The following is a 114000-nucleotide window of genomic DNA, read 5'->3' as shown; positions in this document are numbered from 1 at the left end:
GGGACCATGAACGCAGACGGCCGTACCAGGCTGAATCAGACACCCGAGTGGACCGCTCTGGCCAAGCACCGTGAGGAGTTCGCGGACACCCATCTGCGGGATCTGTTCGCGACGGACCCCGGGCGCGGCACGGGCTGCACGCTCCAGGTCGGTGACCTGTTCATCGACTACTCCAAGCACCTCGTCACCGACGAGACGCTGCGGCTGCTGCGCGAGCTGGCGGTGGCCACGGACGTCTTCGGGCTGCGGGACGCGATGTTCCGGGGCGAGCGGATCAACACCACCGAGAACCGGGCGGTGCTGCACACCGCGCTGCGCGCGCCGCGGGACGCGGTGGTCGAGGTCGACGGCGAGAACGTGGTGCCCGGCGTGCACGCCGTGCTGGACAAGATGGCCGGCTTCGCCGAGCGCGTCCGGTCGGGGGAGTGGACCGGCCACACCGGCAAGCGGATCCGCAACGTGGTCAACGTCGGCATCGGCGGCTCCGACCTCGGCCCCGCGATGGCGTACGAGGTGCTGCGCGCCTTCACCGACCGCGAGCTGACCGTCCGTTTCGTCTCCAACGTCGACGGCGCCGACCTGCACGAGGCGACCCGCGACCTGGACCCGGCCGAGACGCTGTTCGTCGTCGCGTCCAAGACCTTCACCACCATCGAGACGGTCACCAACGCCACCTCCGCGCGGACCTGGCTGCTGGCCGCCCTCAAGGACGAGGCCGCCGTCGCCAGACACTTCGTGGCGCTGTCGACGAACGCCGAGAAGGTCGCCGAGTTCGGCATCGACACGGCGAACATGTTCGAGTTCTGGGACTGGGTCGGCGGCCGCTACTCGTACGACTCCGCGATCGGCCTGTCGCTGATGATCGCCATCGGCCCGGACCGCTTCCGGGAGATGCTCGACGGCTTCCGGCTCGTCGACGAGCACTTCCGCACCGCGCCGGCCGAGTCCAACGTGCCGCTGCTGATGGGGCTGCTGGGCATCTGGTACGGCAACTTCCACGACGCCCAGTCGCACGCCGTGCTGCCGTACTCGCACTACCTGTCGAGGTTCACGGCCTACCTCCAGCAGCTCGACATGGAGTCCAACGGCAAGCACGTCGGCCGGGACGGCCGCGAGGTGCAGTGGCAGACCGGCCCGGTCGTGTGGGGCACGCCCGGCACCAACGGGCAGCACGCCTACTACCAGCTGATCCACCAGGGCACCAAGCTGATCCCGGCGGACTTCATCGGCTTCGCCGAGCCGGTCGCCGAGCTGCGCGAGGAGCTGAAGGCCCAGCACGACCTGCTGATGGCCAACTTCTTCGCCCAGACCCAGGCGCTGGCCTTCGGCAAGACGCCCGAGGAGGTCCGCGCGGAGGGCGTGCCCGACGAACTGGTCGCGCACAAGACCTTCAAGGGCAACCACCCGACGACCACGATCCTGGCCCGGGAGCTGACCCCCTCGGTGCTCGGCCAGTTGGTCGCCCTCTACGAGCACAAGGTGTTCGTGCAGGGCGCCGTGTGGAACATCGACTCCTTCGACCAGTGGGGCGTCGAGCTCGGCAAGGTCCTCGCCAAGCGCGTCGAACCCGCCCTGACCGAGGGCGCGCAGGTGCCCGGCCTGGACGCCTCCACGACGGCGCTGGTCGCCAAGTACCGCGAGCTGCGCGGCCGTTGAGCCAAGCGACCGGTCCGCGCGGACGCAAAAGCGGATGCGCGGCCGGCTTCCGGCGGGTGACACTGCTCCGGCCCGTCACCCGCCGGAAGGACACCCCTCCCCATGGACCAGCTCATGGCCGCGCTCGCCGACCCGGAACGGCTGAGGCTCTACGCCCGGATCGTGCTGGAGGACCTGCCGCCCCGCGAGGAGGACTCTCCCGCCGCGCGCCGGCACCTGGGACGCCTGATCTCGTCGGGGCTGGTGGAACGCCTGCCCGACGGTTCCCTCCAGGCCGACCCGGCGGTCTTCCGCCGTGCCCGGACCGCCGAGCCCGCGCAGAGCGGTATGCCCCGGCGCCTGACCGGATTCTTCGCCCACGGGCGGCTGACGTCGATCCCCGTCCGGCCGGTCGTGCGCCGTGAGCTGCTGGAGCATCTGACCCAGACCCTCTTCGCCGCCGACCGCGGATACACCGAGCGTGAGGTCAACGAGGCGTTCCGCACCGTCCACGACGACACGTCCGCGCTGCGCCGCTACTGCGTCGAGAACGGCCTGCTGGTACGCGAGCGCGACGGCAGCAGCTACCGCCGCGCCACGGCGCTCACCCCCTGACGGGACCCCCGCGCGGGGTCCGTGCCCCTCAGGCGACCGCGCTGAGCGTGTCGGCGAGGCGACGGCGGGCCGCGCGGGTCGCGGGCAGGGCGGCGAGGGCGGCCGCGCCGAGGACGGCGGCCGTACCGAACAGCAGCAGCAGGCCCGGCGACGGGCCCTGCGCGATGCCCGCGCCGATGCCGCTGGAGCTGCCCTGGGCGTCGATCAGCCAGCGCGCCAGAGGCAGGCCCAGGGCCGTGCCGAACAGGACCGCGATCAAAGTGGTGCAGGCGGTGGCCGTGACGGTGATGCCGGTGATCTGCCGTGGGGTGAGGCCGATCGCCTTGAGCGCCAGCAGGTCCCGCTCGCCCTCGCGTACGGTGCCGCCGATGACGGTGAGCAGCTCGACGATCCCGATGAGGGCCAGCACGGCGATCAGGCCCAGCACCACTCCGCGCAGCGACGACAGCCCGTCGACCGGATCGGGCACGGCGTGCACGTCCAGATGGCCGCCCGCGGCCGTCGCCAGGTCGCCCGCCACCTCGTGCGCCTCGGCCCCGGGCCGCAGCCGCAGCTCGTAGAGGGCGGGGCGCAGGTCGGGGTCGTTCTCCCGCAGGGTGTCGAGCGAGGTGGAGATGACCCGGCCGGCGTTCTCCGGCTCGATGCTGCGGCCCACGATGTGCAGGATCTGGGGCTGGTCGCCGACGGTCATGCGCACCCAATCGCCGACGCGTACGCCGAGCAGGTCGAGCAGCCCTTGTCCGGCGACCGCCTCGTCCCGGCCGAGCGCCGGGCGGCCCTCGGCCAGGGCGTACGGGTAGGGATCCGCGCGGGTGCCGAGCCCGCGCAGCGCGATCGTGCCCGTCTGGCCCGGCACCAGCGCCGCCACCTCGACGCCCGGGTGGGCGGCGGCGATCCGCGGGTCACGGCCGAGCAGGGAGCGCACCTCGCCGTCGCCGATCTCGCGGTCCGGGCGGACGGTGAGATCGGCGGCGAGTCCGACCTGCTCGGGCCTGCTGTGGAAGCGGTCGATGGTGGTCCACGCGCTCATCGCGACCACGATCAGCAGCAGCGGCAGCGCCAGCCGGGCGACGGTGGCCGGCGTGCGCGGCCGGCGGGCGAACGCCTTGTGCCAGCCGAGGACCAGCGCGGGGGACAGTCGTACTCCCAGCGCGCCGCGTGCCGGGCCCGACAGCCGTCCGGCGGCCGGGGCGGCGCTCCGGGGCACCGGCACCGGCGGCACCCGTCCGGCCCGCCATGCCGCGAGTCCGGTGGTGGCGGCGATGAACAGCACGGCCGCAGCGGGTATGCCGGCCAGGGCCGCGGTGTGCCCCGGCAGCCCCTGCCACACGTCGATCGCGTCCCCGAGGCGGCCGGGTATCCGGCCGCCCAGGGTTTGGGTCAGCGCCGCCGCGGCCACCGCTCCGAGCAGTGCGTACGCCACGTGCTGGAGCAGGAAGACCCGGACGACCTGCCCGGGCGTGAAGCCGATTGCCTTCAGCACCGAGATGTCCCGCAGATGCCCCCGTATCCGGGTGCCGATCGCGCCGTGCACGGCGAGCCCGGCGGCGAGCAGGGCACCCAGCCCGAACAGGCCCAGCACCTGGCCGAGCAGCCGGGTGTCGCCCTGGGCCTCGGAGCGGGCCTGCTGCCAGGTGGAGACCTCGCTGACCGCCCCGGCCCCGAGCACCGTGACAGCGCGCTGGACGGCGTAGTCCGTCTCGTCCGGATCCGTCAGGCGCAGCCCCGTCACCTCGCCGTCCGGGGCGCGCACGGCCGACGGCAGCGCCCAGACCAGGCCGGGCCGCTCGCCGGGGCGGTAGCGCGGCTCGGCGCTGTCGGCGATCCCGGCGACGGTGAGCGTGCGCGCGGTACCCGGCAGGGCGACGACGTCGCCGGGCTCGGCGAGCAGGGCGCGCGCCAGCCGGCTCTCCAGCACGACGCCGTCGGGGTGCGCGCCGTCCAGCCAGCGGCCCGCGGTGAGCAGTGGGCGCCCGTCGGCGGGGTCCGTGGTGGAGCCGCGCAGTTCGACCGAGGCGCGGATGCCGCGGGCGGCGAGGGTGGCGGACTCGGTGGGATAGGGGCCCGCGACGGAGTCCACGCCGTCGAGGCCCGAGAGCTTGCCCGCGTCGGCGGAGGGGGCCGTGTGGATCCACACGTGGGCGTCCCGGGACTGCGTGAACACGCGCTGCCAGGGGTTGGTCGCGTAGCCGAAGAGCGCCGTCGCCAGCAGCAGCGAGGCGACGACGCCGGCGGTCGCGAGCACCAGGAACAGCGCCTCTCCGCGGTGCGCCCGCAGATCGGAGTGCACCCAGCGCAGGGTCGCTCGCATCGCCCGCCGCCTCAGTCCCTGAGCTCCAGCACCCCGGACGCCCCCACCCGGCGCGACGGGGCACCGGTCAGCTCCGCGTCGTCCGCGATGCGTCCGTCGAAGAAGCTGATGACCCGGTCCGCGGCGCTCGCCAGCCGGGCGTCATGGGTGACCAGCAGGATGGTCTGCCCCCGCTGGTGGAAGCGGGACAGCAGCCGCATCACCTCACGGGTGCCCCGGCTGTCCAGGCTGCCCGCGGGCTCGTCCGCCAGCAGCAGCGGCGGATGGTTGACCAGGGCCCGCGCCAGCGCGACCCGCTGCTGCTCACCGCCGGACAGCTCGCCCGGCATGCTGCGCTGCTTGCCGTCCAGCCCCAGCTCGGCCAGCAGCGTCTCGCGCTCGGTCCGCGCGCGCTTCGGCGGGACCCCGGCGAGCAGCGCGGGCAGCTCGACGTTGTCCGCGACCGACAGGTCGGAGACCAGGTTGAAGAACTGGAAGACGATCCCGATGCGCCGCCGGCGCTCCACGGCCCAGCGCGCCTCGCCGTAGGCGTCCGTGCACTCGCCGTCCAGCCAGATGCTGCCGGCGTCCGGCCGCTGGAGCCCGCCGAGCAGATGCAGCAGCGTCGACTTCCCGGCGCCGGACGGGCCGGTCACGGCCACGAACTCCCCGCGCGCCACGCACAGATCGACGCCGCGCACCGCATGCGCCGGGGCTCCCTCGCCATGATGCGTCTTGACCAGGCCTTCGGCACGCAGCAGCGGAGTGGGACGGTGCTCGCTCACTCCTGCTCCTCCAGTTCCTCCTGGCAGCGCTCCAACCAGTCGAGGTCGGCCTGCAGATGCAGCATCGCGCCCTCGATCAGCAACTGGGCGACGCGGTTGTCGCGGTTCTCGGTGGCGGCCAGCTTCGACAGGCTGCGCATGGTGTTCAGATACTGGCGCCGCTGTTTGTTGATCAGTGCGATCTGGTCGGCCAGCCCGGTCCGCGGGGCGAGCGCGAGCTTCATGAAGAACTCGTCGCGAACCCGCGGCTCGTCGGCCGTCTCCTCGTACCAGGCGTGCAGCGCCTCCCGCCCGGCGTCGGTGAGGTGGTAGATCTTCTTGTTCGGCCGGTTCGACTGCTCGATCTCCTCGCCCTCGATCAGTCCCGACTTATCCAGCCGGGCGAGGGTGACGTAGATCTGGCCGATGTTCGGCTGAGGGTACGCGGCACCCAGCAGTTGCTCAAGGTCCTGCTTGAGCTCGTAGCCGTGGGCCGGTCCGCGCGCGAGGAGTGCCAGGAGGGGCAGGCGCACTCGTGCTCTCCTCCTCGCGTCCGCTCATTGTGCTCCACGCCCTAGTATCGCCCATACCTAACAGGTATACATGGCGACTGACTCCGGGCGAAGGGGCCCGTCGCCTCGGTACAGGGAGGAACCTATGCGGTGGATGGACGCCGCCGGTAGGGGCCTCCTCGTCCTGGTCGTCGTACTGACCGGTTACGTCACCTCCGGCGCCCGCGCCGACGACGGCCCGGCGGGCGGCCGCGGGCCCCTCACCCTGGCCACCGCCGGCGACCTCACCGGCTATCTCGGCCCCCTGCTCCAGGACTGGAACCGCACCCACCCCGCCGAGAAGGTCACGCTCGTCGAACTGCCGGACTCCGCCGACGAGACCCGCGCACAGATGATCACCGACCTCCGGGGCGGCTCCCGCGGCCGCTTCGACGTCCTCAACATCGACGTCGCCTGGACCTCCGAGTTCGCGGCGGCCGGCTGGATCCGCCCGCTGCCCCGCGACCGCTTCCCGCTCGGCGCCTTCCTGCCCCCGGTCGTCGACACCGCCACCTACGACGGGCGGCTGTACGCGGTGCCGTACGTCACCAACGCCGGGCTGCTGCTGTACCGCAAGGACGTCCTGGCCGAGGCGGGCGTCCCGCCGCCGCGCACCTGGGCCGAACTGGAGCGGGCCGCGCGGACCGTCGCGCCGCAGTACGGCCTCGACGGCTACGCCGGGCAGTTCCTGCCCTACGAAGGCCTCACCGTCAACGCGGCGGAGGCCGTGTACTCGGCGGGCGGCACGATCCTCGGCGACGAGGGCGAACGCGTCACCGTGAACTCGAACGCGGCCCGCGAGGGCATCGGCTTCCTCGCCCGGGGCGTCCGCGAGGGCTGGATCCCGCGGCAGGCGCTGACCTACAAGGAGGAGGAGTCCAAACAGGCCTTCCTCGACGGCCGTCTGCTGTTCCTGCGCAACTGGCCGTACGCCTACGCCGCCGCCTCGGCCGCCGGCTCCCCGCTGGCCGGCAAGGTCGGCGCCGTGCCCCTGCCCGGACCCGACGGGCCCGGCACGAGTGTGCTCGGCGGCTCCAACCTGGCCGTCAGCAGCCATACACGGCACCCGGACACGGCCGCGCGCCTGATGGCGTACCTCACGAGCGAGCCGGTCCAGCGCCAGGTCCTCACGCGCGGCGCGCTGCCGCCGGTACGGGCCGCGCTCTACGAGGACCCGGCGCTGACAAGGGACTTCCCCTACCTGCCGACCCTGCGCGCGAGCGTGCTCGCGGCCGCGCCGCGCCCCAAGAGCCCGCGCTACGACCAGGTCAGCCTGGTGGTGCAGGCGGTCGTGCACGACGCGATGAACGGCCGGGAGACGCCCGGGGGCGCGGTGCGACGGCTGGCGCGCGAGCTCGCCGCCACCTCCGGTCGCTAGTTACCTGTTAGGTAACGCGCACATCTCAACTGGGCCCGTAATGCCCGGTTAGGTCACCTTATGCTCAAGACAACTCCTCGGTAGCTTGCGTCCGTTCGTTGACACCCGCGCGACATCGCTACTTAACATGCATGCATAACAGCTGCCTGCGTAGAGATGGATCGATGGGTTGAACGAGCACCACTGGTGGCGGGACGCGGTGATCTACCAGGTCTACGTCCGCAGCTTCCTCGACAGCACCGGAGACGGCATCGGCGACCTCGCCGGCGTCCGCACCGGACTGCCGTACCTGAAGAAGCTGGGCGTGGACGGGATCTGGCTGAGCCCCTTCTACCCCTCGCCGCAGCACGACCACGGATACGACGTGGCCGACTACTGCGACGTCGACCCGCTGTTCGGCGACCTCGCCGAGTTCGACCTGCTGGTGCGCGCCGCCCGGCGCCTGGGCGTCAAGGTGCTGCTCGACATCGTCCCGAACCACTGCTCCAGCGAGCACCCGTGGTTCCGCGAGGCCCTCGCCTCGCCGCCCGGCAGCGCCGCCCGCGCCCGGTTCCACTTCGCCGACGGCCGCGGCGAGGACGGCGCCGAACCGCCCAACAACTGGCACGCCATGTTCGGCGGCCCCGCCTGGACGCGGGTGCCCGACGGCCAGTGGTACCTGCACATGTTCACGCCCGAGCAGCCCGACTGGAACTGGCGCAACCCCGAGATCGGCGCCGAGTTCGACCGGACCCTGCGCTTCTGGCTCGACCGCGGCGTCGACGGCTTCCGCATCGACGTGGCCGCCGGCCTCTTCAAACACCCCGAGCTGCCCGACTCCCCGGACCCGGAGGCCGACGCCCGCACCCGTGACTCGGTCAACCCGCTCGCCTGGAACCGGCCCGAGGTGCACGACGTGTGGCGGCGGTGGCGCGCGACCTGCGACGAGTACGCCGCCCGCGACGGCGTCGAACGCCTCCTCGTCGGCGAGGTGTCCGTGCCCACCGCCCGTGAACACGCGTTGTACGTCCGCCCCGACGAGCTGCACCAGGCCTTCTTCTTCGACCTGCTCGGCGCGCCCTGGAACCCGGACGCCTTCCGCAAGGTCATCTCCGAGGCGATGCAGGACATCGCCGGGACCGGCTCCACGGTGACCTGGGTCCTCAACAACCACGACCAGGTCCGCACCGTCACCCGCTACGGCGAACCGGCCACCGAGGGCAGCGGCCTCGGTGCCGCCCGCGCCCGCGCCGCCGCGCTGCTGATGCTGGCGCTGCCCGGAGCCGCGTACATCTACCAGGGCGAGGAGCTGGGCCTTCCCGAGGTCGTCGACCTGCCCGACGACGTGCTCACCGACCCGATCTTCCACCGCACCGGCAGCCGGGCCCGGATCCGCGACGGCTGCCGGGTGCCGCTGCCCTGGTCGGGACAGGCCTCCCCGTTCGGCTTCACCTCCGGCGTCGAGGGCGTCAAGCCGTGGCTGCCGCAGCCGGAGTGGTTCGCCGAGCACGCCACCGACCGGGCTCTCGCCGACACCCGCTCCTTCTGGCACCTGTACCGCGACGGCCTCCAATTGCGCTCCTCACTGGCCCAGTTGGGCGAGGGCACGCTGCGCTGGCTGGAGACCCCGCCGGGCGTCCTGGCCTTCGTCCGCGGCGACGACCTGGTCTGCGCCGTGAACTTCGGCACGGCCCCCACACCCGCGCCGGTCCGCGGCACCCCCCTGCTGGCGAGCGGGCCCTGCCCGGACGCCGGGGTGCTGCCCGGCTCCACCGCCGTCTGGTGGATCACCGAACCCTCGACTCCCACCCCCTGAAGGGACATCAACGATGATGCGACGACGTACCACCCTGCTCACCGGCTGCACCGCGCTCGTCCTGGCGCTCGGCGCGACCGCCTGCGGCGGCGGCGGCCCGGTCGCGGCCGGCGGCGGTGACAAGGCGCTCAGCGGCCAGACGGTCAGCGTGGCCGGGGTCTGGTCCGGAAGCGAGCAGGAGAACTTCCAGAAGGTGCTCGACGCCTTCACCGAGAAGACCGGCGCCAAGACCCAGTTCGTGTCCACCGGTGACAACGTCTCCACCGTCGTCGGCAGCAAGATCGAGGGCGGCAACGCCCCGGACGTGGTGATGGTCCCGCAGGTGGGCGTGCTCCAGCAGTTCGCGAAGGAGGGCTGGCTGAAGCCGCTGTCCAAGGCCGCCCAGACGTCCGTGGGCACCAACTACGCCGACGTCTGGAAGACGTACGGCAGCGTCGACGGGACGCTGTACGGCCTGTACTTCAAGGCCGCCCACAAGTCGACCGTCTGGTACAGCCCCGACGCGCTCGCCCAGGCCGGGGTCGAGCCGCCGAAGACCTACGAGGAGATGCTGAAGGCCGGGCAGACCGTCTCCGACTCCGGGCTCGCGGCGTTCTCGGTCGCCGGACAGGACGGCTGGACGCTCACCGACTGGTTCGAGAACATCTACCTCTCCCAGGCCGGTCCCGAGAAGTACGACGCCCTCGCCGCGCACGAACTGAAGTGGACGGACGCGTCCGTGGTCGAGGCGCTGACGACCCTCGGCAAGCTGTTCCAGGACAAGCAACTGCTCGCGGGCGGCCAGAAGGGCGCCCTGAACACCGACTTCCCGGGCTCGGTGGAGAAGGTGTTCGGGCCGAAGCCCGAGGCCGGCATGGTCTACGAAGGCGACTTCGTGGCCGGTGTCGCCAAGGACCAGTTCGGCAAGACCATCGGCGAGGACGCGAACTTCTTCCCGTTCCCGCCGGTCGGCGGCGGTGACGCCCCGGTCGTCAGCGGCGGCGACGCGGCCGTCGTCCTGAAGGACGGCAAGAACGCCGACGCCGGGATGAAGCTGCTGGAGTACCTGGCGAGCCCCGAGGCCGCCGCGGTCTGGGCCGAGGCGGGCGGCTTCCTGTCCCCGAACAAGGCCGTCGACCTCGCCTCCTACGGCGACGACGTCACCCGGGCCACCGCCGAGTCCCTGGTCGGCGCGGGCGACTCGGTCCGCTTCGACATGTCCGACCAGGCACCGGCGGCCTTCGGCGGCACCAAGGGCGCCGGCGAGTGGAAGATCCTCCAGGACTTCCTGCGCGACCCCGCCGACCCGAAGGGCACCGCTGCCGAGCTGGAGGCCGCGGCGGCCAAGGCGTACGGGAACTGACGGCCATGACCGCGACGCTCGTGAAAGAGGCGAGCCGCCCGGCCGCCGCCGGTGCCGGGAACGACCGGCGCCGGCGGCGGCGGGGGCCGGTCGTCGCCCTGCTCTTCGTCCTGCCCGCGCTGCTCCTGCTCGGTGCGCTCGTCGTCTACCCCGTGCTGTTCTCCGTCGGCCGCAGCTTCTTCGACGCGTCCGGCACCCGGTTCGTGGGCGGCGACAACTACACCGAGATGTTCCGCGACCCGGCGACGCTCAAGGCGGTGCGCAACACGGCGATCTGGGTCGTCGTGGCACCGACGCTGCTGACCGGGCTGGGGCTGGTCCTGGCAGTCCTGACGGAGAAGATCCGCTGGGCCACGGCCTTCAAGCTGCTGCTCTTCCTGCCGATGGCGGTGTCCTTCCTGGCCGCCGGCATCATCTTCCGGCTGGCCTACGACGAGGACCCGGACAAGGGCGTGCTGAACGCCGCCGTGGTCTCCGTCCACGACGCCTTCGAGGGCACGTCGTCCTACCCGACCGCGCGGGCGCGCGACGGCCAGGGGATGACCGCGGAGGCCGACGGGGCGTACCGCACCAGCGCGGGTGTCTCACCGGGCGACACGGTGGCGCTCGGCCTGGTCGGGGTGCTGCCGGGTGACCTGCCCGGCGGCGCGGAGCCCGCGTACCGGGCGGCCGGGCGGAAAGCGGGCCCCAGCGAGCTGCGCGGCGTCGTGTACCTGGACTTCACGCCCGGCGGGGGAGGGGAGCAGGGCCGGGTCGACCGGCAGGAGAGCGGGCTGCCCGAGATGGCGGTGGAGGCGGTGCGCGACGGCAGGACGGCCGCCACGGCGACCACCGCGTCCGACGGATCCTTCCGCTTCGAGGGGCTGGAGGCGGGCTCGTACACCGTGCGGCTCCCGGCCTCGAACTTCGCGCCGCCCTACGAGGGCGTCTCCTGGCTCGGCCCGGCACTCGTCACACCGGCGATCATCGGGGCGTACCTGTGGATCTGGACCGGCTTCGCGATGGTCCTGATCGGCGCGGGTCTGTCCGCGCTGCCGCGGGACGCGCTGGAGGCGGCGCGGATGGACGGCGCGAACGAGTGGCAGATCTTCCGGAAGATCACGGTGCCGCTGCTCGCGCCGGTGCTGACGGTGGTGTTCGTGACGCTGGTGATCAACGTGATGAAGGTCTTCGACCTCGTCTACATCATCGCGCCCGGCCCGGTGCAGGAGGACGCGACCGTGCTGGCGACGCAGATGTGGCTGGTGTCCTTCGGCGGCGGCAACGACCAGGGGCTCGGCAGCGCGCTGGGCGTCCTGCTGCTGCTCCTGGTGGTCCCCGCGATGGTCTTCAATGTCCGCCGTTTCCGAAGGAGCCAGCGATGAACGCCGTACGCCGGAGCCTCGGCAACAGCCTGGTGCAGGCCTTCCTCGTGGTGGTGGGCCTGATCTGGCTCACCCCGCTGGCGGGGCTGTTCCTGTCGTCGCTGCGGTCCGCCGAGGACACCGCCAAGGGCGGCTGGTGGACGGTGTTCACCAGCCCCGGCCAGCTGTCCTTCGACAACTACTCCGCGCTGCTGCAGAACTCCGGGATCACGCAGGCGTTCTGGAACACGGTGCTGATCTCGGTGCCGACGACCTTCCTGGTCGTCGTCGTCGCGGCCCTCGCCGGATACGCCTTCGCCTGGCTGGACTTCCCCGCCCGCGAGCCGCTGTTCCTGCTGGTGGTCGCCCTGCTGGTGGTGCCGGTCCAGATCGGCCTGCTCCCGGTGGCCAAACTCTTCGGCCAGCTGGGCCTGTTCGGCACGATCCCCGGCGTGGTCCTCTTCCATGTCGCCTACGGCCTGCCGTTCGCGGTCTTCCTGCTGCGCAACTACTTCGCCGAGATACCGAAGGAGATGCTGGAGGCGGCCCGGATGGACGGCGGCAGCGAGTGGCGCATCTTCACCCGCCTGATCCTCCCGGTGGGCCGGCCTGCCCTCGCCAGCCTCGCCATCTTCCAGTTCCTGTGGGTGTGGAACGACATGCTGGTGGCCCTCCTCTTCGCGGACAGCTCCTCCCAGCCCCTGACGGTGGAACTCCAGTCCCAGATCCGCCAGTTCGGCAGCAACATCGACGTCCTGGCCCCCGGCGCGTTCGTCTCCCTGATCGTTCCGGTGGCAGTGTTCTTCGCCTTCCAGCGCCACTTCGTCCAGGGGGTGATGGCGGGGTCGGTCAAGTAGGACTCCGCCGGCCCGGAAATCCCGTGCGCGTCGGTCACCTGTTCGCCTACCCTCCCGCTGACGCAAGGGGAGAAGGGGTGCACAGGGTGGGGAAGAGACGCGCGGTGACCGCTGCGGCGGCGACCGTGATGGTGCTGGGCATGTCGCTGACGGGCTGCGGCGAACGGACGGTGCCCTACGGAAGCCTGGAGGAGGTGCCGGAGAAGCTGGCGGCGGACGGCACGACCATCGTGGTCGGGGATCCGTCCGCCGCCGTCGTGGTCCGCCTCTACGAGGATCCGCGCTGCCCGGTCTGCGAGGAGTTCGAGACCTCCGGAGCGGGTCCGGAGCTACGGGACGCCGTCGTGCTGAGGGACGCGGTGACCGAGTACACCCTCGCCTCCTTCCTCGACGACCGGGTCGGCGGCAGCGGCTCGAAGAAGGCGGTCAACGCACTGCGGGCGGCGCTGGAGGAGGGAAGGTTCGCCGAGTACCACGAGGTGCTCTACGACAACCAGCCCGAGGAGAGCGTCGACGGTTTCACCGACGCCCGGCTGCTCGAACTGGCCGGTCAGGTCGAGGGGCTGCGCGGCCCGGCGTTCGACTCCGCCGTGCGGGGCATGGAGTACCGCGCCTTCGTGACCGCCTCCGAGAAGGCCTACGAACGCGCCGGTGGCAAGGAGGAGCCCCAGGGGCCGGGCACCCCCACCGCCGTCATCAACGACGTGCGCATTCCGGCCGAGTACAACGGGGTGCTCTTCGACGGGGCCGTCTTCACCGACCTCCTGGCCGGGATCCGGCACGAGCCCGGTGCCTGGCGGGAGTACGGGTTCCCGGAATCGCCCTGACGTGCGACGACGCCGGGTCCGCCACCGTACGGCGGGCCCGGCGTCGTCAGGTGGTCCGTCAGGGCGAAGCCGGTGGGTACAGGGACCTCGGGAGTTGGGATGCCGCTGCCGAGTCCAGGAGCCACAGGGTGCGGGCGCGGCCACGAGCGCCTGCCGCGGGGGCCTGGATCTCACCGGCGCCCGAGAGGGCGATCGCCGCGGCGTTCGCCTTGTCCTCGCCGGCCGCCAGCAGCCACACCTCGCGGGCCGCGCGGATGGCCGGCAGGGTGAGGGTGACGCGGGTCGGTGGCGGCTTGGGTGCGCCGTGGACGCCCACCACCATGCGGTCCGTCTCCCGTACCGCGGGGAGTTCCGGGAACAGGGACGCCACATGGGTGTCCGGGCCGACGCCCAGCATCAGGACGTCGAACGTCGGGACCGGGGCGTGATTCTCCGGGACGGCCGCCCCGGCCAGTTCCTCGGCGTAGGCGGCCGCCGCCGCCTCCACGTCCGTGCCGTGCGGGCCGTCCGACGCGGGCATGGCGTGCACGCGCTTCGGATCCAGCGGGACGGAGTCGAGGAGCGCCTCGCGGGCCTGGGTGACGTTGCGCTCCGGATCGCCCTCGGGCAGGAAGCGCTCGTCGCCCCACCACAGGTCCAGGCGGGACCAGTCGATGGCGTCCCGTGCGGGCGCGGCGGCGAGCGCGGCCAGCAGGCCGTTGCCGTTGCGGCCGCCGGTGAGGACGACGGACGCCGTGCCGCGCGAGGCCTGGGCGTCCACGATCTTCGTGATCAGCCGGGCCGCGGCGGCCTGCGCCATCAGTTCCTTGTCGCGGTGGACGACCAGTTGGGGTGTGCTCACTTCGCCGCCGCCTTCTTCACCGGTTCCGCCGCCGTCGCGTCCCGCGCGGGCGCTTTCGCAGCGGCTTCGACGGGAGCCGGGACAGCTTCCGCCGTGTCGTCGGGGGCGTCTCCTTTGGCCGGCGACTCCCCCTCGGCGGGCGCGTCGTCCCGGGTCGCCGGCTCCGGCGCGGACGGCTGCGAGGGGGCGTGCAGCCGTTCCACCCCGTGGCGCAGGGCCGAGGCGTAGGTGTCGTCCGGGTCGAGCCGCCGCAGTTCCTCCGCGATCAGCTCCGCCGTGTCCCGCCGCTTCAGCGCCACCGCACGGTCCGGCTGGCCCTGGATGGACAGCGTGGCCAGCGAGCCGTCGGCGCGGTCGAGGGCGATCGGCCCGCAGTCGGTGTCCATGCGGACCGCGGTGAGGCCGGGGCCGGCGGACAGCGAGCGCCGGACGGGGACGTCCAGCCGGTCCGCGAGCCACATGGCGAGCAGCTCACAGCTCGGGTTGAACTCCTCGCCCTCCACCTCGACGGACCTGACCTCGCAGACGACCTGGTCGAGGGCGGCCGCGAGCATGGAACGCCACGGCGTGATGCGGGTCCACGACAGGTCGGTGTCGCCGGGCGCGTAGGTGTCGGCGCGGGCCGACAGCTCCCGTACCGGCTGCTCGGCCGCGTAGGTGTCGGTGACCCGGCGCTGGGCCAGCGCGCCCAGCGCGTCCCCGGCCGGGTCGAGCGGCGCGTCGACCGGCCACCAGACGACGACGGGGGCGTCCGGCAGCAGCAGCGGCAGCACCACCGACTGCGCGTGGTCGGCGACCTCGCCGTGCAGCCGCAGGATGACCGTCTCCCCGGTGCTCGCCTCCGCGCCCACCCGCACCTCGGCGTCGAGGCGGGACCGGGTGCGGTCCCGGGGGCTGCGCGAGACGCGGCGGATGACGACGAGGGTGCGCGAGGGGTGCTCGCGCGAGGCGTCGCCGGCCGCCTTCAGGGCGTCGTAGGCGTTCTCCTCGTCGGTGACCACGACCAGCGTGAGGACCATGCCGACGGCGGGCGTGCCGATGGCGCGGCGGCCCTGCACGAGCGCCTTGTTGATCTTGCTGGCCGTGGTGTCGGTGAGGTCTATCTTCATGGCCGGCGCCAGCTCCGTCCGTCTCGTTCGAGCATCTGGTCCGCCTCGACGGGCCCCCACGTGCCGGCCGGGTACTGCGCGGGCTTGCCGTGGCTGTCCCAGTACTCCTCGATCGGGTCGAGGATCCGCCAGGACAGTTCGACCTCCTCGGTACGCGGGAAGAGGTTCGAGTCACCCAGCAGGACGTCCAGGATCAACCGCTCGTACGCCTCCGGGCTGGACTCCGTGAAGGACTCGCCGTACGCGAAGTCCATGGAGACGTCCCGGATCTCCATCGAGGTGCCGGGCACCTTGGAGCCGAAGCGGACGGTGACGCCCTCGTCGGGCTGGACGCGGATGACGATCGCGTTCTGGCCCAGCTCCTCGGTCGCCGTCGTGTCGAAGGGGGAGTGCGGGGCACGCTGGAAGACCACCGCGATCTCGGTGACACGGCGGCCCAGGCGCTTGCCCGTGCGCAGGTAGAACGGCACGCCCGCCCAGCGCCGGTTGTCGATCTCCACCTTGACGGCCGCGTACGTGTCGGTCTTCGACCCGCGGTCGATGCCGTCCTCCTGGAGGTAGCCGATGACCTTCGCGCCGCCCTGCCAGCCCGCCGCGTACTGCCCGCGCACGGTGGAGCGGCCCAGGTCCTTGGGCAGCTTCACGGCGCCGAGCACCTTGGTCTTCTCCGCCGCCAGCGCGTCCGCGTCGAAGGAGGAGGGCTCCTCCATCGCGGTCAGCGCGAGCAACTGCAGCAGGTGGTTCTGGATGACGTCACGGGCGGCGCCGATCCCGTCGTAGTACCCGGCCCGGCCGCCGATCCCGATGTCCTCGGCCATGGTGATCTGCACATGGTCCACGAAGGACCGGTTCCAGATCGGCTCGAACATGGTGTTGGCGAAGCGCAGCGCCAGGATGTTCTGGACGGTCTCCTTGCCGAGGTAGTGGTCGATCCGGAAGACCTGGTCCGGGGCGAAGACCTCGTGGACGACCTTGTTCAGCTCCTCGGCCGACCTGAGGTCGTGGCCGAACGGCTTCTCGATCACCGCGCGGCGCCAGGAGCCGCCCGTCTGGTCGGCCAGCCCGTGCTTCTTCAGCTGCTGGATGACCACCGGGAACGAACGCGGCGGCACGGACAGGTAGAAGGCGAAGTTGCCACCCGTGCCCTGCGCCTTGTCCAGCTCGTCGATCGTGGCGCGCAGGCGCTCGAAGGCGTCGTCGTCGTCGAAGGTGCCCTGGACGAAGCGCATCCCCTGGATGAGCTGCTGCCAGACCTCCTCGCGGAACGGCGTACGGGCGTGTGCCTTGACCGCGTCGTGGACGACCTCCGCGAAGTCCTCGTGGGCCCACTCGCGGCGGGCGAACCCGACCAGCGAGAAGCCCGGCGGCAGCAGACCCCGGTTCGCGAGGTCGTACACCGCGGGCATCAGCTTCTTTCGTGACAAATCACCCGTGACGCCGAAGATGACCAGGCCCGACGGCCCCGCGATACGCGGGAGCCGTCGGTCTGCGGGGTCACGGAGCGGGTTCGCTCCGGGGGAGGACAAGGTGTCAGCCCTCCGAAGGGGCGAGGCGCTTCAGCTCCGCCTCGGTCGACTTCAGCAGGTCGATCCAGGACGCCTCGAACTTCTCGACGCCCTCGTCCTCCAGGAGCTGGACGACGTCGTCGTACTTGATCCCGAGCTGCTCGACCGCGTCCAGGTCGGCGCGGGCCTGCTCGTACGTCCCGGCGACGGTGTCGCCCGTGATGGCGCCGTGGTCCTCCGTGGCGAAGAGGGTGGCCTCCGGCATGGTGTTCACGGTGTTCGGGGCGACCAGGTCGTCGACGTACATGGTGTCCTTGTACGCCTTGTCCTTCACGCCCGTCGACGCCCACAGCGGACGCTGCTTGTTGGCGCCGGCGTTCTCCAGCGGGCTCCACCGGTCGGAGGCGAAGACCTCCTCGTACGCCTGGTAGGCGAGCCGCGCGTTCGCGACGGCGGCCTTGCCGCGCAGCGCCTTGGCCTCGTCGGTGCCGAGCGCGTCGATCCGCTTGTCGATCTCGGTGTCCACGCGGGACACGAAGAAGGAGGCCACCGAGTGGATCTTGGAGAGGTCCAGGCCCCGCTCCTTCGCCTTCTCCAGACCGGAGACGTAGGCGTCCATGACCTCGCGGTAGCGCTCCAGCGAGAAGATCAGCGTGACGTTGACGCTGATGCCGTTGCCGATCGTCTCGGTGATCGCCGGCAGACCCGCCTTGGTGGCCGGGATCTTGATCAGGGTGTTCGGGCGGTCCACCAGCCAGGCCAGCTGGCGGGCCTCGGCCACGGTGGCACGGGTGTGGTGCGCGAGGCGCGGGTCGACCTCGATCGAGACCCGGCCGTCCTTGCCGCCGGTGGCGTCGAAGACCGGGCGCAGGATGTCGGCGGCGTCGCGGACGTCCGCCGTCGTGATCATGCGGACGGCCTCCTCGACGGTGACCCTGCGGGCGGCGAGGTCGGTGAGCTGCTGCTCGTACCCGTCGCCGCTGCTGATCGCCTTCTGGAAGATCGTCGGGTTGGTGGTGACGCCCACGACGTGCTGCTGGTCGATCAGCTCGGCGAGGTTGCCGGACGTGATGCGCTTGCGCGACAGGTCGTCCAGCCAGATCGCGACGCCTTCATCGGAGAGGCGCTTCAGTGCGTCTGTCATGGAAATTGCATCTCCTACGTGTCGTATATGAGCGTCAGCGCTGGGTGGCGGCGATCGATTCCCGCGCCGCCGCGGCCACGTTCTCGCCGGTGAAACCGAACTCGCGGAAAAGGACCTTGCCGTCGGCCGAAGCACCGAAGTGCTCCAGGGAGACGATGCGGCCGGCGTCCCCGACGTACTTGTGCCAGGTCAGGCCGATCCCCGCCTCGACAGCGACGCGAGCCCTCACGGACGGGGGAAGCACGCTGTCCCGGTACCCCTGGTCCTGCTCCTCGAACCACTCCACGGACGGCATGGACACCACCCGGGTCGGCACGCCGTCGGCCTGGAGCTGCTCACGCGCCTCGACGGCCACGTGCACCTCGGAACCGGTGGCGACGAGGATGACCTCGGGCGCGCCGCCCTCGGCCTCGAACAGCACGTAACCGCCGCGCGCCGCGTTCTCGTCGGGCTCGTACGTCGGCACGCCCTGCCGGGTCAGCGCGAGGGCGTGCGGGGCACCCTTGCCGTACTCCTTGGTGTAGCGCCCCAGGATCTCGCGCCAGGCGATCGCGGTCTCGTTGGCGTCCGCCGGGCGGACCACGTTCAGACCGGGGATGGCGCGCAGCGACGCCAGGTGCTCGACGGGCTGGTGCGTCGGGCCGTCCTCACCGAGACCGATGGAGTCGTGCGTCCACACGTACGTCACCGGCAGGTGCATCAACGCCGCGAGGCGCACGGCGTTGCGCATGTAGTCGGAGAAGACGAGGAAGGTGCCGCCGTAGACACGGGTGTGTCCGTGCAGCGTGATGCCGTTCAGCTCCGCGCCCATGGAGTGCTCGCGGATGCCGAAGTGGATCGTGCGGCCGTACGGGTCGGCCTCCGGCAGCGGGTTGTCCGCCGGGAGGAAGGACGACGTCTTGTCGATCGTCGTGTTGTTCGAACCGGCCAGGTCGGCGGAGCCGCCCCACAGTTCGGGGATCACGGCGCCCAGCGCCTGGAGCACCTTGCCGGACGCGGCACGCGTCGCGACGCCCTTGCCCGCCTCGAAGACCGGGATCTTCTCCTCCCAGCCGGTGGGCAGCTCGCCCTTGGCGATCCGGTCGAACTCGGCGGCGCGCTCCGCGTTGTTGTCGCGCCACACCTGGAACGACTTGTCCCACTCGGCCTTCGCCGTCCGGCCCCGCTCCAGCGCCTGCCGGGTGTGGCCGAGCACCTCCTCGGAGACCTCGAAGGTCTTCTCCGGGTCGAAGCCGAGGACGCGCTTGGTGGCCGCCACCTCCTCGTCGCCGAGCGCCGAGCCGTGCGCGGCCTCGGTGTTCTGCGCGTTGGGGGCGGGCCAGGCGATGATCGAGCGCATCGCGATGAACGACGGCCGGTCGGTCACCTGCTTCGCCGCCTCGATCGCGTCGTACAGGGCGTGCGGGTCCAGGTCGCCGTCGGGCTTCGGGGCCACGCGCTGCACGTGCCAGCCGTAGGCCTCGTAGCGCTTGACGGTGTCCTCGGAGACGGCGGTCTCGGTGTCGCCCTCGATCGAGATGTGGTTGTCGTCCCACAGCAGCACGAGGTTGCCGAGCTGCTGGTGGCCGGCGAGGGAGGAGGCCTCGGCGGAGATGCCCTCCTGGAGGCAGCCGTCACCGGCGATGCAGTAGATGAAGTGGTCGAACGGGGATTCGCCCTGGGCCGCCTCCGGGTCGAACAGACCGCGCTCGTAGCGGGCGGCCATCGCCATGCCGACCGCGTTGGCCACACCCTGGCCGAGCGGGCCGGTGGTGGTCTCGACGCCCACGGTGTGGCCGTACTCGGGGTGGCCCGGGGTCTTGGAGCCCCAGGTCCTGAAGGCCTTCAGATCGTCCAGCTCCAGGCCGAAGCCGGCCAGGTACAGCTGGGTGTAGAGGGTCAGGGACGAGTGCCCGGCGGACAGGACGAAACGGTCCCGCCCGACCCAGTCGGCGTCCGCCGGGTCGTGCCGCATCACCTTCTGGAAGAGGGTGTAGGCGGCAGGCGCCAGGCTCATCGCCGTACCGGGATGGCCGTTGCCGACCTTCTGTACGGCGTCGGCGGCCAGGACGCGGGCGGTGTCGACGGCCCGCTGGTCCAGCTCGGTCCACTCGAGGTCTGTGGTGGTCGGCTTGGTGCTCACCCTGGGTCAGGGCTCCTCTCCACATGTCGAAGGCCGGTGTCCTGGACGCACACCGGCTGCCGGTGCACTTGGCGCCCACCGGCCGCTGACGAGCCTACCCCCGTAAGAACGTGCGTTTTTTCGAGTGATTCCAGACTGCCGGGAGTGTCGCCGATCCGCCTCCCGACCGGCTCGTTCCCTGTGCGACAAGTGAATACGTGGCCGCTCATCCGACTGCTCAATCGACGCTCCGGGCGCGCCTGCGAACGGGCCCCGGAGCGCGCCGTCCAACACGACCCCACCCCCGCGAAGGTCGCGGTATGGGCAACGTCTACAGTGGCGTGGTACGCGCGAGCCTTTACCCGGACTTCACACGGTTCAGGCTTGCTGGGATGTCTCTGTCAGGGGTGTGCGTGACGGCCGTTGAATCCCGTCCTGCGGGGGTAATCGGGACGAGCCAGGGCCCGACTCACCGGCCGTTCGGGGCCCGGGTCAAGGCGTTCGTGGCGCTGACCAAGCCGCGGATCATCGAGCTGCTGCTGATCACCACGGTGCCGGTGATGTTCCTCGCCGAACAGGGCGTTCCCGACCTCGGTCTCGTGCTCGTCACCTGCCTCGCCGGGTATCTCTCCGCGGGCGGCGCCAACGCGCTCAACATGTACATCGACCGGGACATCGACGCGCTGATGGACCGCACGTCGCAGCGTCCGCTGGTCACCGGGATGGTCAGTCCGCGGGAGTGCCTGGCCTTCGGCGTCGCCCTCGCGATCGCCTCCACGCTGCTGTTCGGCCTCGCCGTCAACTGGCTGTCCGCCTGGCTGGCCCTCGGAGCCCTCCTCTTCTACGTCGTCGTCTACACGATGCTCCTCAAACGGCGTACCTCGCAGAACATCGTGTGGGGCGGCATCGCGGGTTGCATGCCGGTGCTGATCGGCTGGTCCGCGGTGACGAACTCGCTCTCCTGGGCGCCGTTCATCCTCTTCCTGGTCATCTTCTTCTGGACGCCGCCGCACTACTGGCCGCTGTCGATGAAGGTGAAGGACGACTACGCGCGGGTCGGCGTGCCGATGCTGCCGGTCATCGCCTCCAACAAGGTCGTCGCCCGGCAGATCGTGCTCTACAGCTGGGTCATGGTCGCCGTCTCGCTGCTGCTGACCCCGCTCGGCTACACCGGCTGGTTCTACACGCTGGTCGCGCTGGCGGCCGGCGGTTGGTGGCTGTGGGAGGCGCACGCCCTGCAGAACCGGGCCAAGGCCGAGGTGACCGGCGGGAAGCTCAAGGAGATGCGGCTGTTCCACTGGTCGATCACCTATGTGTCCTTGCTCTTCGTGGCCGTGGCGGTCGACCCCTTCTTGCGCTAGCTAGCCCGCTCTTTCCGACCTGGCTACTCGCCGGTAGCATCGTGGTCATGGGAGACACGCAGCAGGTGGACGAGCGCCGGGTGAGCCGGCTGGCCAAGCGGATCAACGCCTTCGCCAAGGCCCACGGAGGCGCCGAGGCCCAGGTCGCCTACCTCGGTGAGCGCGGGGCCCGGATCGTGCTGGTCGGCGAGGACGGCGGCTGGGGCGACCTGGTGGCACCGTCGTACGAGACCGCCGAGAAGGCGGTGCGGCAGTCCGGTCTCACCGTGCACGAGGCCTTCGACGGCGAGTTCGCCGCCAAGGTGAGGACCGGTCCGTACGAGTGGAAGCGGATGGCCGGCATCCAGATCGGCGGCTGACGAGCTCTCCTCCCACGGGGCGCGACGCACGCAACACCTGACACCCGGTTCACCCGTTAGGACTCGTAGGAGTACGTGGTCCAGTCCCGGGAGTCCGGATGATCGAAACGCCGTCCCTCGTGGACCAGTACTGCCATGGCGTGCTGAGAACGGAGCTGGGTCTCGGCACCTTCGAGGCCCAGCTGGCCCGCACCGAGGGCCCGCCCGCCCCCGGCACCACCCTCTTCGACACCCAGACCGGCTTCGCGGTACGCCGCTGGTGCCCCCCGCTGCTCGGCCTGGAGCCGCACTGCCCGCCCGCCCGCTATCTCGCCCGGCGGCGCGAGCTCGGTGTGCTGGAGGCCGCCCGACGGCTGCTGCGCGGCACCGGCATCACCACCTATCTCGTCGACACCGGGCTGCCCGGCGACCTCACCGGACCCACCGAGATGGCCTCGACCGCCACCGCCGAGGCGCGGGAGGTCGTCCGCCTGGAACTGCTGGCCGAACAGGTCGCCGACACCTCCGGCACCGTCGAGTCGTTCCTGGCGAACCTCGCCGAGTCGGTGCACGGGGCCGCCGTGCACGCCGCCGCCTTCACCTCCGTCGCGGGTGTCCGGCACGGTCTCGCGCTCGCTCCCGAACCGCCGGGGCCGGGCGAGGTCCGGGGTGCCGCGGGCCGCTGGCTGGCCGGCCGCCGGGTCGGCGGCGAGCTGAGCGACCCGGTGCTGCTGCGGCATCTGCTGTGGATCGCGGTCGCCTCCGGTCTGCCCCTGCAACTGCACGCCGGCCTCGGCGAGCCGGGCCTGCGCATCGACCGCACCGACCCGGTGCTGCTGACGGACTTCGTCCGCGCGACGGCGGGCCTCGGCACCGACCTGGTCCTGCTGCACGGCTATCCGTACCACCGGCACGCCGCACACCTAGCCGGCGTCTTCCCGCATGTCTACGCGGACTCCGGCGCCGCCCTGGTCCGCACCGGCGCGCGCGCCGCCACCGTCCTCGCCGAGATCCTGGAACTGGCCCCCTTCGGCAAGATCCTTTTCTCCAGCGGTGCCCAGGGCCTGCCCGAGCTGCATGTGGTGGGTGCCCGGCTGTTCCGCGAGGCGCTGGCGCGCGTCCTGGGCGCCTGGGTCACCGAGGGCGCCTGGTCCCTGACGGACGCTCAGCGCGTCGCGGGGCTGATCGCGGCGGGCAACGCACGCAGGGTGTACGGCCTCGACTGAGCCGGGGAGACTGGGCGGATGCCGACCGAGGACCTGCTCGACCGCTTTCTCGCCGGGCTCCTGCCGCTCGGACCGCTCGCCGTGTGGGCGCACGGTTCGCTCGCCGGGGGCGACTACCAGGAAGGCCGCAGCGACCTCGACCTGATCGCGGTGCTGCCGCGACCCGTGACGCCGGTGCTCGCCTGGCGGGTGGCGACGCTGCACAGCGGGCTGCGTGCCGAGCCCCTCGCGGCCGGGCTGCACTGCAGCTATCTGACGCCGGGCACCTCGCGCGACTCCCGGCGGCCCCATCTCACCTGGGCGCACCGGCGGTTGATGCGGCGCCCGGTCACGCCCGTGACCCGACGTGAGCTGCACGCCTTCGGCCGTGTGCTGTACGGTCCGGCGCCGACGGAGCTGCTGGAGTCCGTGCCGGACCAGGAGCTCGACGAGTTCGTCGTGCGCGACCAGCGGGAGTTCTGGCGCCCCGCCGTGCGCCGGGCGGAGCTGTGGACCCAGGACGTCTGGGTCGACGTGGGGCTGACGACCTTCGCCCGGGCGACCGTCACCCTGCGCGAGGGGCGGCTTATCTCCAAGCGGGAGGCGCTGGAGACGCTGCCCGGTCTCGGGGCGCCCGCGGCGGTGGTCGAGGACGTCCGGGAGCGTCGCTACGGGGATCCCGCGCCGCCCGCGCCGGGCTGGGCGGCGCGGCGGGGCGAGCTGACCCGGAGCTACCTGGGGCCGGCCGTCGACGCGCTGGTGGCGGCGTACTCCTGAGCCGCCGGTGCCTCGTCCGGGAGGTCCGCCGGGCGTTCGCGCAGCGCGAGGGCCACGCGCAGCACCGCGATCCAGACCAGGCAGGAGCCGAGCATGTGCAGCCCGACGAGGAGTTCGGGCAGGTCGGTGAAGTACTGGACGTAGCCGATGACGCCCTGGGCGAGCAGGACCAGGAAGAGGTCGCGGGTGCGGTTCAGCGGGGCGCGGGGGGCGTCGACCGCCTTGAGCACGAACCACAGCGCGAAGGTCAGCGTCACCACGATCCACGCCAGGACCGCGTGCACCTTGCTGACGGTCTCCCAGTCCACCGGCATCCGCGGCACGTCGCTGGAGTCCCCCGCGTGCGGGCCCGCCCCGGTGACCACGGTGCCGACCGCGATCAGCAGGACGCTCGCGGCGACCAGGCACCACACCAGCTGCCGCACGGCCGAGCCGACCAGCTGCCGCGGCACCCCGTCGCCCTCCCGGGCCCGCTGCCACATCACCGCGGCGACCGTGATGAGCGCCGTGGTGGCGAGGAAGTGGGCCGCGACCGTGTACGGGTTGAGGCCGACGAGCACGACGATGCCACCGAGCACGGCGTTGCTCATGACGACCCAGAACTGGGCCCAGCCCAGCCGGGTCAGGCCGCGCCGCCACGGCTTCTGCGCACGGGCCGCGATGATGGCCCAGCCGACGGCCGCGCACAGCACGTACGTCAGCATGCGGTTGCCGAACTCGATGACGCCGTGCAGGCCCATCTCGCGGGTCGTGGTCAGGGAGTCGTCCGTGCACTTGGGCCACGTCGGGCAGCCGAGGCCGGAGCCGGTCAGCCGGACCGCGCCGCCGGTGACCACGATGAGCACCGCCATCACGAGGGCGGCGAGCGCGGCCCGCCGGACCGTCCGGGAGGTCGGGGTCCAGCGCGCGGCGATGAAGGCGAGCGGGTTGCGCACGGCGGCTGCGGCGTCGGAGGGGGTCACGTTCGGCACGCCGACCATCGTAGGCCCGGGCTTGTGCACGCTTTCACGAGGGGCCCGTATCGGTCCTACTCCCAGCGGAAGAAGCGGCCCGCCGCGGCCAGTCCCACGACCGACCATCCGGCGAGGATCCCCAGGTCGCCCCACGGCATCCCGGCCCCGTGCCGCAGGACGTCGCGCAGCCCGTCCGAGAGCGCCGCGATGGGCAGCAGGCCGAGCACGCTCTGCGCGGCGTCCGGGAACTTCTCCAGCGGGACGACGACCCCACCGCCGACGAGCAGCAGCAGGAACACCAGGTTCGCCGCGGCCAGCGTCGCCTCCGCCTTGAGCGTGCCGGCCATCAGCAGACCGAGCCCGGAGAAGGCCGCCGTACCGAGGACCAGCAGGAGGAGCACGGCGAACGGGCTGCCCTGCGGGGACCAGCCCAGCGCGAGCGCGATCACCGAGACCAGGAGCACCTGGAGCACCTCGACCACCAGCACGGACGCGGTCTTGGCGGTCATCAGGCCCCAGCGGGGCAGCGGCGAGGACGCCAGCCGCTTCAGCACGCCGTACCGGCGTTCGAAGCCCGTCGCGATGGCCTGGCCGGTGAAGGCCGTGGACATCACCGCGAGCGCGAGGATGCCGGGGGCGAGGAAGTCGACGGCCTTTCCCTCGCCGGTGTCGACGATGTCGACGGTGCTGAAGAGCGCGAGCAGCAGCGTCGGGATGATCACCGTCAGCAGCAGCTGCTCGCCGTTGCGCAGCAGCATCCGGGTCTCCAGCGCCGCCTGCGCCGCGATCATGCGGGGGAGCGGGGCGGCACCGGGCCGGGGGGCGTACGTGCCGTTCTCGGCCGCCGTGGTCATGAGCGCAACTCCTTGCCCGTGAGCTCCAGGAAGACGTCTTCGAGGGTGTGCCGTTCCACCGCGATGCGGTCCGGCATCACCCCGTGCTGGGCGCACCACGACGTCACCGTCGCCAGCAGCTGGGGGTCGACCTTGCCGGCCACCCGGTAGGCGCCCGGCGTCAGCTCGGCGGCCGTGCAGTCCGCGGGCAGCGCCTTGAGCAGGGAGGTGACGTCGAGACCGGGGCGGCCGGTGAAGCGCAGGGTGTTCTCGGCGCCGCCGCGGCACAGCTCCTCGGGGGAGCCCTGGGCGATGACGCGGCCCGTGTCGATGATCGCGACGTCGTCGGCGAGCTGCTCGGCCTCGTCCATGTAGTGGGTCGTGAGGATCACGGAGACTCCGTCGGCGCGCAGCTCCCGTACGAGGTCCCAGGTGGCCCGGCGTGCCTGCGGGTCGAGGCCGGCGGTCGGCTCGTCCAGGAACACCAGCTCCGGGCGGCCCACCACGGCCATGGCCAGCGCCAGCCGCTGCTGCTGGCCGCCGGAGAGGCGGCGGTAGCTCGTACGGCCGCAGCTGCCGAGGCCGAGGCGCTCGATCAGGCCGTCCACGTCCAGCGGGTGCGCGTGCAGCCGGGCCACGTGGCGGAGCATCTCGTCGGCACGGGCACCGGAGTAGACGCCCCCGGACTGGAGCATCACGCCGATCCGGGGCCGCAGCGCGCGGGAGCCCGTCACCGGGTCGAGGCCCAGGACGCGCACCGTGCCCGCGTCCGGTCTGCGGTACCCCTCGCAGATCTCGACCGTGGTCGTCTTGCCCGCCCCGTTGGGACCGAGCACGGCGGTGACGCCCGCCCGGGCCTCCAGGTCGAGGCCGTTCAGCGCGGTCCTGTCGCCGTACCGCTTCACCAGGGCCTGCACCTGGACCACGGGCTCACTTCGCATGGGTCCAGAGTCTAGGTACGTGCCCGGTCACCCGGACGGGCGGGTGCGGGAACTCCTCCGGACGGGGAGCCCGGCCACGACCGGCCCTGAGCTCGTGATCTGATCGATCAAAGATCGTTTTCGCAGGTCAGCTTAGGTATACCTAAGTGACGCAGGGCACCGTCCGGCGGATCGGCCGCCGCTTGTCAGGCTCTGAGGAATTACGCAACAATGGCGTTGTGAAAAACGTCGGCGAGGCTCGGGAGACCCCCACGGGGGCCCCTCAGGAGGAGTTCGCGACCGGAGAGCGCTCGACGCGCAACCGGGTCGCGCGGTCCATCCTGGACCACGGGCCGTCGACCGTCGCCGACCTCGCCGGACGGCTCGGGCTCACCCAGGCGGCCGTACGCAGGCACCTGGATGCGCTGGTCGCCGACGACGTGGTCGAGGCGCGCGAGCAGCGGGTCTACGGAGCGCGCACACGCGGCCGCCCCGCCAAGGTGTTCGCCCTGACCGACTGCGGCCGCGACGCCTTCGACCAGTCCTACGACAAGCTCGCCGCCGACGCCCTGCGCTGGATCGCCGAGCGCGAGGGCGGCAGCGAGGCGATCGCCGCCTTCGCCCGCGCCCGGATGGCCGCCCAGGCGGGCGCCTACCGGGCGGCGGTCGAGTCGGCCGCCCCCGACAAGCGCGCCGAAGCACTGGCCAAGGCCCTGAGCGTGGACGGGTACGCTGCTACGGCGCGCAGCGCGCCCACCGGCGAACAGCTGTGCCAGCACCACTGCCCGGTCGCCCACGTCGCCGAGCAGTTTCCGCAGCTGTGCGAGGCCGAGACGGAGATCTTCGCCGAGCTGCTCGGGACGCATGTCCAGCGGCTGGCCACCATCGCGCACGGCGACGGTGTCTGCACGACGTTCATCCCCAAGACTTCCAAGTCCGACAACACTGCAAGCACGGCCGGGAGGAACCCCGCATGACTCTCCCCACGGAGACTGCCCACCCCGAACTCGAGGGTCTGGGCAAGTACGAATACGGCTGGGCCGACTCCGACGAAGCCGGTGCCGCAGCGAAGCGCGGCCTGAGCGAGGCCGTCGTCCGCGACATCTCGGACAAGAAGTCCGAGCCGGAGTGGATGACCAAGCTGCGCCTCAAGGGCCTGAAGCTCTTCGAGAAGAAGCCCATGCCGAACTGGGGCTCGGATCTGTCGGGCATCGACTTCGACAACATCAAGTACTTCGTGCGCTCCACGGAGAAGCAGGCGGAGTCCTGGGAGGACCTGCCCGAGGACATCAAGAACACGTACGACAAGCTCGGCATCCCGGAGGCGGAGAAGCAGCGCCTCGTCGCCGGTGTCGCGGCCCAGTACGAGTCCGAGGTCGTCTACCACCAGATCCGCGAGGACCTGGAGGAGCAGGGCGTCATCTTCCTCGACACCGACACCGCGCTGAAGGAGCACCCGGAGCTCTTCAAGGAGTACTTCGGGACCGTCATCCCGGTCGGTGACAACAAGTTCGCGTCGCTGAACACCGCCGTGTGGTCGGGCGGCTCCTTCATCTACGTGCCGCCGGGCGTGCACGTCGAGATCCCGCTCCAGGCCTACTTCCGGATCAACACCGAGAACATGGGCCAGTTCGAGCGGACCCTGATCATCGTCGACGAGGGTGCCTACGTGCACTACGTCGAGGGCTGCACCGCCCCGATCTACAAGTCGGACTCGCTGCACTCCGCCGTCGTCGAGATCATCGTCAAGAAGAACGCCCGCTGCCGCTACACGACCATCCAGAACTGGTCGAACAACGTCTACAACCTGGTCACCAAGCGCGCCGTCGCCTATGAGGGCGCGACCATGGAGTGGGTCGACGGCAACATCGGCTCCAAGGTGACGATGAAGTACCCGGCCGTCTACCTGATGGGCGAGCACGCCAAGGGCGAGACCCTGTCCATCGCCTTCGCGGGCGAGGGGCAGCACCAGGACGCCGGCGCCAAGATGGTCCACATGGCGCCGAACACCTCGTCCAACATCGTCTCCAAGTCGGTGGCCCGCGGTGGCGGCCGTACGTCCTACCGCGGTCTGATCGAGATCGGCGAGGGCGCCCCGGGCTCGAAGTCCAACGTGCTCTGCGACGCGCTCCTCGTCGACACCATCTCCCGCTCGGACACGTACCCGTACGTCGACGTCCGTGAGGACGACGTGTCCATGGGCCACGAGGCGACCGTCTCCAAGGTCTCCGAGGACCAGCTCTTCTACCTGATGAGCCGCGGTCTGAGCGAGTTCGAGGCGATGGCGATGATCGTGCGCGGCTTCGTCGAGCCGATCGCCAAGGAGCTGCCCATGGAGTACGCCCTGGAGCTCAACCGGCTGATCGAGCTGCAGATGGAAGGCGCGGTCGGCTGACCGCCCTCCCCAGAAGCAGCAGCAGATTTCTGACGTAGGAAGAGAGCAGACCGACAGCCATGGCTGAGGCTCAGAACATTCCGGTGGGCAGCACCACCGCCGGCCAGATCGCGGTGGCCGCCGAGTCGACCGTCGTCTCGCGCATGAGCGCGCCCCCGTCCTTCGACGTGGCCGACTTCCCGGTTCCGGGCGGTCGCGAGGAGGAGTGGCGGTTCACCCCGCTGGAGCGCCTGCGCGGCCTGCACGACGGCACCGCGGTCGCCGCCGGCGACGGCGTGCGGATCGAGGTCGAGGCCCCCGCGGGCGTCGTCGTCGAGACCGTCGGCCGTGACGACGCGCGGCTCGGCAAGGCCGGCACCCCGGTGGACCGCGTGGCCGCCCAGGCGTACTCGGCGTTCGAGAAGGCCGGGGTCGTCACCGTCCCCAAGGACACGGTCCTGACCGAGCCGATCCGCATCGCGGTGCACGGCGAGGGCGGGGTCGCCTACGGCCACCAGGTCATCGAGCTGGGCGCCTTCGCCGAGGCCGTCGTCGTCATCGACCACACCGGTGACGCCGTGCTGGCCGCCAACGTCGACTACCTCCTCGCGGACGGCGCCAAGCTGACCGTCGTCTCCGTGCAGGACTGGGACGACAAGGCCGTGCACGTGGCCCAGCACAACGCCCTCGTCGGCCGCGACGCCTCCTTCAAGTCCGTGGTCGTCACCTTCGGCGGTGACGTCGTACGACTGCACCCCCGCGTCCAGTACGCCGGCCCCGGCGGCGAGGCGGAGCTCCTCGGCCTGTACTTCACGGACGCCGGGCAGCACCAGGAGCACCGCCTCCTGGTCACCCACAACACCCCGCACTGCAAGTCGAACGTCGTCTACAAGGGCGCGCTCCAGGGCGACGCGGCACACGCGGTGTGGATCGGCGACGTGCTGATCGAGGCCAAGGCCGAGGGCACGGACACCTACGAGATGAACCGCAACCTGGTCCTCACGGACGGTTCGCGCGTCGACTCGGTGCCGAACCTGGAGATCGAGACCGGCGAGATCGTCGGCGCCGGTCACGCGTCCGCCACCGGCCGCTTCGACGACGAGCAGCTGTTCTACCTGATGGCCCGCGGCATCCCGGAGCACGAGGCCCGCCGTCTCGTCGTCCGCGGCTTCTTCGCCGAGCTGGTCCAGCAGATCGGCGTCCCGGACATCGAGGAGCGCCTGCTGGTCAAGATCGACGAGGAGCTGGAGGCGTCGGTCGGATGAGCACCTTCGTACGCGCGTGCGCACTGAGCGAGCTGGAGGAGGACACCCCGAAGCGGGTGGAACTCGACGGCACGCCGGTGTCCCTCGTGCACACCGAGGGCGAGGTCTTCGCGATCCACGACATCTGCTCCCACGCGAACGTCTCGCTGTCGGAGGGCGAGGTGGAGGACTGCCAGATCGAGTGCTGGCTGCACGGGTCGTCGTTCGACCTGCGCACCGGTAAGCCGTCCGGCCTCCCCGCGACGCGCCCCGTTCCCGTATACCCCGTAAAGATCGAAGGGGACGACGTACTCGTCTCCCTCACCCAGGAGTCCTGAGGCACCCATGGCAACGCTTGAAATCCGAGACCTGCACGTCACCGTCGAGGCCGACAACGCCACGAAGGAGATCCTCAAGGGCGTCGACCTCACCGTGAAGCAGGGCGAGACGCACGCCATCATGGGCCCCAACGGCTCCGGCAAGTCGACCCTCGCCTACTCGCTCGCGGGTCACCCGAAGTACACGATCACCGGCGGCACCGTCACCCTCGACGGCGAGGACGTCCTGGAGATGTCCGTCGACGAGCGCGCCCGGGCCGGCCTGTTCCTCGCGATGCAGTACCCGGTCGAGGTCCCCGGTGTCTCGGTCTCCAACTTCCTGCGCACCTCCGCCACCGCGATCCGCGGCGAGGCCCCCAAGCTGCGCACCTGGGTGAAGGAGGTCAAGGAGACCATGGAGCGCCTCAACATGGACCCCGCCTTCGCCGAGCGCAACGTCAACGAGGGCTTCTCCGGCGGCGAGAAGAAGCGCCACGAGATCCTCCAGCTGGAGCTGCTCAAGCCGAAGGTCGCGATCCTCGACGAGACCGACTCCGGTCTGGACGTCGACGCGCTGCGCGTCGTCTCCGAGGGTGTCAACCGGGTCCGCGAGACCGGCGAGGTCGGCACCCTGCTGATCACCCACTACACGCGCATCCTGCGCTACATCAAGCCCGACTTCGTCCACGTGTTCGCGGCCGGCCGGATCGCCGAGTCCGGTGGTCCCGAGCTCGCCGAGAAGCTGGAGAACGAGGGCTACGAGGCATACACGAAGGGTGGCGTATCCGCGTGACACAGCTGCCGGGCCTCCTCGACACCGAGGCGATCCGCAAGGACTTCCCCATCCTGGACCGACAGATCCACGACGGCCGGAAGCTCGTGTACCTGGACAACGCGGCGACCTCGCAGAAGCCGCGTCAGGTGCTGGACGCCCTGAACGAGTACTACGAGCGCTACAACGCCAACGTCCACCGCGGTGTGCATGTGCTCGCCGAGGAGGCCACGGCGCTGTACGAGGGCGCCCGCGACAAGGTCGCGGAATTCGTCAACGCGCCCTCGCGCGACGAGGTGATCTTCACCAAGAACGCCTCCGAGTCGCTCAACCTCGTGGCGAACATGCTGGGCTGGGCCGACGAGCCCTACCGCGTCGACTCGGACACCGAGATCGTCATCACCGAGATGGAGCACCACTCCAACATCGTCCCCTGGCAGCTGCTGGCGCAGCGCACGGGCGCGAAGCTGAAGTGGTTCGGCCTGACCGACGACGGCCGGCTCGACCTGTCGAACATCGACGAGATCATCACCGAGAAGACGAAGATCGTCTCCTTCGTGCTGGTCTCCAACATCCTCGGCACCCACAACCCGGTCGAGGCGATAGTGCGCCGCGCGCAGGAGGTCGGCGCGCTGGTCTGCATCGACGCCTCGCAGGCCGCGCCGCACATGCCGCTGGACGTGCAGGCGCTCCAGGCCGACTTCGTGGCCTTCACCGGCCACAAGATGTGCGGCCCGACCGGCATCGGCGTCCTCTGGGGCCGGCAGGAGCTGCTGGAGGACCTGCCCCCGTTCCTCGGTGGCGGCGAGATGATCGAGACGGTGTCGATGCACTCCTCGACATACGCTCCGGCCCCGCACAAGTTCGAGGCGGGCACCCCGCCGATCGCGCAGGCGGTCGGCCTGGGCGCGGCGATCGACTACCTGAACGCGATCGGCATGGACAAGATCCTCGCCCATGAGCACGCGCTCACGGAGTACGCCGTCAAGCGCCTGACGGAGGTCCCCGACCTGCGCATCATCGGCCCGACCACGGCCGAGGAGCGCGGCGCCGCGATCTCCTTCACCCTCGGTGACATCCACCCGCACGACGTGGGCCAGGTGCTGGACGAGCAGGGCATCGCGGTCCGCGTGGGGCACCACTGCGCGCGCCCGGTCTGCCTGCGCTACGGAATTCCTGCGACCACGCGAGCGTCGTTCTATCTGTACTCCACGCCGGCCGAGATCGACGCTCTGGTCGACGGTCTGGAGCACGTACGGAACTTCTTCGGCTGAGGGGCGTGCTGAAACGGTGAAACTGGATTCCATGTACCAGGAAGTCATCCTGGACCACTACAAGAACCCTCACGGGCGTGGTCTTCGGGACGGCGACGCCGAGGTGCACCATGTGAACCCGACCTGCGGCGACGAGATCACTCTGCGGGTCAAGTACGAGGGCTCGACCATCAGCGACGTGTCGTACGAGGGTCAGGGCTGCTCGATCAGCCAGGCCTCGGCCTCCGTGCTGAACGAACTCCTCGTCGGCAAGGAGCTCGCCGACGCGCAGCGGATCCAGGCGACCTTCCTGGAGCTGATGCAGTCGAAGGGAAAGATCGAACCGGACGACGCGATGGAGGACGTCCTGGAGGACGCCGTCGCGTTCGCGGGAGTCTCCAAGTACCCGGCCCGGGTCAAGTGCGCCCTCCTGAGCTGGATGGCGTGGAAGGACGCGACGGCCCAGGCGCTGGGTGACGGCGCCGACGCCGAAAGGAAGACGGCATGAGCGAGACCGTTGAGATGAAGCCGGCCTCGGAGGAAGAGGTCCGTGAGGCGCTGTACGACGTGGTCGACCCCGAGCTGGGTATCGACGTCGTCAACCTCGGCCTGATCTACGGCATCCACATCGACGACGCGAACAACGCGACGCTCGACATGACCCTGACCTCGGCGGCCTGCCCGCTCACCGACGTCATCGAGGACCAGGCCAAGTCCGCCACGGACGGCCTCGTCAACGAGCTGCGCATCAACTGGGTCTGGATGCCGCCGTGGGGCCCGGACAAGATCACGGACGACGGGCGCGACCAGCTGCGGGCGCTCGGGTTCAACGTCTGAGTCTTCAACGTCTGAGTCCGTCCTCGCAGGTCTTCGAAGTGGCCCTCGGCGTACCGCCGGGGGCCACTTCTGCGCCCGCCGTTATGTACGGGCGTACATAACGTTGTGTACCCTCGTCCACATGGGATTCGTTCTGCTCGCCGGCGCCATAGCCGCCGAAGTGGCCGCCACCACCGCCATGAAGTACAGCCACGGCTTCACACGGCTGGGACCCTCGCTGATCACCGCTCTCGGCTACCTCGTCGCGTTCGCGCTGCTGGCGCAGACCCTGAAGACGGTCTCCGTCGGGACGGCGTACGCGATCTGGGCCGGCGTCGGCACCGCGGCGATCGCGGTCATCGGGATGCTGTTCCTCGGCGAGGGGATGAGCGCCGCCAAGGCCGCCGGTATCGCGTTGATCGTCGCGGGCGTCGTCGTGCTCAACCTCGGCGGGGCGCACTGATGGGCCGGCGCTACGACCCCGAGCGGCGGCAGCGGATCATCGACGCGGCGATCCGGGTGGTCGGGGCCAAGGGAATCGCCGGGCTGAGCCACCGGAGCGTCGCGGCGGAGGCCGACGTACCGCTCGGTTCGACGACCTACCACTTCAAGACGCTGGACGACCTGCTGGTCGCGGCGCTGCGGCAGGCCAACGAGGGCTTCGCCGGGCTGGTCGCCGGGCGCGAGTCGCTGACCGACCCACGGGCCGATCTGCCGGCCGAACTGGCCGCGCTGCTCGGGGAGTGGCTCGCGGGGGACCGTACGGGGGTGGAGCTGGAGTACGAGCTGTACCTCGCGGCGCTGCGCCGCCCGGCACTGAGGCCGGTGGCCGCGGAGTGGACCGAGGAGGTGGGCGCCCACCTGGCCCGCCGCACGGATCCCGCGACCGCGCGGGCACTGCTGGCCCTGATGGACGGGATCTGTCTGCAGGTGCTGCTGACGGGGACCGCGTACGACGAGGGGTGGGCCCGGGAGGTGCTGGGCCGGGTCGTCCGCCCCGGGGCCGGCGCGGCCACCTCGCCCGCCACCTGAGACATCCCCCCGCTGGTTCGCATCGGCGGGCCCCCGCCGGTTAGGTTGCCCTCATGACCGACACGACTGCTCCTCGCACCACCGGCGCCGTGGCCGCCGGCCTTGCCACGATCGCCGCCGACGGCACCGTTCTCGACACCTGGTTCCCCGCGCCCGAACTGGCCGCCGAACCCGGACCGGCCGGTACCGAGCGCCTCGACGAGGCGCGCACCGCCGAACTGCTCGGTGAGCACGGCGTCGCGGCCCTGGGCAAGGACGAGGTGCGTGGCGTCGAGGTCGTGGCAGTCCGCACGGTCATCTCCTCGGTCGAGGACAAGCCCCTCGACACCCACGACGCGTACCTGCGCCTCCACCTGCTCTCCCACCGCCTGGTCAAGCCCAACGGGGCCAACCTCGACGGCGTCTTCGGCCTGCTCGCCAACGTCGCCTGGACCTCCCTCGGCCCGGTCGCGGTCGACACCCTGGAGACCGTCCGCCTGGCCGCCCGCGCCCGGGGCCTGCACCTGAGCGTCTTCGGTGTCGACAAGTTCCCGCGCATGACCGACTACGTGGCCCCGGCCGGCGTCCGCGTCGCCGACGCCGACCGGGTCCGCCTCGGCGCCCACCTCGCCGCGGGCACCACCGTCATGCACGAGGGCTTCGTCAACTTCAACGCCGGCACCCTCGGCACCTCCATGGTCGAGGGCCGCATCTCGCAGGGCGTCGTGGTCGGCGACGGCTCCGACATCGGCGGCGGCGCGTCGACCATGGGCACCCTGTCCGGCGGCGGCAAGGAGCGGGTCGCCATCGGTGAGCGCTCCCTCGTCGGCGCCGAGGCCGGCATCGGGATCGCGCTCGGCGACGACTGCGTCGTGGAGGCGGGCCTCTACCTGACCGCCGGCACCCGCGTCACCCTCCCCGACGGCCAGATCGTCAAGGCCCGCGAACTCTCCGGCGCCTCCAACATCCTCTTCCGCCGCAACTCCGTCTCCGGCACGGTCGAGGCCCGCCCGAACAACGCGGAGTGGGGCGGCCTGAACGAGGTGCTGCACAGCCACAACTGACGGCCGTCGGCCGCCGCGACAGGCGATCGGGCGCCCTTCCCCGGCCGAGGCCGGTCCGGAGGGCGCTCCTCGTGGCGGGTCACGAAGCAGTGCCCAAGCTCGTCTGCTGGTGCTGCCGTTGTCAGCCGATGAGGGCCTGGGTGATCTGCCGGGTGGTCTGCGCGGCGACCCGGGGGTCGACGGCGGCGTAGTGCGTGTAGGCGTTCAGGCCCGTGGCCAGCGCCCAGCCGCGCCCCCGCAGCCAGGTGGCGTCGTCCACACCGAGCGCGTCGCGGAAGACGGCTCGGCTGTCGGGCGACATCAGAGTGAAGGCGATCATCAGGTCCGGGGCCGGGTCGCCGGTGCCGAGGCCGCCGAAGTCGATGACGGCGCTGAGGCGGCCGTCGACGGTCAGCAGATTGCCGGTGTGGAAGTCGCCGTGGAACCACACCGCAGGGCGGTCCCATCGCGGGGCGCCCAGCGCCGCCTCCCACAGTTCGGTCATCGCCGCGGCATCGAACACGCCGTCGACGTCGGCGATCGCGGCCCGTGTCGCACGGTCCCGGTCGGACAGCGGCCGGCCGGTGAGGTCTTCCCGTCCGTCCTCGGCGGGGACGTCCGCGGGTGCGAACCGGTGCAGGGCGGCCAAGAAGTCGGCGAGAGCAACGGCGGCCCCGGAGGAGTCGGCCAGTGCCTCGGCCCTCGCCACCTCGCCGTCCAGCCAGCGGGACACCGCCCACGGCCACGGATAACCGAAGGCGGGGTCGCCCACCCCCACGGGTACCGGGACGGCCAGCGGAAGGTGCGGAGCGAGCCGGGGCAGCCACCGGGCCTCCTTCCTGGCCTGTCCGATGGCTCCGGCATGCCGGGGCAGGCGGACGGACAACTCCTCGCCGAGCCGGTAGATCACATGGTCGGAGCCGGCGGGGTCGAGCAGTGCGAGGGGCAGCCCCGCCCACTGCGGGAATCGAGCGTCGACCAGGCGCCTGACCAGTACCTCGTCGATGTGCGGGCGAGGGTCCGCAGTTCCCGCGGTCACCAAGGCCAACTCCTCTGGCCGGCCCGCTCGGTGCGGCGGGCAGTCGGAGCCATGACAGTGCTTCACGGCCCGCCCTGTCGACCGATTTTGCCCGTCGTCCTTCAGCACGCTGCATTACTCTCCGCATCCGCTCCTACCTGACGTCGGGGCGTCTGTTGGTGCAGGTGAAGGGGTGAGGTGGGCGTCACTGGGGGGCGGGACGATCACTTAAAAGGATTACCGTCCGTTACCTTTGGCGGCTTTCGGAAGATGAGTTCGGTGGACCCGGTGTCCGGTCGGATGCCGCGACGGTGAGACGAGGACTTAAGCAATGACGAACGAGCGGGCGGGGATCGTGGCGCGTCGGCTGGCCGGTGCGGTGGCCGCGGCGACGGTGTGCTGGCTGCCGGCGGGCGTCGCGCACGCCGACGAGAGCAACACGGGATCGCACAACGGCCCACGGATCGGGCTGGTCAACCTGGGGCAGGTCGACGACCCCGCCGAGGACGTACTGGAGCACTTCCGGCTGATCGGCAACGAGCGCACGACGGAGAACGGAGCGAGCTGAGCCCTGCGCGCCGCGAGCGCCGAAGCATCAGGGCGTGACAGAGCCCTGCGGGCCGCGAGCGCCGAAGCATCAAGGTGTGGACAGAGCCCTGTACGCCGACAGCAGTGCCGTCGTCGTCGGGCGGTCCGCGGGGCGCAGGGGCGGGCGGACGGGGCCGGACGGCAGGTCCAGGGCGTTCAGGAGGGCCTTGGCGGTGACCGTGCCGGGGAGGCCGGCCGCCATCATCGCCTCGATCAGCGGCGTGGCCTGTCGTTGGGCCTGGGCCGCACCTGCCGTGTCGCCCGCGTCGAAGGCGGTGTGCAGCGCGTCGATATGACGGGGGATCACGTTCGCCACGGTGCTGACACAGCCCGCCGCGCCCACGGCGTACAGCGCGAGGATGTGTTCGTCGCAGCCCGCGTAGTACGCCAGGTCCGTACGGGACATGACCTTCTGGGCGCCGAGGAAATCGTACGAGCAGTCCTTGACGGCCACCACGCGGGGGTGTTCCGCGAGCCGGATCAGTGTCTCCGGCTCGATGCGGGTGCCGGTGCGGGCCGGGATGTCGTAGAGCGCGAGCGGCAGGCCCGACGCGTCCGCGATGTCGCGGAAGTGCGCCTCCACGGCCTCCTGCGGGGGACGGCTGTAGTAGGGGCTGACGACCAGGGCCCCGTCGGCGCCGGCCTTCTCGGCCTGCAGGGTGAGTTCGACGGTGTGGCGGGTGTCGGAGGTGCCGACGCCCGCGACGACCGACGCGCGCGCCCCGACCGCCTCCCGGACCGCCCGGACGAGCGCCGCCTTCTCGGTGTCGGACGTGGTCGGTGACTCGCCCGTCGTCCCGTTGACCACCAGCCCGTCGCAACCCCGCGACACCAGGAGGTCGGCGAGCCGCTGCGCGCCGTCGAGGTCGAGCGCGCCCGCCTCGGTGAAGGGAGTGATCATCGCGCAGAGAGTGCGGCCGAAGGGTCGGGCGGGGGGAGAGGGGTTCGTCATGGAAGTAGTGTCGGCGCGCCGATCGTGTAGCTCCACTTAAATCTTCTACGACATATTCATAAGGATCGGTGGACAGGGTGTGGATCGGGTGGGGGTGGCCTGGCCCGCGGGGAGAGGTACGGGACCGGCGGGGGCGGCCCGGTCGGGTGCGCCGAACTCGTCGCCGGAGCCGTTCCGTTGCCGGCCCGCCGCCGCCGGTACCGGACCGGCGCGCCGGGCGCGGGGCGGGGGGCGCGGTGCAGGGATAGGGCGGGGCGGTGCGGGTACCCGGGAGTTCCGAACCGAGAGGAGGCGGAACACCGTGACCGGGATCCCGGACGTCAAGCCCATGACCGAGGAGCGTCACTCGGTGGGCGAACTCGTCGGCCAGGCGACCGAACAACTCTCCCAGCTCGTGCGGCAGGAAGTGAGCCTCGCCAAGGAGGAGCTGGCCGCGAAGGGCCGGCGCGTGGGCCGTGGTGGCGGACTCCTCGGCGCCGCGGGCGCCGTCGCCTACGCCGGGCTGCTCGCCCTCGCCGCCACGGCCACCGCCGCGCTCTCGCTGACGCTGCCCCTCTGGGCCGCCGCGCTGATCGTCACGGGCGTGCTCTTCGCGCTCGCCGGACTACTGGCCGCGACCGGCCGCGCACAGCTGCGCCGGGCGGCACCCCCCACGCCCGAGGTGACCCTCGGCAGCGTCAGGGCCGATGTCGAGGAGATCAAGGAAAGGGCACATCGATGACAGACAGGACGACGCAGGGCACCGGCGCCAAGGGGCCCGACGAGCTGCGCCGGCAGATCGAGCAGACCCGCGGCCAGCTGGGCGACACCGTCGAGGAACTGGCGGCCAAGGCGGACGTCAAGGGGCGGGCCAAGGCGCGCGCCGCCGACCTCAAGGACAAGGCCGGCGCGATGACGGTCCAGCTGCGCAGCACCGCGGCCCAGGCCGGTCACGCCGTCCAGGGCAAGGCGGCCCAGGCGGGACACGTCGTGCAGGGCAAGGCGGTCGAGGCGACGCACACCGTGCAGGGCAGGGCCGCGAAGGCGAACCACGCCGTGCAGGGGAAGGCCGCGAAGGCGAGCGAGACCGTCGAGCACGCTGCCGTCCCGCAGCCGGTGCGTACGCTCGTCCTGGCCGGGCTGCGGCATCCCGGGCCGGTTCTGGCCGCGGGCGCGGCGGCCGGTGCGGTGGCCGTGGCGGCGGCGGTGATACGCCGCAGGCACGGCGGACGGTAGGCGAGCGCGGCGCCCGGTGGCGCCGCCCTGAAGCGGTGCGAGCGTGCGGGGCCGGCCGGTGGAGACACCGGCCGGCCCTCTTCGCGCGCGCCCGTTCCCGGGCCCGGCCGCATGCGCTTCGACGGGGCGGTGCGCGCGACGACCACGTCCCGTCGGCAGGACCACCCTCTCCTGACACGACCCTCACCGACAACTCGAATCGTCTGGACAAAAAAAGTATTCGGTGGGAGGGTGGACCCATGCTGGACGTGACCGTGATCGAGGACCCCGAGGCCGCAGCCGTCTGTCTGGACCCCGTCCGGGCCGAGCTGCTCGCGCGGCTCGCCGACGGCCCCGCCTCGGCGGCGATGCTGGCCGGCCAGGTGGGGCTGCCCCGCCAGAAGGTGAACTACCACCTGAAGGCGCTGGAGCGGCACGGCCTGGTCGAGCTCGCCGGGGAGCGCCGCAAGGGCAACGTCACCGAGCGGCTGATGCGCGCGAGTGCCGCGTCGTACGTCATCTCGCCCCTCGCCCTGGCCGCCGTGCAGCCCGATCCGGACCGCTTCCGGGACCAGCTGTCCGCCCACTGGCTGCTCGCCCTCGGCGCACGGCTCGTACGGGACGTCGGCACGCTGATCACGGGCGCCGCCAAGGCCCGCAAGCGGCTCGCGACGTACGCGCTGGACGGCGAGGTGCGCTTCGCCTCCGCCGCAGACCGGGCGGCGTTCGTCGAGGAGCTGACGGCGGGCGTGACCGCGCTGATCCACAAGTACGACGCCCCGGACGCCGAGGGCGGCCGGGACCACCGGATCGTCGTGGCCGTCCATCCCACGGTCAAGCCCCGGTCATCCGCCCCGGAAATCGACAGTTAGCAGATCCGGTACCCCCGGTACCGCCGCCACTCAGGAGCCACCATGTCCAAGGAATTCGAGATCGCCCGAGAGTTCGAGGTCGACGCCACGCCCGAGCAGGTGTGGGAGGCCGTCACCGCCGGCACTGGCGGCTGGCTGTGGCCGATGGAGGCGCCGGAGCCGCGCGTGGGCGGCAAGGGGCCCTTCGGTTCGGAGGTCGTCGCGTGGGACCCGCCGCACCGGTACGTCAACCGCGTCGAGGACGTCGAGGGGATCTCCGAGCAGAGCCGGAACCAGCTCGACTACACCGTCGAGCCGCGCGACGGCGGACGACGGGCCTGGGTCCGGTACGTGCACAGCGGGATCTTCGTCGACGACTGGGACAACCAGTACGACGGCGCGAGCAAGCACACCGAGTTCTACCTGCACACCCTGCGCCAGTACCTGACGGCGTTCGGCGGCCGGCCGATCACGGCCTTCGCCACGTTCGACGGGCCCGGGACGTCCGGCGCGCCCGACGCCCTCGCGACGGTCGGGCGGGCGCTCGGGCTGACGGACGACGCCGCCGAGGGCGCGCGGGTCCAGGTGCGCGGACCCGAGGGCCGCCCCCTCGACGCCGTCCTGGACTTCCGCAACGCGTACTTCATCGGCCTGCGCACCGACGACGCGATGCTGCGCTTCTTCGGGCGCAACCACTGGGGCCACGTCGTCGGCATGTCCGTGCACGACTTCGCCCCGGACGCCGACGCCACGGCGGACGAAGCCGCGTGGCAGGGCTGGCTGAAGGGCGTCTTCAGTCAGCCCTGACGAGGCGCGCGACCGGCTACGGGCGGAACCGCAGCACCTGCGGGTCGTGGTCACTGATCTGGTCGTGGAACTCGGCGTTGATGTGCACGCTGTCGTACTCGAAGTCGCAGCCGCGCCGGATCGACGGGCTGATCAGGATCTGGTCCAGGGTCTGGCTGTTGCCCTGGTAGACGTACGAGTAACGCTCGTTCCTGGGCAGCGACTTGACCGCCGACCACAGCTCGCCGCGGCCTTCGAGCAGCTCCACCGTGTCGGAGAACTCGAAGTCGTTGATGTCGCCCAGGGTGACCACGTCGGCGTTCTTCTGGATGTCCAGGACCTGCTTGACGAACGCGTTCACCGCGCTCGCCTGGAGGTGGCGCTGGGTCTCCGAGCTCCGGGCCGGCGGCTGGTACTGCGAGGTCAGTGCCTGGTCGCCGCCCTTGGAGTTGAAGTGGTTGGCGATCACGAAGACCGTCTTGCCGCGGAAGACGAACTCGCCGGCCAGCGGCTTGCGGCTGTTCGTCCAGGCCGTGTCCGCCGGGTCGATCCGGCCGGGGGATGCCGTCAGCACCGCCTTGCCGCGCACCTTCGTCACGCCCACCGCGGTCGTCGCGTCGCCGCCGGCGCGGTCGGTGAAGGACACCCGCTCGGGGTTGAACAGGAACGCCTGACGGATGTTGCCGCCCGGCTCACCGCCGTCGGCGTTGTTCACCGGGTCGACCGAACGCCACTCGTACGCCGGGCCGCCCGCCGCCACGATCGCGTCGATCAGCTTGGCCAGCGTCCGGTCGGCGGCGACCGTGCCGTCGTTCGTCGCGCCGTTGTTGTCCTGGATCTCCTCCAGGGAGACGATGTCGGGCGAGCGCAGGTTGTTCACGATCGCGGCGGCGTGCGCCTCGAAGGTGGCGTCGGACGGGTCGAGGTTCTCGACGTTGTACGTCGCCACCGCCAGCTCGCCGCGCCGCTGCGCGCGGGTCGTCTCGCGCTCCAGGCCACCCTGCTTCAGGGTGCCGAGCTCACTGGCGACGAGCGTGTAGCCGCCGAACTGGTTGTAGTCCAGCGGGCCGGTGGTGCTGCCGGCGAGCACGTCGCCGACGTTCGCGTCCGGGAAGTCGGCGACCGCGCCGAGCGACTGGATCTGGAGCCGGCCGGTGTTCTGCGCGTGGTACGAGCCGTAGACCGAGCCGCCGTGCTCGCTGGTGTTCTCGCGCGGCTTCACCGTGACCCACAGTTCGGTGTACGGGTCGGTCGCGCCGACCACCCGCGTGTCCGCGACCCGGACGTTCATGCCCTCCAGGGACTCGTAGTAGTCCAGGGCGTACTTCCTCGGCAGCAGCGTCAGACCGCCCACCGAACCGCCCGCGGCCGGGTCGCCGGCCGGCGTGTAGGCGCTCGGCACGGACCGCGCGTCGATCACGGTGGCGGCCGGCACCGGGTTGCCGCTGGAGACGACGGTGACCGTCGGCCGGGTGATCTCGGTGAGGGCCTGGTTGCCGGAGGTGGTGCCGCCGGGCACGTACTCGGACACGGTGCCCGACACGGTCACCGAGTCGCCGACGGCGACCTTCGGGGTGGAGCTGGTGAAGACGAAGACGCCCTCGCTGGTGGCCGGGTCGGCGTCGGCGGCCGGGTCCTGGATCCAGAAACCGCGCGACGAGCCGTAGCCGCGGACGCCGGTGACGATTCCGGCCACGTCCGTGACCTGCCGGCCCGCGTACGGGGACGTCCGCGTGCTGCCCTGGATGTCATGGATGCGCACCGCCTCCGCGTGCGCGGGCGAGGCGATGACGACGGTGGACGCCACGGAGCAGACCGCGGCGACGGTGAGCGCGGCGAGGCGCGCGGAAGACTTGCTCGGCAAGAGGATCCCTCCGGGGACATACGTGGACGCCAGGACGAGGATGGATCGTGCGGACGATGGCGACGCGCGTAGAAACCGTGTGCGGAGTGAACACTTGTCCCCCCAATTTCTACGCGCGTCAATTTCCTGTGCGGGCAGGGCACTTGTCAAGGTTTCGGCCATGTACGGCACCCGGCGGGGAGATGAACCGGGCGGCATGGGGCCAAATCCGTCTAGGCTGAGTCGTCGAGTCGTACGACGGCTTCGAGGCGCCTAGGAGATCCCCCCGATGTCAGACAGCTCCCCCCTGCCGCCGGTGCGGCTGACCTCCGAAGCGGAACTGGCGCGTGACGCGCTGGCCACGCCGGTGCTGTCGCGGGCCGTGCGGCTCGCCCGCTGGGCCGGCCCCGACACCCGCGTGGACGCCGGGGGGCAACTGGTCGACGAGCAGCTGCCGGCCGCCGCGCAGGCGCTCGGACTGAGCGACGACGACGCGGCCGCGTCGGCGAGCGAGGCCTGGCGGGTCGCCGTGGACACGGGACTCGTCGAGATCGTCGACGAGGAGGCCGGCACGGTCACCGCGGGCGAGGAGCTGACACAGCTCACCGGCGGCTCCCCGCACGACGTGCTCGCCGTCTGGCTGGGCGCCCTGGAGACGGTGCTCGCCGACGCGAGCGTGCCCGACCTCGACGACCTGCTCGGCGCCATGGACGAGGGCGGCCCGGTCGACCCCGCCGCTTTGGACTGGGACCCCGAGGGCGAGTCCGAGTTCCTCGACGGCGTGCTCGGCAACCTCTACCTGCTGACCGTCGGCGAGGACGGCCCCGGTCCCGCGCCCGTGCCGCTGCCCGCACTGGCCGCCTCGGTGATCGTGCCCGGCGACATGGCCGAACCCACCAACGACGTCCTGGAGCAGGTGTCCGACGCGATGATGCGGCTGGACGACCAATTCCGCGTGCTGGAACCGGTGGGACTCGTGGAGTACCAGCCGGTCGACGAGGCGCTGATGGCCGACGCCGACGCCGACGCCGACGCCGACGACGCGGGCGGGCCCGGCGCCGTCGACGACACCGACGTCTCCCGCTACGGCATGGTCCGGCTCACCCCGCTCGGTCTGTACGGGCTGCGCACCCGGCTGCTGGAGGCCGGCATCGACGCACCCGCCGTCGGCGAACTGGCCGACAAGGGCGCCGACGCCCTGCTCGACGGAACGGCAGGCTTCGGGCCGCGCGCCGCGCAGGCCGAGACCGAGCAGTGGCTGACCCGCCGTGAATCCCTCGCCGCCGCACGGGAGTTGCTCGCCGCCGCCCGGGGCTCGGACCACGGCGCGCCGCTGCGCAGGCTGCGCTGCCAGCAGGCCCTGTCCCTCGTCGGCGCCGAGGCCGAACCCGCCCTGCGGGAGGTCCTGGACGACCCCGAGCTGGGCGGACTCGCCCGCGTCTGGCTGACCGAGCACGGCTGTGCGGACGTACCCGCCCCGTCCGAGGCGATGGTCTTCTGGCTCACCGTGGACACCCTGGCCGCGCAACTCGCCGCCGAGGGCGACTCCGCGGAACTGGGCGCCCTCGTCGAGGGTCTCGCCGAGCAGCACAGCGGGTTCTTCGCGGCTGCCTGGCGCGTCGACCACCCGGCCACCGCCGACGTCCTGGAGGCGATGGGGCGCATCCACCCGGACAAGAGGATCGCCAAGGAGGCCCGGAAGGCCGCCTTCAAGGCCCGCTCCCAGCAAGGGGGCTGACGCCGCCCCGCCCCGACGGGCGAAAGCGGAGCCGGGTGTTCCGGCCGGTTCGCGTGGCCGGCCGGTGACGGGTCGTACGGATTCATGGAAGCGGGCCCTGCGCGGTAGCCCGGTGTTCAAACGGCGTTCACCGCCGGACGTCACCGTTGCGCCGACCCGAGGTGCGCCCCACCCCTCCACGGCAATCCCCCGTCACAGGAGACAGCATGTCGCTCACACGCAGGGACTTCGCCAGGACCACCGCGATCGCCGGCACCGGCGTCGCCCTCGCGGGCACCGTCGGCGCCCTCTCCAGCGCGCCCGGCGCCCTCGCGTCCGCCGAGACGGAGACCACCGGCGAGGAGTCCGCCGAGAAGCACGGCGGCGTCGGATACGGCCCCCTCCTGCCCGACCCGGACGGCATCCTCGCCCTGCCCGCCGGCTTCTCGTACCGGATCCTCACCTACGCGGGGCGGACCCGGCTGGAGTCGGGCGAGTTCACGCCCGCCGACCACGACGGCACCGCCGCCTTCGCCGGCCCGCGCGGCACCACCCTCCTGGTCAACAACCACGAGATGGACGGCCCCCGCGCCGACTACGACCACCCCGTCCCGCTCACCGAGGGCCTGGTCTACGACCCCGCCGCCCCGGGTGGCTGCACGGTCGTCGAGGTGCACCGCGACGGCCGGGTCGCCGAGTGGGTCGGCATCGCCGGCACCGCGAACAACTGCGCCGGCGGCTCCACCCCCTGGGGCACCTGGCTGACCTGCGAGGAGAACTCCGACCGGGCCGGCGAGAACGGCATGACCAAGGACCACGGCTACGTCTTCGAGGTCGACCCCTGCGACCGGCGCGCCAACCGCGCGCCCAAGCCGCTGAAGTTCTTCGGCCGCTACGACCACGAGGCCGTCGTCATCGACGCGCGGCGCGGCCACGCCTACCTCACCGAGGACGCCGACGAGCCCAACGGCCTCTTCTACCGCTGGACGCCGCCGAAGGGCTTCGCCTACGGGCCAGGCCGGTTCCGTACCCTCGCCGACGACGCCGGGGTCCTCCAAGCCCCCAAGTGCTTCAATTCCGGCGGCCACTTCGTCGACGACCTCTCCCGCGCCACCCGGATCGGCACCGTCTACGGCGTCGACTGGGTGGACGTCCCGGACCGCGACGCCAGGACGGTCGCCGTGCGCGAGCAGTTCGGCGCGGGCGAGGTCACCCGCGCCCGCAAGCTGGAGGGCATGTGGTGGGGGGACGGCGGCGCGTACATCGTCTCCTCGTACGCCCGTGAGGAGAGCCCCGTCCAGCACGACGGCCAGGTCTGGTTCTACGACCCCAAGCGCCGCACCCTCACCCTGAAGGTGCTGCTCGGCGTCAACCCCGACCCGTCCAAGGACGGTGCTCTCGACGGCCCCGACAACATCACCGTGTCCCCGTACGGCGGCCTGATCATCGCCGAGGACGGCGAGGGCGTCCAGCACCTGTTCGGCGCGACCGACAGCGGCCGCACCTACCCGATCGCCCGCAACGACCTGAACATCGGCAGCGAGGAGGAGCCCGAGTTCAGCGAGTTCACCGGCGTCACCTTCTCGCCCGACGGAAAGACCCTGTACGCCAACATCCAGGAACCGGGCATCATGCTCGCCGTCAACGGCCCCTGGAAGCGCCAGAAGCGCTGATTAATTCGCTCGCAGGGCACTCGTCGCGCCTCCTACAGTGAGATCACGACGTCACGCACCTCCCGGTGCGAGGGCGGCGGCTACTTCTTCTCTTCAAAGAATCGATGCCGCCGCCGGTCTGATCTCGGGAGGCGCGGCTACCTGGTGGGTGCCCGGTGCGCAGGCAACGGTTACTTCTTTCGGATCGGACGGTTGCGGGTTCGAATCCCGTCATCGGCCCAGGGTCGGTGTAGCTCAACAGGGAGAGCATCTGACAAGTCCGTCGCCGCCCTTCGATCTCGGGCACCCTCCTTCTTGCCGCGCCTCCTTCCGAAACGGAACGGAATTCGGGGGAATTCACCATGGCGCGATTCAACACCAGGACAGCCAAGGCGCAGCCGACCTCGCGGGTCACGTCGACCGGGCGCGTGCTGCGCAGCTACGAGGGCGGCCGCGGCCAGGAGCGTGACGCGCGCTCCGAGCTCTTCCTGCTCGCCGTGTCCGACTTCGTCTCCCAGCAGACCTTCTACGAGAGCGGTGCCGACCGCGACGACCGGTTCGCGCGTCTCGTGCGTGAGCTCGCCGTGACCGACCCGGCGTGGACCGCCGGCCTGCTCGGCTGGCTGCGCGGCGCCGGTCGGATGCGCACCGCCTCCGTCGTGGGCGCCGCCGAGTACGTGAAGGCACGGCTGGAGGCCGGCGCGACCGAGGGCCCCTCGAACCGCCGGGTCGTCGACTCCGTGCTCCAGCGGCCCGACGAGCCCGGAGAGTTGCTCGCCTACTGGACGACGCAGTACGGCCGGAACATCCCCAAGCCGGTGAAGCGCGGTGTCGCCGACGCCGTGCGGCGGCTCTACAGCGGGAAGGCACTGCTGAAGTACGACACCGCCGCGAAGGGGTACCGCTTCGGCGACATCCTCAACCTGGTGCACGCCGCGCCGGACCCGGACAAGTCGTGGCAGGGCGAGCTGTTCAAGTACGCGCTGGACCGCCGGCACCACCCGGACACGGCCGTGCCGCCCACCTCGGCGGGTGTCCTCGTCGCGCACCGCGCGCTGATGGCGCTGCCGGTCGAGGAGCGGCGGGCGGTCGTCACGGGGCCGGACGGCGCCGAGCGGCTCGCGGCGGCCGGGATGACCTGGGAGGCGCTGGCGGGCTGGCTCCAGGGCCCGATGGACCGGGCGGCCTGGGAGGCCGTGATTCCCTCCATGGGGGCCATGGCGCTGGTGCGCAACCTGCGCAACTTCGACGAGGCCGGGGTGTCCGACGAGGTCGCCGCGCGGGTCGCGGCGCGGATCAGCGACCCGGCCGAGGTCGCACGGTCGCGGCAGTTCCCCTTCCGGTACCTGGCCGCGTACCGGCACGCGCCGTCGCTGCGCTGGTCGTACCCGCTGGAGCAGGCGCTCGGCCACTCGCTGGCCCACGTGCCCGCGCTGCCGGGGCGGACGCTGGTGCTCGTCGACCGCTCGGGCTCGATGTTCTACTCGCGGCTGTCCGACCGGTCGGAGCTCAGCCGGGCCGACGCGGCGGCGGTCTTCGGCGCGGCGCTCGCGCTGCGGGCGGTGGACGCGGACCTCGTCGAGTTCGGGACGAGCAGCAACCCGGTGCCGTTCCGCACGGGGGAGTCGGTGCTCAAGGTGCTGGAGCGGTTCGGTGACCTCGGGGGCACCGACACCACGGAGGCCGTGCGCCGGCACTACCGCGGGCACGACCGGGTGCTGATCGTCACCGACGAGCAGTTCACCCACCACCGGCACGGCGACCCGACCGAGCAGGTCCCGGCCGACGTGCCGGTCTACACCTGGAACCTGGCCGGGTACCGAGCGGGCCACGGGCCGTCCGGGACGGGGAACCGGCACACCTTCGGGGGTCTCTCGGACGCGGCGTTCCGGATGGTGCCGCTGCTGGAGGCGGCGCGGGACGCCGACTGGCCCTGGGGTTCGGCCGCCTGAGGGGCGTGGGCGTCCTGCTCCGGGGCGGGGCAGGGCGAAGTAGCATGCGGCCAGGGTCTCCGGTGTGCGAGGAGTTGCTGGATGACGCAGGTCAAGCCCATGCGTGCGGACGCCCGGCGCAACTACGAGCGGCTGCTGAAGGCGGCGGTGGAGGCCTTCGCCGAGCACGGGGAGGGCGCGTCCCTCGACGACATCGCCAAGCGGGCGGGGGTCGGGTCCGGGACGCTCTACCGCCACTTCCCCACGCGTCAGGCGCTGTTGGAGGCCGCCTACCTGGACCGGATCGAGGCGCTGGCGCTGCGGGCCGACGAGATCGCGCGGGAGCTGCCGCCGGGGCGGGCGCTGGAGCAGTGGCTGGGCGAACTGGGCCTGGGGCTGATCCAGGTCCGGGGGCTGAAGTCCCTGCTGGGCACGGCCGTGACGGGTGACGGCTCGGCCGTGGCCACCGCCTGCGGGACCCGCCTCACGGCGGCCGCGGAGCGGCTGGTGCGGGCGGCGCAGGCGGAGGGGACCCTGCGCGAGGACGTCGAGCCGGTCGAGATCCTGCGCCTGACACACGGCCTGGCCACGGCGTCGGAACTGTCCGGCGGGGAGCGCCCGGACGTGCGCCGCTACCTGACCCTCCTGACGGAGGGCCTGCGCCCGGGACGCTGAGGCCGACCGGGGGGCGACACGACGGGGCGGGCACGGCGACGGGTGAGATCCGGTCGGGCGGCGCGGCGGGTGGTGACGGCGGCCGGTGGGGGGCTGTCGGGCGGTGCGGCGGGTGGTGACGGCGGTCGGGCGGGGCGGTCGGTGGACGCGGCGGGCGGGGCGGTCGGCGGGAACCTGCTGGTAACGGCCGGCGGAGCGGTTGGGCGGGCGTCGGGTGGGGCGGCGCCCGCCGGTGTCGTCGTGCTGCGGCCGGTGCTCAGAGGGCCTGGGCCGCCGGCTTGACCATGTTGCGGACCGTGCGCGCCTTGACGAACTCGCCCATGGCCGTCATCTCCCACTCACCGGAGTACTGGCGGATCAGCTTGGCCATCAGCACGCCGGTCTGCGGCTCGGCGCTGGTGAGGTCGAAGCGGACCAGTTCCTCGCCGCTGGCGGCGTCGATCAGACGGCAGTAGGCCTTGGCGACCTCGGTGAACTTCTGGCCGGAGAAGGAATTGACCGTGAAGACCAGGCCGGTGACCTCCTGCGGGAGCCGGCCGAGGTCGACGACGATGACCTCGTCGTCGCCGCCGCCCTCACCCGTGAGGTTGTCGCCGGAGTGCTTGATCGCGCCGCCGACGATCTGGAGCTTGCCGAAGTAGCAGCTGTCGATGTGGTTGCGCTGCGGGCCGTACGCGATGACGGAGGCGTCCAGGTCGATGTCCCGGCCGCGGTAGGCGGGCTCCCAGCCGAGGCCCATCTTGACCTGGGAGAGCAGCGGGCGGCCGCCCTTGACCAGGGAGACCGTCTGGTTCTTCTGGAGGCTGACCCGGCCCTTGTCGAGGTTGATCTTCCCGGCGCCCGGGGCAGGGGCGGGCGGGGCGGGCGGGGCGGCCGGGGGCGCGGGCGGCGTGGCGATGCGGGGGTCCATGACAGGGGCGGGCGGGGCCACCGGCGGCTGCATCGGGGCCTGCGGCGGGGCGACCGGCTGGGCGGGGGCGACCGGCTGCGCGGGGGCCGTCGGCTCCTCCACCGACACGCCGAAGTCCGTCGCGATGCCGGCCAGGCCGTCGGCGTAGCCCTGGCCCACCGCGCGGGCCTTCCACGCGCCGTTGCGCAGGTAGACCTCGACGACCACCAGTGCCGTCTCGGTGCCGAGCTGCGGGGGCGTGAACGTGGCCAGGACGCTGTTGTCGTCCGCGTTGCGGATCGTGGCCGTCGGTTCGACGCCCTGGAAGGTCTGGCCCGCGGCGTCCGGGCTCGCGGTGACGACGATCTTCTCGATGCCCGGGGGGAGGGCGGTGGTGTCGACGATGATGGCGTCGGGAGCCGTGCCGCCGCCGGAGCGGTACGTCACGCCCGGGCCGCTGGGCTGGTTGTAGAAGATGAAGTCGTCGTCGGAGCGCACCTTGCCGTCGGCGGTGAGCAGCAGGCCCGATACGTCGAGCCGCACCGGGGCGGCGACGTCCACCGTCACGCGGGCGGTGGAAAGAGGGATGTTCGAGCCGGGGGTCATAGCGGTCATGACCCGAGAACGACCGGGGCCGCTTTACCGTTCCCTTACCGTGCGGCCGATCGGGTCAGCGGCGGTTACGGGGGTGCAGGCGGGCGGTGCGCTCGTTGCCACGGCGGTAGTTTCCGGTCCAGCGGGCCATGACGAGCTGCGGGTCGCCGGCGTCGATCTCGGCGAGGAACCGGTCGGCGCGCGGGCCGCGCAGGGTGGCCGCGGCGCGGCCGTGGTGGGTGACCACGACCGTGCCGTCCGTGTGGACGTCGTAGCGGAAGCCGTGTGGCGGGGGCATGTGCGGCAGGGTAGGGCCCGGACGGCCTGCGGGCCCACCCGTTTTCGCGCCGCCCGGGCACGGGCCGCTACGGCACGACCACGATCTTCCTGCCGACCCCGGAGCGAAACTGTTCCAGGGCCTGCGGGTAGCTGGTCAGCGGCAGCCGGTCGCTGATGAAGACGTCCGGGTCCAGGACGCCGTTCGCGAACAGCTCCGCGGCGCGTTCGAAGCTGTGCAGGACCGCCATCGAGCCCGTGATGGTGATCTCCTGGTTGTAGATGCGGTACGGGTCGATGCTCACGCGCGTCGCGTAGTCCGCCACGCCGAACTGGAGGAACGTACCGGCCTTGGCGACCCGGTCCAGGCCGTCCTGGATCGCCGCCGCGTTGCCGGTGGCGTCCACCACCACGTCCCAGCCCTGCGGCCGGTCCAGTTCGTCGGCGCCGGCCGCCGCCGCCGTGACGCCGAGGCGGCGGGCGGTCTCCAGCCGGGCCGGGTTCAGGTCGACCACGTCCACGCTCGCGGCGCCCGTGCGCTTGGCCAGTTCCAGCATCATCAGGCCCATCGTGCCCGAGCCGTAGATCAGCACGTGGGCGCCCAGCCGGGCGCGCAGGACGTCGTATCCGCGCACCGCGCACGAGAGCGGCTCGACGAGGGCCGCGTCCTGGGTGCGGATGTGCTCGGGCAGCTTGACGCAGTTCGCCACCGGCGCCACCGCGTACTGGGCGGCGCCGCCGGCCGTGGTCACGCCGATCGCGGCCCACCGTTCGCAGAGGTTGTTGTGGCCGTCGCGGCAGTAGCGGCACTCGTGGCAGTACAGCGACGGGTCGACGGCCACCTGGTCGCCGGGTGCCACCTCGGTGACCTGGGTGCCGACCGCCACGACCGCGCCGGCGAACTCGTGCCCCGGCACGATCGGCAGCTTGGGCGCGAACTCGCCCTGGAGGATGTGCAGGTCGGTGCCGCACAGGCCGCACGCGGCGACCTCGACGACGACCTCACGTGGGCCGGGCGTCGGGTCCGGGACCTCGGCGACGACGGCCCTGCCCACGGACTCGATGACGGCGGCCTTCATTTCACGGCTCCCAACGACAGGCCCTGGACCAGTTTGTCCTGGGCGGCGAACCCCGCGGCGAGCACCGGCAGGGAGATGACGAGCGACGCGGCGCACACCTTGGCCAGGAACAGGCCCTGGCTGGTGATGAAGCCGGTCAGGAAGACGGGGGCGGTCTCGGCCACCACCCCCGTGAGGACCCGGGCGAACAGCAGCTCGTTCCAGCTGAAGATGAAGCAGATCAGGGCGGTGGCGGCGATGCCGGGCAGGGCCATCGGGGCGATGACGCGGGCCAGCACCGTGGGGAGGCGGGCGCCGTCCACCCGGGCCGCCTCGATCACGGCCACCGGGACCTCGGCCAGGAACGACTGCATCATCCACACCGCGATCGGCAGGTTCATGGACGTGTAGAGGAGGACCAGCAGCCAGATGTTGTCGAGCAGCCCGGCGTTCTTGGCGAACAGGTAGATCGGCAGCAGGCCCGCCACGACCGGCAGCATCTTGGTGGACAGGAAGAAGAACAGCACGTCGGTCCACTTGCGCACCCGCCGGACGGACAGCGCGTACGCCGCCGGGAGCGCCAGCAGCAGGACCAGGAGCGTCGAGGCGACGGACGCGACGGTCGAGTTGATCAGGGACGGCCAGGGGCTGGCCCCGCCGCCGGCGCCGAAGAACTCGCGGTAGCCGTCGAGCGTGAGCGCGGCGCCGAAGGACGGCGGGTTGGTCGCCGCGTCCTGTTCGGAGTGGAAGGACGTCAGGGCCATCCACGCGATGGGCAGGAAGAAGACGATCCCGGCCAGCCAGGCCACCAGGCCCAGGCCGGCGCCCTTACGGGGGGCACGTCGGACGCGTACGGCGTTGCCGCTCATCCGCGGCTCACCTCCTCGCGGAACAGGGACGACACCACGCGCAGGGCGAAGGTCGCGATGACGATGGAGCCGATGACCACCAGGACGCCGGCGGCCGAGGCGAGGCCGTTCTCGTGGGCCTGGTAGAAGCTCTGGTAGACGGTGTAGGGGAGGTTCGCGGTGCCCAGACCGCCGGACGTGATGGTGAAGACCGCGTCGAAGTTCTGGACGATGTAGATCGAGCCGAGCAGGGCGCCGAGTTCGAGGTAGCGGCGCAGGTGCGGGAGCGTGAGGTGGCGGAATACCTGCCAGTCGCTCGCCCCGTCCACCCGGGCGGCCTCGATCTGCTGCGGGTCCCGGCTCTGCAGTCCGGCCAGGATGATCAGCATCATGAACGGGGTCCACTGCCAGACCAGGGACGCCTCGACCGCGAGCAGCGGGGTGTCGGAGATCCAGTCGGGCTGTGGGCCGCCCACGTAGTGCAACAGCCCGTTGAGCAGGCCGTATTCGGGGTTGTAGAGCACATGCTTCCAGAGCAGTGCGGCCGCGACGGGGACCACCAGGAACGGCGCGATCAGGAGGGTGCGCACCACGCCCCGGCCCTTGAACCTGCGGTCCAGCAGCAGCGCCAGCAGCAGGCCGAGGAGCAGGCTGACCACGACGACGGTCACGGTCAGCAGGATCGTCGTCCACACCGAGCTGCGCAGGTCGGCGTCGGTGAGGACCTGGCGGTAGTTGTCGACTCCGGCGAAGCGACGGGCGTCGGGGTAGAGGGCGTTCCAGTCGAAGAAGGAGATCACCAGCGTGGCCACGAAGGGCAGCTGGGTCACGGCGATCATGAAGATCAGGGCGGGCAGGAGCGGCGCCCGGGTGGCCCAGGCCCGCAGACGGTCCGACGGCTCGCGGTTCCTCGTCGGGGCGGGTGGCGCGGCCACGCGGGCCGTGGTGGTGGCGGTCATCGTCCCTCGTACTCCTCGGAGATGCGCTCGGCGAGCTGCTGGGACTTCTTGAGGGCCGCGTCGACGGACTGGCGTCCGGCGATGGCCGCGCTGATCTCCTGGGAGACCTTGGTGCCGAGGTCGGTGAACTCGGGGATGCCGACGAACTGGATGCCGGGGGCGGGTCGCGGCTGCACACCCGGGTCGTTCGGGCGGGCGCCCTCGATGGCCTCCCTCGTCATCTCCTGGAAGGCGGCGGCCTCGGCGCGGTAGTCCGGGTCGGCGTACGTCGAGGCGCGCTTGCCGGCCGGTACGTTCGACCAGCCGATACGGTCGCCCACCAACTGCTCGTACTCCTTGCCGGACGCCCAGGAGACGAACTGCCAGGCCTTGTCGGTGTTGCGGGACGCCTGCTGGATGCCCCAGGCCCAGGTGTAGAGCCAGCCGGAGGACTCGGTCCTCTCGACCGGTGCGGGGGCGTAGCCGACCTTGCCCTTGACGGGGGAGTCGGCGGACTCCAGCGATCCGGCCGCGGAGGTGGCGTCGTACCACATGGCGACCTTGCCCTGGGTCATGTTGTTGAGGCACTCGGCGAATCCGGACTGGGCGGCGCCGGACTGGCCGTGCTCACGGACCAGGTCGACATAGAACTTCGTCGCCTTCTGCCACTCGGGGGAGTCGAGCCGGGCCGACCAGTTCTCGTCGAACCAGGTGCCGCCGAAGGTGTTCACCACGGTCGTCAGCGGTGCCATGACCTCACCCCAGCCGGGCAGGCCGCGCAGGCAGATGCCCTTCATGCCGGAGTCGGCGCCGTCCACCTTCGCGGCCAGGTCGGCGACCTGGGTCCAGGTGGGGTGCGCGGGCATCGTCAGACCCGCCTTCTCGAACACGTCCTTGCGGTACATCAGGAAGGAGGACTCGCCGTAGAAGGGCTGACCGTAGAGCTTGCCGTCGTCGCCGGTCAGGGACTCGCGCATGGGGCCGAGTACGTCCTGCTCGTCGTAGCCGGGGTCGTCGGCGACGTAGGAGTCCATCTCCCGCAGCCAGCCGTTGCGGGCGTAGATCGGTATCTCGTAGTTGGAGAGGGTGGCGACGTCGTACTGGCCCGCCTGGTTGGCGAAGTCCTGGCTGATCTTGTCGCGGACGTCGTTCTCCGGCAGCACGGTGAAGTTCACCTCGATGCCGGTCTCCTTGGTGAAGTGGGCGGCGGTGAGCTTCTGGAGCTCGACCATCTGCGGGTTGTTGACCATCAGGACGTTGATCGAGTCGCCGCCCGACCCCGCCCCGCCCGCTCCGACCCAGCAGCCGGAGAGCAGCGGGGCGAGCAGCGTCCCTGCGGCGACCGCGGCGAGCGTGACTCGCGGCCTCCGTCGGCTCTGGGTTCGCATGGATCGCTCCTGAACATGTGGGGAGATGCTGAAAGGGGGAGGGAATAGCGTGCTGTAAGGGATGAATGCGGAAGATGACGGGAGTAGCGGGAGATAAAGGGCATCACGGGGTGTGAGGGGCCCGTCGGGGGTGGCTGTCGGGTGGTCAGACGCGGATGACCTGGGGGCCGAGCAGGGAGTAGCGGTGCGCCTCCGCGGTGGGCAGCAGGGTGCTGGTGACGATCGCCTCCAGGGCGCCGACTTCGGCGAACCGGCAGAAGCTGACCGCGCCGAACTTGGTGTGCACACCCGCGAAGACCGTGCGCCGCGCGGCCCGCACCGCCTGCGCCTTGACCTCGCTGACCGCGGGGTCGGGCGTGGTCAGGCCGTGCTCCCGGGAGATGCCGTTGGCGCCGATGTAGGCGAGGTCGACCACGAAGCCGGCGAGCATCTTCGTCGTCCAGTGGTCGACGGTGGCCAGGGTGCCGGGGCGGACCCGGCCGCCGAGCAGTAGTACCGAGCATCCCTCCCGCTCGGCGAGCGCGCCGGCCACCGGCAGGGACGCGGTGACCACGGTCAGCGGCCGGTCCGCGGGGAGCGCCTCGGCGATGAGCTGGGGGGTGAAGCCCTCGTCCACGAAGATCGTCTCGGCGTCCCCGAGCAGCTCGGCAGCGGCGGTCGCGATCCGGCGCTTCTCCGGCACATGGCTGGTGGCGCGGAAGGCGAGGGTGGTCTCGAAGCCCGCGCTCTCCACGGGGTAGGCGCCGCCGTGGGTGCGGCGGACCAGTCCGTGGTCCTCCAGAGCGCGCAGATCCCGCCGCACCGTCTCCTTGGCCACGCCCAGCAGGGTGGCGAGCGCGGTGACGTCCACGGAGCCGGCTGCCCGCGCGGCGCGCACGATCTCGCGCTGCCGTTCTTCCGCGGTCCGGTTCATGGCTGTCACCCGCCTTCTCGCCTGCGCTGCCCGTGCGGGCCCTGTGGGGAAGTTCTACAGCGGGTGCGAGGTGGTGACCAGGTCTGTCAGGGGAGTGATGGTGCCCGGGTGTGCCCGTTCGGTCCTGGGCGCGGCCGGTCGTGCGGGCAGCGGCCGAGTGTCGTCCGCCGGTGTGTCGCGGCTGATCGCGCGGTTCCCCGCGCCCCTGACGGTGCCGCTGGCGCGTTGCCCGAGGTGTGCCCGGATGTGGGGGCGGGCGAGCCCGTTTCCTGCCCGTCCGCCCCTGCCATGGTCGAGTTCCCGTCAGTACGGCCAGATCGGCGGGTCGGTCACGAAGTGGCCGCCCAGGCAGGCGTGGGCCGGATTCGCCGGGTCGAGGTCGCCCTGCTCGGCGACGAGCGCCTCGGCGTACGGCTCGGAGTCGTCCCGGGGCTCGTAGCCGAGCGCGCGTGCGGTGGACAGGTCCCACCACAGGCGGGTGTTCGCGGAGGAGCCGTAGACGACGGTGTGGCCGACGTTCTCGGCGGTCAGCGCGGCGTGGAACAGGCGGGCGCCGTCGGCGGGACTCATCCACACCGAGAGCATGCGCACGCTGGTCGGTTCCGGGAAGCAGGAGCCGATGCGGACGGAGACGGTCTCGATGCCGTGCTTGTCCCAGTAGAGCTGCGCGAGGTCCTCGCCGAAGGACTTGGACAGGCCGTAGAAGGTGTCCGGGCGGCGCGGGGTGTCGATCGGGATGAGCGGGTCGTCGCCCGCGGGGCGCGGGGTGTAGCCCACGGCGTGGTTGGAGGAGGCGAACACGACGCGCGGGACACCCTCCTCACGGGCCGCCTCGTACAGGTTGTAGGTGCCCTCGATGTTCGCCTTGAGGATCTTCTCGAAAGGGGCTTCCAGGGAGATGCCCGCGAGATGGACGATCGCGTCGACACCCCGTACGGCCTCACGCAGGGCCGCCCGGTCGGCCAGGTCCGCGGTGATCGCCTCCGGTGCGCCCTCGACGGGGCGCAGGTCGAGCAGGCGCAGCGTGTACCCGTGTGCCGGGAGCAGGTCCCGCATCAGGGTGCCGAGCCCGCCGGCGGCGCCGGTGAGCAGAACGGTGCGGGGGGCGTGGGGGGGAGCGGTGCGGGGAGCGGGCATTCTCGGGGTCTCCTTGCGGGGCTCCATGACCGGGCGGCCGTATGTGTGCACGGTATTCACATCCGTGGACACGCTAAGGAGCGTGGCCGCGCCCGTCAAGGGGCGCGCGGAGGGAGGGAATCCGCTGGTGCATCGGGGGTTGACCTGCTTGACCCCCCGTAGGTCGCCACCTTAGCGTGAGCATGTTCAGGAATGTGGACGCGAAACATGAATATGGACCTTGGAGAGCCTGTGACGCCACCTCCGCTCGCCGCCCGCCTCAGCGTCCCCAGCGGGCCGCTGTTCTTTCCGGTCACCGCCTACGGACCCGACGGTGCCCTGCACCTCGACGCCTACCGCGCCCATGTCCGCCAGGGGGTCGAGGCCGGGGCCGCGGCCGTCTTCGCCTGCTGCGGAACCGGCGAGTTCCACGCGCTCACCCCGGAGGAGTTCGAGACCTGCGTCCGGGCGGCGGTGGAGGAGACGGCGGGACGCGTGCCGGTGGTCGCCGGCGCCGGGTACGGCACCGCGCTCGCCGTGCGCTACGCCCGGATCGCCGAACGGGCCGGGGCGGACGGACTGCTCGCCATGCCGCCGTACCTCGTCGTCGCCGGCCAGGAGGGCCTGCTGCGGCACTACCGGGAGCTCGCGTCGGCCACCGCCCTGCCGGTCGTCGTCTACCAGCGCGACAACGCCGTCTTCACCCCCGAGACCGTCGTCGACCTCGCCCGCACGGACGGGATCATCGGCCTGAAGGACGGCCTCGGCGACCTGGACCTGATGCAGCGGATCGTGAGCGCCGTACGCACCGAGGTTCCCGGCGACTTCCTCTACTTCAACGGCCTGCCCACCGCCGAGCAGACCCAGCTCGCCTATCGCGCCGTCGGTGTCCCGCTCTACTCCTCGGCCGTCTTCTGCTTCGCCCCGGAGATCGCCCTCGCCTTCCACGCGGCCCTCGCCTCGGGCGACGACGCCACCGTCCACCGTCTCCTCGACGGCTTCTACCGGCCGTTCGTGGAACTGCGCGCCCAGGGCCGCGGATACGCGGTCTCCCTGGTCAAGGCGGGCGTGCGGCTGCGCGGGCTCGACGTGGGCGAGGTGCGGCCCCCGCTGCACGAACCGGGTGAGGACCACGTCAAGCAGCTCGCCCAGCTGATCGAGCGCGGCCACGCGCTGCTGGAGGAGGGCCGGTGAAGGCCTCGGCGTTCCTCTACCCCTGGGACGTCAACGGAGACCCGGACGCCCCGGCCCGGATCGCCGCGCTCGGCGTGGACCAGGTGACGCTCGCCGCCGCCTACCACTCCACGCGCGCCCTCACCCCCCGCCACCCCCGCCACCGCGTGGTCACCGCCGAGCACGCCGCCGTGCTCTACCCGGCCGGCCCCCGCTGGGAGGGTCGCCCCCTGCGCCCCTACGCGGCCGGCGACTGGGCGCCCGGCGACGCGTACGGAGAGGCGGCCGCCGCCCTCGCGGAGACCGGCCTGGAGGTGCACACGTGGGTGGTCCTCGCGCACAGCTCCCGGCTGGGCGCCGAGCACCCGGACACCTCCGTCGTCAACGCCTACGGCGACCGCTATCCCTGGGCGCCCTGCATCGCACAGCCCGCCACACGCGCGTACCTCGTCGAACTGGCCGCGGAGGCGGCCGTACGGCCGGGCGCGCGCGGCACCGAGCTGGAGTCCCTCGGCTGGTACGGCCTCGCCCATCTGCACGCCCACGACAAGATCGCGGGCGTCGCCCTCGGGGACGCCGGCCACTACCTGATGTCGCTGTGCTTCTGCCCCGCCTGCCGGGACGGCTACGCCGCCCAGGGGCTGGACCCCGGCCGGCTGGCCGACGCCGTACGGACCGCGCTGGAGCCGGTGTGGCAGGGCGCGCCGTCCGACGGCGGCTGGGCGGGCGTCGGAAAGCTGCTCGGCGAGGCCCGGGCGGCCGCCACGCGCGCGTGGCGCGACGAGAGGGCACGCACCCTTCAGGAGGCGGCGGTCGCGGCGGTCCGCGCCGCCGCGCCCGAGGGCTTCCAGGTGCTCCTGCACGCGGATCCGGTGTCGTACCACTGCGGCGCGAACGCGGGCGTGGACCCCGACCACATCCTGTCCGTCGCGGACGGCGTGGTCGTGCCGTGCACGGGCGGGTCGGGCCCCCTGACGCCGTTCGCCGAGCGGGCCCCCGAGGGCGCCGTGCTCGCCGCCAACTTCACCGTCGTCTCCGGGATGGGCGGACGCCCCGCGACCCTGGCCGAGGACGCCGCACGCGCGCGTGCCGCCGGGGCCACGGAACTACGGCTCTATCACGCCGGGCTCGCGTCCGACGGCGACCTCGCGGCGGTACGGGAGGCACTGAAGGCGAACTGAAGCGGCGTCAGGAGCGGAGCCGGGTCGTCGAGCGTCACGGAAGCGGGCGGTGGGGGAGGAGTCGGGCCAGGACCGCTCCCGCCACGAGCCCGGCGGTCCTGCCCGGTCATCTTGGTCCTGGGGGGCTTGGGGCCGGATCGGGCGGGTGTCGTTGTTCGGGGGGCTCGGATTCGGATCGGGCGGGTGTCGTGGTCCTGAGGGGCCTCGGTGCCGATCGGGAGGGTGCCGGGGGAGCCCGGTCCGGGACCGATGACTTTCGCGGCCGCGGTGGGTCCACCTTCCAGGACACCACTTCGAGGAGCACCCGATGACCGACCCGACCACCCCCTTCGACCTCGGCCCGCAGACCCGGATCGTCGCGGACATCGCCGCCGGAGTGACCGACGACCAGCTCGACGACCCGACCCCGTGCCCCAAGATGGCGGTGCGCAACCTGCTGGGGCACCTGGTGGGGCTCTCCGTCGCCTTCCGGGACGCCGGGCGCAAGGCCCTCGGCCCGACGACCGACACCGACCCCGGCCAGGCCCTTCCGGACGTCGGCCCCGACTGGCGCGAGGAACTGCCCAAGGTCCTCGACGAACTCGCCGACGCCTGGCGCGACCCGGCCGCCTGGACCGGGATGACCCGCGCGGGCGGCGTCGACCTGCCCGGCGACCTCGCGGGGGTGATCGCGGCCGACGAACTGCTGATCCACGCCTGGGACCTGGCCCGGGCCACCGGCCGGCCCTACGCACCGGACCCGGCGGCGCTGCGCGCGTCGTACGGCTTCCTGCTCGCGGCGGCCGAGGAGACGGACCGCGACGGGAGCCTCTTCGGTCCCGTCGTCGCCGTCCCGCGGGACGCGCCGCTGCTGGACCGGGCGGTGGGGCTGAGCGGCCGGGACCCGGGGTGGCGCCGCGCCGGGTGACGCCGAGTCGGTGACGCCGAACTCCGGCGACCTGCCTGTGCCGGAGGCATTGACGAATCACAGGGGCGCTCCTACCTTCAACGCGTCATACGTCGTACGTCATATATGAGACGTGATACGCGAGATCCGAGAGGCGCGCATGACCTCTGTGCCCACGCCGATCCCCTCCCGCACGCAGTACGTGCTGGAGGAGATCAAACGCCGTATCCTCACCGGTCGGCTGACGCCCGGTCAGGCACTCGTGGAGACCGACCTCGCCGCGCAGTTCGGGGTGTCGAAGACCCCCGTGCGCGAGGCGCTCAAGACGCTCGCCGGGACCGGACTGGTGGTGATGAGCCAGTACAAGGGCGTCACCGTGCGCATGGTGGACGCGGACATGGCGCGCGAGGTCTACGACGTGCGGCTGCTGCTGGAACCGGAGGCGCTGCGGCGCTCCGTACGGCGTGGTGCCGCCCTCGACGCCGCGGCAGCCGCGCTCGCCCGCGCCGACGAGGCCGCCGACGCCGCCGAACGGTCGCTGGCCAACCGGGAGTTCCACCGCGCCCTCTACCTGCCCTGCGGCAACCCCCTGCTCGGCCGGATGCTCGACGAGGTCCGCGACCAGGCCGCCCTCGTCTCCGCCGTCGCCTGGGCGGCCGACCCGTCCTGGGAGCGGGAGGCCGCCGAGCACCGGGAGATCCTCCGGCTGGCCCGGGACGGGGACGCCGACGGCGCCGCACGCGTCCTGCACGCGCACATCGCCTCCTTCGTCGCGCGTGCCTTCCCCGACGCCGACGCCGACGCCGACGCCGACGCCGACGCCGACGCCGGTGACGGGGTCGCGGTCGGGGCCCGGGGAGAGGGCGGCCCGGCATGACCGCGACCTTCGAGACCCAGCGCGAGGCCCTTGCCGACGTGGTGGCGATCCCGGTGACCCCCTTCGCCGAGGACGGCTCCGTCGACCCGGACACCCACCGCGCCCTGCTGCGGCGGCTGCTCGACGGCGGCATCAGGACGCTCACGCCGGGCGGCAACACCGGCGAGTTCTACGCCCTCACCCCGCGGGAGCGCCGCCTCGTCACCGAGCTGACCCTCGCCGAGGCCGGGGACCGCGCGGTGGTCCTGGCCGGCGTCGGACACGACGTGCCCACCGCCGTCGCCGACGCCCGGCACGCCCGGGAGCACGGCGCCCGGATGGTGATGGTCCACCAGCCCGTCCACCCCTACGTCTCCCAGCACGGCTGGGTCGACTACCACCGCGCGATCGCCGACGCCGTCCCGGAGCTGGGCGTGGTCCCGTACCTGCGCGACGCGCGGCTGCACGGCTCCCGCTTGGCCGAACTCGCCGACGCCTGCCCCAACGTCGTCGGCGTCAAGTACGCCGTCCCGGACGCCGCCCGCTTCGCCGCGTTCGCCCGGGACGCGGGGCTCGAACGGTTCGTCTGGGTCGCCGGCCTCGCCGAGCCCTACGCCCCGTCCTACTTCTCCGCGGGCGCCACGGGCTTCACCTCCGGCCTGGTCAACGTCGCCCCGTCCGTCTCGCTGACCATGATCGAGGCGCTGCGCTCCGGCGACTACCCGGCCGCCATGAAGGTCTGGGAGCAGATCCGCCGCTTCGAGGAACTGCGCGCCGCGAACGGCTCCGCGGACAACGTCACGGTCGTCAAGGAGGCCCTCGCGTCCCTGGGGCTGTGCCGCCCCGACGTCCGCCCGCCCGGCAGACGGCTGCCGGCGAGCGGGCGCGCCGAGGTCGCCGCCATCGCCGCCGGGTGGGCGGCATGACCGCCCGGAAGCTCCCGGAGGAGCTCAGGAGCCACCAGTGGTACGGCACGGAGGGCCTGCGCTCCTTCAGTCACCGCGCCCGGACCCGCCAGCTCGGCTATCTGCCCGAGGAGCACCTGGGCAAGCCCGTCGTCGCGATCCTGAACACCTGGTCCGACATCAACCCCTGTCATGTGCACCTCCGCGAACGTGCCCAGGCGGTCAAGCGGGGCGTCTGGCAGGCGGGCGGCTTCCCGCTGGAGTTCCCGGTCGCCACGCTCAGCGAGACGTTCCAGAAGCCGACCCCCATGCTCTACCGCAACCTCCTCGCCATGGAGACCGAGGAACTGCTGCGGTCGTACCCGGTCGACGGGGCGGTGCTGATGGGCGGCTGCGACAAGTCCACGCCGGCCCTCCTCATGGGGGCGGCCAGCGTCGACCTGCCGACCGTCTTCGTGCCCGCCGGGCCGATGCTGCCCGGCCACTGGCGGGGCGAGGTGCTGGGCTCGGGCACCGACATGTGGAAGTACTGGGACGACCGGCGCGCCGGCCTCATCGGCGACTGCGAACTGGCCGAACTGGAGAGCGGCCTGGCCCGCTCGCCCGGCCACTGCATGACGATGGGCACCGCGTCCACCCTCACCGCCGCCGCCGAGGCGCTCGGTGTGACCGTGCCCGGCGCCTCCAGCATCCCGGCCGTGGACTCCGGGCACGACCGGATGGCCGCCGCGGCCGGCCTGCGGATCGTCGAACTGGTCCACCAGGGCCGCACCTTGAGCGACATCCTCACCCGCGACGCCTTCGAGGACGCCGTCACGACCGTCCTGGGCCTCGGCGGCTCCACCAACGCCGTCATCCACCTCATCGCCATGGCGGGCCGGGCGGGCGTCCGGCTCACCCTCGACGACTTCGACCGCGTCGCCCGCACGGTGCCCGTGCTCGCCGACGTCCGCCCCGGCGGCCGCAAGTACCTCATGGAGGACTTTCACTTCGCCGGCGGCCTGCCCGGGTTCCTCTCCCGCATCCCGGACCTGCTCCACCTGGACCGGCCCACCGTCTCGCACGACACCCTGCGCGAACAGATCGCCGGCGCCCAGGTGCACGACGACGACGTCATCCGGCCCCGTGACAACCCGGTCGCGCCCGAGGGCGGCGTCGCCGTCCTGCGCGGCAACCTCTGTCCGGACGGCGCCGTCATCAAGCACATCGCCGCCTCGCCGCACCTGCTCCGGCACAGCGGTCCCGCGGTCGTCTTCGACGACTACCGGACCATGCAGCGGACCATCGACGACCCGTCCCTGGACATCACGGCGGACAGCGTGCTGGTGCTGCGGGGCGCCGGGCCCAAGGGCGGCCCCGGCATGCCCGAGTACGGCATGCTGCCGCTGCCCGCCCATCTGCTGAAGCGGGGCGTCCGGGACATGGTGCGGATCTCCGACGCCCGGATGAGCGGCACGAGCTACGGCACCTGCGTGCTGCACGTGGCGCCCGAGTCCCACGTCGGCGGGCCGCTCGCCCTGGTCAGAACCGGCGACACGATCACCCTCGACGTCCCCGCACGCACCCTGAGCCTCGACGTGGACGACGCCGAGCTGGCACGCCGCAGGGCGCGGTGGACGCCGCCGCCCGTGCGGTACGAGCGCGGCTACGGGGCGCTCTACACCGAACAGATCACCCAGGCGGACACCGGCTGCGACTTCGCGTTCCTCGCACGACCGGGCACCGTACGGGACCCGTACGCGGGCTGAGGGCACGAACCCGTTCGGGTCGCGGGCCGTCCCCGGCAGGTCGGCCGAAGCCGATTCCGTAACACGGGGAAAACCTGAAAGCGGTCGGGTGTAGGAACAATCCAGCCAGCGTTCGTACATCGATCATTCAGGCGTCAGGGAGTTCAGCCATGTTCGAACTGAAGAAGGCGACCGACCGGCCAAGTGGGCCGTCGGCGCCGGGGAACGGGGTCGACCGGTTCTTCAGGATCTCCGAACGGGGCTCCACCGTCGGCCGGGAGATACGCGGCGGTCTCGCCACGTTCTTCACGATGGCCTACATCCTTGTCCTGAATCCCCTCATCCTGGGCAGCGCCGAGGACAAGTACGGCCACCAGCTCGACCCCGTCCAACTCACCACCGCCACGGCCCTGGTGGCCGCCGTGATGACCGTCGTCATGGGCGTCGGCGGCAATCTGCCCCTCGCCCTCGCCGCCGGACTCGGCCTCAACGCCGTCGTCGCCTTCCAGATCGCCCCGCTGATGAGCTGGGCCGACGCCATGGGCCTGATCGTCGTCGAAGGCCTGCTGATCTGCGTCCTGGTGGTGACGGGCCTGCGCGAGGCCGTCATGCACGCCATCCCCCAGGCACTGAAGCAGGCGATCAGCGTCGGCATCGGCCTGTTCATCGCCTTCATCGGCTTCGTCGACGCCGGTTTCGTCAGCCGGATCCCGGACGCCGCCAACACCACCGTGCCCGTTCAGCTGGGCGGCTCCGGCACGCTCACGGGCTGGCCGATGCTGGTCTTCTGCCTCGGCGTGCTGCTGACCGTCGGACTGCTCGCCCGCCGGGTCAAGGGCGCCATCCTGATCAGCATCGTGACCATGACGGTCGTCGCGATGGTCGTCAACTCCCTCGCCGACATCAAGACCTGGGGCCTGACCACACCCGCCTGGCCCGACCAGGTCGTCGACAGCCCCGACTTCGGCCTGATCGGTGACTTCGACCTGTTCGGCGCGTTCAGTGAGCCCGGCGTCGGCGTGGTCACCGTCGTGCTGCTGATCTTCACGCTGATCCTGTCCGACTTCTTCGACACCATGGGCACGGTCGTCGGCGTCAGCACGGAGGCCGGGCTGCTCGACGAGGACGGCAAGGTCCCGCACCTCGGTCGCGTCCTGCTCATCGACGGCGCGGCGGCCGTGGCCGGCGGCGCCGCGTCCTCCTCGTCCGCCACGTCCTACATCGAGTCGGCGGCCGGCGTCGGCGAGGGCTCACGCACCGGTTTCTCCAACCTCGTCACCGGCGGCCTGTTCGCCCTCGCCCTCTTCCTCACCCCGCTGCTCACCATCGTCCCGCTCCAGGCGGCCGCCCCTGCCCTGGTCGCCGTCGGATTCCTGATGATGACCCAGGTCAAGCAGATCGACTGGGACCGCTACGAGATCGCCGTACCCGCGTTCCTGACCATCGCCGTGATGCCGTTCACCTACTCGATCACCAACGGCATCGGCGCGGGCTTCCTCGCCTACGTCGTCATCAAGACGGTGCTCGGCAAGGCCAAGGAGGTCCACTGGCTGCTGTGGGGGACCTCGGCGCTGTTCCTGATGTACTTCGCGATCGACCCGATCGAGCAGCTCCTCGGCGTCGGGTGAGGCGAGGGGGACGCGGGAACGAGGGGACGCGGGGACGCGGCGGGGGCCACCCTGCCGGTCCCCCCGGCCCCTTACCGCAGCGCGGCCTCCATGACGGCCTTGGCCACCGGCGCGGCCAGCCCGTTGCCGCTGACCTCGGAGCGCTCCGCGTCCGACTGCTCCACCACCACCGCCACGGCGACCTCCTTGTCCGAGGAGTCGGACTTGGCGTACGAGGTGAACCAGGCGTACGGCGTCTTGCTGTTGTTCTCGCCGTGCTGGGCCGTACCCGTCTTGCCGCCGACGGTGGCGCCGGAGATCCGCGCGTTCGTCCCCGTGCCCTCCTCGACCACCGTCCGCATCGCCGACTGCAACTGCTCGGCGGTCTGCGAGCTGACGATCTCCTTGCGGGAGGCGTTGTCGTCGTAGTCCTCCAGCACGTCGCCGCTGTGGTCGGTGATCTTCGACACCATGTGCGGCTCGACCAGCTCGCCGCCGTTGGCCAGCGCCGCGGAGACCATGGCGATCTGGAGCGGCGTCGCGGTCACGTCGAACTGCCCGATACCGGACAGCGCGGTCTGCGCCTTGTCCATGTCCTTCGGGTAGACGCTCTCGTACGCGCGCACCGGCACGTCCTGCTCGCTGTCGTTGAACCCGAACTTCTCGGCCATCTCCCGGACCTTGTCCTGGCCCAGGTCGACGGCCATCTTGCCGAAGACGTTGTTGCAGGAGTACTGGAGCGCCACCCGGATCGACGCGTCCTCACAGGGCGCGTTCGGGTTCTCGTTGGTGAGGTTGCGGGAGGACTGCGGCAGCGGGTACGGGTCGGGGCTCTTCGTCCTCTCGTCCACCGAGGAGTACAGCCCGTCCTCCAGCGCGGCCGCCGCCACCACCAGCTTGAAGGTGGAGCCGGGCGGCAGCGGCTGGCGCAGCGCCCGGTTGGTCATCGGCTTCTCCTCGTCGTCCTCGGTGAGCCGCGTCCAGACCTCCGAGTTGCCCGCGGTGATCTCCGACGGGTCGTACGACGGGGTGGAGACGACCGCCAGGAGCCTTCCGGTCTTCGGGTCGATGGCGACCGCGGCGCCCTTCTTGTCGCCGAGCGCCTCGTACGCCGCCCGCTGGGTGTCCGGGTCGATCGTCGTGATCACGTCACCGGGGTCGGCGCGCTTGTTGGTGACCGTGTCCATCACGGTCTTCAGCCGGGTGTCGGTGCCGTCCAGCAGCTCCTGGTAGACGCCCTCCAGCTGGGTGGCGCCGTACACCTGTGAGCTGTAGCCGGTCACCGCCGCGTACAGCGCGCCGTCCTCGTAGGTCCGCTTGTATCTGAGGTCGCCGCCGGTCGTCCGGGCCGAGCCGGTCACCGAGTCGCCGGCCACGACGATGTTGCCGAGCGGCTCGCTGTACAGCTCGATCGCGTTCCGTCGGTTGTCCTTGTCGTCCGCGAGTGCCTGGCCCTCGTAGAACTGCACCCAGGTGGCCCTGACCAGCAGCACCAGCACCAGGAGCAGCGTGAAGACCGCAGCCCGCCTGATCGTCCTGTTCATTCCGCTGAAGAAGACGAGCGGCACCGGCCGGAACGTTCCCTTCCGTCCCGCTTTCTCATCCGCTCCTCAGAAAACGGCGTCCCGGCGGCCCGGCCGGTCACAGCCTGCGCGTGGCCAGCGTCAGGCGGTCGCGGGCGTCGAACAGGGCGTCCTTGACCATCTGCTCGTGGGCGGGGGTGAGGCGGGCCACCGGGATCGAGCAGCTGATGGCGTCGCGGGCCGGGGTGCGGTAGGGGATGGCCACGCCGAAGCAGCGCAGCCCGAGGGTGTTCTCCTCGCGGTCGACGGCGTACCCCTGCTCCCGTACCAGGTGCAGCTCCTCGATGAGCCTCTCGCGGTCGGTGATGGTGTGCTCGGTCAGCGCCGGCAGCGTCTCCGGCAGCAGTTTGCGTACCTGCTCGTCGGAGAAGGTGCTGAGCAGCACCTTGCCCAGTGAGGTGGAGTGCGCGGGCAGCCGACGGCCGACGCGGGTGAAGGGGCGCAGGTAGTGCTGCGACTGACGGGTGGCGAGGTAGACGACGTTGGTACCGTCCAGGCGGGCCAGGTGGATGGTCTCCGTGGTGTCGTCCGACAGCCGGTCCAGGGTGGGCCTGGCCACCGCGACCACCTCGTCGCCGTCGATGTACGACGTCCCGACGAGCAGCGCCCGGACGCCGATGCCGTACCGCGTGCCCGTGGCGTCGGTCTCCACCCAGCCGAGTTCGACGAGGGTGCGCAGCAGCATGTACAGGCTCGACTTGGGGTAGCCCACGGCCTCCTGCACGGCGGCCAGCGAGTGCATGCCGGGACTCCCCGCGAAGTACTCCAGCAGTTCCACCGTCCGCACCGCGGACTTGACCTGCGCCCCGCCGCCTGTCTCGGCTGCCGACATCGCCCTTGACCCCTTCGTTCGACGGGAAACCAGAGTTATAGTCTCCCTCGTATTCACGATCAGAGACAGCGTTCAGTATATCGAACAGCGCTGGTCCGTGACGTGGTGCATCACCTACGTACTGCGGCAAGACATCTGGAGGGACCCCGGTGGCAGCAGCACCAGTCTGGAGTGTCGACCCCCGTACCGGGAAGCAGCGGGAACAGGTTGCGGTGGAGGCCACAGCCCAGGAGGTGGACACCACCGTCCGTGCCGCGCACGCCACCCGTGACGCCCTCGCCGACCGGACCGTCCGGGCCGCCTTCCTGCGCACCGCCGCCGACCAGTTGGAGGCGGCCCGGGACGGACTCGTGGAGACCGCCGACGCCGAGACCGCGCTCGGCCCCGTCCGGCTGACGGGCGAACTCGCCCGCACCTGCTACCAGTTGCGGGCCTTCGCCGACATCGTCGACGAGGGCGCCTTCCTGGACGTCGTCATCAACCACCCCGACGCCACCGCCACCCCGCCCGTCCCCGACCTGCGCCGTCACAAGGTGCCGCTGGGTGTCGTCGCCGTCTACTCCGCCTCCAACTTCCCCTTCGCCTTCTCCGTCGCCGGTGGTGACACCGCCAGCGCGCTCGCGGCCGGCTGTCCCGTCGTCGTCAAGGCCCACCCCGACCACCCGGGCCTGTCCGAACTGGTCGCCAAGGTGCTGCGCCGAGCCGCCCGGGAGCACGGCATACCCGACGCGGTGCTGGGCCTCGTCCACGGCTTCGAGGCGGGCGTGGAGCTCATCGGGCATCCGCTGGTCGCGGCGGCCGGGTTCACCGGCTCGGTACGCGGCGGGCGTGCCCTCTTCGACGCGGCGGCCGCCCGCCCCGTCCCGATCCCCTTCCACGGCGAGCTGGGCTCCCTGAACCCGGTGCTGGTCACCGAGGCGGCGGCGGAGGAGCGCGCCGAGCAGATCGGCGGCGGGCTCGCGGGCTCCATGACGCTGGGCGTCGGGCAGTTCTGCGTGAAGCCGGGACTGGTGCTCGCGCCCTCCGGCGCGGCGGGCGACCGGCTGGTGAAGTCGCTGACCGAGGCGGTCAGCAACACCGATGCGGGCGTGCTGCTGGACCACCGGATGCGCGACAACTTCGTCGCCGGGGTCGCCGAGCGGGCCGCGCTCGACGGCGTCGAGTCGCCCGTGACGCCGGGCGCCGGCGGGGAGCACACGGTCAGCGCGGGTTTCCTCACGGTGCCGGCCGAGAAGCTGGCCCGCGAGGGGGCGCACGACCTGCTCCTGGAGGAGTGCTTCGGGCCGGTGACGGTCGTGGTCCGCTACGAGGACGAGAGCGAGGCGACGGCCGTGCTCTCCCGGCTGCCGGGCAACCTCACGGCGACGGTGCAGCTGTCGGCGGAGGAGGCCGCGGGACAGGGGCGCGGGCCGGAGCTGCTCGCGGAACTGACGCCGCTCGCGGGGCGCGTCCTGGTGAACGGCTGGCCCACCGGCGTCGCCGTGGCGCCGGCCCAGCACCACGGCGGGCCCTACCCGGCCACGACCTCGACGTCCACCTCCGTCGGCGGCACGGCGATCGAGCGGTGGCTGCGGCCGGTCGTGTACCAGGGGGCACCGGAGGCGCTGCTGCCGCCGGAACTGCGGGACGACAACCCGCTGGGCCTGCCCCGGCGGTTCAACGGCCGTCTGGAGCGCTGAAGCGAGAAGGAGCGCCGAAGCGAGCAGGCCACCCTCGGCGCCGCGCGTGAGCGCGGCGGGACGGCCCGGGATCCGGCCACTCCCGGCCCGGCGGCCGTCGGGGCGGCAGTGGCCGGCAGCACGGATCCTCCCGTCGGCCTCGACGGGCGGCGACCCGACGTGGTGTCCCGGGCGGGGGACCCGTGTGGCCGCCCGGGACGCCGAGACGGCCGTCAGAACATCGACGACAGCCCGCTGGTGATCGAGGAGACCAGTTCCTTGCCCTCCTCCGCGACCCGCTTCACCGCGGGAGCCACCCTCTTGGCGACCGGGGTGATCCACCGGGACTGGCCGTAGGTGACCAGGCTCAGCGCGGTGCCGCCCGCGGCCCACATGAACTCGCTGCTGGTGAAGCCGTGTTCGATGCCGGTGAACAAGGTGCTCAGCGCGCCGGCGCCCATGGCTATGCCGCCGAAGACGGCGGCGGCCGGGACACCGACGACCGCGAACGGGGGAAAGACGAGGCTGGCGACCCCGAGGCCGGCGGAGATGAAGCCCGCGCCGATGCTGACGTAGTTGAAGGCGTCGGCCCACCAGCCGGCGTCCGAGTACCACTCGTCGTTGTCTCCGCCGCTGCCGTTCTCGTTGACCTCGTCGTGGGTGCCGCTGTCGGCCGGGTCCCTGCCGTTGTCCCGGTCCTCCTGCGCCTTCTCGGCGGCCTCGCGGGCGGCCTCGCGGGCCTCCTCCTGCCGCTTCTGGACGACGATGGCGCGCGCCTGGTTCGCCGCCGCGGCCGCCGTGGCCGCGTCCCGGCCGGCCGCGAGTTCGGACTGGCGCGCGCTCGCCGCGGACGCCTGGGCGCTGTAGGCGGAGTTCAGCGCCGAACGGGCCGCGTCGATGGCCCTGTTCGCGGAGTAGTTCGCCGAGCGGGAGGCGCTGCGCGCCGTCGACGCGGCAGCCGAGGCCTTGTTCGCGGAGGTCTGCGCGTCCGCGGCCGACCTGTCCGCCGCGTCGGCGTTCTGCCGGGCCTGGTCGGAGTACTGGCCGGCCTTCGCCCCCGCGGCGATGGCCTTGTCCGCCCAGTCCTGCGCCTCCTCGGCCGCGTTGCGTGCGGTCGCCGCCACCTGCGACGCCAGTGCCGCGGTCTGCTGCGCCGCGTAGGCGGTCCTGGCCGCGGCGGCGATCGCCCCCTGGATCGCGGCGACGTGGGTGGCGGAGTCGTGGTCGAGCTGGGCCGAGGAGTACTGCACCACCTGGACGAAGTTGCGGCGCATCCACGTCGGCCCCTCCAGGGCCACGTCCCCGTACGCCTTGGTGTATTCGCCTCCGTTCGCCACCGAGGTCGCCGTCTCGACCGCGTCGTCCTCCCGGACGGCGGCCGGGTAGGTGCGGTCGAAGAAGTCCTGCAACGCCTCCGGGGTGTTCTTGTCCAGTGCGTCGTTGGCCGCCTCGGTGACGGCCCGGCCGGGCTTCTGGTCGAGGATGCGGCCGATCTGCACCCGGTTGTCGTCCTGCGAGGCCCGGATCACCCCGGAGGTGAGGAAGTCGCCCACCGCCGTGGAGCTGCCGCTGGCCAGCGCCGCGTGCGCGGCCGCCGCGATGGCGGGGTTGGACACCTGGGCGATGTACAGGACGGTCTCGCGGTCGTCCTGGTTCCGGGCGACCGCCCGGTCGAGGTCGATCCAGGAGAACATGTCGTCGTCGCTGCCGGAGAGCGCGAACTGGGCGGCCTCCCGCGTCCACGCGCCCTTGGCCTCCAGCAGCCCGGTGGCGGCCTTGCGGCCCAGTGTGGCGGCGAGTGACAGGTCGCCGTCCGTGAACAGGGCCTTCTCGGCCGCGCTGATCAGGTCCTTGATCGACTGATCGGTCTGCGCCTCCTGCGCCCGCTTGTTCGCGTACTCGGCCTGCTCCTCCGTCTCGATCTCGGCCAGCAGCCGGGCCTCGTCCAGGCCCTGCAACCGCTCCTGCTCAAGGCGCGCCAACTCGGCGCTCCGGGCCGCCTGGGCGACCGCGACGGCGTCCGTGACGGCCTGGGTGGCGGTGTCGGCGGCCTTGACGGCCTCGCCGGCGTGGGCGGTGGACTTGTTCGCGAAGTCGATGGCCTTGCCCGCGTTCGCCACGGCCTCGTCGACGGCGTCGGCGGCCTTCTCGGCGTGGGCGGCGGCGGAGTTGGCGGCGTCCCGGGCGACGCGCGCGGCGGTGGCCGCCGTGTTGGCGAGGGCCTGCGCGCTGGAGGCGGCGTTGGTGGCGCGGTTGGCGGCGGCGGTGGCGATGGCGGCCTGGCGCTTGGCCTCGGCGGCCTGCGACTGCGCGGCTCCGGACGCGGCGGCGGCCTGCGCGGCGGCGGTGGCGGCGGCCGCGGAGTTACGAGCCGCGGAGGCGGCCGAGGCACTGGCGCTGACGGACTGGGCGCAGGCGGCCCGCGCGTAGTCGGCGGCCTTGGCCGCGGTACGGGCCTTGGCGGCGGAGTTGCGGGCCGCGACCGCGGCGTCCTTGGCCGCCTGGGTCTTGCCCGCGTCCTTGGAAGCGGCGATGGCCGCGTTGTAGGCACGGGACGCGGCTCCGCCGGCGGCCGAGGCGGCCTGGGAGGCGGCCGTGGCGGCCCAGGAGGCGCGGCGGGAGGCGTTCACGGCCGCGTTGGAGGCGTTGATGGCGATACGGGCGGCGTTCGCGGCGCCCTTGGCCGCGCCGGCCGCCTTCCGGGCCGCCGCGGCGGACTTCTGTACGTCCTCCTTCGCGGCCTCGGCCTCGGCGGCGGCCCTCTCCGCCGCCTTCTTCGCCTCGGCCGCGGCGGCCAGGGCCCGCTCGGACGCCTCGACGGCGAGGTCCGTCTCGGCCTGGGCGCGCTTTCCCTCCCGGTCGACGACGGCGACGAGCTCCTCGATGGTCGCCCGCTCCTGGTCGCGGGCACGCGCGATGTGCTGGCCGGTGTCGAGGAACCACTGGATGTCCGTCGCGCTGCCGTTCAGGGCGCGGTCGGCGTACTTCTGCACCTCGGGTCCGGCGTTGACCAGCATGGTGGCGACCAGGAGCTGCGAGTCCTCCAGGCGGGCGGAGTACTGCCCCTCGGTCAGGAAGGACTCCAGCGCCGCCCGCGTGCCCGCGTCCAGGGCTGCGGACGCCTCGCGCCGGACGGCCTTTCCGCCGGTGGCCGACAGGGTGGCGGTGGCGACCTGGAGGTCTTCCAGGAGCGCCGACTCGTATCCGCCCTGGAGGAAGGCGGCGATGGTGCCGTCACCGCCGTCGAGTGCGGCGGTTGCCTCGCGGCGCAGGCCCTTGCCGGAACGGGCCAGGTAGCCGGCGATCGCGACGCGGTCGTCCTCCGTCGTCACCTTCGGCAGGGTCTGGCCGAGGAAGACCTGGATGTCCGCGTCGGTGCCGAACAGCGCGTCGGCGGCTGCCGCCTTGGTGGCCCTGCCACCGGTCATCCATGCCCTGACCACCTTGGCCCGGTCGGTGTCGGGCAGGGTGAGCGGATCGGCCGCGGTGGCCTGTGCGCCGGCGGCGCGGGCCACGGGCGTCCACGCCAGGGGGGTGGCGGCGGCGGCCGTGACGGCGGCGAGCGAGCCGAGAAGCCGTCTGCGACTCCAGAAAATCGTCTGCATAGGAAATTGCCCTCGTGGTCTCTGCCGGTGAGGCAGATCGGCGATCACTGACACGGCAGGCTTCCCCCGCATGCCCGGGCAGTCATATGTGGCCCCCGTGAGGCGTATGCGTTGCCTGCGCAATGACGTGACCATACCAACGCGGGTTCACGACGCAATCAATTTGGGGCCGCGAACGAAATCAGTCCGAGAAGTGCGCGGCATGACTTCTTTGTCGTTTCTTTGCAAGAGCCCCTACAACCATTGGAGTTGTGTGGCGAGGGTCACAACTTGCCCTCAACTGCCGTCCGTTTTGAGGCTGTTGGCGGAGTGGACAAAGCCAGGGAAGCAAGGTGGCATAGAGCGGGGAAGGCGGCTGCCCAAATTTTTGGGGGCTTTTTTGTACGGGGGAAAGACGATTCCTTCACGCATGCCTTGAACCACGTTACGGACATCTTTTTGGAAGCAACGATTTGAGGAAAGTGATGAAGTCGCGCATCACATTTGCGGCGCAGCTGAGCCGGTTTGCGATACAGCAACGACGCGGGAGATTCCTGACCCGCGCCCTGGGCGCCGCGGCGGTGGGCGCCCTGGCATGGGCCGCCCTGGCGGCCGGCCACCCCGGTGGGTCCCACGCCCCGGCAGGCACTGCCGCGGTGGCCGACGAGGCTCCGGGTTACGCGGTCGAGGACTTCGACTACCCGCAGGCGGACAAGATCCTCACCGAGAAGAACATCCTGCTCAAGCGGGGCGACGGTCACATCACACTCGCCGACTGCGCGAGCGGCACCGGGCAGTTGGAGGTCCAGGCCCGGGACCGGAGCAAGGTCTGCTTCGACGTCAAGGGAAACTCCGGCTGGCTGACCCTTGAGCTGCCCTCGGTCTACCTCATCCGGGGCAACGACTACACGACCGAGGCGGACATGACGGTCGGTACCGAGCAGGAGTCGTACGACATCGCGAAGAACGCCTGGACCCCCGTGGGCGAGAGCGCGGACGAGCAGGCCCGTGAGTGGACGCTCCTGGAGCTTCGGACCTCCAAGTAGCGCCCCGCCGAGCCCTCCTGTCCGATCCGTCACCACCCACCCAGGGGAACCACTTCATGACCTACGCCAGACCCGTGCGCCTCGTCGCACTGGCCGCCGCCCTGACCTTCGGCTCCGCCGCGCTCGCGGCCGGTTCCGCCGCCGCCGTCACCGGCCCCGCCGTCCCCGCCGCCGACACCACCTACGCCTACACCGCGCAGATCGTCGTCGGCGACCACGACCGCGGTTGCTCGGGTGTCCTGGTCGACCGCGAGTGGCTGCTCACCGCGGCCAGTTGCTTCGCCGCCGATCCCGCCACGAGCCTGACCGTGCCCGCCGGCAAGCCGGCCACGAAGACCACCGCCGTCATCGGCCGCTCCGACCTCACCGGCACCGCCGGCGCCGCCCGCGCCATCGTCGAACTGGTCCCGCGCACCGACCGCGACGCGGTACTGGCCCGTCTCGACCGCCCCGTCACGAACGTGTCCCCGATCGCGCTGGCCACCACGGCGCCCACCGCCGGGGAGAGCCTCGGCCTGGCCGGCTACGGCCGCACCGCCACCGAGTGGGCACCCCTCAGCCTGCACACCGGGACCTTCACCGTCGACGCCGCCGCCGCCACGACCGCCTCGGTCACCGGCACGAACGGCACGGCCGCGTGCAAGGGCGACACCGGCGGACCGCTGGTCCGCGGCAGCGGCGGCACGGCCCGACTGGCCGCGCTCGCCAGCCGGTCGTACCAGGGCGGCTGCTACGGCATCGACACCACCGAGACCCGCACGGGCGGCGTCGTCACGCGCGTCGACGACCTCGCCGCCTGGGTGAACTCCACCACCGGCGCGGTCCGCGTCACCGACTTCAACTGCGACGGCGTCGAGGACATCGCGATCTCCGACCCGCGGGCGACCGTCGGCGCGGTCGGCGCCGCGGGCCTGGTGCGGATCGTCTACGGCGGGGGCAAGGGCACCGCCGAGATCAACCAGGACCTCGACTGGGTTCCCGGCGGCGCCGAGGCCAGCGACTGGTTCGGCGAGTCCCTGGACACCGTCGACTGGAACGAGGACGGCTGCACCGACCTGGTCGTGGGCACCCCGGCCGAGGACATCGGCAGCGCGGCCGACGCCGGCATGGTCGACATCCTGCACGGCGCCCCGGGGGGCCTCGGCACCGGCGCGGTCAAGAACACCCACTTCGAGGAGGGCTCCGGCGCCGGCTCCCTGGCCACGGCGGTCGCCCAGGCCGGCGACCGGTTCGGCGACTCCGTCGCGGCCGGCGTCACCGCCGCCGGCAAGCCGTTCCTGGTCAGCGGCGCGCCCGGGGAGGCCGTCGGCGGCCTGGCGAAGGCCGGCGCCGCCTTCTACCTCCACGGCACCACCAGCATCGTCTTCCACCAGGACAGCGCCGATGTGCCCGGCGGCGCGGAGGCGAACGACGGCTTCGGCGGCTCGGTCGCGGCCGACCCCAACTTCTTCGCCGTCGGCGCTCCCGGTGAGGCCATCGGCGAGGACGCGGGCGCCGGCAACCTGGCGGTGTTCAGCCACACCCTGACCGCCGCGGGCCTGCCCACCCCGAAGTTCGGGCTCGACCAGGACCTCGACACCGTCTCCGGCGGCGCGGAGGCGGGCGACCAGTTCGGCTACTCCCTGGCCCTGGCCCCGTACCGCCCCTCCGGCGCGGCCGCCGCCACCGACTCGATCCTCGCGGTCGGCGCCCCCGGTGAGGACCTCGACGTCGACGGCGTCTCCAAGGCCGATGCGGGCACCGCCCTGACCTTCCGTGTCACCGCCGCGGGCACCGTCACCCAGCTCTACGGCATCTCCCAGGGCACCGGCGAGGACGACGTGACCGGCACCGGGGAGGCCGGCGACCGCATGGGCACCACCGTGACCGCGATCAACACCGCCCCGCGGGCCCTGAGCACCACCGCCACGATGAAGCTGGCCGTGGGCGCCCCCGGCGAGGCCATCGGCACGGCGGCCAAGGCCGGCGCGGTGCACACCTTCTCCCTGCTGGGCGCCCCGGGCGCCAACGACCGGTGGCTGGAGGCGGGTGACGGCGACGGCATCCCCACCGCGCCCGGCGCCGACCAGCAACTGGGTTCGAGCATCCGCTACACCGGCACCAAGCTGTACGTCGGCCTGCCGCTGGGCCCCAGCACCTACGGCACCCTGTACGCCCTGCCCCTGTCGAACGTGACCGCCGGCGGCGCCGTCGCCCCCGTCACGACCTACCAGCCCGGCGCGGGCGGCCTCCCGGCAGCCGGCGACCGCTTCGGCTACGCGGCGCGGTAACCCACTCCGGCGGCACCACCCCGGCGCTCGGCGTCGGGGTGGTGCCGCCGTCATGGCTGGTCAAGTTCCCCTGAGGCACCGCCCGTTGTCCGGTGCCCCCTGCGAGGAGAGGTATGACGATCAAGCATGCGACACGACCTGGACGGCCTGGACGCATACGCGTCAGATCGGTCGTACTGACCCTGCTGACCGTGGTGACGGCGGGGCTCGCCACGCCCGGCGTGAGCCATGCGCAGCAGAGGGCGGAAGCGCAGCCGCCGCAGGTGGGCAGGGTCGACGCGGCGGACCCGTCGGCGACCGCGCCCCTCATCGGGACCAGCGCTCTTCCGGCGGACTCCGGGGAGCACTGCGAGCCCACGCCCGCACGCTCGAAGGAACGCCGGGCGGGTGCCGCCGAGGCATGTGTGCGCGTGAGCCCCGCCCCGGCCAGGAGCACGGCGACACGACAGAAGACCCTCGCCGCGGCCGCCGTCGACGCCGGCAGCTGCGACCTCACCCACCCCGGCAGCTACAGCTACGAGCGCTTCTCCTACTGCGTGACCGGCATCAACGTCACCTACGTCCTGCGCGACACCAACGGCGCGGAGCTGGGCCGCGGCGTCCTGGAGGTCTCCACCGGCGGTGACCTCTCGGCGACGGCCACGACCTGGAGCGAGCAGGTCTCCGTCACCATGGTCGGTGCCACCGGCCAGGTCACCGCGCTGAACGCCAAGTTCCGCGCCTCCTGCGACGCCGGCTGCACGGCCACCAAGTCCGCCCCCTGGTACGGCGGCGGCATCGCCCTCGGCCAGACCCTGACCGGCACCGTCACCTACTCCGCACCCCGGACGACGGGTTCCTCCGCCTCCTTCTTCACGTCCTACGCGATGTACGTGACGTCCCCGGGCGCGACGGCGACCGACCCGAACGCGTCGTGGAAGAACGCGCGTCAGATCAGGTGCGACGACGCGGTCGGCGGCACGTCGGTGGCGGGCTGTGCCGTCCCCTCCGTCATGGCCGTCGTGCCGATGAAGGCGACGAGCGCGGACGCGGGCGGCGCCGTGGCCGCCTACGGCTGGGCCCAGAACCACCTCGACGGCGCCTGGGGGAAGACGGGTAGACCACTGACCCGGTCGACGAGCGGCGTGGCCGGCCGCACCGCCGCCAGCTGCGGGGGCTTCACGGCCCAGCCGGAGCTCGTCGACGCCGACACCTGCGCGGACTTCCCCTTCGGGGAGGCGAAAGAGGGCGGTGCCCCCGGCGACCGGTGCGTCGAGGTGATCCCCAACCTCGGCAACGGCGAATGGGACACGTACATCTTCAACGACAGCCGTGACATGGACCCCGCCGCTCCCTGCGTGCAGTCCCACGTCACCCCTGCCGAGAAGCAGTTCGCCGACGCGCAGCTCGCCGACGGCTTCAGGGACCAACGGGTCATCGACGCCGACCAGTTCGAGCTGACGGTCTCGACGCCGGACACCGGCCCGCAGGCCCGCTGTCTGAACGACCCCCCGCCGGCCGGCTCGATTCCCAACGGCGACGGCTGGTTCAAGAACACCACCGAGGCGGTTCCCCTCATCCAGCAGACCGTCCCGGCGGACGGGGCGGGCCTGCGGCCGACCCAGGCGCAGGCCTGCCTCGGGAAGGGCATCGGGAGGGGCACCGGAACCCAGAAGGAGATCACCGGCTGGAAGGACGCGGAGGCCTTCAAGGCGGCGAACAATGTCACTTCCGGGCTGTCCCGGTGTCATCTCATCGCGAGCATCCTCGGCGGGAAGGGGACGACCCTGGTGACCAAGTACAACCTCGTCCCCTGCTGGCAGTCGGGGATGAACACGGGCACGCCCAGCATGCGGACCTACGAGTCCATGGCGCAGAGCATGGTCAAGGACCCCGCCTCCAGCCTCGGAGTCGACGACGCGATCTTCTACCAGGTGACACCGGTGTACAGGGACGCCAACAGCACCATCCCGGTGGGGGTCACGATGAACGCCACCGTCGAGCGGGCGAACGGGACGACCGAGGAACTGTTCCCCAACGTCTTCATCCCCAACACCCTGGCGGACACCCTGCAGTACAACCTCGGTAACTGACCGACCGTTCTTCACCAGCGCGCGCCAACGGGAGCCCGAATGAGTTTCACCACCCCACCGAGGCCGGTCGACGTGACCGCGCTCTTCCCTCAACTGGCCCCGCTGGCGCGCACGGCGACCCGGCTCCATCCGCGTCCCGGGTCGCCGACCGTTGCCGACAGCTCCGTCGGCGGGCCGCTGCTGTGGCCCGCCGACGAGCCGTGGCCGTACTGCGACGAGCCGCACGACAGGCGCGTGGCGCCGGTGGTCCACTCACCGGACGACATCCGGCTCCACCGCCGTGTCTGCGCCGCGTCGGCCGAGCGGCTGCACCTCGACCCCGAGGCACCCCGGTGGACCCCCGAGGAACGGGAGACGCTGGAGCGGATCAGCGCGGGCCGCCCGTGGTTCGACGGCCCGGTCCCCCTGCTTCCCGTCGCCCAGCTGTACGCCCGCGACGTGCCCTTCCCCCGCCCGCCCGACGCGGATCTCCTCCAGGTCCTGTGGTGCCCCTTCGACCACGCGATGGCGCACCCCCGGACCGCCCTCTCGTGGCGCTCCTCCGCCACCGTCACCGAGGTCCTCGACGCACCGCCCGAGCCGCCGGTCATCCAGCTCGGCCACTACCTCCCGGAGCCGTGCCTGCTCTCACCGGAGCAGGTCACCGATTTCCCCAACCCCATGGAGCTGGGCAAGGAACTGCGCGACCAGGTGGACGACATGAGCCGCTGGGAGGCGGTCGACCCCGCGCTGTACAGCTCGTACGCGGAAGATCCGCAGGAGCTCTACTTCACCAACCTCTGCCACGCCCCCGGCTGGAAGACCGGCGGCTGGACCCGCTGGGGCCTGACCGACCCCGTCGACCGCTCCTGCCCCGAGTGCGGGACGGAGGCGGTCCCGCTGCTCACCATCGCCTCGGCGGAATGGGACTCCGTCGGCGTGACCTGGATCGCCGAGGAGGAAGGGACGGCCCCGGCCCCGCCTCCCCTGGGCGCCCGGGACGGCAACTTCACCTTGATCGACATCGTCGGGGGCTACGACCTCCAGCTCCATGTCTGCCCGGCCGACCCGTCCCACCCCCACATCGAGCTGGTTCAGTAGCGGACGCCCGGGCTCTGAGAAGATCTGGCCATGGACATGGAACTTCCCGAAGTGCCCTTCCCCCTGCGCAGTTACGGGCCCGACGGCAACTGGGCCTTCGAGGACGGTGTGCTCACCGGATGGGCCGGGGCGCGGCAGGACCGGTTCGTGCCGCCCACCGGGGAGGCGCTGGAGCCCGCCGCCGACGCGCCCCGGCTGCTGGGGGCGCCCGAAGGGGACTTCCAGCTGATCGCCCGGGTGACGGTCGGCTTCAACGCGGCCTTCGACGCCGGGGTGCTCTACGTCCACGTCGGCGCGCGGGAGTGGGCCAAGCTCTGCCTGGAGTACTCCCCGGACGTGCCGACCGTCTGCACGGTGGTCACCCGCGGCCACTCCGACGACGCCAACTCCTTCACCGTGGAGGGCAGTTCCGTCTGGCTGCGGGTCAGCCGCACCGGCCGCGCGTTCGCCTTCCACGCCTCCCGGGACGGCGAGCGGTGGACCTTCGTCCGGCTGTTCACGCTGGGCGGGGAGAAGGAGACGGGCGCCGCCCTGGTCGGGTTCATGACGCAGTCGCCGACGGGGGAGGGGTGTGTGGTGACCTACGACCACATCGCGTTCCGGCCCTTCTGGCCGCGTGAGCTGCGCGACGGCAGCTGAGCGCGCGGGCCGGCCGAGGCGCCCCCGGGAATGAACGGGAGCTCTTGAACGTTCACGTACCGGCGGAGAGGGACTCCGCCGCCGTACGACCTGGAGAGTGCCGTGACCCTGCGTGTCGAGATCTGGAGCGACATCGCCTGCCCCTGGTGCTACGTGGGCAAGGCCCGCTTCGAGAAGGCGCTCGCGGCCTTCCCGCACCGCGACGGGGTCGAGGTGGTGCACCGTTCCTTCGAGCTGGACCCCGGCCGGGCCAAGGACGACGTGCAGCCCGTGCTGACGATGCTCGCGAAGAAGTACGGCATGAGCCCGGCGCAGGCGCAGGCCGGGGAGGACAATTTGGGCGCGCAGGCGGCGGCCGAGGGGCTGGAGTACCGGACGCGGGACCGTGACCACGGCAACACCTTCGACATGCACCGGCTGCTCCACCTCGCCAAGGAGCACGGCCGCCAGGACGAGCTGATCCAGCGGCTGTACCGGGCCAACTTCGCCGAGGAGCGGTCCGTCTTCAACGACGACGAGCGGCTCGTGGGGATCGCCACCGACGCCGGGCTCGACGAGGCCGAGGTGCGCAAGGTGCTCGCCGACCCGGGGGCCTACGCCGACGAGGTGCGCGCCGACGAGCGGGAGGCCGCTCAGCTCGGGGCAGGCGGGGTGCCGTTCTTCGTGCTCGACCGGAAGTACGGGGTGTCCGGCGCCCAGCCCACCGAGGTCTTCGAGCGGGCGCTGACCCAGGCATGGGGCGAGCGCTCCCCGCTGACGCTGATCGAGGACGGCGCGGCCGACGCGTGCGGCCCTGACGGCTGCGCGGTACCGCCTCGCCCGTGAAGGCCCAGGTCAGGCCGGGTTCATAAGCGGCCCTTAGGGATTCCACGTAGAAATACGCGATGGACGGGGAGATCCCGCGGCCGCACAGTGGAGCCATGGACACCTTCGAGAGCCTGGTCCGTGCCGAGTTCGCCCCGCGCAACACCTACCTCAACACCGCGAGCAACGGGCTGCTGCCGGCTCGCACCGTGACCGCGCTGCACGAGGCGGTGCGGCTGCGCACCGAGGGCCGTTCCGTGGACCCGCTGTTCGACGACGTGGAAGCCGCCCGCGCCGCGTTCGCCCGGCTGGCCGGTGTCCCGGCCGACCGGGTGGCGGCCGGCGCCTCGGTCGCGGCGCACACCGGGGTGATCGCCGCCTCGCTGCCTGAGGGCGCCGAAGTCCTCACGGCCGAGGGCGACTTCACCTCCGTTCTCAACCCGTTCCATGTGCGCGGCGATCTCAAGGTGCGAGCCGTGCCGCTGGAGCGGATCGCCGAGTCCGTCCGCCCGGGCACCGCGCTGGTCGCCGTCAGCGCGGCACAGTCCGCCGACGGGCGCGTCGCCGACCTGCCCGCGCTGCGCGAGGCGGCCCGCGCCCACGGGGCGCGGACGTACGTCGACTTCTCCCAGGCGGCCGGCTGGCTTCCCCTGGACGCGGGTGCCTACGACTTCACCGCCGTCACCTGCTACAAGTGGCTGCTCGGCCCGCACGGGGCGGCCTTCCTCGTCGTCCCGGAGGACTTCGCCGGACTGACGCCGGTGCTGGCGGGCTGGGTCGCCGGCGAGGTCCCGATGGACAGCTGCTACGGCCCGGTCACCGAACTCGCCCACTCCGCACGGCGCTTCGACCTCACCCCGGCCCTGTTCACCTACTCCGGGCTGCGCCGCTCCCTCGAACTGATCGAGGAACTCGGCGTGGACGCCGTGCACGCCCACGACGTCGCGCTGGCCGACCGCTTCCGCGCGGGGATGGCCGCCCTCGGCCACGAGGCCGTGCCCGCGCCCGGTTCCGCGATCGTCTCCGTGCCGGGTCTCGCCGACCGGGCGCAGGAACTGGCGCGCGCGGACGTCCAGGTCTCCAGCCGGGCGGGCAATCTGCGGGCCTCGTTCCATCTGTACAACACGGCCGCCGACGTGGACCGGATCCTCGACGTGCTGGCCGGCTGACCCGCCGCACGGCCGGAGCCCGGCCCCCCTCGCGAAGGGGGGGCCGGGCTCCGGCCGTGCGGTTCGGGCGCCGAGGCTCACTTCACCGGGGTGAAGTCCGTCGCCCCGATGAACGACGGGCGGCGCACCGGCGCCGCGAACGGCTCGACCGCCGCGTTCTCCACGCTGTTGAACACGATGAAGACGTTGCTGCGCGGGAACGGCGTGATGTTGTCACCCGACCCGTGCATGCAGTTGCAGTCGAACCAGGTCGCCGAACCGGCCTTGCCGGTGAACAGCTTGATGCCGTACTCCGACGCCATCGAGGTCAGCGCCTCGTCCGAGGGCGTGCCCGCGTCCTGCATCTGCAGCGACTTCTTGTAGTTGTCCTTCGGCGTGGCCCCCGCGCACCCGAGGAACGTCTTGTGCGACCCCGGCATGATCATGAGGCCGCCGTTGGTGTCGTGGTTCTCGGTCAGCGCGATCGAGACCGACACCGTGCGCATGTTGGCCAGCCCGTCCTCGGCGTGCCAGGTCTCGAAGTCCGAGTGCCAGTAGAAGCCGCTCGCCCCGAAGCCGGGCTTGACGTTGATCCGGGACTGGTGGACGTACACGTCCGAACCGAGGATCTGCCGCGCCCGTCCGACGACCCGCTCGTCGCGCACCAGGCGGGCGAACACCTCGCTGATCCGGTGCACTTCGAAGACGGACCGGATCTCCTTGGACTGCGGCTCGACGATCGACCGCTCGTCGGCCCGGATCGCCGGGTCGTTGACCAGCCGGTCCAGTTCCTGCCGGTAGACGGCGACCTCGTCCTCGGTGATGATCTCCTCGACGGCGACGAAGCCGTCACGCTCGTACGACTGGAGATCGGCCGGGTCGAACGGTCCCGGGGTACCGGGCGTGCCCCAGACGACGGGGTCCTTGCGGGGGGTGGACACCTCGGTGGTGCCGCGGCTGGGGTACAGATCGGTGACGGTGGTCGTCATGTCCGGTCACACCTCCTCGGGTTCGGTGAGCAGGGGGTAGACGCCGTTCTCGTCGTGGTCCTCCCGCCCGGTCACGGGCGGGTTGAACACGCAGATGCAGCGGAAGTCCTCCTTGACGCGCAGCGTGTGCCGCTCGTGGCCGTCGAGGAGGTACATGGTCCCGGGCGTGATGGTGTACGTCCGGGAGGTCTCGTGGTCGGTCAGCTCGGCCTCGCCCGCGACGCACACCACGGCCTCGACGTGGTTGGCGTACCACATCGACGTCTCGGTGCCCGCGTACAGGACCGTCTCGTGCAGGGAGAAGCCGACCCTCTCCTTGGCGAGGACGATGCGCTTGCTCTCCCAGGTGCCGGACGCCGATTTCACGTGCCGGTCGGTGCCTTCGAGTTCCTTGAACGAACGGACGATCACGGTGGTGCGATGCCTCCTAGGTGAAACGGATCGGTGGTGAGGGGTCTCAGAGGGCGGACACGGCGGACGGGGAGGTCTCCCGGACCGCGCGCGCGAGGACCCGCAGGCCCTCGTCGAGCTCCTCGGGCGTGATGGTCAGCGCGGGCAGCAGCTTGACGACCTCGCTCTCGGGGCCGGACGTCTCGATGAGCAGCCCCAGTTCGAAGGCGCGCCTGGCGATCCGCCCGGCCCGCTCCTTGTCGTGGAACTCCATGCCCCAGACCAGGCCGCGGCCCCGGTACTCCTTGACGTCGGCGAGGTTCTCCTCGGTGATGGCGATCATGGCCTGCTCGATCTGCTCGCCCCGCGCACGGGTCTGCTTCTCCATCGCCGAGCCGTCGGTCCAGTACGTCTCCAGCGCGGCGGTCGCGGTGACGAACGCCGGGTTGTTGCCGCGGAAGGTGCCGTTGTGCTCGCCCGGCTCCCAGACGTCCAGCTCGGGCTTGAACAGGCACAGCGACATGGGGAGCCCGTACCCGCTGATGGACTTCGAAACCGTCACGATGTCGGGGACGACACCGGCCTCCTCGAAGGAGAAGAAGGCGCCGGTACGGCCGCAGCCCATCTGGATGTCGTCGACGATCAGCAGCATGTCCTGGCGTTCGCACAGGTCGGCGAGGGCGCGCAGCCACTCGGGGCGGGCCACGTTGATGCCGCCCTCGCCCTGCACGGTCTCGACGATCACGGCGGCGGGCTTGTTGAGGCCGGAGCCCTGGTCCTCCAGGAGGCGCTCGAACCACAGGAAGTCCGGGACCTGGCCGTCGAAGTAGTTGTCGAACGGCATCGGCGTGCCGTGCACCAGCGGGATGCCGGCACCGGCGCGCTTGAACGCGTTGCCGGTCACGGCGAGGGAGCCGAGCGACATGCCGTGGAAGGCGTTGGTGAACGACACGATCGCCTCGCGGCCCTTCACCTTCCGCGCGAGCTTCAGCGCGGACTCCACGGCGTTGGTGCCCGTCGGGCCCGGGAACATGACCTTGTAGGGCAGGTCGCGCGGGCGCAGCACCAGGTCCTGGAAGGTCTGCAGGAAGCCGCGCTTGGCGGTGGTCGACATGTCGAGACCGTGGGTGACGCCGTCCCGCTCCAGGTAGTCGAGCAGGGCCCGTTTCAGCACGGGGTTGTTGTGCCCGTAGTTGAGCGAGCCGGCGCCGGCGAAGAAGTCGAGGTACTCGTGGCCGTCCTCGTCGTACATCCGGCTGCCGCGCGCACGGTCGAAGACGGTGGGCCAGCCGCGGCAGTAGCTGCGCACCTCGGACTCCAGGGTTTCGAAGACGCTGAGGTCGGGCTGGGTGATGGTCACGGTAATTCGCTCCTCTGTGCGACAGGTGAGTGTGGGGGTCGTGACGAGAGCAAGGGGGGCCTGGGGGGTCGGCCCGGGTGGTGCCCGCGGGTGCGGGTCAGTCCGAGGTCCGCGGCGGGTGCGTCAGCGGGCCGATGCGGTACAGGACCTCGGGGTCGTGGGGACCGTCCGGGAACAGGTCGGTGCCGAAGAGCACCTCGCGCTCCATGCGGGCGTCGTGGCGCGCGGCGAACGAGGCGAACAGCCGCTCGGAGGCGGTGTTGCCCGGCGTGATCGTGGTCTCGACGGAGGTCAGGCCGTGTTCGGCGGCGACCCGGGCGGTCAGGGTGTCCAGCATGCGTGCCGCGAGTCCGCGACCGCGCTGTGCGGAGTCGACGGCCACCTGCCAGACGAGCAGGGTGCCCGGGCGGTCCGGCCGCAGGAATCCGGTGACGAAGCCGACGGCCTCGCCGTCGGCCGTGCGGGCCACCGCCGAGGTGCCGGCGAAGTCGCGGCACCACAGCAGATAGCTGTAGGCGGAGTTCAGGTCGAGCGTTCCGGATTCCTTGGCGAGCCGCCAGAAAGCGGCACCGTCGGCCACCGCCGGGCGGTCTATGTGCAGGTCTGCTTGTGCGGCAGTCATGCAAATTCAATTTACCCATCGCGAATTGAAAATGCATGGCCGTCGGGGCTTACGTGGAGCCGCGTCATGTGTTATCGCGCGGGCGCGGGTGTTCACGCGAGAAGTCAGTGAAATGCCCGATTTCATGCGGGCAAAGCAGGGTGAAACGGGCGCGATGTGTAACGCGTCACAACCATGTGACGGACACGGGATCTCCTCGGAAAGGACCGCCCGGCGTTCGCGAAATCTTCGCGTTTAAGGTCAGGGAAAGCGGGCAGAAGGGTACGGGAAGCTACGTTGGATTAACATACGGAATGTCGGCCGGAGAATGCTCGCTTATTGCTGTGAATTCAAGTTCCGGTCACTCCGTCGATACGCTCGCGGAGGATGTCGGCGTGACCGTTGTGCCGCGCGTACTCCTCGATGAGATGGATGAGCACCCAGCGCAGGGACACGGCCATGCCCTCCAGCGGGCCGTCCGTCAGCCGCCCGGTGTCGTCCAGCGGCCGGCCCGCGGTGATCTCCCGGCCACGCGCGATCTCCCGGCGCCAGACCGTGAGGGCCTCGCCGAGACCGCGCTCCGGGTGCAGGCCGTATCCCGTCTCCTCCTCGTAGACCGGCGGCACGTCGAGACCGGCGAGCACGCGCTGGAACCAGTTCCGCTCCACCTCCGCGAGGTGCTGCACGAGGCCGAGCAGGGTGAGCGAGGAGGGCGGCGCCGAGGCGAGCCGCAGCGCGGCGTCGTCCAGCCCGCGGCACTTCAGCTCCAGCGTGGCCCGGTGATGGTCGAGCCACTCCTCCAGCATGGTCCGCTCGTCCCCGGTCATGGAGGGCACGGGCCGTCCGTCGGGAAGGGTCAGGCGTTCGGCGGGGGTGTCGGAAGTCATGTCCCGAGCATGCCAGGAGCCGCCCTCCGGTGTTCGGGGAGGCTGCTACCGCCAGGCCTGCTCGGCCGCGAGACGGCAGGCGTTCAGGTCCGTGGGCCGGCCCGCGTCCGTGAGGGCCGCTCCCAGGGCGGCCAGGCTCGCCTGCACCGCGCGCGGGGTCGCGTCGGCGCCGTAGTGGTTGACGCGGATCATCTCCTTGGCCAGGGCGCCGCCGCCCGCCGCCAGCGGGAGGGTCGGGTCGGAGGCGAGGGCGCGCGCGACCAGCTCCGAGGCCACGACGCCGGGCGGGGTGCGCAGGGTCGTCGCCACCGGCGCCGCCTCCGCGGCCTTGTGGACGTAGGGCTCCAGACCGCCGCCGAGGGCCGAGGCCCCGGCGCGCGTCGCCGCCGCGGCGGAGGCGTGCCGGGCCATCACGGTTCCCAGCCCCTCCGTCTCGATGCGCTCGACGCAGGCCTCCAGCGCCAGCATCTCCAGCTGCGCGGGCGCGTGCAGCAGGGCCTTGCGGCCGGCGTCGACCCAGCGTTCCTTCCAGTCCAGCAGCGAGAGGTAGGAGCGCCGCGGTGCCCGCGGGTTCGCCGCCATCCGGGCCCACGCCCGCTCGCTCACCGACACCGCCGACACCCCGGCGGGCCCGCCCATCGCCTTCTGGGCCCCGATCACGCACAGGTCCACGCCCCACGCGTCCGGCAGCACCGGCTCCGCGCCCACGGAGGCGACGGCGTCCAGGTAGAACAGGGCACCCTGCTCCCGTACGACCGCGCCGATCTCCGCGACCGGGTTGGTGTTCCCGGTCGCCGCCTCCGCGTGCACCAGCGACACGAAGTCGATCTCCGGGTGCTCGGCGAAGGTCTCCCGGACGTCCTGCGCCGTGACCGCCGTGTGGAACGGCACCGCGAGGTCGTGCACCGTCGCCCCGCAGTCCCGCAGCCAGTCGCCGAAGGTCTGCCCGTACGGACCGGTGATCACGTTCAACGCGACCGTCCCGGGACCCGCGGTCGCCCGGATCGCGCCCTCCAGCGGCAGCAGCGCCTCGCCCTGCATGATCACGACGTCCTGCCGGGTGTCCAGCAGCCGTGCCACCCGGTCCTCGACGGAGGCGAAGTGCGCGGCGCTCAGCGGCGCCAGGTCCAGGAAGGGGTGGGTCACGGCGGTGCTCTCTTCGGTCACGGGATCGACGTGGTCGAGCCTAACCGCCCGGCCGTCGGGCCCCCGATCACCGGTCGGTTCTCAGGCGGCACCGGCCCGCGGCCATCGGATTGTTTTGGGCACCCCAAAGCTCTCCTTATAATCGGAACATTCAGTTCCCTCACAGGAGGTTCCCCGTGAACACGGTCCTCGGGCGCCGGGCCCGCATTCTGGCCGCCACCACCGCGACGGCCGGGCTGGTGCTGGTCGCCGGCTGCTCGTCGGACGGCGACGGCGGCAGCGGCACGAAGACCGCCGCCGGCGGGGTCGAGCTCGTCAAGGCCGGCCAGCTCACGACCTGCACCCACCTGCCCTACCCGCCCTTCCAGTCGGAGATCGACGGCAAGGTGCAGGGCTTCGACGTCGCCCTCGTCGACCTGGTCGCCGAGGACCTCGGGGTGAAGCAGCAGATCCTCGACACGCCCTTCGAGAACTTCAAGACCGGCGCGTTCCTCAACTCCGGCGAGTGCGACCTGGCCGCCGCCGGCATGACCATCACCGAGGAGCGCAAGAAGAACGTCGACTTCTCCGACCCGTACTTCGAGGCCACCCAGGCCGTGCTGGTCGACAAGAAGAGCGGCATCACCTCCTTCGCCGGGCTCAAGGGCAAGAAGGTCGGCGCCCAGGCGCAGACCACCGGCGAGGAGTACGCGAAGAGCCAGGGCCTCGACCCGGTCTCCTTCGAGTCCTCCGACGCCGTCATCAACGGCCTGCGCACCGGGCAGGTCGAGGCGGTCGTCATCGACTACCCGGTCGTCCAGGGCTGGCTCAAGGACAAGGCCAACGCCTCCGCCTTCCAGGTCGCCGAGCAGGTCAACACCGGTGAGCAGTACGGCATCACGGTGAAGAAGGGCAACGCCAAGCTGCTCGCCGCCGTCAACAAGGCGCTCGCCGGCGCCAAGGCCGACGGCACGTACAAGAAGCTGTACGAGCAGTGGATCGGCCCGTACGAGGAGAACGCCGCCTCCCCGTCGCCGTCCGCCTCATGACCGACGCCACCAAGGTCGGGGGCGGGCCCCGCAGGAAGGGGCTCACCCGCCGCCAGAAGCGCGGCCTGTCCCGCGGCGCGCAGTACGTCCTCTTCGTCGGCGCCCTGATCGCTCTCGCGGTCGGCGCCGACTGGGGGCGGCTGGCCAACCAGTTCGCCCAGGGCGACATCGCCCGGCAGATGTTCCCGGACGTCATCACGCTGGCGCTGAAGAACACCGTGCTCTACACCGTCTCCGGTTTCGCCGTGGGACTGGTGCTCGGCATGGTCCTCGCGCTGATGCGGCTGTCCTCCGTGGGCCCCTACCGCTGGGTCGCCGGCGTCTACATCGAGATCTTCCGCGGCCTGCCCGCCCTGCTGATCTTCATCTTCATCGGCGTGGCCGTCCCGCTCGCCTTCCCGGGCGTCGAGATCCCCGGCGGCACCTACGGCAAGGTCGCCCTCGCCCTCGGCCTGGTGGCGGCGGCGTACATGGCGGAGACGTTCCGCGCGGGCATCCAGGCGGTGCCCAAGGGGCAGATGGAGGCGGCCCGTTCGCTGGGCTTCTCCCCGGCGCGCGCGATGGTCTCGATCATCCTGCCGCAGGCCTTCCGGATCATCCTCCCGCCGCTCACCAACGAACTGGTGCTCCTCTTCAAGGACTCCTCGCTGGTGCTGTTCCTCGGTGTCACGCTGGAGGAGCGGGAGCTGTCCAAGTTCGGCCGCGACCTGGCCAGCCAGACCGCCAACTCGACGCCGATCCTGGTCGCCGGACTGTGCTACCTGCTGATCACGATCCCGCTCGGCTTCGTCGTACGCCGTATGGAGTCGAAGGCCCAGGAGGCCGTGAAATGAGCCGACCCGAGATCGAGATCCGGGACCTGCACAAGTCCTTCGGCGACAACCACGTCCTGCGCGGCATCGACCTGGAGATCGGCCACGGCGAGGTCACCTGCGTCATCGGCCCCTCCGGCTCCGGCAAGTCGACGCTGCTGCGCTGCGTGAACCTGCTGGAGGAACCCTCCAAGGGCCAGGTCTTCGTCGGCGGCACCGAACTCACCGACCCGGACGTGGACATCGACGCCGCACGCCGCCGGATCGGCATGGTCTTCCAGCAGTTCAACCTCTTCCCGCACCTCACTGTCACCGAGAACCTCACCCTGCCGCAGCGCCGGGTGCTGCGCCGCGGCAAGGCCGAGGCCGCGAAGGTGGCCGCGGAGAACCTGGAGCGGGTCGGCCTCGCCGAGAAGGCGCAGGCCTACCCCTCCTCCCTCTCCGGCGGCCAGCAGCAGCGCGTGGCCATCGCGCGCGCACTGGCGATGGGTCCGGAGGTCATGCTCTTCGACGAGCCGACCTCGGCCCTCGACCCCGAGCTGGTGGGAGACGTCCTGGCGGTCATGCGGATGCTCGCCGAGGACGGCATGACGATGATGGTCGTCACCCATGAGATGACCTTCGCCCGCGAGGTCGCGGACCGGGTGATCTTCATGGACGGCGGCGTGGTCGTCGAGGACGGCCGCCCCGAGCAGGTCGTCACCCGCCCCCGGCACGAGCGGACCCGCCACTTCCTGTCCAGGCTGCTCGACCCGGCGATGGCGGACGTGGAGGAGGCCGACGCCCCGTGAGGGACACGCGGGACCGTCCGCGGCCGATCACGGACGCCCACGCCGGGAGGCGGCCCACAGCACGGCGTTAGGGTGCGGTACATGAGCGAAGTGCTGCACGTCCGGGGCCGTGTCCTCGTCGGCCCCGAGGACGTCCGCGACGAGCTGTGGGTGATCGACGGGCGGATCTCGTACGGCCGCCCCGTGGGCGCGCACGACGTGCGGACGCTGCGGGGCTGGGCGCTGCCCGGCCTGGTCGACGCCCACTGCCACGTCGGCCTCGACGCGCACGGCGCCGTGCCACGGGACGTCGCGGAGAAGCAGGCGCTCACCGACCGCGACGCCGGCACCCTCCTCGTCCGCGACGCGGGCTCGCCCTCGGACACCCGCTGGATCGACGACCGCGAGGACCTGCCGAAGATCATCCGCGCCGGACGCCACATCGCCCGCACCCGCCGCTACATCCGCAACTACGCCCACGAGATCGAGCCGGACGACCTGGTCGCCTACGTGGCCCAGGAGGCCCGCCGGGGCGACGGCTGGGTCAAGCTCGTCGGCGACTGGATCGACCGCGACCTCGGCGACCTGTCGGCCTGCTGGCCCAGGGGGGCCGTCGAGGCCGCCATCGCCGAGGCCCACCGGCTGGGCGCCCGCGTCACCGCCCACTGCTTCGCCGAGGACTCCCTCCAGGACCTGGTCGAGGCCGGCATCGACTGCATCGAGCACGCCACCGGCCTCACCGCGGACCTGATCCCCCTCTTCGCCGAGCGCCGCGTCGCGATCGTCCCGACCCTCGTCAACATCGCCACCTTCCCGGCGCTCGCCGACGGCGGCGAGTCCAAGTTCCCCGCGTGGTCGGCCCACATGCGCCGGCTGTACGAGCGCCGCTACGACACGGTCCGTGACGCCTACGACGCCGGTGTCCCGGTCTACGTCGGCACCGAAGCGGGCGGCGCGCTGGCGCACGGTCTGGCGGCCGCCGAGGTGGAGGAACTGGTCACCGCCGGGATCCCCCCGCTGACGGCCCTGTCCGCCACGACCTGGGCGGCCAGGGAGTGGCTCGGCCGTCCTGGCCTCGACGAGGGGGCACCGGCCGATCTCGTGGTGTACGGGACGGACCCCCGGGAGGACGTGAGGGCGCTGGCGGCCCCGCGGTGGGTGGTGCTCAACGGGCGGATCGTCGGGTAGGCGGGCCGCCGCCGCCCGGGTCCGCCCGCGTCCACGGTCAGCGTCCCGAGGGCTGCGCGGGCAGGTCGAAGACGTGCTGCGGGCTGACGATCTTCGTGATCGCGTCGCCGAACAGCGTGCTGGGTTCCGTGTCGCCCTGACCGATGTCCGTGTTCAGCAGCACGACCAGGGTCGCCCGGGCCGAGGGCAGATAGATGGTCAGGGACTCGTAGCCCGGCAGCGAGCCGTTGTGCCCGATCCAGCCCTGGACGTCGAAGATGCCGAGCCCGTACCCCGCGCCCGGGATGGTGGTGGGAGGCGTGTCGAGCCGCTGCTTCTGGGTGGCGGGGCTGATCAGGGTCCTCCCGTCGGGCAGGACGCCGGTGGCGACGGTGGGTGCCCAGACGCGCAGATCCTCCAGCGTGGAGATCATCGCGCCGGCCGCCCAGCCCCAGGAGGGGTTCCAGTCGGTGCTGTCGGCCACCTTCCCGTCGGCGGTCTGGTCCGTGTAGCCCTGGGCGTGCGGCTCCGGGAACGCCGCGTCCGTCGCCAGCAGCGTGCTGTCCATGCCGGCGGGCTCCGTGACGTTCTCCCGGAGGTACTCCTCCAGCGGCCGGCCGCTGATCTTCTCGACGACCAGGCCGAGCAGGATCAGGTTGGTGTTGGAGTAGAAGAACTTCTCGCCCGGCGGGAACAGCACCGGGTGCCGGAAGGCGTAGTCCAGCAGCTCCCGCGGGGTGAAGGGCCGCTCGGGGTCGGACGTCAGTGCCTTGAAGAAGTCCGGGTCCTGCGAGTAGTTGTAGAGGCCGCTGCGCATCCCGGCCAGCTCGCGCAGGGTGATCCTGTCGCCGTTCGGCACGCCCTCGACGTACCTTCCGATGGTGTCGTCCAGGCCGATCCTGCCCTCGTCGACCAGCTTCAGCAGCGCCGTCACGGTGAACGTCTTGGTCTCGCTGCCGATCCTCGTGTAGAGGTCCGGCGTCATCGGCCGGCCGGTCTCCTTGTCGGCGACGCCGAACGAGCGCACATGACTGCCCTTGTCGGGGGTCCACATGCCGACGGTCACGCCGGGCACGTCCGCGTCGCGCATGACCTTCTCCACGGCGGCGTCGACCTGCCGCTTCACCTCGGGGGTGAGCATCCGGAAGCCGTCCGAGGGCGACGGGGCGGGAGACGGCTGTCCGGCGAGGGCCGCGGCCTGGGGCACTCCCGGGGCGGTGCCGCCGCAGACCGGAGCGAGGAGCGCGCCCACCGCCACGGCGATCACGGCACCCCCGCGCAGTCGTCCGCACGCGCGCCTCATGGGCTGACTCCCAGCTCCCCGAGGGAGAGGGCCCCGCAAGCCGGGCCACTTCCACCTCAGCATAGGAGCGCTCGTGCCGCGTCGCCCGTCGGAGTACGGACGGGGTGGAGAGGGGCAGCTGACGGGCAGCGGACGGGCAGCGGACGGGCAGCGGACGGGGAGCAGGGGGGGGGGGGGGGAACACCCGTGCCGGGAAATCGAACTCGTTCGCAGAAACCCCACGATGGAGTGAAGTGACGCAGGATCGCTGCCCGTTCACTCTCGGTGCGTAATCCTTGCGAAGTCCCAAGCGTCACTCTTCTGGGGGGTCCCACCGCCTTGAACAGAAACAACTCCCGTATGCCCGCCCGCCGTCCGGTCGCGCTCGCGGCCGCCGCCGTCCTCGCCGCCGGTCCCGCGGTCGTGGCCGGCGCGGGCTCCGCGCAGGCGACTCCCGAGGAGGGCCGCGCGAGCGCCCTGGTCCTGCGCACCGGACTGAACGTCTCGCTGGCGAACAGAACCGTCGACGTCCCGCTCGCGGTCACCCTCAACGAGGTGCACGCCCCGCAGAGCGCCGAGACGACCGCGCTCACCGCCCAGTTGGACGGCGTCGACGGCGGAAAGCCGTTCAGCGTGCTGCGCGCCGACGTCGCGCAGGCCAAGGCGACCGTGGCCGACGGGACGGCGGAGGGCAGCACCCGGCTTGCCGACGCCCGGCTGAACGTGCCCGGTCTTCCGCTGCTGTCGGTCATCGAGGTCGAGACCGTCACGTCGACCGCGACCTGCGCCGCGGGGAAGGCACCCGTCGCCGAGTCGGACGTGGCCGGCGTGACCGTGCTGGGCAAGAAGGTGACGCTCACCGCCGGAGGGACGACGCAGGTCGAGGTGCCGGGCGTGGGCGAGGTGCGCCTGGACCTGTCCCAGCGCGAGACGACCTCCCGTACGGCGGCCGCCACCGCTCTCGAACTGAACGTGTCCGTCAACCCGTTGAAGCTCAACGTGGCGGATGTGCAGGGCACCGTGACCCTGGCCGAGGCGACCTGCGAGACGCCGCCGGCGCCCGCCGGGCCGCAGGAGGAGGCGCCCGAGCCGAGCGCCGACCCCGTGACCGAGGTCGAGCCCCAGGGCGGTGCCGCGGAGGCCGGCCTCGCGGAGACCGGCGGCAACTCGACGACCCCGTACATCGCGGGTGGCGCGGTCGCGCTGCTCGTCGCCGGCGGGGGAGCGGTCGCCCTGGCCCGCCGCAACCGCGGCTGAGCCCACGCGGACGTCCGGGGGACTCGGCGGGACGTCCGGCGCGTCGGTCCGTGCCGTGCTCGGCAGGGGCCGACGCGCCGTGCGCGCGCCGACCCGACGGCTCCACCAGAGACCGGATCAACCGTCCTAGGGGATCAGCGGTCCGCCGCCCTGATCAGCCCTCCGCCGCCCCGATCGCCCGTTCCAGCGCGCGGAGGAACGAACCCGTCGTCACCCGGTCCCGTACCGCGAGCCGCAGCCACTCCTCGCCCAGTCCGGGGAAGGTGTCCCCGCGCCGGACGGCGAAGCCCAGGGCGCGCAGCCGCCGGCGTACCGCGGCCGCGTGCGGCAGGCGGACGAGGACGAAAGGGCCCTCGGCGGGTGTCACGACCCGGACGCCGGGCACGCGCGACAGCCCCGCCACCAGGTGGGCCCGGTCGGCCGCGACGCGGTGGGCGGCGTGGGCCGCCTCCGCCAGCGCCCGTGGCGCCACACACGCCTCGGTGGCGGCCAGGGCGGGGGTGGAGACCGGCCACAGCGGCTGGGCGCGTTCCAGCTCCGCGACGGTCTCCGGGGCGGCGAGGACGTAGCCGACGCGCAGCCCGGCCAGACCCCACGTCTTCGTCAGGCTCCGCAGCACGACCAGCCCGGGCACGTCCGTCCGGCCGGCCAGCGCCTCCCGCTCACCGGGCACCGCGTCCATGAACGCCTCGTCCACGACCAGCGTCCGTCCGGGACGGGCCAGCCGGGCGAGGACGCCGGCCGGGTGCAGCACCGACGTCGGGTTGGTCGGGTTGCCGATCACCACCAGGTCGGCGTCCTCCGTGACGGCCGACGGATCCAGCCGGAAGCCGTCCGCCTCCCGCAGCAGCACCCGGCCGACGGTGTGCCCCGCGTCCCGCAGTGCCGCCTCCGGCTCCGTGAACTGGGGGTGCACCACGACCGGGTGGCGTACCTTCAGCGCCCGCGCCAGCAGCACGAACGCCTCTGCGGCACCCGCCGTCAGCAGCACCCGCTCCTCGCCGACCCCGTGCCGGGCCGCCACCGCGGCCCGCGCCCGGCGCCCGTCCGGATAGGCGGCGAGCCCCGACAGCGAGCCGGCGATCACCTCCCGCAGCCAGGCCGGCGGCGTGTCCGCGCGGACGTTGACGGCGAGGTCGACGAGGGCCGCGCCGTCGTCGCGGACCTCGGCGTCGCCGTGATGGCGCAGGTCGGGCCCGTCAGTGGGCATGGGAATGAGCGCCGTGGTGATGGTGGTGGCCGTCGTCGTCGGGGTGGAAGTGCGGCTGCTGCGGCAGGCCCACCTTGTCCTCGAAGCCGGGCAGCGCGATCCGGTACACGCAGGTGTCGCAGTTCATCCGCAGATCGCCCCGCACGGCCTCCTCGTAGCGCTCCATCACCAGGTCGAGCAGCTCCGGCTCCGGGCCGATGACGTCCGCCGACCGCACCTCGACCTCGGGATGCGCGGCCGCCCAGCCCTCCGTCTGCGACCGCACCCGGTCGGGCAGGATGCCGGTGAACAGGAAGTACGGCAGCACGACGATCCGCCGCGCGCCGAGCCGCACGCACCGGTCCAGGCCGCTCGGCACGTCCGGAGCGGCCAGCGACACGAACGCCGTCTCCACCCCGGCGTACCCCCGCCCCTCCCACAGCAGCCGCGCCGCCTTGTGCACCTCGGCGTTGGCGTCCGGGTCGGTCGATCCGCGCCCCACCAGCAGCACGGTCACGTCGGCGCGGTCGCCGGGCGTACGCCCCCCGGCGCCCAGCGCCTCGTCCAGCCGCCGCTCCAGCACCGCCAGCAGCCCCGGGTGCGGGCCCAGCGGGCGGCCGTAGGTGTACGAGATCCCCGGGTGCCGCTCCTTCTCCCGGGCCAGCGCGGCGGGGATGTCGCCCTTGGCGTGCCCGGCGGACACCAGCATCAGCGGCACGGCGGCGAAGCGGCGTACGCCCCGTTCCACCAGTTCGGCCACGGCCTCGCCCAGCGGCGGCGGGGACAGCTCGATGAAGCCGCCCGCGACGGGCAGTTCGGGGTGGCGGCGCCCCAGCTCCCGCACGAAGTCGCGGAACGCCTCGGCTCCGGCGTCGTCCCGGGTGCCGTGGCCGGCGATGAGCAGGGCGGGCGGCGCGGTGGTCACGGTTTCTCCTCGTACGAAGTGGGGTGGTACAGCAGGGCGTTGAGGGCGGCCGCGGCGACCGCCGAGCCGCCCTTCTCGGACACGTTGCTCACGGCGGGCAGTCCGCTCTCCCGCAGCGCCGCCTTGGACTCGGCGGCGCCGACGAAGCCGACGGGCAGCCCGATCACCAGCGCGGGATCCGCGTCCAGGGTCAGCAGTTCCTCCAGCGCGGTCGGGGCGCAGCCGATCACCCAGACCGCGCCGGGACCGACCTGCTCGTACGCGAGCCGCACGGCGTGCGCCGAGCGTGTCAGCCCCGGTCCGGAGCGGGCGTCCCTGAGCCGGCAGACGGTGTCGCGCCGGGTGATCCCGGCGGCGACCATCTCGACGTCCACCACGACGGGGGCGCCGGAGTGCAGCGCGCGGTACGCCCCGTCGAGGTCCCGCTCGGCCGTCACGAGGTCCGTGGCGTAGTCCAGGTCGGCGGCGGAGTGGATCACCCGTTCCACCACCGCCCGGGTCAGCGGCGGGAAGTGCGAGGTGTCCAGCCGGGCGCGCAGCCGCCGGAACGACTCCTGCTCGATGGGGTGGACCACACGGTTCACCTGGTCTCCTCCTGCTGCCAGCGGTAGCCGCGCGGCGTCACCATACGCCCCGCGATCTCCCGGGTGGCCGTGTTGCCCACGGTCACGACCGTCATCATGTCGACCGTCGCCGGGTCGAGCGCGGCGAGGGTGGTCAGCCGGCTGGACTCGTCCGGCCGGGAGGCGTTGCGCACGACGCCGACGGGTGTCGTCGGCGCACGGTGCCCGGCCAGGACCGCCAGCGCCTTGGGCAACTGCCAGTCCCGGCCCCGGCTGCGCGGGTTGTAGAACGTCACGACGATGTCCGCCTCGGCGGCCGCCCGCACCCGCCGCTCGATGACCTCCCACGGCGTGTGCAGGTCGGACAGGCTGATCGAGACGTGGTCGTGTCCGAGCGGTGCGCCGAGGATCGCGCCGGCCGCGAGCGCGGCGGTCACTCCGGGGACGCCGACCACGTCGATGTCGTCGGAGGCCTCGGCCAGCGCCGGGGACGCCATGGCGTACACGCCCGCGTCACCGCTGCCGATCAGCGCGACGGCGTGTCCCTTACGGGCCTCCTCGACCGCCGTCCGGGCCCTCTCCTCCTCGGCGCCCAGCCCGGACTCCAGGATCCGCGTGCCGGGGCGCAGCAGGTCGCGGATCTGGTCGACGTACTGGTCGAGGCCGACGAGCACGGACGCGCGGCGCAGCTCGGCCTCGGCACGCGGGGTGAGCAGATCGCGGGCCCCGGGCCCGAGCCCGACCACCGCGAGCCGGCCGCGCGCGGGCCGCCGTACGACCGCACAGGTCGCCCTCGCCGACTTCCGCTTGGGGACGAGGAGTTCACCGCCGCCGAGCAGTGCCGAGGCCTCTGCCACGGACGGGGTGCCGACGGCGGCGAGGGGGGCGTCGGACGGGTTGGGGACCGCCACGGCCGCCAGTCGCTCGGCGGAGTACGTCACCAGAGGCACGCCCAGCCGCGCGGCGGCGGCGACGATCCCGGCCTCCTCGGCCTTGGCGTCGACGGTGGCGAGTTCGGCGATGCTGCGAGGAGAGAGACCGGCCTCCCGCAGGGCGCCCTCGATCAGCGCGAGCACCTCCTCGACGGGGGCTCCCTTCGAGGCGCCGACGCCGACGACGAGGGACGGCGGCCGCAGCACGACCTCGCCCTCCGCCGGCTCCAGGGCACGGTCGCTGACCCGGATGACGTGGGCCCCCTGCGCGGCGACCGGCAGCGCGGGCAGCGGCCACGCCGACTCGGCGCGCAGGGCGACGGGTTCGCCGTTCAGCAGGGCACGGGACACGGCGGCCACGGCGCCCTCCACGGGCAGGCCCAGGGTGTCCAGGCCGGCCAGACCGACGGAGTCCGTCGCCGTGGTGATCACCGGCTCGGCGCCCAGCAACGCGCCCACCTCGCGGGCGAGTTCGTTGGCGCCGCCGCCGTGCCCGCCCACCAGGGACACCGCGAACCGGCCGCCCTCGTCGACGCACACCACCCCGGGGTCGGACGCCTTGTCACCCAGCAACGGGGCGACCAGCCGCACCACGGCGCCCGTGGCCAGGAAGCACACCAGCTGCCCGCACTCCGCGAACGCGGCCCGCACGGCCTCCCCCACGGGCCCCTCGTACACGCGCGTCCGGTCCGGCCAGGCCGCGGCCAGCCGGTCCCGCGCCGCCGCTCCCGCCGCCGTGGCGGAGATGAGGCCGATCACTGAGCAACTCCTTCGGTACGAGCCGGAGGCCGGACGCCCCACAGCAGGAAGACCGGGTTGGTGGCCGCGAGACGGCTCACCTCGCCCGGCAGCGGCGCGAGCCGCGACGACTGCAACAGCACCCCGTCACAGGTGAGCCCCGCTCCCGTGAGCGCCTCGCGCGCCCCCGGCACCCGGTCCAGCGCGGCCAGCGCGACGACCACCGTCCGCCGCGCCCGCCGCGCGCACTGCGCGACGAGGGCGGGAAGCTCACGTCCCCCGCCCCCCACGAACACCGCGTCGGGATCGTCGAGCCCGGCGAGCACCTCCGGCGCCGTGCCGTGCACCACCCGCACGTCGACGCCGTGCGCCTCGGCGTTGGCCCGGATCCGCCGCGCACCGTCCGCCGCCTTCTCCACGGCGACGACCGCGGCGCCCAGCCGCGCGCACTCGACGGCCACCGAGCCGGACCCGGCCCCGACGTCCCAGACCAGGTCACCGAGGCGCGGTCCGAGCCGGGCCAGGGCCAGCGCCCGCACCTCGAACTTGGTGATCATCGAGTCGCGGTGGGTGAACGCGTCCTCGTCCAGGGCCCATCCGGCGGGTCCCGCGGCGGGGCCCGCGACGGTGCGCGCGCTGGTGAGCGCCCGCCGCTCGTCCAGGCACAGCACGACGTTCACCGCCGGCTCCCAGTCCCGGACCGCGGCCTCGGCGGGCGTCACCCGCTCCACCCGTTCCCGCGCGGGGTCACCCAGCGCGGAGGCGACGACGAGCACCCGGCCGGTGTCCCGCAACGCCGCGCCCAGCTCGGCCGGACCGGACCCCGGCCCGGTCAGCACGGCCACCTTCGGCCGCGCCCGGCACACGTTCACCGCCGTCCGCAGCTCCCGCCCGTGCGCGGAGACGACCACCGCGTCGTCCCAGGGCAGTCCGGCCCGCGCGAACGCGGCGGCCACGGACGAGACACCCGCCCGGACCCGGAGCCGCCGTGCCCCGAACCGCTCGGCGAGCGTCCGCACGATCCCGAAGAACCCGGGGTCCCCCGACGCCAGCACCACGACCCGCCGGTCCTTGGCGAGGTACTCCTCGATGGCGTCGAGGGCGGGCGCCAGCGGGCCGAGCACGATGCGCTCGGCCCGCTCGGGCAGGCGGGCGGCCTCCAGATGGCGCCGCGCGCCGACGACCAGTTCGGCGCCGTCGGCCACGTCGTCCGGCAGCGGCGCACCGGTGCCCGTGCCGACGACCGTGATCACGTGCTCGCACCTCGTTCGCGCAGGGCCCGGCGAGCCTCCGGGTCGGCCTTGCGGAAACCGTGGAAGTGGCCCGGGTGGTACAGGTGCGAGCGGGTGCCGTGCGCGTCGAGGGCGGGGCCCACCAGGAAGAGGGTGTGCTTCCAGAGCTTGTGCTCCTTCACCGTCTCCTCCAGCGTCCCGACCGTGCACCTGACGACCAGCTCCTCGGGCCAGGTCGCCTGGTACGCGACGACGACCGGGGTGCTCGTCGGATACCCGCCCTCCAGCAGCTCCCGGACCAACTGCCCGCTGCGGGCCGCGGACAGGAAGATCGCCATGGTGGTGCCGTGCCGGGCGAACTCCCGCACCTCCTCGCCGGGCGGCATCGGCGTCTTGCCGCCGCCGAGCCGGGTGAGCACGACGGACTGCGCCACCTCGGGGACGGTCAGCTCCCGCCCGGCGATCGCGGCGACGGCGGAGAACGAGGAGACACCGGGCACGATCTCGGTGGCGATGCCGAGCGCGGCGCACCGGTCGACCTGCTCCTGGGTGCCGCCCCACAGCGCCGGGTCGCCGGAGTGGATGCGGGCGACCCGCAGGCCCTCGTCGCGCGCCCGCTCGTAGACGGCCACGACGTCCTCCAGCGACAGGGCCGCCGAGTCGAGGATCTCGGCGCCCTCGCGGGCGTGTTCGAGAACCTCCGCCTGGACCAGGCTCGCGGCCCAGATCACGACGTCGGCCTCGGCGATGGCGCGCGCGGCACGGAACGTCAGCAGATCGGCGGCGCCGGGGCCGGCACCGACGAAGGTCACCTTGCCGGTGGGGGCTTCGGCCATGGGTTCGAGTCCTCTCGTACGGAAGTCAACGCGCGTGCGGCCGGATGTGCGCGACCGCGGGCTGATCGGATAGCAAGGGCACATGGCGGTGTTCGTCGCGCTGGGCGCGTTCCTGATGACGCTGGCGGGTGGCTGGACGGCGCAGCGCGTGACGGACCGCCGTCACCTCGTGCTGGGCCTGGCCGGCGGCCTGATGCTGGGCGTGGTCGGCATGGACCTGCTGCCGGAGGCCCTCGCGGCGGCCGGCACCGAGGTGCACGGCGTGCCGGCCGCCCTGCTCCTGTTCGTGGCCGGCTTCCTGCTGGCCCACGGTGTGGAACGGCTGCTGGCGGCCCGTCGCGCGGCGCACGGCGCCGACGAGCACGAGCGCACGCCCGAGGTGGGTCTGACGGCCGCCGCCGCGATGGTCGCGCACAGCGCCATGGACGGCGTGGCGATCGGCGCCGCCTTCCAGATCGGCGAGGGCATGGGCGTGGCGGTCGCGCTCGCCGTGATCGCCCACGACTTCGCGGACGGCTTCAACACCTTCACCCTCACGACCCTGTACGGCAACGCCCGGCGCCGGGCGCTCGCGATGCTGTTCGCGGACGCCCTGGCACCCGTCGTGGGTGCGGCGAGCACCCTCCTGGTGACCATTCCGCAGCCCGTACTGGGCGGCTATCTCGGCCTGTTCGGCGGGGCGCTGCTCTATCTGGCCGCCGCCGAGATCCTGCCCGAGGCCCACCACAAGCACGCCGCCGGGCCGACCCTGCTGTGCACGGTCGGGGGAGCGGCGTTCATCTGGCTGGTGGTGGGCATCGCCGAATGACCGGGGGAGCGTCACAGCTTGCCGCCCCGCCCACCCTCGCGTCGCGCGGGCGCGATGAGTGTGGAGAGATACGGCAGGGGCGCCCCGTCGAGCTCGGCGGCGGGCCGGACGGACTCCTCCGGCAGCCCCAGCGCGGACCCCCACACGGCACCCTCCAGCCGGCCGCTCTCGCGGAGCGCCTCGGCGACCTCGGCCGCCTGCCTGCCGAACTTGTAGGCGACGACGGTCCCGGGCCCGTTCAGCGCCTCCTTCAGCACCGCGGCACCGGCGGTCACCGGCACCAGCGTGAGCGGCTCGGTCCCCTCCGTCAGCACCGCGCCCGACCGCGCGGCGAGGTCCTGCATGGCGGTGATGCCGGGCACGGTCTCGATGACGGTGCCCGGGACCGACTCGGCGACGGTCTGCGCGAGATAGGTGAACGTGGAGTACACGTTCGGATCGCCGATGGTGGCGAACGCGATGTGGGCGTGCTCGCGCAGCAGCCCGGCGACCCGCTCACCGGCGGCGTCCCACGCCGCCTCACGGCGGGTCCGGTCGGTGCGCTCGTTCAGCGCGAACACGACCCGGACGACCTTCTCCTCGGGGACGTAGTGCAGCACGGTCGCCTCGGCACGCCCCCGCTCCCCGGTGTCCATGACCGGTACGACGACGAGCGCGGCGGCGCGCAGGGCGCCCACGCCCTTCACGGTCACCAGCTCCGGGTCGCCCGGCCCGACCCCCACTCCCACCAGCCTGCTGCTCATGACGTCCGGCACCTCTCCACGAACCGACGGGCGACACCGGGCGCCGACGCCCAGTGCGTGTGCAGAAAACTCGCGTGCACACCGCGCTCCACGAAACCCTCCACGCGCGGACGGGGGACGCGCACCCCCCAGGCGGGCGCCGGCCCGGCCGCCGGTTCGACGACCGTGCGGTGGAACTCGTGCCCGCGCATCCGCGTCCCCGCCGGCGCGAGCACACTGTCGCCCACGGCGACGGCGTCCCGGTAGCCGAGGGTCAGCCGCTGCGACATCCGCGCGTCCGCGTCGAGCACCCCGCACATCGGCTGCCCGTCCAGCTCCCGGCACAGGTACAGCAGTCCGGCGCACTCCGCGGCGACGGGCGCGCCCTGTTCGGCGAGCGCCGCGACGGCCTTGCGCAGCGGCTCGTTGGCCGACAGCTCCCCGGCGTACACCTCGGGGAATCCGCCGCCGACGACCAGTCCGCGCGTGCCGTCGGGCAGTCGCTCGTCCCGCACCGGATCGAACACCACGACCTCGGCCCCGGCGGCGGCGAGCAACTCGGCGTGCTCGGCGTAGGAGAAGGTGAAGGCCGGCCCCCCGGCGACGGCCACCGGCACGCGCGGGCCCTGATCCTCCGCGGGCGAAGCCCCGAGGGCCACGGTCGGGTCCCAGGCCGCGCACGGCAAGGGAGCCGCCGCGCGCGCCAGCGCCAGCAACGCCTCCAGATCACAGCCGGCCTCCACCTGCGCGGCCATGGCGGCCACCGCCTCGACGGCCGCGGGCCGCCGCTCGGCGACCGGCACCAGCCCCAGATGCCGGGAGGGGGTGTCCACCTGGGCCACCCGCCGCAGCACCCCGAGCACCGGCACCCCCACGGACTCCAGCGCCTCGCGCAGCAACTCCTCGTGCCGGTCCGAGGCGACCTTGTTGAGGATCACGCCCCCGATCCGGACCTCCGGGTCCCAGGACGTGAACCCGTGCACCAGCGCCGCCACCGACCGCGACTGCGAGGACGCGTCGACCACGAGCACCACCGGCGCCCGCAGCAGCTTGGCGACATGGGCGGTGGAGGCCAGCTCCCCTTCCCCGGCGGCACCGTCGAACAGCCCCATCACCCCCTCGACCACGGCGATGTCGCCACCGCGCGCCCCGTGCAGGAACAGCGGAGCCACCAGCTCGGGTCCGCACAGGTAAGCGTCCAGGTTGCGCCCCACCCGTCCGGTCGCGAGCGCGTGATACCCGGGGTCGATGTAGTCCGGCCCGACCTTGTGCGGGGACACGGCGAGCCCCCGCGCGGTGAGCGCGGCCATCAACCCCGTGGCGACGGTGGTCTTGCCGCTCCCCGAGGCGGGCGCGGCGAGGACCAGCCGCGGCACGGACGTCACCACTCGATGCCCCTCTGCCCCTTCTGCCCGGCGTCCATCGGGTGCTTCACCTTGGACATGTCGGTCACGAGATCGGCGAAGTCGACGAGCGCCTGCGGGGCGTTGCGCCCGGTGATCACCACGTGCTGGGCCCCGGGCCGGTCCCGCAGCACGGACACGACCTCCTCGACGTCGACCCACCCCCAGTGCATCGGGTAGGCGAACTCGTCCAGCACGTACAGCTTGTACGTCTCGGCGGCCAGGTCCCGCTTGACCTGCTCCCAGCCCTCCCGGGCCTTCTCCTCGTTGGTCGAGTTGTCACCCTGGATGTCCCGCTGGACCCAGGACCATCCCTCGCCCATCTTGTGCCAGTCGACGGACCCGCCCTCACCGCTGGCGCCCAGCACCCGCAGCGCGTTCTCCTCGCCGACCTTCCACTTCGCCGACTTGACGAACTGGAACACCCCGATCGGCCAGCCCTGGTTCCAGGCCCGCAGCGCCAGCCCGAAGGCGGCGGTCGACTTGCCCTTGCCGATGCCGGTGTGCACCACGACCAGGGGCCGGTTGCGCCGCTGACGCGTGGTCAGTCCGTCGTCCGGCACGACACTCGGTTGTCCCTGCGGCATTACGCGGCCCTCCTGCGCACGTCCTTCACCAGCCCGGCGATGGCGTCGGCGCGCAACGCCTCCAGCGTCACCGCCGTACCTCCCAGTTCGGCCGCGAGCTGCCCCGCGAGCCCCAGCCGCACCGGCCCCGACTCGCAGTCCACGACCACCGAGGCGACCCCGTCGGCGCCGAACAGCCGGGCCGCCCGCCCGGCGTTCGCGACCGGCTCCGGCCCCCCGGTGGCCCGCCCGTCCGTCACCACCACGAGCAGGGCCCGCCGGGCCGGATCCCGCAGCCGCTCCACGCGCAGCACGTCGCGCGCCTTGAGCAGACCGGCCGCGAGCGGCGTACGGCCGCCCGTCGGCAGCGACTCCAGCCGGACCGCCGCCGCGTCCACGGACGAGGTCGGCGGCAGCGCGACGTCGGCGCCGGTACCGCGGAAGGTCACCAGGCCCACCTTGTCCCGCCGCTGGTAGGCGTCCAGCAGCAGCGACAGCACGGCACCCTTCACGGCGCCCATCCGCTGCCGGGCCGCCATCGACCCGGAGGCGTCGACCACGAACAGCACGAGATTGCCCTCGCGCCCCTCCCGCGTCGCCTGCCGCAGATCGTCCCGCCGCACCACCAGGCCCCGCCCCGATCGTCCCCGCGCCCGCTGATGCGGCGCCGCGGCCTGCACGGTGGCCGCCAGATGCAGCGCCGTGAGCGCGCCCCGCGGCCGCCTCGCCCCGGTGGTCCGCCCGTGCTCCGTGCGCGCCCGCGATCGCCGCCCCGCGGTGCCCTCCCCGATCCCCGGCACGCTCAGCACCTTGGTCCGGAAGGGCTCGGCCGCCCGTACGGCGGACTGCTCGCCGGCCCCGGACGGGACGGGCGCACTCTCGGCCGACTCCTCGGGCCGCGCCCCGGCACCGTCGCCCTGCGGCTTCCCGTCAGGCTGCCCGCCGCCCCCGCCGGGACCGTCGCCGGGTCCGTCGGGGTCGGGATCGTCGTCGTCCTGGTGCGCGGGCGGCTCCGCGAACTCCCGCAGCGTCTCGTCCAGTTTGTCCTCGTCCAGGCCCGGCGCGTCGAACGGGTTGCGCCGGCGCCGGTGCGGCAGCGCGAGCAGCGCGGCCCGGCGCACGTCCTCCGCCAGCACCTCGGTCCGCCCCGCCCACGCGGCCAGCGCGGTCGCGGTGCGGGCCATCACGATGTCGGCCCGCATGCCGTCCACCTCGAAGGCGGCGCAGGTCGCCGCGATCTGCCGCAGCGCCCCGTCGCCGAGCAGCACGGACGGCAGCAGTGCCCGCGCCGCCGCGATCCGGGCCCGTACGGCGCTCTCCTCGGCCGCCCACCGGCCCGCGAAGGCAGCGGGATCGGCGTCGTGGGCGAGGCGCCGCTTGACGACCTCCACGCGCTGGTCGGGCTCGCGCGAGGCGGCGACCTCGACGGTCAGCCCGAACCGGTCGAGCAGCTGCGGCCGCAGCTCGCCCTCCTCCGGGTTCATGGTCCCGACCAGCAGGAACCGCGCGGCATGCCGTACGGAGACGCCCTCGCGTTCCACGTACGAGGCGCCCATCGCGGCGGCGTCCAGCAGCAGGTCGACCAGATGGTCGTGGAGGAGGTTGACCTCGTCGACGTAGAGGATCCCGCGATGCGCGTCGGCGAGCAGCCCGGGTTCGAAGGCCTTCACGCCCTCGGCGAGCGCCCGCTCGATGTCGAGCGCGCCGACCAGCCGGTCCTCGGAGGCACCGACGGGCAGCTCGACCATGCGGGCCGGCCGGGCGGCCCCGGCGCCGGGCTCGTGCGGTCCGTCCGGGCAGGCCGGGTCCGGCGCCGCGGGGTCGCAGGAGAAGCGGCAGCCGGGGACCACGGGGACCTCCGGCAGCAACGCCGCGAGCGCCCGCACCGCCGTCGACTTGGCGGTGCCTTTCTCGCCGCGGACGAGCACGCCGCCGACCGCCGGGGACACGGCGTTCAACAGCAGTGCGAGGCGCAGGTCGTCCTGTCCGACGACGGCCGTGAACGGAAAGGGGGTGCTCACTTGTCGTCGCCCTCCAGGTCGCCTTCGAGTTCGAGGTAGGTGGCCCGCAACCGTTCCAGCGTTTGCGCGTCCGGTTCCGCCCACAGTCCCCGCTCGGCGGCCTCCAGCAGCCGCTCGGTGATGCCGCGCAGCGCCCACGGGTTGGACTGCTTCATGAAGTCGCGGTTCTCCGGGTCGAAGACGTACTCCGCGCTGAGCTTCTCGTACATCCAGTCGTCGACGACCCCGGCGGTGGCGTCGTAGCCGAAGAGGTAGTCGACGGTCGCCGCCATCTCGAAGGCGCCCTTGTAGCCGTGCCGCCGCATCGCCGCCATCCAGCGCGGGTTGACCACGCGGGCCCGGAAGACGCGGTGCGTCTCCTCACCGAGGGTGCGGGTCCTGACCTGGTCGGGGGTGGCCGAGTCGCCGACGTAGGCCTCGGGGGAGGCGCCCGTGAGGTGCCGGACCATCGCGACCATGCCGCCGTGGTACTGGAAGTAGTCGTCGGCGTCGACGAGGTCGTGCTCGCGGGTGTCGACGTTCTTCGCCGCGACCGCGATCCGCCGGAACGCCGTCTCCATGTCCCCGCGTGCCGCCCGCCCGTCGAGCCCGCGCCCGTAGGCGTACCCGCCCCAGACGGCGTACACCTCGGCGAGGTCGGCGTCGGAGCGCCAGTTGCGGGCGTCGATCAGCGGCAGCAGTCCGGCGCCGTACGCGCCCGGCTTGGAGCCGAAGACGCGCGCGGTGGCGCGCCGCCGGTCGCCGTGCGCGGCGGTGTCCTCGTCGGCGTGCGCCCGTACGTAGTTCGACTCCGCGGGCTCGTCCAGCTCGGCCACCGCCCGCACCGCGTCGTCGATCAACCCGACGACGTGCGGGAACGCGTCCCGGAAGAAGCCGGAGATGCGGACGGTGACGTCGATGCGGGGCCGCCCCAGCTCGCCGAGGCCGATGATCTCGAACCCGGTCACCCGGCGCGAGGCGTCGTCCCACACCGGACGGCAGCCCAGCAGCGCCAGGATCTCGGCGATGTCGTCGCCCTGGGTGCGCATGGCCGAGGTGCCCCAGACCGTCAGGCCCACGGACTTCGGGTACGCGCCGGTGTCCTGGAGGTACCGCTGCACGAGCGAGTCGGCGAGCGACTGCCCGACCTCCCAGCTCAGCCGGGACGGGATGGCCTTGGGGTCCACGGAGTAGAAGTTCCGGCCGGTCGGCAGCACGTTGACCAGTCCGCGCGTCGGCGAGCCGGACGGACCCGCCGGGACGTAACCGCCGTCGAGCGCCTTGAGGATGTGGCCGATCTCGTCCGTGGTGCGGGCGAGCCGCGGCACCACCTCGTCGCAGGCGAACTCCAGCACGGCCACGGCCGCGGGCAGTTCGGTGCCGACCACCTCCCGTACCAGCGCCGCGCTCCCGGACGCCGCCCAGCCCCGCTCCTCCATCCCCTCCGCGAGCCGCCGGCACAGCTGCTCCAGCAGGTCGACGGCGTCGGCGGCGGTACGGGACGGGCCCTCGACGAGGTCGCTCAGCTCGACCGGCACCTTCAGCGGCGCGCCCGGCTCCGCCAGCAGCTCCTTCTCCACCAGCCCGAAGTGCTCGGCCAGGGACGCCCGCAGCCCCGGCAGCGCGTTCGCCCGGCCGCCCCACACCTGCGAGGCACGGAGCACGGCGAGGACCAGGTTGACGCGCGGCTCGCCGACCGGGCCGCCGCCGAGGACGTGCAGTCCGTCGCGGATCTGCACGTCCTTGATCTCGCACAGATAGCCGTCGATGTGCATGACGAACTCGTCGAAGTCGTCGTCGCCGGGCTGCTCGTCGACATGCAGGTCGTGGTGGAGCTCGGCCGTCTTGACCAGGGTCCAGATCTGGGCCCTGACCGCCGGTGCCTTCGTCGGGTCCAGGTCCGAGACGAGCGCGTACTCGTCGAGCAGCTGCTCCAGCTTGGCCAGGTCGCCGTAGGTGTCCGCGCGGGCCATCGGCGGCACCAGGTGATCGACGACGGTGGCGTGTCCGCGCCGCTTGGCCTGGGTGCCCTCGCCGGGGTCGTTGACGATGAACGGGTAGATCAGCGGCAGGTCCCCGAGGACCGCGTCCGGTGCGCAACCGCCGCCGAGCCCGAGGCCCTTGCCCGGCAGCCACTCCATCGTGCCGTGCTTGCCCATGTGGACGACCGCGTCGGCGCCGAAGCCCCCCTCCGATGTCGCAGCCTCCAGCCAGCGGTACGCCGCCATGTAGTGGTGCGACGGCGGCATGTCCGGGTCGTGGTAGATCGCGATCGGGTTCTCGCCGAAGCCGCGCGGCGGCTGGATCATCACGACGACGTTCCCGAACCGCAGGGACGCCAGCACGATGTCGTCGCCGTCGACGTACAGCGAACCCGGCGGCTCGCCCCACGCCTCCGTCATGGCGTCCCGCAGCCCAGGGTCGAGCTGGTCGAACCAGGCTCGGTAGTCGGCGAGCGGCACGCGCGCGGGCGCCGACGCCAGCTGGTCCTCGGTCAGCCACTCGACGTCGTGCCCGCCCGCCTCGATGAGCCGGTGGATCAACTCGTCGCCGTTGTCCGGGTACGCGGTCACCCCGTACCCGGCCTGCCGGAGCGCGTCCAGCACCCGCACCGCGGAGGCGGGCGTGTCCAGGCCGACCGCGTTGCCGACGCGCGAGTGCTTGGTCGGGTAGGCGGTGAAGACGAGCGCGAGCTTCTTGTCGGCGTTCGGCTTGTGCCGCAACCGCGCGTGCCGTACGGCGATCCCGGCGACGCGTCCGGCCCGCTCGGGGTCGGCCACGTACACGGGCACGTCGTCCGGGCCCTGCTCCTTGAAGGAGAACGGGACGGTGATCAGCCGGCCGTCGAACTCCGGGATCGCGACCTGCATCGCCGCGTCCATCGGGGAGAGGGCGGCGTCGGACGCGTCCCAGGCGTCCCGCGAGGAGGTCAGGCACAGTCCCTGCAGCACGGGCACGTTCAGCTCGGCCAGCCTGCCGATGTCCCACGCCTCCTCGTCGCCGCCCGCCGACGCCTGCGAGGCGTGCGTCCCGCCGGCGGCGAGGACGGTGGCGACCAGCGCGTCGGCCTTCGCGAGGAGCGTGTACAGCTCCGGGTCCGCGCCGCGCAGCGAACCGCAGTACACGGGCAGGGCGTTGGCGCCCCGCGCCTCGATCGCGTCGCACAGGGTTTCCACGAACGCGGTGTTGCCGCTGAGCTCGTGGGCCCGGTAGAAGAGCACGCCGACGGTCGGACGGCCCTCGGTGAAGGCACGGGAGCCGTGGACGCCGTACTCCGGCATCTTCCGCGGCTCGTCGAACCCCTCACCCGTCAGCAGCACCGTGTCCGACAGGAACCGCGCCAGCTCGGTGAGGTTCTCGGGCCCGCCCTCGACGAGGTAGCGCAGTGCCTCGGCCACGACGCCGGCCGGCACGGACGACTCGGCCATCAGCTCGGCGTCCGGCACGGACTCCCCGCCGAGCAGCACGGTGGGGATCCCCGACGCCCGCAGCCGGGCGAGTCCGTCCTCCCAGGCCCGCTTGCCGCCCAGCAGCCGTACGACGGCGATGTCCGCGCCCTCGACCAGCGCGGGCAGCTCGCTCTCGGCGTCCACGCGGGTCGGGTTGCCGATCCGGTAGGAGGCGCCGCAGGCACGGGCCGCCAGCAGATCGGTGTCGGCGGTGGACAACAACAACACTGTGCTCATGCGGGCGCTCCCGGTGGAAGGAAAGGCAGTCCTTGCGGCGCGCCGGACTCGATGAGCCGCCACAGCGCGTCCGTGTCCGCGTGCTGTTCGATCAGGTCGCCGAGCCGGTCGAGCTGCTCCTCGCGCAGCGCGGCGAAGGAGGTGCCGGGCGCCGGCACGAAGCGGCGGCCCGCGGCGGCGGCCACCTCGCGCAGGAAGGCCCGCCGGAAGCCGTCGGACTCCAGCGAGCCGTGCCAGTGGGTGCCCCAGGTCTGCCCGACCCGGCAGCCGTCCAGGAAGGGTTCGCCGCCCTCGACGTCGGCGACCCCGTGGTGGATCTCGTACCCCTCGACGTGCTCCCCGAGGGCCTCGCCGACCGGCCGGGTGAGCGTCTTCTCGCGGGCGAACCGCACCCGCACCGGCAGCACTCCGAGCGCGTCGACCTGCCCGCGCCGGCTCTCGACGTCGTCCTCGATGTGCTCGCCGAGGACCTGGAAGCCGCCGCAGATGCCGAGGATCGGACGTCCTTCGGCGGCCCTGCGCACGAGGGCCCGCGCGAGCCCGCGCTCCCGCAGCCACTCCAGGGCCCGCACGGTCCCCCGGGTGCCGGGCACCACCACCAGATCCGCGTCCGCCAGCTCCTCGGGCCGGTCCACGAACCGCACGACGACACCCGGTTCGGCGGCGAGGGCGTCGACGTCCGTGAAGTTGGACATCAGCGGCACGGCGCACACCGCCACCCGCAGCACGTCCTCGCCGACCGGGGCGGCCACCCGGGACTCGCGCACCGCCCCCCGCAGGGACACCCTCAGCCCGTCCTCCTCGTCGATGCCGAGGCCGTGCCGGAAGGGCAGGACGCCGTAGGTGTGCCGCCCGGTGAGGCCGTGCAGCATGTCGATGCCGGGTTCGAGGAGCGAGACGTCGCCGCGGAACTTGTTGACGAGGAACCCGGCGATCAGCTCCTGGTCCTGACGGGACAGCAGCGCGACGGTCCCGAAGAAGGAGGCGAAGACGCCGCCGCGGTCGATGTCGCCGACGACGAGCACCGGGAGACCGGCATTGCGGGCGATCCCCATGTTGACGATGTCGGTCCGCCGCAGATTGATCTCGGCCGGAGAGCCGGCCCCCTCACAGATCACCGCGTCATACGTGCCCCGCAACTCGGCGAGACAGTCGAGCACGGTCCCGAGCAACGCCTGCTGCCGTCCGCCGTGATAGCCCCGCGCGCTCATCTCCCCGACGGGCCTGCCGAGCAGCACCACCTGGCTGCTGCTCTCGCCGCCCGGCTTGAGCAGCACGGGATTCATCAGCGCGGTCGGCTCCACCCGGCAGGCCTGTGCCTGCATGGCCTGCGCCCGACCGATCTCGGCGCCCTCGCGGGTGACGAAGGAGTTGAGCGACATGTTCTGCGCCTTGAAGGGCGCCACCTTCACGCCCTGGCGCACCAGCCAGCGGCAGATGCCGGCGGTGACGACGCTCTTGCCGGCGTCCGAGGTGGTACCGGCGATCAGCAGCCCACGCCCGTTCACGCCGGCCTCCTCGACAGCCGTCCCCGCAGCCACACTCCGGCCGCGCAGGCCCCCAGGGCCAGCCGGCCCACCCGCCGGGACAACCGGACGGCCCGCTCGATGTCGCCGACTTCCACCGCACGCCCCCCACCGTTCAGCACGGGCCGGTGCTCGACCCGGCCCGCATACGACAACGTCCCCCCGAGCCGCACCCCCAACGCCCCCGCGAACGAGGCCTCCACGGCCCCGGCGTTGGGACTCGGATGCCGCGCGGCGTCCTTGCGCCAGGCCTGTACGGCTCCTCGCGCGTCGCCGCCCGCCAGCACGGCGAGCGACGCCGTCAGCCGGGCGCCCGGCCACCCGGCGAGATCGTCGAGTCGTGCGCTGGCCCATCCGTAGCGGCGGTGGCGCGGGGACCTGTGCCCCACCATCGCGTCGAGCGTGTTCACCGCCCGGAACCCGAGCAGCCCCGGGACCCCGCCCACGGCCCCCCACACCAGCGCCCCCACCACGGCGTCGGACGTGTTCTCCGCGACGGACTCCACCACCGCCCGCGCGATCCCCGGCGCGTCCAGCGCCTGCGGGTCGCGGCCGCACAGATGGGGCAGCCGGGCCCGCGCCGCCTCGACGTCCCCCGCCTCCAGGGCCCGCCCGACGGCCCGGGCCTCCCGCGCGAGCGAGGTCCCGCCGAGGACGGCCCAGGTGGCGACGCCGGTCAGCGCGACGGAAGCGGCGGGGGAGGACCGTACGACCCGGTGGGCCGCGGTGCCCAGGGCGACGGCGCCGCCCACGCACACGAGGGTGTGCAGCGCGCCCCATCCGCGGTGGTCCCGCCACAACACCCGTTCCACCGCGGCGGCGGCCCGCCCGAACGCGGCGACCGGATGCCCTCGGCGGGGGTCGCCGAGCACATGGTCGCCGAGGAGGCCGGCGGCGGCGCCGTACGCGAAGACGCGATCGGCACGCACGGGCTCAGCCGGCCGTGCGGGCGGGCAGAGACCTGGTGCGGGACCTCACTTGGCGGCCGAGCATGGCGATATGTCCTCACTCAGGGTGTCCACGCCCTGGTTCGACGAGACCGGCGGTGAGAGTTCCTGGCTCCCGGGGAGTTCCCTCCCCGGTCACAGTGGCGGGACCGCGCCGGATTCACACCGGGCTTCCTCTTCTGCCGCCGTACATGGCCCCGGAAGTCCACCACGGGGCCGGAACGGCCGTCAACTTGCTGTTGACCTGCGACGGGGCAAGTGTGCTGAGTCCCACACGCCACCGGCGGCACGGGTCTCCCGTCCGCCGCTCGCGCTGTCCCCGCGCACGACGAAGCGCCCTGCCCGGAGCCCCGTCGAGGGCACCGCGCAGGGCGCGTCGAACACCGGGGTGCTCAGGCCACGATCAGATAGATCCCGTATCCCACGGCCGCCGCGCACGCCGCGAAGGCGGCGTAGGCGCCCGTCACCGCCAGCGCCGCCGACTCGCCCTGCGCGGCCGCCCGTTCGCGCCGCGACAGAGCGGTGACACCGAGGGTGAACAGGCCCACCAGAGCCACCGTGACCACGAGGCTGACGCCGAAGACGGAGCCGAGGGCCGCCCAGTCGATCTTCATGCTTGTGCTGCTTCCTTCGGTATCAGGGTGCTCAGACCGTGGCCTGAGAGGGCGTCGGCTCCGAGGCCGTGGCCTGCCGGGGGATCGTGGCCGTGAGGTCCTCCGCCGGGGTGCCCGCCGGGGGCGGCGTCACGGCGGCCATCGCGGTCGTCACCACGCCGGCCGGTTCCCCGTCCGCGTCGTTGACGTTCGTGTGGTCCACGACCTCGCGGCGGGAGATCTTCCAGATCGCGGCGCTGGAGCCGACCAGGAAGACGGCGACCAGGGCGGTGCCCCAGGGGCCGAAGCCCGTCACCCACTCGGCGATCGCGCCGACCAGCGCGGCGGCCGGCAGGGTCAGGCCCCAGGCGACGAACATCCGGGTGGCGGTGGACCAGCGGACCACCCCGCCCTTGCGGCCGAGGCCCGCGCCCATCACCGCACCGGAGACCGAATGCGTGGTGGAGAGGGAGAAACCGAGGTGGGAGGAGGCCAGGATGACGGTCGCGGCGCTGGTCTGCGCGGCGAAGCCCTGCTGCGGCTGAAGGTCGGTCAGGCCCTTGCCCATGGTGCGGATGATGCGCCAGCCGCCGAGGTAGGTGCCGAGCGCGATGGCGAGACCCGCGGAGAGGATGACCCACAGGGGCGGGTCGGAGTCGGGGGCGAGGGTGCCGCCCGCGACCAGGGCGAGGGTGATGATGCCCATCGTCTTCTGCGCGTCGTTGGTGCCGTGCGCCAGCGAGACCAGGCCCGCGGAGGCGATCTGGCCGGCGCGGTAGCCCTTCGCGGAGGCCTTGTCGTCGGCCTTGCGGCCCAGGCGGTACGTCAGCCGGGTCGCCAGCAGCGCCGCGACGCCCGCGACCAGCGGGGCGGCGATCGCCGGGATCAGCACCTTGGTGACCAGCGCGTCGCCGTGGACGGCACCCACGCCGGCCGAGGCGACGGTGGCGCCGATCAGGCCGCCCATCAGGGCGTGCGACGAGGAGGACGGCAGGCCGACCAGCCAGGTCAGCAGGTTCCACAGGATCGCGCCGACCAGTGCGGCGAAGATGACCTCGGGACGGATGCCGCTCTCGTCGACCAGGCCCTTGGAGATCGTGTTGGCGACCTCCACGGAGAGGAAGGCGCCGACCAGGTTCAGGACGGCGGACATGGCCACCGCGACCTTGGGTCTGAGGGCACCCGTCGAGATGGTGGTGGCCATCGCGTTCGCGGTGTCGTGGAAACCGTTCGTGAAATCGAACGCGAGAGCGGTTACCACCACAATCGCGAGGATCAGCGAGATGCCTTCCATTTACCCAGGCAATCTTTCGAGGTCATTGGCTGGACGAACGTAGGTAACCCAAGTGAACGAAAGGTGAACTGAGAGGGGCTTGTGGGTGTCCGTGAAAGGGGGTGCCTGTACCGCCGGGAGGGTTCGGTCCTCGCGCCGCGCCGCCGGCCCCGTACCCCGCACGGGCAGGGGCCCTCCGCGCGCCGCACCGGCCGGGCCGGCGACCCCCGCGAAGAGACGTTGGTCACCCCGCACGAAGCGAGCCGCCCCGCCCGCGGGCGCGCCGTCGCGACAGGGCCGCGCCGGAACGCGCCGAAGGTCCGCCTGGCAGGATCGCGGCATGGCTGAAGAGCGGTGGGAACAGCGGGAGGCACCGGGCGCTCCCGACGACGCACAGGATCCGGCCGGGGCGCCGGGCGGCGGGGCGGCGGACGAGGAGGCACGGGCCTGGGAGGAGCTCGTGGCCACCGCACGCCGGACCGTCTCCGAGGGCCTGGTCGTCGGCACCTCCGGCAACGTCTCGGTACGGGTGGGGAACACGGTCCTGGTCACTCCGTCGGGCGTCCCCTACGACCGGCTCACGCCGGACGACATCACCGGCGTCGACCTCGACGGGCGCCAGGTGCGCGGGACCCTCGTACCGACCAGCGAACTGCCCCTGCACCTCGCCGTCCACCGCACCACCGACGCCCGCGCCGTCGTCCACACCCACGCCGTGCACGCCACCGCCGTCTCCACCCTCGTCCCCGAACTCCCGGTGATCCACTACATGGCCGGCGC

At 72.3% G+C, this 114000-nt stretch carries 101 protein-coding genes and 1 riboswitch (1 of these 102 cut by a window edge); of the genes, 54 read left to right on the top strand and 47 right to left on the bottom strand.

All coding sequences use genetic code 11. From position 1 onward, the window contains the following. The first annotated feature begins 6 nt into the window (after window positions 1-6). Both pgi and ACZ7LV_RS06585 read left to right on the top strand, forming a co-directional pair. Complete coding sequence (gene pgi / locus ACZ7LV_RS06590; protein WP_471936434.1) at window positions 7-1656, top strand: glucose-6-phosphate isomerase; 1650 nt, start codon at window positions 7-9, stop codon at window positions 1654-1656. A 102-nt stretch (window positions 1657-1758) separates the two neighbouring features. Next, a complete protein-coding gene (locus ACZ7LV_RS06585; protein WP_471936432.1) occupies window positions 1759-2250 on the top strand; it encodes a DUF2087 domain-containing protein in 492 nt (163 codons plus the stop codon). Between the two features lie 28 nt (window positions 2251-2278). Here ACZ7LV_RS06585 and ACZ7LV_RS06580 read toward each other — a convergent pair whose 3' ends face one another. From ACZ7LV_RS06580 to ACZ7LV_RS06570, 3 genes are read right to left on the bottom strand one after another with little or no spacing between them, the layout of a single operon-like run. Continuing rightward, window positions 2279-4561, bottom strand: a complete 2283-nt coding sequence (locus ACZ7LV_RS06580; RefSeq protein WP_471936430.1) for an ABC transporter permease — start codon at window positions 4559-4561, stop codon at window positions 2279-2281. 11 nt (window positions 4562-4572) lie between these two features. Then, window positions 4573-5325, bottom strand: coding sequence for an ABC transporter ATP-binding protein (locus ACZ7LV_RS06575; RefSeq protein ID WP_471936428.1), 753 nt, complete (start codon window positions 5323-5325; stop codon window positions 4573-4575). After that, entirely contained in the window at window positions 5322-5837 is a 516-nt protein-coding gene (locus ACZ7LV_RS06570) for a PadR family transcriptional regulator (protein WP_471936427.1), read from the bottom strand. Before ACZ7LV_RS06570 ends, ACZ7LV_RS06575 begins: the two co-directional genes overlap by 4 nt. Window positions 5838-5961: 124 nt before the next feature. Between ACZ7LV_RS06570 and ACZ7LV_RS06565 the strand changes: the two genes are divergently transcribed. The 6 genes from ACZ7LV_RS06565 to ACZ7LV_RS06540 all read left to right on the top strand — a co-directional run bounded on the left by ACZ7LV_RS06565 (window position 5962) and on the right by ACZ7LV_RS06540 (window position 13397). Beyond that, complete coding sequence (locus ACZ7LV_RS06565) at window positions 5962-7233, top strand: ABC transporter substrate-binding protein (RefSeq protein WP_471936425.1); 1272 nt, start codon at window positions 5962-5964, stop codon at window positions 7231-7233. Window positions 7234-7402: 169 nt separating this feature from the next. After that, on the top strand, window positions 7403-9028 hold the full coding sequence (locus ACZ7LV_RS06560; RefSeq protein ID WP_471936423.1) for a glycoside hydrolase family 13 protein: 1626 nt from the start codon (window positions 7403-7405) through the stop codon (window positions 9026-9028). A gap of 13 nt (window positions 9029-9041) precedes the next feature. Continuing rightward, window positions 9042-10370, top strand: a complete 1329-nt coding sequence (locus ACZ7LV_RS06555) for an ABC transporter substrate-binding protein (protein ID WP_471936421.1) — start codon at window positions 9042-9044, stop codon at window positions 10368-10370. Window positions 10371-10375: 5 nt separating this feature from the next. Then, window positions 10376-11734, top strand: coding sequence for a carbohydrate ABC transporter permease (locus ACZ7LV_RS06550; protein ID WP_471936419.1), 1359 nt, complete (start codon window positions 10376-10378; stop codon window positions 11732-11734). After that, window positions 11731-12570: a carbohydrate ABC transporter permease gene (locus tag ACZ7LV_RS06545; protein WP_471936417.1), complete on the top strand. Its 840-nt coding sequence runs from the start codon at window positions 11731-11733 to the stop codon at window positions 12568-12570. The genes ACZ7LV_RS06550 and ACZ7LV_RS06545 overlap by 4 nt, the downstream gene beginning before the upstream one ends. A 128-nt stretch (window positions 12571-12698) precedes the next feature. Then, window positions 12699-13397, top strand: a complete 699-nt coding sequence (locus tag ACZ7LV_RS06540) for a DsbA family protein (protein WP_471937764.1) — start codon at window positions 12699-12701, stop codon at window positions 13395-13397. 58 nt (window positions 13398-13455) lie between these two features. Here the strand turns inward: ACZ7LV_RS06540 and pgl are convergent, their stop codons facing one another. From pgl to tkt, 5 genes are read right to left on the bottom strand one after another with little or no spacing between them, the layout of a single operon-like run. Further along, a complete protein-coding gene (pgl, locus tag ACZ7LV_RS06535; RefSeq protein WP_401676126.1) occupies window positions 13456-14238 on the bottom strand; it encodes a 6-phosphogluconolactonase in 783 nt (260 codons plus the stop codon). Then, on the bottom strand, window positions 14235-15347 hold the full coding sequence (gene opcA / locus ACZ7LV_RS06530; RefSeq protein WP_471936415.1) for a glucose-6-phosphate dehydrogenase assembly protein OpcA: 1113 nt from the start codon (window positions 15345-15347) through the stop codon (window positions 14235-14237). Before opcA ends, pgl begins: the two co-directional genes overlap by 4 nt. Then, window positions 15344-16873 carry a glucose-6-phosphate dehydrogenase gene (zwf, locus tag ACZ7LV_RS06525; protein WP_471936413.1) on the bottom strand — a complete coding sequence of 510 codons (1530 nt, stop codon included), beginning with the start codon at window positions 16871-16873 and terminating at the stop codon, window positions 15344-15346. The genes opcA and zwf overlap by 4 nt, the downstream gene beginning before the upstream one ends. 4 nt (window positions 16874-16877) lie before the next feature. Beyond that, window positions 16878-17996, bottom strand: a complete 1119-nt coding sequence (gene tal, locus ACZ7LV_RS06520) for a transaldolase (protein ID WP_471936411.1) — start codon at window positions 17994-17996, stop codon at window positions 16878-16880. Window positions 17997-18030: 34 nt separating this feature from the next. Next, window positions 18031-20118, bottom strand: coding sequence for a transketolase (gene tkt, locus ACZ7LV_RS06515; protein WP_471936409.1), 2088 nt, complete (start codon window positions 20116-20118; stop codon window positions 18031-18033). Between the two features lie 386 nt (window positions 20119-20504). Between tkt and ACZ7LV_RS06510 the strand changes: the two genes are divergently transcribed. The 4 genes from ACZ7LV_RS06510 (at window position 20505) to ACZ7LV_RS06495 (ending at window position 23778) form a co-directional block, all read left to right on the top strand. Further along, a complete protein-coding gene (locus ACZ7LV_RS06510; protein ID WP_471937762.1) occupies window positions 20505-21458 on the top strand; it encodes a heme o synthase in 954 nt (317 codons plus the stop codon). Window positions 21459-21505: 47 nt separating this feature from the next. Continuing rightward, the gene (locus tag ACZ7LV_RS06505; protein ID WP_471936407.1) at window positions 21506-21817 is read left to right on the top strand and encodes a hypothetical protein; all 312 of its coding nucleotides are present in this window, start codon (window positions 21506-21508) and stop codon (window positions 21815-21817) included. 98 nt (window positions 21818-21915) lie between these two features. Beyond that, entirely contained in the window at window positions 21916-23022 is a 1107-nt protein-coding gene (locus ACZ7LV_RS06500; protein WP_401676114.1) for an amidohydrolase family protein, read from the top strand. A gap of 18 nt (window positions 23023-23040) precedes the next feature. Continuing rightward, window positions 23041-23778 (top strand): nucleotidyltransferase, encoded by a 738-nt coding sequence (locus tag ACZ7LV_RS06495; protein WP_471936405.1) that lies wholly within the window; start codon window positions 23041-23043, stop codon window positions 23776-23778. Here the strand turns inward: ACZ7LV_RS06495 and ACZ7LV_RS06490 are convergent. Genes ACZ7LV_RS06490 through ACZ7LV_RS06480 form a run of 3 tightly spaced genes read right to left on the bottom strand, consistent with a single transcriptional unit; the run spans window position 23733 to window position 26505 of the window. Then, window positions 23733-24758, bottom strand: coding sequence for a COX15/CtaA family protein (locus ACZ7LV_RS06490; RefSeq protein WP_471937761.1), 1026 nt, complete (start codon window positions 24756-24758; stop codon window positions 23733-23735). The two genes, ACZ7LV_RS06495 and ACZ7LV_RS06490, sit on opposite strands and share 46 nt — an antisense overlap. 47 nt (window positions 24759-24805) lie before the next feature. Next, the gene (locus ACZ7LV_RS06485; protein WP_471936403.1) at window positions 24806-25585 is read right to left on the bottom strand and encodes an ABC transporter permease; all 780 of its coding nucleotides are present in this window, start codon (window positions 25583-25585) and stop codon (window positions 24806-24808) included. After that, window positions 25582-26505: an ABC transporter ATP-binding protein gene (locus ACZ7LV_RS06480; RefSeq protein WP_471936401.1), complete on the bottom strand. Its 924-nt coding sequence runs from the start codon at window positions 26503-26505 to the stop codon at window positions 25582-25584. Before ACZ7LV_RS06480 ends, ACZ7LV_RS06485 begins: the two co-directional genes overlap by 4 nt. 218 nt (window positions 26506-26723) lie before the next feature. On the opposite strand from ACZ7LV_RS06480, the gene ACZ7LV_RS06475 reads away from it, so the two are divergent. From ACZ7LV_RS06475 to dapD, 11 genes are all read left to right on the top strand, one after another. After that, on the top strand, window positions 26724-27461 hold the full coding sequence (locus ACZ7LV_RS06475) for a helix-turn-helix transcriptional regulator (protein WP_471936399.1): 738 nt from the start codon (window positions 26724-26726) through the stop codon (window positions 27459-27461). Beyond that, a complete protein-coding gene (gene sufB, locus ACZ7LV_RS06470; protein WP_471936397.1) occupies window positions 27458-28879 on the top strand; it encodes a Fe-S cluster assembly protein SufB in 1422 nt (473 codons plus the stop codon). Before ACZ7LV_RS06475 ends, sufB begins: the two co-directional genes overlap by 4 nt. Window positions 28880-28938: 59 nt before the next feature. Then, window positions 28939-30123, top strand: a complete 1185-nt coding sequence (sufD, locus tag ACZ7LV_RS06465; RefSeq protein WP_471936395.1) for a Fe-S cluster assembly protein SufD — start codon at window positions 28939-28941, stop codon at window positions 30121-30123. After that, the gene (locus tag ACZ7LV_RS06460; RefSeq protein ID WP_401676099.1) at window positions 30120-30440 is read left to right on the top strand and encodes a bifunctional 3-phenylpropionate/cinnamic acid dioxygenase ferredoxin subunit; all 321 of its coding nucleotides are present in this window, start codon (window positions 30120-30122) and stop codon (window positions 30438-30440) included. The genes sufD and ACZ7LV_RS06460 overlap by 4 nt, the downstream gene beginning before the upstream one ends. A 7-nt stretch (window positions 30441-30447) precedes the next feature. After that, complete coding sequence (gene sufC, locus ACZ7LV_RS06455; RefSeq protein ID WP_471936393.1) at window positions 30448-31212, top strand: Fe-S cluster assembly ATPase SufC; 765 nt, start codon at window positions 30448-30450, stop codon at window positions 31210-31212. Further along, window positions 31209-32465 (top strand): cysteine desulfurase, encoded by a 1257-nt coding sequence (locus ACZ7LV_RS06450; RefSeq protein WP_401676095.1) that lies wholly within the window; start codon window positions 31209-31211, stop codon window positions 32463-32465. Before sufC ends, ACZ7LV_RS06450 begins: the two co-directional genes overlap by 4 nt. A 16-nt stretch (window positions 32466-32481) precedes the next feature. Next, entirely contained in the window at window positions 32482-32952 is a 471-nt protein-coding gene (gene sufU, locus ACZ7LV_RS06445; RefSeq protein ID WP_401676093.1) for a Fe-S cluster assembly sulfur transfer protein SufU, read from the top strand. Then, window positions 32949-33281, top strand: coding sequence for a metal-sulfur cluster assembly factor (locus tag ACZ7LV_RS06440; protein ID WP_450976813.1), 333 nt, complete (start codon window positions 32949-32951; stop codon window positions 33279-33281). The genes sufU and ACZ7LV_RS06440 overlap by 4 nt, the downstream gene beginning before the upstream one ends. A gap of 121 nt (window positions 33282-33402) precedes the next feature. Continuing rightward, window positions 33403-33723, top strand: a complete 321-nt coding sequence (locus ACZ7LV_RS06435; RefSeq protein ID WP_471936391.1) for a DMT family transporter — start codon at window positions 33403-33405, stop codon at window positions 33721-33723. Further along, window positions 33723-34292: a TetR/AcrR family transcriptional regulator gene (locus tag ACZ7LV_RS06430; protein WP_471936389.1), complete on the top strand. Its 570-nt coding sequence runs from the start codon at window positions 33723-33725 to the stop codon at window positions 34290-34292. Before ACZ7LV_RS06435 ends, ACZ7LV_RS06430 begins: the two co-directional genes overlap by 1 nt. Before the next feature lie 53 nt (window positions 34293-34345). Next, window positions 34346-35335, top strand: a complete 990-nt coding sequence (dapD, locus tag ACZ7LV_RS06425; RefSeq protein ID WP_471936387.1) for a 2,3,4,5-tetrahydropyridine-2,6-dicarboxylate N-succinyltransferase — start codon at window positions 34346-34348, stop codon at window positions 35333-35335. 121 nt (window positions 35336-35456) lie between these two features. On the opposite strand, the gene ACZ7LV_RS06420 is transcribed toward dapD, so the two are convergent. Continuing rightward, the gene (locus tag ACZ7LV_RS06420; protein ID WP_471936385.1) at window positions 35457-36356 is read right to left on the bottom strand and encodes an aminoglycoside phosphotransferase family protein; all 900 of its coding nucleotides are present in this window, start codon (window positions 36354-36356) and stop codon (window positions 35457-35459) included. Window positions 36357-36663: 307 nt separating this feature from the next. Here ACZ7LV_RS06420 and ACZ7LV_RS06415 point away from each other — a divergent pair, with 307 nt between their 5' ends. Further along, window positions 36664-36900, top strand: coding sequence for a hypothetical protein (locus ACZ7LV_RS06415; RefSeq protein ID WP_471936383.1), 237 nt, complete (start codon window positions 36664-36666; stop codon window positions 36898-36900). A gap of 69 nt (window positions 36901-36969) precedes the next feature. On the opposite strand, the gene dapA is transcribed toward ACZ7LV_RS06415, so the two are convergent. Continuing rightward, window positions 36970-37872, bottom strand: a complete 903-nt coding sequence (gene dapA, locus ACZ7LV_RS06410) for a 4-hydroxy-tetrahydrodipicolinate synthase (protein WP_471936381.1) — start codon at window positions 37870-37872, stop codon at window positions 36970-36972. Between the two features lie 328 nt (window positions 37873-38200). Here dapA and ACZ7LV_RS06405 point away from each other — a divergent pair, with 328 nt between their 5' ends. The 4 genes from ACZ7LV_RS06405 to ACZ7LV_RS06390 all read left to right on the top strand — a co-directional run bounded on the left by ACZ7LV_RS06405 (window position 38201) and on the right by ACZ7LV_RS06390 (window position 40724). Continuing rightward, the gene (locus ACZ7LV_RS06405; RefSeq protein WP_471937759.1) at window positions 38201-38593 is read left to right on the top strand and encodes a phage holin family protein; all 393 of its coding nucleotides are present in this window, start codon (window positions 38201-38203) and stop codon (window positions 38591-38593) included. Beyond that, a complete protein-coding gene (locus tag ACZ7LV_RS06400; protein ID WP_401676077.1) occupies window positions 38590-39087 on the top strand; it encodes a DUF3618 domain-containing protein in 498 nt (165 codons plus the stop codon). Before ACZ7LV_RS06405 ends, ACZ7LV_RS06400 begins: the two co-directional genes overlap by 4 nt. 239 nt (window positions 39088-39326) lie before the next feature. Further along, window positions 39327-39938: an ArsR/SmtB family transcription factor gene (locus ACZ7LV_RS06395; protein ID WP_471936378.1), complete on the top strand. Its 612-nt coding sequence runs from the start codon at window positions 39327-39329 to the stop codon at window positions 39936-39938. A 42-nt stretch (window positions 39939-39980) separates the two neighbouring features. Beyond that, window positions 39981-40724 (top strand): SRPBCC family protein, encoded by a 744-nt coding sequence (locus tag ACZ7LV_RS06390; RefSeq protein WP_471936376.1) that lies wholly within the window; start codon window positions 39981-39983, stop codon window positions 40722-40724. 16 nt (window positions 40725-40740) lie between these two features. Here the strand turns inward: ACZ7LV_RS06390 and ACZ7LV_RS06385 are convergent, their stop codons facing one another. Then, a complete protein-coding gene (locus ACZ7LV_RS06385; protein ID WP_471936374.1) occupies window positions 40741-42567 on the bottom strand; it encodes an endonuclease/exonuclease/phosphatase family protein in 1827 nt (608 codons plus the stop codon). A gap of 268 nt (window positions 42568-42835) precedes the next feature. Here ACZ7LV_RS06385 and ACZ7LV_RS06380 point away from each other — a divergent pair, with 268 nt between their 5' ends. The 4 genes from ACZ7LV_RS06380 to ACZ7LV_RS06365 all read left to right on the top strand — a co-directional run bounded on the left by ACZ7LV_RS06380 (window position 42836) and on the right by ACZ7LV_RS06365 (window position 48521). Next, window positions 42836-44284, top strand: a complete 1449-nt coding sequence (locus tag ACZ7LV_RS06380) for a hypothetical protein (RefSeq protein WP_471936372.1) — start codon at window positions 42836-42838, stop codon at window positions 44282-44284. A gap of 206 nt (window positions 44285-44490) precedes the next feature. Then, window positions 44491-45936 (top strand): alkaline phosphatase PhoX, encoded by a 1446-nt coding sequence (locus tag ACZ7LV_RS06375; protein WP_471936370.1) that lies wholly within the window; start codon window positions 44491-44493, stop codon window positions 45934-45936. A 341-nt stretch (window positions 45937-46277) separates the two neighbouring features. Further along, window positions 46278-47867, top strand: coding sequence for a TROVE domain-containing protein (locus tag ACZ7LV_RS06370; protein ID WP_471936367.1), 1590 nt, complete (start codon window positions 46278-46280; stop codon window positions 47865-47867). Between the two features lie 81 nt (window positions 47868-47948). Continuing rightward, window positions 47949-48521 (top strand): TetR/AcrR family transcriptional regulator, encoded by a 573-nt coding sequence (locus tag ACZ7LV_RS06365; protein ID WP_471936365.1) that lies wholly within the window; start codon window positions 47949-47951, stop codon window positions 48519-48521. Between the two features lie 256 nt (window positions 48522-48777). Here ACZ7LV_RS06365 and ACZ7LV_RS06360 read toward each other — a convergent pair whose 3' ends face one another. From ACZ7LV_RS06360 to ACZ7LV_RS06325, 8 genes are all read right to left on the bottom strand, one after another. Then, the gene (locus tag ACZ7LV_RS06360) at window positions 48778-50016 is read right to left on the bottom strand and encodes a TerD family protein (RefSeq protein WP_471937757.1); all 1239 of its coding nucleotides are present in this window, start codon (window positions 50014-50016) and stop codon (window positions 48778-48780) included. 64 nt (window positions 50017-50080) lie between these two features. Next, complete coding sequence (locus ACZ7LV_RS06355) at window positions 50081-50302, bottom strand: hypothetical protein (RefSeq protein WP_471936363.1); 222 nt, start codon at window positions 50300-50302, stop codon at window positions 50081-50083. A gap of 67 nt (window positions 50303-50369) precedes the next feature. Continuing rightward, window positions 50370-51359, bottom strand: a complete 990-nt coding sequence (locus tag ACZ7LV_RS06350; protein ID WP_471936361.1) for a zinc-dependent alcohol dehydrogenase family protein — start codon at window positions 51357-51359, stop codon at window positions 50370-50372. Next, the gene (locus ACZ7LV_RS06345; protein ID WP_471936359.1) at window positions 51356-52207 is read right to left on the bottom strand and encodes a carbohydrate ABC transporter permease; all 852 of its coding nucleotides are present in this window, start codon (window positions 52205-52207) and stop codon (window positions 51356-51358) included. Before ACZ7LV_RS06345 ends, ACZ7LV_RS06350 begins: the two co-directional genes overlap by 4 nt. Continuing rightward, a complete protein-coding gene (locus tag ACZ7LV_RS06340) occupies window positions 52204-53145 on the bottom strand; it encodes a carbohydrate ABC transporter permease (RefSeq protein WP_471936357.1) in 942 nt (313 codons plus the stop codon). The genes ACZ7LV_RS06345 and ACZ7LV_RS06340 overlap by 4 nt, the downstream gene beginning before the upstream one ends. After that, window positions 53142-54512, bottom strand: coding sequence for an ABC transporter substrate-binding protein (locus ACZ7LV_RS06335; RefSeq protein WP_471936355.1), 1371 nt, complete (start codon window positions 54510-54512; stop codon window positions 53142-53144). Before ACZ7LV_RS06335 ends, ACZ7LV_RS06340 begins: the two co-directional genes overlap by 4 nt. 145 nt (window positions 54513-54657) lie before the next feature. Continuing rightward, window positions 54658-55425, bottom strand: coding sequence for a DeoR/GlpR family DNA-binding transcription regulator (locus tag ACZ7LV_RS06330; protein WP_471936353.1), 768 nt, complete (start codon window positions 55423-55425; stop codon window positions 54658-54660). Window positions 55426-55728: 303 nt separating this feature from the next. Further along, window positions 55729-56562, bottom strand: a complete 834-nt coding sequence (locus tag ACZ7LV_RS06325; RefSeq protein ID WP_471936351.1) for an NAD-dependent epimerase/dehydratase family protein — start codon at window positions 56560-56562, stop codon at window positions 55729-55731. A gap of 231 nt (window positions 56563-56793) precedes the next feature. Here ACZ7LV_RS06325 and ACZ7LV_RS06320 point away from each other — a divergent pair, with 231 nt between their 5' ends. The 7 genes from ACZ7LV_RS06320 to ACZ7LV_RS06290 all read left to right on the top strand — a co-directional run bounded on the left by ACZ7LV_RS06320 (window position 56794) and on the right by ACZ7LV_RS06290 (window position 64897). After that, window positions 56794-57735, top strand: coding sequence for a 5-dehydro-4-deoxyglucarate dehydratase (locus tag ACZ7LV_RS06320; RefSeq protein WP_471936349.1), 942 nt, complete (start codon window positions 56794-56796; stop codon window positions 57733-57735). Continuing rightward, window positions 57732-58895 carry a hypothetical protein gene (locus ACZ7LV_RS06315; RefSeq protein ID WP_471936347.1) on the top strand — a complete coding sequence of 388 codons (1164 nt, stop codon included), beginning with the start codon at window positions 57732-57734 and terminating at the stop codon, window positions 58893-58895. The genes ACZ7LV_RS06320 and ACZ7LV_RS06315 overlap by 4 nt, the downstream gene beginning before the upstream one ends. Window positions 58896-59202: 307 nt before the next feature. Beyond that, on the top strand, window positions 59203-59802 hold the full coding sequence (locus tag ACZ7LV_RS06310; protein WP_471936345.1) for a TIGR03086 family metal-binding protein: 600 nt from the start codon (window positions 59203-59205) through the stop codon (window positions 59800-59802). 139 nt (window positions 59803-59941) lie between these two features. Beyond that, window positions 59942-60658: a GntR family transcriptional regulator gene (locus tag ACZ7LV_RS06305; RefSeq protein ID WP_471936343.1), complete on the top strand. Its 717-nt coding sequence runs from the start codon at window positions 59942-59944 to the stop codon at window positions 60656-60658. Then, complete coding sequence (locus tag ACZ7LV_RS06300; RefSeq protein WP_471936341.1) at window positions 60655-61563, top strand: dihydrodipicolinate synthase family protein; 909 nt, start codon at window positions 60655-60657, stop codon at window positions 61561-61563. Before ACZ7LV_RS06305 ends, ACZ7LV_RS06300 begins: the two co-directional genes overlap by 4 nt. Further along, a complete protein-coding gene (araD, locus tag ACZ7LV_RS06295; protein WP_471936339.1) occupies window positions 61560-63290 on the top strand; it encodes an L-arabinonate dehydratase in 1731 nt (576 codons plus the stop codon). Before ACZ7LV_RS06300 ends, araD begins: the two co-directional genes overlap by 4 nt. Before the next feature lie 149 nt (window positions 63291-63439). After that, complete coding sequence (locus ACZ7LV_RS06290) at window positions 63440-64897, top strand: NCS2 family permease (RefSeq protein WP_471936337.1); 1458 nt, start codon at window positions 63440-63442, stop codon at window positions 64895-64897. Window positions 64898-64968: 71 nt separating this feature from the next. Here ACZ7LV_RS06290 and ACZ7LV_RS06285 read toward each other — a convergent pair whose 3' ends face one another. Together ACZ7LV_RS06285 and ACZ7LV_RS06280 are read right to left on the bottom strand one after the other, a co-directional pair. Beyond that, the gene (locus ACZ7LV_RS06285) at window positions 64969-66420 is read right to left on the bottom strand and encodes a peptidoglycan D,D-transpeptidase FtsI family protein (RefSeq protein WP_471936335.1); all 1452 of its coding nucleotides are present in this window, start codon (window positions 66418-66420) and stop codon (window positions 64969-64971) included. Between the two features lie 97 nt (window positions 66421-66517). Next, a complete protein-coding gene (locus ACZ7LV_RS06280) occupies window positions 66518-67291 on the bottom strand; it encodes an IclR family transcriptional regulator (RefSeq protein ID WP_471936333.1) in 774 nt (257 codons plus the stop codon). 149 nt (window positions 67292-67440) lie between these two features. Here ACZ7LV_RS06280 and ACZ7LV_RS06275 point away from each other — a divergent pair, with 149 nt between their 5' ends. Further along, window positions 67441-68970 carry an aldehyde dehydrogenase (NADP(+)) gene (locus tag ACZ7LV_RS06275; RefSeq protein ID WP_471936331.1) on the top strand — a complete coding sequence of 510 codons (1530 nt, stop codon included), beginning with the start codon at window positions 67441-67443 and terminating at the stop codon, window positions 68968-68970. A 212-nt stretch (window positions 68971-69182) separates the two neighbouring features. On the opposite strand, the gene ACZ7LV_RS06270 is transcribed toward ACZ7LV_RS06275, so the two are convergent. Further along, window positions 69183-72554: an ALF repeat-containing protein gene (locus ACZ7LV_RS06270; RefSeq protein WP_471936329.1), complete on the bottom strand. Its 3372-nt coding sequence runs from the start codon at window positions 72552-72554 to the stop codon at window positions 69183-69185. A gap of 533 nt (window positions 72555-73087) precedes the next feature. On the opposite strand from ACZ7LV_RS06270, the gene ACZ7LV_RS06265 reads away from it, so the two are divergent. The 7 genes from ACZ7LV_RS06265 (at window position 73088) to ACZ7LV_RS06235 (ending at window position 81613) form a co-directional block, all read left to right on the top strand. Beyond that, window positions 73088-73579: a hypothetical protein gene (locus ACZ7LV_RS06265; RefSeq protein ID WP_471937754.1), complete on the top strand. Its 492-nt coding sequence runs from the start codon at window positions 73088-73090 to the stop codon at window positions 73577-73579. 56 nt (window positions 73580-73635) lie between these two features. Then, entirely contained in the window at window positions 73636-75849 is a 2214-nt protein-coding gene (locus ACZ7LV_RS06260) for a S1 family peptidase (protein ID WP_471936328.1), read from the top strand. 113 nt (window positions 75850-75962) lie between these two features. Beyond that, window positions 75963-77921 carry a DNA/RNA non-specific endonuclease gene (locus ACZ7LV_RS06255; protein ID WP_471936327.1) on the top strand — a complete coding sequence of 653 codons (1959 nt, stop codon included), beginning with the start codon at window positions 75963-75965 and terminating at the stop codon, window positions 77919-77921. A 39-nt stretch (window positions 77922-77960) separates the two neighbouring features. Continuing rightward, the gene (locus ACZ7LV_RS06250) at window positions 77961-79001 is read left to right on the top strand and encodes a hypothetical protein (protein WP_471936326.1); all 1041 of its coding nucleotides are present in this window, start codon (window positions 77961-77963) and stop codon (window positions 78999-79001) included. Window positions 79002-79031: 30 nt separating this feature from the next. Next, on the top strand, window positions 79032-79640 hold the full coding sequence (locus tag ACZ7LV_RS06245) for a DUF1349 domain-containing protein (RefSeq protein ID WP_471936325.1): 609 nt from the start codon (window positions 79032-79034) through the stop codon (window positions 79638-79640). Between the two features lie 108 nt (window positions 79641-79748). After that, window positions 79749-80465, top strand: a complete 717-nt coding sequence (locus ACZ7LV_RS06240) for a DsbA family oxidoreductase (protein WP_471937752.1) — start codon at window positions 79749-79751, stop codon at window positions 80463-80465. Window positions 80466-80560: 95 nt separating this feature from the next. Then, a complete protein-coding gene (locus ACZ7LV_RS06235) occupies window positions 80561-81613 on the top strand; it encodes an aminotransferase class V-fold PLP-dependent enzyme (RefSeq protein ID WP_471936324.1) in 1053 nt (350 codons plus the stop codon). Between the two features lie 77 nt (window positions 81614-81690). Here ACZ7LV_RS06235 and thpD read toward each other — a convergent pair whose 3' ends face one another. The 6 genes from thpD to ACZ7LV_RS06205 form a co-directional block, all read right to left on the bottom strand. Further along, a complete protein-coding gene (thpD, locus tag ACZ7LV_RS06230) occupies window positions 81691-82581 on the bottom strand; it encodes an ectoine hydroxylase (protein WP_471936323.1) in 891 nt (296 codons plus the stop codon). A 6-nt stretch (window positions 82582-82587) separates the two neighbouring features. Continuing rightward, a complete protein-coding gene (locus ACZ7LV_RS06225) occupies window positions 82588-82992 on the bottom strand; it encodes an ectoine synthase (protein WP_471936322.1) in 405 nt (134 codons plus the stop codon). A gap of 46 nt (window positions 82993-83038) precedes the next feature. Then, entirely contained in the window at window positions 83039-84331 is a 1293-nt protein-coding gene (gene ectB / locus ACZ7LV_RS06220; RefSeq protein ID WP_471936321.1) for a diaminobutyrate--2-oxoglutarate transaminase, read from the bottom strand. A gap of 97 nt (window positions 84332-84428) precedes the next feature. Then, window positions 84429-84953, bottom strand: a complete 525-nt coding sequence (gene ectA, locus ACZ7LV_RS06215) for a diaminobutyrate acetyltransferase (RefSeq protein ID WP_471936320.1) — start codon at window positions 84951-84953, stop codon at window positions 84429-84431. A gap of 329 nt (window positions 84954-85282) precedes the next feature. Continuing rightward, on the bottom strand, window positions 85283-85819 hold the full coding sequence (locus tag ACZ7LV_RS06210; RefSeq protein ID WP_471936317.1) for a DinB family protein: 537 nt from the start codon (window positions 85817-85819) through the stop codon (window positions 85283-85285). A gap of 45 nt (window positions 85820-85864) precedes the next feature. Then, the gene (locus tag ACZ7LV_RS06205; protein ID WP_471936315.1) at window positions 85865-86986 is read right to left on the bottom strand and encodes a pyridoxal-phosphate-dependent aminotransferase family protein; all 1122 of its coding nucleotides are present in this window, start codon (window positions 86984-86986) and stop codon (window positions 85865-85867) included. 155 nt (window positions 86987-87141) lie between these two features. On the opposite strand from ACZ7LV_RS06205, the gene ACZ7LV_RS06200 reads away from it, so the two are divergent. The 4 genes from ACZ7LV_RS06200 to ACZ7LV_RS06185 all read left to right on the top strand — a co-directional run bounded on the left by ACZ7LV_RS06200 (window position 87142) and on the right by ACZ7LV_RS06185 (window position 90763). Further along, entirely contained in the window at window positions 87142-87993 is an 852-nt protein-coding gene (locus ACZ7LV_RS06200) for a transporter substrate-binding domain-containing protein (RefSeq protein WP_471936312.1), read from the top strand. Beyond that, a complete protein-coding gene (locus tag ACZ7LV_RS06195) occupies window positions 87990-88826 on the top strand; it encodes an amino acid ABC transporter permease (protein WP_471936309.1) in 837 nt (278 codons plus the stop codon). Before ACZ7LV_RS06200 ends, ACZ7LV_RS06195 begins: the two co-directional genes overlap by 4 nt. Continuing rightward, window positions 88823-89596, top strand: a complete 774-nt coding sequence (locus tag ACZ7LV_RS06190; protein ID WP_471936307.1) for an amino acid ABC transporter ATP-binding protein — start codon at window positions 88823-88825, stop codon at window positions 89594-89596. The genes ACZ7LV_RS06195 and ACZ7LV_RS06190 overlap by 4 nt, the downstream gene beginning before the upstream one ends. An 81-nt stretch (window positions 89597-89677) precedes the next feature. Next, on the top strand, window positions 89678-90763 hold the full coding sequence (locus tag ACZ7LV_RS06185; protein ID WP_471936305.1) for an amidohydrolase family protein: 1086 nt from the start codon (window positions 89678-89680) through the stop codon (window positions 90761-90763). Window positions 90764-90800: 37 nt separating this feature from the next. Here ACZ7LV_RS06185 and ACZ7LV_RS06180 read toward each other — a convergent pair whose 3' ends face one another. Beyond that, window positions 90801-92045, bottom strand: coding sequence for a serine hydrolase domain-containing protein (locus tag ACZ7LV_RS06180; RefSeq protein ID WP_471936303.1), 1245 nt, complete (start codon window positions 92043-92045; stop codon window positions 90801-90803). 339 nt (window positions 92046-92384) lie between these two features. On the opposite strand from ACZ7LV_RS06180, the gene ACZ7LV_RS06175 reads away from it, so the two are divergent. Then, window positions 92385-93281 (top strand): SCO1860 family LAETG-anchored protein, encoded by an 897-nt coding sequence (locus tag ACZ7LV_RS06175; RefSeq protein WP_471936301.1) that lies wholly within the window; start codon window positions 92385-92387, stop codon window positions 93279-93281. A 154-nt stretch (window positions 93282-93435) separates the two neighbouring features. Here ACZ7LV_RS06175 and cobC read toward each other — a convergent pair whose 3' ends face one another. From cobC to cobM, 6 genes are read right to left on the bottom strand one after another with little or no spacing between them, the layout of a single operon-like run. Then, the gene (gene cobC / locus ACZ7LV_RS06170) at window positions 93436-94491 is read right to left on the bottom strand and encodes an Rv2231c family pyridoxal phosphate-dependent protein CobC (protein WP_471936299.1); all 1056 of its coding nucleotides are present in this window, start codon (window positions 94489-94491) and stop codon (window positions 93436-93438) included. Further along, complete coding sequence (locus tag ACZ7LV_RS06165; RefSeq protein WP_471936297.1) at window positions 94481-95395, bottom strand: sirohydrochlorin chelatase; 915 nt, start codon at window positions 95393-95395, stop codon at window positions 94481-94483. The genes cobC and ACZ7LV_RS06165 overlap by 11 nt, the downstream gene beginning before the upstream one ends. Continuing rightward, window positions 95392-95979, bottom strand: a complete 588-nt coding sequence (locus ACZ7LV_RS06160; RefSeq protein WP_471936295.1) for a precorrin-8X methylmutase — start codon at window positions 95977-95979, stop codon at window positions 95392-95394. Before ACZ7LV_RS06160 ends, ACZ7LV_RS06165 begins: the two co-directional genes overlap by 4 nt. Beyond that, entirely contained in the window at window positions 95976-97649 is a 1674-nt protein-coding gene (cobJ, locus tag ACZ7LV_RS06155; protein ID WP_471936294.1) for a precorrin-3B C(17)-methyltransferase, read from the bottom strand. The genes ACZ7LV_RS06160 and cobJ overlap by 4 nt, the downstream gene beginning before the upstream one ends. Next, window positions 97646-98881, bottom strand: coding sequence for a precorrin-6y C5,15-methyltransferase (decarboxylating) subunit CbiE (cbiE, locus tag ACZ7LV_RS06150; protein ID WP_471936292.1), 1236 nt, complete (start codon window positions 98879-98881; stop codon window positions 97646-97648). Before cbiE ends, cobJ begins: the two co-directional genes overlap by 4 nt. After that, entirely contained in the window at window positions 98878-99696 is an 819-nt protein-coding gene (gene cobM / locus ACZ7LV_RS06145; RefSeq protein ID WP_471936290.1) for a precorrin-4 C(11)-methyltransferase, read from the bottom strand. Before cobM ends, cbiE begins: the two co-directional genes overlap by 4 nt. A gap of 82 nt (window positions 99697-99778) precedes the next feature. Between cobM and ACZ7LV_RS06140 the strand changes: the two genes are divergently transcribed. Beyond that, a complete protein-coding gene (locus ACZ7LV_RS06140) occupies window positions 99779-100504 on the top strand; it encodes a ZIP family metal transporter (RefSeq protein WP_471936288.1) in 726 nt (241 codons plus the stop codon). Between the two features lie 11 nt (window positions 100505-100515). Here ACZ7LV_RS06140 and cobI read toward each other — a convergent pair whose 3' ends face one another. From cobI to ACZ7LV_RS06095, 9 genes are all read right to left on the bottom strand, one after another. Then, complete coding sequence (gene cobI, locus ACZ7LV_RS06135) at window positions 100516-101247, bottom strand: precorrin-2 C(20)-methyltransferase (protein WP_401675977.1); 732 nt, start codon at window positions 101245-101247, stop codon at window positions 100516-100518. Further along, entirely contained in the window at window positions 101244-102614 is a 1371-nt protein-coding gene (locus ACZ7LV_RS06130; RefSeq protein ID WP_471936286.1) for a cobyrinate a,c-diamide synthase, read from the bottom strand. Before ACZ7LV_RS06130 ends, cobI begins: the two co-directional genes overlap by 4 nt. Continuing rightward, complete coding sequence (gene cobO / locus ACZ7LV_RS06125) at window positions 102608-103216, bottom strand: cob(I)yrinic acid a,c-diamide adenosyltransferase (protein WP_471936284.1); 609 nt, start codon at window positions 103214-103216, stop codon at window positions 102608-102610. The genes ACZ7LV_RS06130 and cobO overlap by 7 nt, the downstream gene beginning before the upstream one ends. After that, the gene (locus tag ACZ7LV_RS06120; protein ID WP_471936282.1) at window positions 103216-105216 is read right to left on the bottom strand and encodes a putative cobaltochelatase; all 2001 of its coding nucleotides are present in this window, start codon (window positions 105214-105216) and stop codon (window positions 103216-103218) included. The genes cobO and ACZ7LV_RS06120 overlap by 1 nt, the downstream gene beginning before the upstream one ends. Further along, window positions 105213-108881 (bottom strand): cobaltochelatase subunit CobN, encoded by a 3669-nt coding sequence (gene cobN / locus ACZ7LV_RS06115; RefSeq protein WP_471936280.1) that lies wholly within the window; start codon window positions 108879-108881, stop codon window positions 105213-105215. The genes ACZ7LV_RS06120 and cobN overlap by 4 nt, the downstream gene beginning before the upstream one ends. Beyond that, window positions 108878-110389 carry a cobyric acid synthase gene (locus ACZ7LV_RS06110; RefSeq protein ID WP_471936278.1) on the bottom strand — a complete coding sequence of 504 codons (1512 nt, stop codon included), beginning with the start codon at window positions 110387-110389 and terminating at the stop codon, window positions 108878-108880. The genes cobN and ACZ7LV_RS06110 overlap by 4 nt, the downstream gene beginning before the upstream one ends. Further along, the gene (locus ACZ7LV_RS06105; protein WP_471936276.1) at window positions 110386-111336 is read right to left on the bottom strand and encodes a cobalamin biosynthesis protein; all 951 of its coding nucleotides are present in this window, start codon (window positions 111334-111336) and stop codon (window positions 110386-110388) included. The genes ACZ7LV_RS06110 and ACZ7LV_RS06105 overlap by 4 nt, the downstream gene beginning before the upstream one ends. A gap of 101 nt (window positions 111337-111437) precedes the next feature. Beyond that, window positions 111438-111579, bottom strand: a riboswitch (cobalamin riboswitch). 167 nt (window positions 111580-111746) lie between these two features. Next, window positions 111747-111968 carry a hypothetical protein gene (locus ACZ7LV_RS06100; RefSeq protein WP_401675963.1) on the bottom strand — a complete coding sequence of 74 codons (222 nt, stop codon included), beginning with the start codon at window positions 111966-111968 and terminating at the stop codon, window positions 111747-111749. Window positions 111969-111999: 31 nt separating this feature from the next. Continuing rightward, window positions 112000-113241, bottom strand: coding sequence for an inorganic phosphate transporter (locus ACZ7LV_RS06095; RefSeq protein ID WP_471936274.1), 1242 nt, complete (start codon window positions 113239-113241; stop codon window positions 112000-112002). Between the two features lie 319 nt (window positions 113242-113560). On the opposite strand from ACZ7LV_RS06095, the gene ACZ7LV_RS06090 reads away from it, so the two are divergent. Continuing rightward, window positions 113561-114000, top strand: the 5' portion of a protein-coding gene (locus ACZ7LV_RS06090) for a class II aldolase/adducin family protein (protein WP_471936272.1). It continues 292 nt past the right edge of the window; only the first 440 of its 732 coding nucleotides appear in the window; its start codon is at window positions 113561-113563; the stop codon falls past the right edge of the window.

This window comes from Streptomyces sp. NPDC107562 (assembly GCF_055657325.1).
The sequence above is the reverse complement of the archived record's forward strand: the minus strand, read 5'-3'. Positions and strand labels throughout refer to the sequence as shown.

What these genes read in the sequence shown, in the direction of transcription:
- pgi (WP_471936434.1), top strand. Translation starts at nt 7, where the DNA reads ATGAACGCAGACGGCCGTACCAGGCTGAATCAGACACCCGAGTGGACC.
- ACZ7LV_RS06585 (WP_471936432.1), top strand. Translation starts at nt 1,759, where the DNA reads ATGGACCAGCTCATGGCCGCGCTCGCCGACCCGGAACGGCTGAGGCTC.
- ACZ7LV_RS06580 (WP_471936430.1), bottom strand. Translation starts at nt 4,561, where the DNA reads ATGCGAGCGACCCTGCGCTGGGTGCACTCCGATCTGCGGGCGCACCGC.
- ACZ7LV_RS06565 (WP_471936425.1), top strand. Translation starts at nt 5,962, where the DNA reads ATGCGGTGGATGGACGCCGCCGGTAGGGGCCTCCTCGTCCTGGTCGTC.
- ACZ7LV_RS06555 (WP_471936421.1), top strand. Translation starts at nt 9,042, where the DNA reads ATGATGCGACGACGTACCACCCTGCTCACCGGCTGCACCGCGCTCGTC.
- ACZ7LV_RS06550 (WP_471936419.1), top strand. Translation starts at nt 10,376, where the DNA reads ATGACCGCGACGCTCGTGAAAGAGGCGAGCCGCCCGGCCGCCGCCGGT.
- ACZ7LV_RS06545 (WP_471936417.1), top strand. Translation starts at nt 11,731, where the DNA reads ATGAACGCCGTACGCCGGAGCCTCGGCAACAGCCTGGTGCAGGCCTTC.
- ACZ7LV_RS06540 (WP_471937764.1), top strand. Translation starts at nt 12,699, where the DNA reads ATGGTGCTGGGCATGTCGCTGACGGGCTGCGGCGAACGGACGGTGCCC.
- opcA (WP_471936415.1), bottom strand. Translation starts at nt 15,347, where the DNA reads ATGAAGATAGACCTCACCGACACCACGGCCAGCAAGATCAACAAGGCG.
- tal (WP_471936411.1), bottom strand. Translation starts at nt 17,996, where the DNA reads ATGACAGACGCACTGAAGCGCCTCTCCGATGAAGGCGTCGCGATCTGG.
- ACZ7LV_RS06505 (WP_471936407.1), top strand. Translation starts at nt 21,506, where the DNA reads ATGGGAGACACGCAGCAGGTGGACGAGCGCCGGGTGAGCCGGCTGGCC.
- ACZ7LV_RS06500 (WP_401676114.1), top strand. Translation starts at nt 21,916, where the DNA reads ATGATCGAAACGCCGTCCCTCGTGGACCAGTACTGCCATGGCGTGCTG.
- ACZ7LV_RS06495 (WP_471936405.1), top strand. Translation starts at nt 23,041, where the DNA reads ATGCCGACCGAGGACCTGCTCGACCGCTTTCTCGCCGGGCTCCTGCCG.
- ACZ7LV_RS06490 (WP_471937761.1), bottom strand. Translation starts at nt 24,758, where the DNA reads ATGGTCGGCGTGCCGAACGTGACCCCCTCCGACGCCGCAGCCGCCGTG.
- ACZ7LV_RS06485 (WP_471936403.1), bottom strand. Translation starts at nt 25,585, where the DNA reads ATGACCACGGCGGCCGAGAACGGCACGTACGCCCCCCGGCCCGGTGCC.
- ACZ7LV_RS06480 (WP_471936401.1), bottom strand. Translation starts at nt 26,505, where the DNA reads ATGCGAAGTGAGCCCGTGGTCCAGGTGCAGGCCCTGGTGAAGCGGTAC.
- sufB (WP_471936397.1), top strand. Translation starts at nt 27,458, where the DNA reads ATGACTCTCCCCACGGAGACTGCCCACCCCGAACTCGAGGGTCTGGGC.
- sufD (WP_471936395.1), top strand. Translation starts at nt 28,939, where the DNA reads ATGGCTGAGGCTCAGAACATTCCGGTGGGCAGCACCACCGCCGGCCAG.
- ACZ7LV_RS06460 (WP_401676099.1), top strand. Translation starts at nt 30,120, where the DNA reads ATGAGCACCTTCGTACGCGCGTGCGCACTGAGCGAGCTGGAGGAGGAC.
- sufC (WP_471936393.1), top strand. Translation starts at nt 30,448, where the DNA reads ATGGCAACGCTTGAAATCCGAGACCTGCACGTCACCGTCGAGGCCGAC.
- ACZ7LV_RS06440 (WP_450976813.1), top strand. Translation starts at nt 32,949, where the DNA reads ATGAGCGAGACCGTTGAGATGAAGCCGGCCTCGGAGGAAGAGGTCCGT.
- ACZ7LV_RS06435 (WP_471936391.1), top strand. Translation starts at nt 33,403, where the DNA reads ATGGGATTCGTTCTGCTCGCCGGCGCCATAGCCGCCGAAGTGGCCGCC.
- ACZ7LV_RS06430 (WP_471936389.1), top strand. Translation starts at nt 33,723, where the DNA reads ATGGGCCGGCGCTACGACCCCGAGCGGCGGCAGCGGATCATCGACGCG.
- dapD (WP_471936387.1), top strand. Translation starts at nt 34,346, where the DNA reads ATGACCGACACGACTGCTCCTCGCACCACCGGCGCCGTGGCCGCCGGC.
- ACZ7LV_RS06415 (WP_471936383.1), top strand. Translation starts at nt 36,664, where the DNA reads ATGACGAACGAGCGGGCGGGGATCGTGGCGCGTCGGCTGGCCGGTGCG.
- dapA (WP_471936381.1), bottom strand. Translation starts at nt 37,872, where the DNA reads ATGACGAACCCCTCTCCCCCCGCCCGACCCTTCGGCCGCACTCTCTGC.
- ACZ7LV_RS06405 (WP_471937759.1), top strand. Translation starts at nt 38,201, where the DNA reads ATGACCGAGGAGCGTCACTCGGTGGGCGAACTCGTCGGCCAGGCGACC.
- ACZ7LV_RS06400 (WP_401676077.1), top strand. Translation starts at nt 38,590, where the DNA reads ATGACAGACAGGACGACGCAGGGCACCGGCGCCAAGGGGCCCGACGAG.
- ACZ7LV_RS06395 (WP_471936378.1), top strand. Translation starts at nt 39,327, where the DNA reads ATGCTGGACGTGACCGTGATCGAGGACCCCGAGGCCGCAGCCGTCTGT.
- ACZ7LV_RS06390 (WP_471936376.1), top strand. Translation starts at nt 39,981, where the DNA reads ATGTCCAAGGAATTCGAGATCGCCCGAGAGTTCGAGGTCGACGCCACG.
- ACZ7LV_RS06380 (WP_471936372.1), top strand. Translation starts at nt 42,836, where the DNA reads ATGTCAGACAGCTCCCCCCTGCCGCCGGTGCGGCTGACCTCCGAAGCG.
- ACZ7LV_RS06375 (WP_471936370.1), top strand. Translation starts at nt 44,491, where the DNA reads ATGTCGCTCACACGCAGGGACTTCGCCAGGACCACCGCGATCGCCGGC.
- ACZ7LV_RS06370 (WP_471936367.1), top strand. Translation starts at nt 46,278, where the DNA reads ATGGCGCGATTCAACACCAGGACAGCCAAGGCGCAGCCGACCTCGCGG.
- ACZ7LV_RS06365 (WP_471936365.1), top strand. Translation starts at nt 47,949, where the DNA reads ATGACGCAGGTCAAGCCCATGCGTGCGGACGCCCGGCGCAACTACGAG.
- ACZ7LV_RS06360 (WP_471937757.1), bottom strand. Translation starts at nt 50,016, where the DNA reads ATGACCCCCGGCTCGAACATCCCTCTTTCCACCGCCCGCGTGACGGTG.
- ACZ7LV_RS06355 (WP_471936363.1), bottom strand. Translation starts at nt 50,302, where the DNA reads ATGCCCCCGCCACACGGCTTCCGCTACGACGTCCACACGGACGGCACG.
- ACZ7LV_RS06350 (WP_471936361.1), bottom strand. Translation starts at nt 51,359, where the DNA reads ATGAAGGCCGCCGTCATCGAGTCCGTGGGCAGGGCCGTCGTCGCCGAG.
- ACZ7LV_RS06345 (WP_471936359.1), bottom strand. Translation starts at nt 52,207, where the DNA reads ATGAGCGGCAACGCCGTACGCGTCCGACGTGCCCCCCGTAAGGGCGCC.
- ACZ7LV_RS06340 (WP_471936357.1), bottom strand. Translation starts at nt 53,145, where the DNA reads ATGACCGCCACCACCACGGCCCGCGTGGCCGCGCCACCCGCCCCGACG.
- ACZ7LV_RS06335 (WP_471936355.1), bottom strand. Translation starts at nt 54,512, where the DNA reads ATGCGAACCCAGAGCCGACGGAGGCCGCGAGTCACGCTCGCCGCGGTC.
- ACZ7LV_RS06330 (WP_471936353.1), bottom strand. Translation starts at nt 55,425, where the DNA reads ATGAACCGGACCGCGGAAGAACGGCAGCGCGAGATCGTGCGCGCCGCG.
- ACZ7LV_RS06325 (WP_471936351.1), bottom strand. Translation starts at nt 56,562, where the DNA reads ATGCCCGCTCCCCGCACCGCTCCCCCCCACGCCCCCCGCACCGTTCTG.
- ACZ7LV_RS06310 (WP_471936345.1), top strand. Translation starts at nt 59,203, where the DNA reads ATGACCGACCCGACCACCCCCTTCGACCTCGGCCCGCAGACCCGGATC.
- ACZ7LV_RS06305 (WP_471936343.1), top strand. Translation starts at nt 59,942, where the DNA reads ATGACCTCTGTGCCCACGCCGATCCCCTCCCGCACGCAGTACGTGCTG.
- ACZ7LV_RS06300 (WP_471936341.1), top strand. Translation starts at nt 60,655, where the DNA reads ATGACCGCGACCTTCGAGACCCAGCGCGAGGCCCTTGCCGACGTGGTG.
- araD (WP_471936339.1), top strand. Translation starts at nt 61,560, where the DNA reads ATGACCGCCCGGAAGCTCCCGGAGGAGCTCAGGAGCCACCAGTGGTAC.
- ACZ7LV_RS06290 (WP_471936337.1), top strand. Translation starts at nt 63,440, where the DNA reads ATGTTCGAACTGAAGAAGGCGACCGACCGGCCAAGTGGGCCGTCGGCG.
- ACZ7LV_RS06285 (WP_471936335.1), bottom strand. Translation starts at nt 66,420, where the DNA reads ATGAACAGGACGATCAGGCGGGCTGCGGTCTTCACGCTGCTCCTGGTG.
- ACZ7LV_RS06280 (WP_471936333.1), bottom strand. Translation starts at nt 67,291, where the DNA reads ATGTCGGCAGCCGAGACAGGCGGCGGGGCGCAGGTCAAGTCCGCGGTG.
- ACZ7LV_RS06270 (WP_471936329.1), bottom strand. Translation starts at nt 72,554, where the DNA reads ATGCAGACGATTTTCTGGAGTCGCAGACGGCTTCTCGGCTCGCTCGCC.
- ACZ7LV_RS06260 (WP_471936328.1), top strand. Translation starts at nt 73,636, where the DNA reads ATGACCTACGCCAGACCCGTGCGCCTCGTCGCACTGGCCGCCGCCCTG.
- ACZ7LV_RS06255 (WP_471936327.1), top strand. Translation starts at nt 75,963, where the DNA reads ATGACGATCAAGCATGCGACACGACCTGGACGGCCTGGACGCATACGC.
- ACZ7LV_RS06250 (WP_471936326.1), top strand. Translation starts at nt 77,961, where the DNA reads ATGAGTTTCACCACCCCACCGAGGCCGGTCGACGTGACCGCGCTCTTC.
- ACZ7LV_RS06245 (WP_471936325.1), top strand. Translation starts at nt 79,032, where the DNA reads ATGGACATGGAACTTCCCGAAGTGCCCTTCCCCCTGCGCAGTTACGGG.
- ACZ7LV_RS06235 (WP_471936324.1), top strand. Translation starts at nt 80,561, where the DNA reads ATGGACACCTTCGAGAGCCTGGTCCGTGCCGAGTTCGCCCCGCGCAAC.
- thpD (WP_471936323.1), bottom strand. Translation starts at nt 82,581, where the DNA reads ATGACGACCACCGTCACCGATCTGTACCCCAGCCGCGGCACCACCGAG.
- ectA (WP_471936320.1), bottom strand. Translation starts at nt 84,953, where the DNA reads ATGACTGCCGCACAAGCAGACCTGCACATAGACCGCCCGGCGGTGGCC.
- ACZ7LV_RS06210 (WP_471936317.1), bottom strand. Translation starts at nt 85,819, where the DNA reads ATGACTTCCGACACCCCCGCCGAACGCCTGACCCTTCCCGACGGACGG.
- ACZ7LV_RS06195 (WP_471936309.1), top strand. Translation starts at nt 87,990, where the DNA reads ATGACCGACGCCACCAAGGTCGGGGGCGGGCCCCGCAGGAAGGGGCTC.
- ACZ7LV_RS06190 (WP_471936307.1), top strand. Translation starts at nt 88,823, where the DNA reads ATGAGCCGACCCGAGATCGAGATCCGGGACCTGCACAAGTCCTTCGGC.
- ACZ7LV_RS06185 (WP_471936305.1), top strand. Translation starts at nt 89,678, where the DNA reads ATGAGCGAAGTGCTGCACGTCCGGGGCCGTGTCCTCGTCGGCCCCGAG.
- ACZ7LV_RS06180 (WP_471936303.1), bottom strand. Translation starts at nt 92,045, where the DNA reads ATGAGGCGCGCGTGCGGACGACTGCGCGGGGGTGCCGTGATCGCCGTG.
- ACZ7LV_RS06175 (WP_471936301.1), top strand. Translation starts at nt 92,385, where the DNA reads ATGCCCGCCCGCCGTCCGGTCGCGCTCGCGGCCGCCGCCGTCCTCGCC.
- cobC (WP_471936299.1), bottom strand. Translation starts at nt 94,491, where the DNA reads ATGCCCACTGACGGGCCCGACCTGCGCCATCACGGCGACGCCGAGGTC.
- cobM (WP_471936290.1), bottom strand. Translation starts at nt 99,696, where the DNA reads ATGGCCGAAGCCCCCACCGGCAAGGTGACCTTCGTCGGTGCCGGCCCC.
- ACZ7LV_RS06140 (WP_471936288.1), top strand. Translation starts at nt 99,779, where the DNA reads ATGGCGGTGTTCGTCGCGCTGGGCGCGTTCCTGATGACGCTGGCGGGT.
- cobI (WP_401675977.1), bottom strand. Translation starts at nt 101,247, where the DNA reads ATGAGCAGCAGGCTGGTGGGAGTGGGGGTCGGGCCGGGCGACCCGGAG.
- cobO (WP_471936284.1), bottom strand. Translation starts at nt 103,216, where the DNA reads ATGCCGCAGGGACAACCGAGTGTCGTGCCGGACGACGGACTGACCACG.
- cobN (WP_471936280.1), bottom strand. Translation starts at nt 108,881, where the DNA reads ATGAGCACAGTGTTGTTGTTGTCCACCGCCGACACCGATCTGCTGGCG.
- ACZ7LV_RS06100 (WP_401675963.1), bottom strand. Translation starts at nt 111,968, where the DNA reads ATGAAGATCGACTGGGCGGCCCTCGGCTCCGTCTTCGGCGTCAGCCTC.
- ACZ7LV_RS06095 (WP_471936274.1), bottom strand. Translation starts at nt 113,241, where the DNA reads ATGGAAGGCATCTCGCTGATCCTCGCGATTGTGGTGGTAACCGCTCTC.